This is a genomic window from Bacillus sp. B1-b2, assembly GCF_009183415.1.
Taxonomy (GTDB): Bacteria; Bacillota; Bacilli; order Bacillales; family Cytobacillaceae; genus Niallia.
Genome location: NZ_WEHU01000019.1, coordinates 1 through 88,684, shown reverse-complemented (window position 1 = coordinate 88,684; position 88,684 = coordinate 1). Strand labels below are relative to the sequence as shown.

At 34.3% G+C, this 88,684-nt stretch carries 73 protein-coding genes, 21 tRNA genes, 2 rRNA genes, 2 pseudogenes, 1 riboswitch and 2 other annotated features; of the genes and pseudogenes, 74 read left to right on the top strand and 24 right to left on the bottom strand.

Annotation, left to right across the window (positions count from 1 at the left end; all coding sequences use genetic code 11):
* The 28 genes from F9279_RS17415 to F9279_RS17280 all read left to right on the top strand — a co-directional run.
* Positions 1–118, top strand: a 23S ribosomal RNA gene (locus F9279_RS17415); the annotation flags it as partial.
* Between the two features lie 134 nt (positions 119–252).
* Positions 253–369 (top strand): 5S ribosomal RNA (gene rrf / locus F9279_RS17410).
* Between the two features lie 10 nt (positions 370–379).
* Positions 380–455: transfer RNA gene (locus F9279_RS17405), tRNA-Val, on the top strand.
* A gap of 8 nt (positions 456–463) precedes the next feature.
* Positions 464–539, top strand: a tRNA-Thr gene (locus F9279_RS17400).
* Between the two features lie 5 nt (positions 540–544).
* A tRNA-Lys gene (locus F9279_RS17395) sits at positions 545–620 on the top strand.
* A 16-nt stretch (positions 621–636) separates the two neighbouring features.
* Positions 637–718 (top strand) — tRNA-Leu (locus F9279_RS17390).
* 19 nt (positions 719–737) lie between these two features.
* Positions 738–812: transfer RNA gene (locus F9279_RS17385), tRNA-Gly, on the top strand.
* 10 nt (positions 813–822) lie between these two features.
* Positions 823–911: transfer RNA gene (locus tag F9279_RS17380), tRNA-Leu, on the top strand.
* A gap of 16 nt (positions 912–927) precedes the next feature.
* Positions 928–1,004: transfer RNA gene (locus tag F9279_RS17375), tRNA-Arg, on the top strand.
* A gap of 7 nt (positions 1,005–1,011) precedes the next feature.
* Positions 1,012–1,088 (top strand) — tRNA-Pro (locus tag F9279_RS17370).
* A 16-nt stretch (positions 1,089–1,104) separates the two neighbouring features.
* Positions 1,105–1,180: transfer RNA gene (locus F9279_RS17365), tRNA-Ala, on the top strand.
* Positions 1,181–1,212: 32 nt separating this feature from the next.
* Positions 1,213–1,289: transfer RNA gene (locus F9279_RS17360), tRNA-Met, on the top strand.
* 7 nt (positions 1,290–1,296) lie between these two features.
* Positions 1,297–1,373 (top strand) — tRNA-Ile (locus F9279_RS17355).
* A gap of 8 nt (positions 1,374–1,381) precedes the next feature.
* Positions 1,382–1,474 (top strand) — tRNA-Ser (locus F9279_RS17350).
* 22 nt (positions 1,475–1,496) lie between these two features.
* Positions 1,497–1,570, top strand: a tRNA-Met gene (locus F9279_RS17345).
* 7 nt (positions 1,571–1,577) lie between these two features.
* Positions 1,578–1,654: transfer RNA gene (locus F9279_RS17340), tRNA-Asp, on the top strand.
* A 17-nt stretch (positions 1,655–1,671) separates the two neighbouring features.
* Positions 1,672–1,744: transfer RNA gene (locus tag F9279_RS17335), tRNA-Phe, on the top strand.
* Between the two features lie 37 nt (positions 1,745–1,781).
* Positions 1,782–1,857: transfer RNA gene (locus F9279_RS17330), tRNA-His, on the top strand.
* Positions 1,858–1,870: 13 nt separating this feature from the next.
* A tRNA-Gly gene (locus F9279_RS17325) sits at positions 1,871–1,944 on the top strand.
* An 8-nt stretch (positions 1,945–1,952) separates the two neighbouring features.
* Positions 1,953–2,029 (top strand) — tRNA-Ile (locus tag F9279_RS17320).
* An 11-nt stretch (positions 2,030–2,040) separates the two neighbouring features.
* Positions 2,041–2,115 (top strand) — tRNA-Asn (locus tag F9279_RS17315).
* A 7-nt stretch (positions 2,116–2,122) separates the two neighbouring features.
* A tRNA-Ser gene (locus F9279_RS17310) sits at positions 2,123–2,213 on the top strand.
* A gap of 2 nt (positions 2,214–2,215) precedes the next feature.
* Positions 2,216–2,287: transfer RNA gene (locus tag F9279_RS17305), tRNA-Glu, on the top strand.
* A 977-nt stretch (positions 2,288–3,264) separates the two neighbouring features.
* Positions 3,265–5,205 (top strand): 1,4-alpha-glucan branching enzyme, encoded by a 1,941-nt coding sequence (gene glgB, locus F9279_RS17300; protein WP_152115314.1) that lies wholly within the window; start codon positions 3,265–3,267, stop codon positions 5,203–5,205.
* Positions 5,153–6,298 (top strand): glucose-1-phosphate adenylyltransferase, encoded by a 1,146-nt coding sequence (locus tag F9279_RS17295; protein WP_152115311.1) that lies wholly within the window; start codon positions 5,153–5,155, stop codon positions 6,296–6,298. Before glgB ends, F9279_RS17295 begins: the two co-directional genes overlap by 53 nt.
* Before the next feature lie 22 nt (positions 6,299–6,320).
* Complete coding sequence (locus tag F9279_RS17290) at positions 6,321–7,349, top strand: sugar phosphate nucleotidyltransferase (RefSeq protein WP_152115328.1); 1,029 nt, start codon at positions 6,321–6,323, stop codon at positions 7,347–7,349.
* Positions 7,346–8,800: a glycogen synthase GlgA gene (gene glgA, locus F9279_RS17285; protein ID WP_152115309.1), complete on the top strand. Its 1,455-nt coding sequence runs from the start codon at positions 7,346–7,348 to the stop codon at positions 8,798–8,800. The genes F9279_RS17290 and glgA overlap by 4 nt, the downstream gene beginning before the upstream one ends.
* Positions 8,790–11,189, top strand: coding sequence for a glycogen/starch/alpha-glucan phosphorylase (locus F9279_RS17280; RefSeq protein ID WP_152115307.1), 2,400 nt, complete (start codon positions 8,790–8,792; stop codon positions 11,187–11,189). The genes glgA and F9279_RS17280 overlap by 11 nt, the downstream gene beginning before the upstream one ends.
* 36 nt (positions 11,190–11,225) lie before the next feature.
* On the opposite strand, the gene F9279_RS17275 is transcribed toward F9279_RS17280, so the two are convergent.
* Positions 11,226–11,969 (bottom strand): TraR/DksA C4-type zinc finger protein, encoded by a 744-nt coding sequence (locus tag F9279_RS17275; protein WP_152115305.1) that lies wholly within the window; start codon positions 11,967–11,969, stop codon positions 11,226–11,228.
* A gap of 280 nt (positions 11,970–12,249) precedes the next feature.
* Here F9279_RS17275 and F9279_RS17270 point away from each other — a divergent pair, with 280 nt between their 5' ends.
* From F9279_RS17270 to F9279_RS17250, 6 genes and pseudogenes are all read left to right on the top strand, one after another.
* On the top strand, positions 12,250–13,638 hold the full coding sequence (locus F9279_RS17270; RefSeq protein WP_152115302.1) for an isochorismate synthase MenF: 1,389 nt from the start codon (positions 12,250–12,252) through the stop codon (positions 13,636–13,638).
* Positions 13,635–15,398: a 2-succinyl-5-enolpyruvyl-6-hydroxy-3-cyclohexene-1-carboxylic-acid synthase gene (gene menD, locus F9279_RS17265; protein ID WP_152115300.1), complete on the top strand. Its 1,764-nt coding sequence runs from the start codon at positions 13,635–13,637 to the stop codon at positions 15,396–15,398. The genes F9279_RS17270 and menD overlap by 4 nt, the downstream gene beginning before the upstream one ends.
* A pseudogene (gene menH / locus F9279_RS25750) lies at positions 15,379–16,173 on the top strand (2-succinyl-6-hydroxy-2,4-cyclohexadiene-1-carboxylate synthase); the annotation flags it as partial. The gene menD and the pseudogene menH, both read left to right, overlap by 20 nt.
* Positions 16,174–16,218: 45 nt before the next feature.
* Positions 16,219–17,037, top strand: a complete 819-nt coding sequence (menB, locus tag F9279_RS25745; protein ID WP_226793663.1) for a 1,4-dihydroxy-2-naphthoyl-CoA synthase — start codon at positions 16,219–16,221, stop codon at positions 17,035–17,037.
* A 226-nt stretch (positions 17,038–17,263) separates the two neighbouring features.
* The gene (locus tag F9279_RS17255) at positions 17,264–18,736 is read left to right on the top strand and encodes an o-succinylbenzoate--CoA ligase (RefSeq protein ID WP_152115296.1); all 1,473 of its coding nucleotides are present in this window, start codon (positions 17,264–17,266) and stop codon (positions 18,734–18,736) included.
* A gap of 38 nt (positions 18,737–18,774) precedes the next feature.
* Positions 18,775–19,980: an NAD(P)/FAD-dependent oxidoreductase gene (locus tag F9279_RS17250; RefSeq protein WP_152115294.1), complete on the top strand. Its 1,206-nt coding sequence runs from the start codon at positions 18,775–18,777 to the stop codon at positions 19,978–19,980.
* 50 nt (positions 19,981–20,030) lie between these two features.
* Here the strand turns inward: F9279_RS17250 and F9279_RS17245 are convergent, their stop codons facing one another.
* From F9279_RS17245 to F9279_RS17235, 3 genes are all read right to left on the bottom strand, one after another.
* Positions 20,031–20,192 carry a DUF1540 domain-containing protein gene (locus F9279_RS17245; protein WP_152115292.1) on the bottom strand — a complete coding sequence of 54 codons (162 nt, stop codon included), beginning with the start codon at positions 20,190–20,192 and terminating at the stop codon, positions 20,031–20,033.
* 131 nt (positions 20,193–20,323) lie between these two features.
* Positions 20,324–21,367 carry a cytochrome d ubiquinol oxidase subunit II gene (locus tag F9279_RS17240; RefSeq protein ID WP_152115290.1) on the bottom strand — a complete coding sequence of 348 codons (1,044 nt, stop codon included), beginning with the start codon at positions 21,365–21,367 and terminating at the stop codon, positions 20,324–20,326.
* Positions 21,368–21,383: 16 nt separating this feature from the next.
* Positions 21,384–22,748, bottom strand: coding sequence for a cytochrome ubiquinol oxidase subunit I (locus F9279_RS17235; RefSeq protein WP_152115288.1), 1,365 nt, complete (start codon positions 22,746–22,748; stop codon positions 21,384–21,386).
* A gap of 240 nt (positions 22,749–22,988) precedes the next feature.
* Between F9279_RS17235 and F9279_RS17230 the strand changes: the two genes are divergently transcribed.
* Entirely contained in the window at positions 22,989–23,555 is a 567-nt protein-coding gene (locus tag F9279_RS17230; protein WP_152115286.1) for a beta-class carbonic anhydrase, read from the top strand.
* On the opposite strand, the gene yidD is transcribed toward F9279_RS17230, so the two are convergent.
* On the bottom strand, positions 23,552–23,791 hold the full coding sequence (yidD, locus tag F9279_RS17225) for a membrane protein insertion efficiency factor YidD (protein WP_152115326.1): 240 nt from the start codon (positions 23,789–23,791) through the stop codon (positions 23,552–23,554). The two genes, F9279_RS17230 and yidD, sit on opposite strands and share 4 nt — an antisense overlap.
* A gap of 160 nt (positions 23,792–23,951) precedes the next feature.
* Between yidD and F9279_RS17220 the strand changes: the two genes are divergently transcribed.
* Positions 23,952–24,425 carry an S-ribosylhomocysteine lyase gene (locus F9279_RS17220; protein ID WP_152115284.1) on the top strand — a complete coding sequence of 158 codons (474 nt, stop codon included), beginning with the start codon at positions 23,952–23,954 and terminating at the stop codon, positions 24,423–24,425.
* Between the two features lie 88 nt (positions 24,426–24,513).
* Here F9279_RS17220 and cls read toward each other — a convergent pair whose 3' ends face one another.
* Both cls and F9279_RS17210 read right to left on the bottom strand, forming a co-directional pair.
* Positions 24,514–25,968, bottom strand: a complete 1,455-nt coding sequence (gene cls, locus F9279_RS17215; RefSeq protein ID WP_152115282.1) for a cardiolipin synthase — start codon at positions 25,966–25,968, stop codon at positions 24,514–24,516.
* A 288-nt stretch (positions 25,969–26,256) separates the two neighbouring features.
* Entirely contained in the window at positions 26,257–26,514 is a 258-nt protein-coding gene (locus F9279_RS17210; protein WP_152115281.1) for a DUF6154 family protein, read from the bottom strand.
* Between the two features lie 270 nt (positions 26,515–26,784).
* Between F9279_RS17210 and ytkD the strand changes: the two genes are divergently transcribed.
* The 5 genes from ytkD to asnB all read left to right on the top strand — a co-directional run bounded on the left by ytkD (position 26,785) and on the right by asnB (position 32,541).
* Positions 26,785–27,264, top strand: a complete 480-nt coding sequence (gene ytkD, locus F9279_RS17205; RefSeq protein WP_152115279.1) for an RNA deprotection pyrophosphohydrolase — start codon at positions 26,785–26,787, stop codon at positions 27,262–27,264.
* A 29-nt stretch (positions 27,265–27,293) separates the two neighbouring features.
* Positions 27,294–28,085 (top strand): alpha/beta hydrolase family protein, encoded by a 792-nt coding sequence (locus F9279_RS17200; protein WP_193224614.1) that lies wholly within the window; start codon positions 27,294–27,296, stop codon positions 28,083–28,085.
* 26 nt (positions 28,086–28,111) lie between these two features.
* On the top strand, positions 28,112–28,354 hold the full coding sequence (locus F9279_RS17195; RefSeq protein ID WP_152115275.1) for a DUF2584 domain-containing protein: 243 nt from the start codon (positions 28,112–28,114) through the stop codon (positions 28,352–28,354).
* Between the two features lie 70 nt (positions 28,355–28,424).
* A riboswitch (SAM riboswitch) is annotated at positions 28,425–28,586 on the top strand.
* 249 nt (positions 28,587–28,835) lie between these two features.
* Positions 28,836–30,035, top strand: a complete 1,200-nt coding sequence (gene metK / locus F9279_RS17190; RefSeq protein WP_152115273.1) for a methionine adenosyltransferase — start codon at positions 28,836–28,838, stop codon at positions 30,033–30,035.
* Positions 30,036–30,639: 604 nt separating this feature from the next.
* Positions 30,640–32,541: an asparagine synthase (glutamine-hydrolyzing) gene (gene asnB, locus F9279_RS17185; RefSeq protein WP_152115271.1), complete on the top strand. Its 1,902-nt coding sequence runs from the start codon at positions 30,640–30,642 to the stop codon at positions 32,539–32,541.
* Here the strand turns inward: asnB and F9279_RS17180 are convergent.
* Positions 32,531–33,385 (bottom strand): C39 family peptidase, encoded by an 855-nt coding sequence (locus tag F9279_RS17180; protein WP_152115269.1) that lies wholly within the window; start codon positions 33,383–33,385, stop codon positions 32,531–32,533. The two genes, asnB and F9279_RS17180, sit on opposite strands and share 11 nt — an antisense overlap.
* Positions 33,386–33,743: 358 nt before the next feature.
* Between F9279_RS17180 and F9279_RS17175 the strand changes: the two genes are divergently transcribed.
* Positions 33,744–34,547, top strand: a complete 804-nt coding sequence (locus F9279_RS17175; protein WP_152115267.1) for an alpha/beta hydrolase — start codon at positions 33,744–33,746, stop codon at positions 34,545–34,547.
* 15 nt (positions 34,548–34,562) lie between these two features.
* A complete protein-coding gene (locus tag F9279_RS17170; RefSeq protein WP_152115265.1) occupies positions 34,563–35,657 on the top strand; it encodes a tetraprenyl-beta-curcumene synthase family protein in 1,095 nt (364 codons plus the stop codon).
* 89 nt (positions 35,658–35,746) lie between these two features.
* On the opposite strand, the gene F9279_RS17165 is transcribed toward F9279_RS17170, so the two are convergent.
* Both F9279_RS17165 and F9279_RS17160 read right to left on the bottom strand, forming a co-directional pair.
* Positions 35,747–36,319, bottom strand: a complete 573-nt coding sequence (locus tag F9279_RS17165; RefSeq protein WP_152115263.1) for a class I SAM-dependent methyltransferase — start codon at positions 36,317–36,319, stop codon at positions 35,747–35,749.
* Complete coding sequence (locus tag F9279_RS17160; protein WP_152115261.1) at positions 36,316–37,281, bottom strand: TIGR01212 family radical SAM protein; 966 nt, start codon at positions 37,279–37,281, stop codon at positions 36,316–36,318. The genes F9279_RS17165 and F9279_RS17160 overlap by 4 nt, the downstream gene beginning before the upstream one ends.
* 224 nt (positions 37,282–37,505) lie before the next feature.
* Between F9279_RS17160 and F9279_RS17155 the strand changes: the two genes are divergently transcribed.
* Positions 37,506–37,769 carry a YtzC family protein gene (locus F9279_RS17155; protein WP_152115259.1) on the top strand — a complete coding sequence of 88 codons (264 nt, stop codon included), beginning with the start codon at positions 37,506–37,508 and terminating at the stop codon, positions 37,767–37,769.
* A 13-nt stretch (positions 37,770–37,782) separates the two neighbouring features.
* On the top strand, positions 37,783–37,947 hold the full coding sequence (locus F9279_RS17150) for a glycogen biosynthesis protein GlgD (RefSeq protein ID WP_152115257.1): 165 nt from the start codon (positions 37,783–37,785) through the stop codon (positions 37,945–37,947).
* Positions 37,948–37,993: 46 nt separating this feature from the next.
* Here F9279_RS17150 and F9279_RS17145 read toward each other — a convergent pair whose 3' ends face one another.
* Complete coding sequence (locus F9279_RS17145) at positions 37,994–39,196, bottom strand: MDR family MFS transporter (RefSeq protein WP_152115255.1); 1,203 nt, start codon at positions 39,194–39,196, stop codon at positions 37,994–37,996.
* A gap of 210 nt (positions 39,197–39,406) precedes the next feature.
* On the opposite strand from F9279_RS17145, the gene F9279_RS17140 reads away from it, so the two are divergent.
* The 5 genes from F9279_RS17140 (at position 39,407) to F9279_RS17120 (ending at position 44,752) form a co-directional block, all read left to right on the top strand.
* On the top strand, positions 39,407–39,976 hold the full coding sequence (locus F9279_RS17140) for a histidine phosphatase family protein (protein WP_152115253.1): 570 nt from the start codon (positions 39,407–39,409) through the stop codon (positions 39,974–39,976).
* 54 nt (positions 39,977–40,030) lie between these two features.
* Complete coding sequence (locus tag F9279_RS17135; protein ID WP_152115324.1) at positions 40,031–41,197, top strand: amidase; 1,167 nt, start codon at positions 40,031–40,033, stop codon at positions 41,195–41,197.
* Between the two features lie 124 nt (positions 41,198–41,321).
* Positions 41,322–41,550 (top strand) — a binding site (T-box leader).
* 68 nt (positions 41,551–41,618) lie between these two features.
* Positions 41,619–44,039, top strand: a complete 2,421-nt coding sequence (leuS, locus tag F9279_RS17130; RefSeq protein WP_152115251.1) for a leucine--tRNA ligase — start codon at positions 41,619–41,621, stop codon at positions 44,037–44,039.
* Positions 44,040–44,189: 150 nt separating this feature from the next.
* Positions 44,190–44,495 carry a rhodanese-like domain-containing protein gene (locus F9279_RS17125; RefSeq protein ID WP_152115249.1) on the top strand — a complete coding sequence of 102 codons (306 nt, stop codon included), beginning with the start codon at positions 44,190–44,192 and terminating at the stop codon, positions 44,493–44,495.
* A gap of 74 nt (positions 44,496–44,569) precedes the next feature.
* Positions 44,570–44,752, top strand: coding sequence for a sporulation protein Cse60 (locus F9279_RS17120; RefSeq protein ID WP_152115247.1), 183 nt, complete (start codon positions 44,570–44,572; stop codon positions 44,750–44,752).
* A 112-nt stretch (positions 44,753–44,864) separates the two neighbouring features.
* Here the strand turns inward: F9279_RS17120 and F9279_RS17115 are convergent, their stop codons facing one another.
* Complete coding sequence (locus F9279_RS17115) at positions 44,865–46,133, bottom strand: NAD(P)/FAD-dependent oxidoreductase (RefSeq protein ID WP_152115245.1); 1,269 nt, start codon at positions 46,131–46,133, stop codon at positions 44,865–44,867.
* A 220-nt stretch (positions 46,134–46,353) separates the two neighbouring features.
* Between F9279_RS17115 and F9279_RS17110 the strand changes: the two genes are divergently transcribed.
* Both F9279_RS17110 and F9279_RS17105 read left to right on the top strand, forming a co-directional pair.
* Complete coding sequence (locus F9279_RS17110; RefSeq protein ID WP_152115243.1) at positions 46,354–47,979, top strand: oligosaccharide flippase family protein; 1,626 nt, start codon at positions 46,354–46,356, stop codon at positions 47,977–47,979.
* An 18-nt stretch (positions 47,980–47,997) separates the two neighbouring features.
* Positions 47,998–48,723 carry a pseudouridine synthase gene (locus F9279_RS17105; RefSeq protein WP_152115241.1) on the top strand — a complete coding sequence of 242 codons (726 nt, stop codon included), beginning with the start codon at positions 47,998–48,000 and terminating at the stop codon, positions 48,721–48,723.
* A 153-nt stretch (positions 48,724–48,876) separates the two neighbouring features.
* On the opposite strand, the gene F9279_RS17100 is transcribed toward F9279_RS17105, so the two are convergent.
* Positions 48,877–49,098, bottom strand: a complete 222-nt coding sequence (locus F9279_RS17100) for a DeoR family transcriptional regulator (protein ID WP_152115239.1) — start codon at positions 49,096–49,098, stop codon at positions 48,877–48,879.
* A 382-nt stretch (positions 49,099–49,480) separates the two neighbouring features.
* Complete coding sequence (locus F9279_RS17095; RefSeq protein ID WP_152115237.1) at positions 49,481–49,933, bottom strand: NUDIX hydrolase; 453 nt, start codon at positions 49,931–49,933, stop codon at positions 49,481–49,483.
* A gap of 184 nt (positions 49,934–50,117) precedes the next feature.
* On the opposite strand from F9279_RS17095, the gene pepV reads away from it, so the two are divergent.
* The 6 genes from pepV (at position 50,118) to F9279_RS17065 (ending at position 57,675) form a co-directional block, all read left to right on the top strand.
* Positions 50,118–51,536: a dipeptidase PepV gene (pepV, locus tag F9279_RS17090; protein ID WP_152115235.1), complete on the top strand. Its 1,419-nt coding sequence runs from the start codon at positions 50,118–50,120 to the stop codon at positions 51,534–51,536.
* A gap of 22 nt (positions 51,537–51,558) precedes the next feature.
* Positions 51,559–52,422, top strand: a complete 864-nt coding sequence (gene dat / locus F9279_RS17085; RefSeq protein WP_152115233.1) for a D-amino-acid transaminase — start codon at positions 51,559–51,561, stop codon at positions 52,420–52,422.
* A gap of 197 nt (positions 52,423–52,619) precedes the next feature.
* Positions 52,620–53,198, top strand: a complete 579-nt coding sequence (gene thpR, locus F9279_RS17080; protein WP_152115231.1) for an RNA 2',3'-cyclic phosphodiesterase — start codon at positions 52,620–52,622, stop codon at positions 53,196–53,198.
* A gap of 25 nt (positions 53,199–53,223) precedes the next feature.
* Positions 53,224–54,198 (top strand): nuclease-related domain-containing protein, encoded by a 975-nt coding sequence (locus F9279_RS17075; protein ID WP_152115229.1) that lies wholly within the window; start codon positions 53,224–53,226, stop codon positions 54,196–54,198.
* Positions 54,199–54,280: 82 nt separating this feature from the next.
* Positions 54,281–56,431 (top strand): type I pullulanase, encoded by a 2,151-nt coding sequence (gene pulA / locus F9279_RS17070; RefSeq protein ID WP_152115227.1) that lies wholly within the window; start codon positions 54,281–54,283, stop codon positions 56,429–56,431.
* A gap of 470 nt (positions 56,432–56,901) precedes the next feature.
* Complete coding sequence (locus F9279_RS17065; RefSeq protein ID WP_152115225.1) at positions 56,902–57,675, top strand: phosphotransferase family protein; 774 nt, start codon at positions 56,902–56,904, stop codon at positions 57,673–57,675.
* Between the two features lie 8 nt (positions 57,676–57,683).
* On the opposite strand, the gene F9279_RS17060 is transcribed toward F9279_RS17065, so the two are convergent.
* Complete coding sequence (locus F9279_RS17060) at positions 57,684–57,962, bottom strand: YtzH-like family protein (RefSeq protein WP_152115223.1); 279 nt, start codon at positions 57,960–57,962, stop codon at positions 57,684–57,686.
* Between the two features lie 317 nt (positions 57,963–58,279).
* On the opposite strand from F9279_RS17060, the gene trmB reads away from it, so the two are divergent.
* A complete protein-coding gene (trmB, locus tag F9279_RS17055; protein ID WP_152115221.1) occupies positions 58,280–58,918 on the top strand; it encodes a tRNA (guanosine(46)-N7)-methyltransferase TrmB in 639 nt (212 codons plus the stop codon).
* 53 nt (positions 58,919–58,971) lie between these two features.
* Here the strand turns inward: trmB and F9279_RS17050 are convergent, their stop codons facing one another.
* The gene (locus F9279_RS17050; protein ID WP_152115219.1) at positions 58,972–59,286 is read right to left on the bottom strand and encodes a hypothetical protein; all 315 of its coding nucleotides are present in this window, start codon (positions 59,284–59,286) and stop codon (positions 58,972–58,974) included.
* A gap of 271 nt (positions 59,287–59,557) precedes the next feature.
* Between F9279_RS17050 and F9279_RS17045 the strand changes: the two genes are divergently transcribed.
* The 6 genes from F9279_RS17045 to murC all read left to right on the top strand — a co-directional run bounded on the left by F9279_RS17045 (position 59,558) and on the right by murC (position 66,913).
* Entirely contained in the window at positions 59,558–60,631 is a 1,074-nt protein-coding gene (locus F9279_RS17045; RefSeq protein WP_152115217.1) for a M42 family metallopeptidase, read from the top strand.
* A 72-nt stretch (positions 60,632–60,703) separates the two neighbouring features.
* Positions 60,704–61,222, top strand: coding sequence for a DUF84 family protein (locus F9279_RS17040; RefSeq protein WP_152115214.1), 519 nt, complete (start codon positions 60,704–60,706; stop codon positions 61,220–61,222).
* Between the two features lie 104 nt (positions 61,223–61,326).
* Complete coding sequence (locus F9279_RS17035) at positions 61,327–61,641, top strand: thioredoxin family protein (protein WP_152115212.1); 315 nt, start codon at positions 61,327–61,329, stop codon at positions 61,639–61,641.
* 177 nt (positions 61,642–61,818) lie between these two features.
* On the top strand, positions 61,819–62,619 hold the full coding sequence (locus tag F9279_RS17030) for a DUF1444 domain-containing protein (RefSeq protein WP_152115322.1): 801 nt from the start codon (positions 61,819–61,821) through the stop codon (positions 62,617–62,619).
* 262 nt (positions 62,620–62,881) lie between these two features.
* Entirely contained in the window at positions 62,882–65,383 is a 2,502-nt protein-coding gene (locus F9279_RS17025) for a DNA translocase FtsK (protein ID WP_226793660.1), read from the top strand.
* Between the two features lie 228 nt (positions 65,384–65,611).
* The gene (gene murC, locus F9279_RS17020) at positions 65,612–66,913 is read left to right on the top strand and encodes a UDP-N-acetylmuramate--L-alanine ligase (protein ID WP_152115211.1); all 1,302 of its coding nucleotides are present in this window, start codon (positions 65,612–65,614) and stop codon (positions 66,911–66,913) included.
* 105 nt (positions 66,914–67,018) lie between these two features.
* Here the strand turns inward: murC and F9279_RS17015 are convergent, their stop codons facing one another.
* On the bottom strand, positions 67,019–68,134 hold the full coding sequence (locus F9279_RS17015) for an aminopeptidase (protein WP_152115209.1): 1,116 nt from the start codon (positions 68,132–68,134) through the stop codon (positions 67,019–67,021).
* Positions 68,135–68,388: 254 nt separating this feature from the next.
* On the opposite strand from F9279_RS17015, the gene F9279_RS17010 reads away from it, so the two are divergent.
* The 3 genes from F9279_RS17010 to ytxJ are packed head-to-tail and all read left to right on the top strand — an operon-like array spanning position 68,389 to position 69,672.
* Entirely contained in the window at positions 68,389–68,823 is a 435-nt protein-coding gene (locus F9279_RS17010) for a DUF948 domain-containing protein (protein ID WP_152115207.1), read from the top strand.
* A 25-nt stretch (positions 68,824–68,848) separates the two neighbouring features.
* A complete protein-coding gene (locus tag F9279_RS17005; protein WP_152115205.1) occupies positions 68,849–69,316 on the top strand; it encodes a YtxH domain-containing protein in 468 nt (155 codons plus the stop codon).
* A gap of 26 nt (positions 69,317–69,342) precedes the next feature.
* The gene (ytxJ, locus tag F9279_RS17000) at positions 69,343–69,672 is read left to right on the top strand and encodes a bacillithiol system redox-active protein YtxJ (protein ID WP_152115203.1); all 330 of its coding nucleotides are present in this window, start codon (positions 69,343–69,345) and stop codon (positions 69,670–69,672) included.
* A 34-nt stretch (positions 69,673–69,706) separates the two neighbouring features.
* On the opposite strand, the gene pilM is transcribed toward ytxJ, so the two are convergent.
* Positions 69,707–71,872, bottom strand: a complete 2,166-nt coding sequence (pilM, locus tag F9279_RS16995; protein WP_152115201.1) for a cell division protein FtsA — start codon at positions 71,870–71,872, stop codon at positions 69,707–69,709.
* A 238-nt stretch (positions 71,873–72,110) separates the two neighbouring features.
* Here pilM and F9279_RS16990 point away from each other — a divergent pair, with 238 nt between their 5' ends.
* Positions 72,111–73,187, top strand: a complete 1,077-nt coding sequence (locus tag F9279_RS16990) for a bifunctional 3-deoxy-7-phosphoheptulonate synthase/chorismate mutase (protein WP_152115200.1) — start codon at positions 72,111–72,113, stop codon at positions 73,185–73,187.
* 402 nt (positions 73,188–73,589) lie between these two features.
* The gene (gene ccpA / locus F9279_RS16985; protein ID WP_152115198.1) at positions 73,590–74,588 is read left to right on the top strand and encodes a catabolite control protein A; all 999 of its coding nucleotides are present in this window, start codon (positions 73,590–73,592) and stop codon (positions 74,586–74,588) included.
* A gap of 112 nt (positions 74,589–74,700) precedes the next feature.
* Here ccpA and F9279_RS16980 read toward each other — a convergent pair whose 3' ends face one another.
* Positions 74,701–77,490 (bottom strand): transglycosylase domain-containing protein, encoded by a 2,790-nt coding sequence (locus tag F9279_RS16980; RefSeq protein ID WP_152115197.1) that lies wholly within the window; start codon positions 77,488–77,490, stop codon positions 74,701–74,703.
* A gap of 147 nt (positions 77,491–77,637) precedes the next feature.
* Positions 77,638–77,870 (top strand) — a binding site (T-box leader).
* Positions 77,871–77,962: 92 nt separating this feature from the next.
* On the opposite strand from F9279_RS16980, the gene tyrS reads away from it, so the two are divergent.
* Positions 77,963–79,219 carry a tyrosine--tRNA ligase gene (gene tyrS, locus F9279_RS16975; RefSeq protein ID WP_152115195.1) on the top strand — a complete coding sequence of 419 codons (1,257 nt, stop codon included), beginning with the start codon at positions 77,963–77,965 and terminating at the stop codon, positions 79,217–79,219.
* 77 nt (positions 79,220–79,296) lie between these two features.
* Here the strand turns inward: tyrS and F9279_RS26295 are convergent.
* The 3 genes and pseudogenes from F9279_RS26295 to rpsD form a co-directional block, all read right to left on the bottom strand.
* Positions 79,297–79,614, bottom strand: a pseudogene (locus F9279_RS26295) (methyl-accepting chemotaxis protein); the annotation flags it as partial.
* Between the two features lie 852 nt (positions 79,615–80,466).
* Positions 80,467–80,649: a YjfB family protein gene (locus F9279_RS16965; protein WP_413463223.1), complete on the bottom strand. Its 183-nt coding sequence runs from the start codon at positions 80,647–80,649 to the stop codon at positions 80,467–80,469.
* A 290-nt stretch (positions 80,650–80,939) separates the two neighbouring features.
* On the bottom strand, positions 80,940–81,542 hold the full coding sequence (rpsD, locus tag F9279_RS16960; RefSeq protein WP_152115191.1) for a 30S ribosomal protein S4: 603 nt from the start codon (positions 81,540–81,542) through the stop codon (positions 80,940–80,942).
* A 753-nt stretch (positions 81,543–82,295) separates the two neighbouring features.
* On the opposite strand from rpsD, the gene F9279_RS16950 reads away from it, so the two are divergent.
* Positions 82,296–84,152, top strand: a complete 1,857-nt coding sequence (locus F9279_RS16950; RefSeq protein WP_152115187.1) for a diguanylate cyclase — start codon at positions 82,296–82,298, stop codon at positions 84,150–84,152.
* 37 nt (positions 84,153–84,189) lie between these two features.
* On the opposite strand, the gene F9279_RS16945 is transcribed toward F9279_RS16950, so the two are convergent.
* On the bottom strand, positions 84,190–84,672 hold the full coding sequence (locus tag F9279_RS16945; protein WP_152115316.1) for a GAF domain-containing protein: 483 nt from the start codon (positions 84,670–84,672) through the stop codon (positions 84,190–84,192).
* A 312-nt stretch (positions 84,673–84,984) separates the two neighbouring features.
* Between F9279_RS16945 and refZ the strand changes: the two genes are divergently transcribed.
* Positions 84,985–85,614, top strand: coding sequence for a forespore capture DNA-binding protein RefZ (gene refZ / locus F9279_RS16940; protein WP_152115185.1), 630 nt, complete (start codon positions 84,985–84,987; stop codon positions 85,612–85,614).
* Here refZ and hisJ read toward each other — a convergent pair.
* The gene (gene hisJ / locus F9279_RS16935) at positions 85,597–86,403 is read right to left on the bottom strand and encodes a histidinol-phosphatase HisJ (protein WP_152115183.1); all 807 of its coding nucleotides are present in this window, start codon (positions 86,401–86,403) and stop codon (positions 85,597–85,599) included. The genes refZ and hisJ overlap by 18 nt on opposite strands.
* A gap of 283 nt (positions 86,404–86,686) precedes the next feature.
* On the opposite strand from hisJ, the gene ezrA reads away from it, so the two are divergent.
* Positions 86,687–88,375 (top strand): septation ring formation regulator EzrA, encoded by a 1,689-nt coding sequence (ezrA, locus tag F9279_RS16930; protein WP_152115181.1) that lies wholly within the window; start codon positions 86,687–86,689, stop codon positions 88,373–88,375.
* Positions 88,376–88,684: the final 309 nt, after the last annotated feature.

The following is an 88,684-nucleotide window of genomic DNA, read 5'->3' as shown; positions in this document are numbered from 1 at the left end:
GATTTCCCATAGCGTAAGCTAGTAAGATCCCTGAAAGATGATCAGGTTGATAGGTCAGAGGTGGAAGCGCGGTGACGTGTGGAGCTGACTGATACTAATAGATCGAGGACTTAACTAAAATGATTACTCGGTTCTTTCTTCTTCTAACATAATCTAGTTTTGAAGGAATAATTAATAGAAAGCACTAATAAAGTGTTGACTTTCTTTCAAAAAGTGATATAATAATCTATGTCTTAAACAAAAGTTTAATAGTCTGGTGGCGATAGCGAGAAGGTCACACCCGTTCCCATACCGAACACGGAAGTTAAGTTTCTCAGCGCCGATGGTAGTTGGAGGTTCTCCTCCTGTGAGAGTAGGACGTCGCCAGGCATAATATTACGGAGGATTAGCTCAGCTGGGAGAGCATCTGCCTTACAAGCAGAGGGTCGGCGGTTCGATCCCGTCATCCTCCACCATAACACCTGCCGGTGTAGCTCAATTGGTAGAGCAACTGACTTGTAATCAGTAGGTTGAGGGTTCAAGTCCTTTCGCCGGCACCATCTATGAGCCATTAGCTCAGTCGGTAGAGCATCTGACTTTTAATCAGAGGGTCGAAGGTTCGAATCCTTCATGGCTCACCATTTTTATGGAAAATATGCGGGTGTGGCGGAATTGGCAGACGCACTAGACTTAGGATCTAGCGCTGCAAGGCGTGGGGGTTCGACTCCCTTCACCCGCACTATTAATATTTGATATATGCGGAAGTAGTTCAGTGGTAGAACACCACCTTGCCAAGGTGGGGGTCGCGGGTTCGAATCCCGTCTTCCGCTCCAATAAAACAATGCCGGGGTGGCGGAACTGGCAGACGCACAGGACTTAAAATCCTGCGGTAGGTGACTACCGTACCGGTTCGATTCCGGTCCTCGGCACCATTGTTTTTTAAAATATGCGCCCGTAGCTCAATTGGATAGAGCGTCTGACTACGGATCAGAAGGTTATGGGTTCGACTCCTTTCGGGCGCGCCATATTTTACGGGAAGTAGCTCAGCTTGGTAGAGCACTTGGTTTGGGACCAAGGGGTCGCAGGTTCGAATCCTGTCTTCCCGACCAGTCGAAAAAATAAATTGGGGCCTTAGCTCAGCTGGGAGAGCGCCTGCCTTGCACGCAGGAGGTCAGCGGTTCGATCCCGCTAGGCTCCACCAATTTTATTAAAAGATTATTATATAAATACCATGGCGGCGTAGCTCAGCTGGCTAGAGCGTACGGTTCATACCCGTGAGGTCGGGGGTTCGATCCCCTCTGCCGCTACCATTTCAACGGACCTTTAGCTCAGTTGGTTAGAGCAGACGGCTCATAACCGTCCGGTCGTAGGTTCGAGTCCTACAAGGTCCACCATATATCGAGGAGGAATACCCAAGTCCGGCTGAAGGGATCGGTCTTGAAAACCGACAGGCGGGTCAAACCGCGCAGGGGTTCGAATCCCCTTTCCTCCTCCATAATTCATAATAGTTTTATCGTCGCGGGGTGGAGCAGTCTGGTAGCTCGTCGGGCTCATAACCCGAAGGTCGCAGGTTCAAATCCTGTCCCCGCAATCATAATGGTCCGGTAGTTCAGTTGGTTAGAATGCCTGCCTGTCACGCAGGAGGTCGCGGGTTCGAGTCCCGTCCGGACCGCCATTATAATATATCATTAAGGCTCAGTAGCTCAGTCGGTAGAGCAAAGGACTGAAAATCCTTGTGTCGGCGGTTCGATTCCGTCCTGAGCCACCTTATGCCATAACTCTTATTAATTATTAACATCATGGCGGCTATGGCGAAGTGGTTAACGCATCGGATTGTGGCTCCGACACTCGTGGGTTCGATTCCCATTAGTCGCCCCATTTTAAAATATACGCGGGTGTAGTTTAATGGTAAAACCTCAGCCTTCCAAGCTGATGTCGTGGGTTCGATTCCCATCACCCGCTCCAAAGAATTTGGGCCTATAGCTCAGCTGGTTAGAGCGCACGCCTGATAAGCGTGAGGTCGATGGTTCGAGTCCATTTAGGCCCACCATACTTTATTGTTCCGCAGTAGCTCAGTGGTAGAGCATTCGGCTGTTAACCGAACGGTCGTAGGTTCGAGTCCTACCTGCGGAGCCATTTTAATGGGGAAGTACTCAAGAGGCTGAAGAGGCGCCCCTGCTAAGGGTGTAGGTCGCGTGAGCGGCGCGAGGGTTCAAATCCCTCCTTCTCCGCCATTGGCCCATTGGTCAAGCGGTTAAGACACCGCCCTTTCACGGCGGTAACACGGGTTCGAATCCCGTATGGGTCATCTAAGAAACATGGTAGCATTTATGCTATCATGTTTTTTTTGTTTAATATAATATTTTACTAGCGTTTTCCATAACTTTTAAAGATATCTATTGAGTTCGATTAAGTTAATAAGTTGATAATTGAGACCAATAATTAGACGGCAGGGAAAGACTCTAGCATATAGAATAATTGACAAAAAAATTGATAGAATGATTGAAAGAAAATTATACGCAGGTTGATTAGAGAAATGAAAGAGTGAGATTTAAAAAAAGAGCATGACTGCTATAAGACTTTTCGATGTATCTACTAACTATAGAACTGTGCTCATGCTGTAGAAGGGGAAGTGCAGAAATAAGAAATTATGGTCTCAATTTTTTAACAAGCAGAGCTACTTCCTATAGTGTAATTCGCGTTGATACTAATTATTTTATTATGGGTATGATAGACAAATCCTAAGAGACACTGATCTTTTTATAGTATGTAAGACAATATCAAAGTTGCAATAAATGATAGTTACTACATAATAGTTACACAAATACTTATTACCTAGCTGCATGACTATTTAAAGTTATGCAGTTTTATTTATCTGTATATATAGATAAGTTCCTAATTTATGAAAATAGTATTAAACAAACTACCATAGTCATTGTTTTATTTTACGTTCTTTTTATACAGAACTGCAGATTTTAGATAATTTATCTAAAATCTATTTTCACAATTTAACATAAAAGGCTTCAGAATATCATAAAATTTTAAAAACAAAAAAGGAATTGCCTATTATTAATAGAATATTTAATCTAGTCTAGCTTGCTCCATTTTATAGAGCTCTTTTTAAACAATAAAGAATACTGCTTCATGATTTAGATTTCATCCTCTCTTTGAAAATAACCTCTCTTGTATGAATTAATTCTTGTTTTAGTTAGAGAAAATTGGGGAAATGTGTTTATACATAGTTTATTAGTAAAAATAACAAATTAATTTGTAAAAGAAAGTAGGATGACAGTGGAGACAGTATATCCAACGGATTTTCAGCTACACTTATTTCATGAGGGGAACTTATTCGAAAGCTTTAAGCTCTTTGGATCGCATGTTCATACGGTTGATAAAGTAGTTTATACCACTTTTTGTGTATGGGCACCAAATGCTACCAACGTACAGTTAGTTGGCGATTTCAATAACTGGGATGGAACTCATTATTCACTTGAAAGGATTAATAATGAAGGTGTATGGATTATTAAAGTGAATAAGGATTTATCAGGAGCCGTTTATAAATATAAAATAATAACTCCTGATGGTAGGGAATTACTTAAGGCAGATCCTTATGCTTTCTTTTCAGAGGTACGACCAAATACCGCTTCTATTGTGTATTCACTGGACGGTTATAAGTGGAATGATTCTAAATGGATACAAAAGAAAAATAAAAAAAATTTATTGAATGAGCCTATTGCAATTTTTGAAGTTCATCTAGGTTCATGGAAGATTCATGAGAATGGGGATCTTTATTCCTATAAGGAGTTAGCAGCAGAATTAATACCATATTGTGTAGAACAAGGGTTTACACATATTGAGCTTCTTCCAATTGTAGAGCATCCCCTTGATATATCATGGGGATATCAAGGGACAGGTTATTATTCTGCAACTAGTAGATTTGGAGAACCAAAAGATCTTATGTATTTTATTGATATGTGTCACCAAAATAATCTGGGAGTGATTATGGATTGGGTTCCAGGACATTTTTGTAAGGATGCACATGGACTTTACCAATTTGATGGTACTAGTCAATTTGATTATGCGAATCCTAAAGATAGGGAAAATATAGTATGGGGAACTGCCAATTTTGATCTAGGTAAAATGGAAGTACATAGTTTTTTGATATCCAATGCCCTTTTTTGGATAGATTATTTTCATATAGATGGTTTTAGAGTTGATGCAGTTTCCAACATTATTTATTGGCCAAATTCTGGAGAAAACAGTGTGAATAATTATGGTATAGAATTTCTTCAGAAGTTAAATCAAACAATTAGTCAATATGATGCTAGTATTTTAATGTTTGCTGAAGATTCAACAGACTGGCCACAGGTAACTGCACCTGTTCATTATGGTGGAATTGGATTTGATTATAAATGGAATATGGGTTGGATGAACGATATTTTAAAATATATGGAAACTCATTCAGATAATAGAAAATATGTTCATGATAAAGTTAGCTTTTCTTTATTGTATGCTTTTTCAGAAAATTTTGTATTGCCATTCTCACATGACGAAGTCGTTCATGGCAAAAAATCAATATTAGATAAAATGCCTGGGGATTATTGGCAAAAGTTTGCTCAATTTCGTCTTTTAATAGGGTACATGTTTGCACACCCAGGTAAAAAACTTTTATTTATGGGAACAGAATTTGCGCAATTTGCTGAATGGAAAGATAAAGAACAATTAGATTGGCTATTATTTGACTATGAGATGCATCAAAAAGCAAATGATTACGTGAAAGAATGGTTAAAAATATATAAAAGGTCTAAGCCACTGTATCAGCTAGATCATAGACATGACGGTTTTGAGTGGATTGATGTTAATAATAAAGACCAGTCCATTTTTTCCTTTGTCCGCAGAACAGAAAAAGATGGAGAATATTTAATCATTATTTGTAATTTTACTTACCATACATACGAGAATTACAGAATTGGAGTTCCTAAAAAAGATGAATATCGAGAAATATTAAATAGTGATATGGATTGTTTTGGTGGAGCAAATTATATCAATAAAAAGACAATGAAAGCAGAAGATATACCGTTTCATGGGCTTTCACATTCTGTTCAATTAACAATTCCAGCTTTTAGTATTATTTTATTACGACCAGTTCAACATCGAAAGGGGAGGAAAGGTAATGGGAAAGAAACGGTGCGTCGCAATGCTATTAGCAGGGGGGAAGGGGAGTAGACTATATTCATTAACTAAGAATCTAGCTAAGCCTGCTATTCCCTTTGGGGGGAAATATCGAATTATTGATTTTACTTTAAGTAATTGCTCCAACTCTGGTATTGAAACAGTAGGGGTACTAACACAATATCAACCGCTAGTATTAAACTCGTATATCGGGATAGGAAGCGCATGGGATTTAGACCGTGTTAATGGTGGAGTAACAGTTTTACCGCCTTACAGTGAATCATCAGAGGTGAAATGGTATACAGGAACGGCGAGTGCTATTTACCAGAATCAAAATTATTTATCACAATATGATCCAGAATATGTACTTATCTTGTCAGGTGATCATATTTATAAAATGAATTATGAGCTTATGCTAGATTTTCATATTAGTAAGAAAGCAGATGCATCCATCTCTGTCATTGAAGTACCTTGGGAGGAAGCTAGTAGATTTGGAATCATGAACACAAATGAAAACCTAGATATTATTGAATTTGAAGAAAAACCAGATTCTCCTAAAAATAACCTAGCATCCATGGGCATCTATATTTTTAAGTGGAGCGTACTACAAAAACTATTAGAAGAGGATAATCTTAATAATACATCTTCTCATGACTTTGGTAAGGATATTATTCCTTTGTTAATAGAGCAAAAGAAAAAAGTAGTTGCATATCCTTTTAAAGGGTATTGGAAGGATGTAGGTACTGTACAGAGCTTATGGGAAGCTAATATGGATTTACTTGATGATAATAGTGATCTTAATATATCTGATTATAAATGGAGGATTTATACTGTAAACCCTAATCATCCACCACAATATATTTCAAGTGATGCTAGAGTGAAAGAATCTATGGTGAATGAAGGATGTATGATTAGCGGTGATTTAGAAAAATCTATCGTTTTTCAAGGGGTAACAGTCGGGCAGGGGACAATTATACGCAGCTCTGTTATTATGCCAGATGCAAAGATTGGAAACAATGTATATATAGAAAAAGCCATTGTCCCTTCTAACGTTCAAATTCCAGATGGCATGGTCATTAAACCTAAGGAAGATAGCGATGAGGTAGTATTAGTGACGGAAGAAATGGTTAATGAACTAATTTCCTAACATAATAGACAGGAGGGATATGATGTTAAAATCTATGCTAGGTATTATTGATGCAACATCTTATATGGATGATTTAGAAGATCTAACTGCTCATCGAACACTAGCTGCACTCCCTATTGGAGGACGATACCGCTTAATTGATTTTATTTTATCTAACATGGTCAATACAGGAATTGGTAGTGTAGCCATTTTCCCTAAGTATCAATATCGTTCTCTTATGGATCATTTAGGATCAGGTAAGAACTGGGATCTTGATAGAAAAAGAGATGGTTTATTCTTCTTTCCAGCACCAATAACAGAGGGAGCGAATAACGGTATAGGTTCCTTTAATCATTTTGCTGTAAATATGGACTATTTTTGCCGTAGTAATCAAGAATATGCCCTTGTAGCGAATTGTTTTACAGTATTTAATATGAATTTCATGCCTGTATTGGAAAGACATCTGGAGTCCTCTTGTGATATTACCGAGATTACGAACAACGGTAAGTCACTAGAAATATATTTAATGAAAAAAGCAAAATTGATTGAGCTAATTAATAATAGAGAGACTACTGGATACACATGTATCAAAGATGCAGTAGTTGATATTAATAATGATTTGAAAATTTGTGAATATGAATATACCGGTTATGCCGAAAAGATACATTCTATTGCCTCTTATTATCAAGTGAGTAAAGATATATTAAATCCAGTTGTGTGGAATCAACTATTTATAAAAGATAGACCAATTTTTACCAAAGTGAAGGATGAGCCACCTACTAGATATACAGATTCTGGAGATGTAAAAAACTCCATGATAGCTAATGGTTGCGTAATAGAAGGAGAAATAGAAAATAGTGTGATATCAAGGGCTGTCAAAATAGGAAAAGGCTCTGTTTTGAAAAATTGCATCATTATGCAAAAATGTACAATTGGGGAAAATTGTCATTTGGAATCTGTTATTTTAGATAAAGACGTTATGGTAGAAAATGATACAACTATGATAGGAACAGTTAAGAATCCATTTGTAGTTAGAAAAGGAACTGTGCAGGGAGCGTTGATGAATTCGTGAAAGTATTATTTGCTGTTTCAGAATGTGTACCATTTATAAAATCTGGAGGACTAGCAGATGTTGCTGGTTCTCTTCCAAAAGAATTAAAAAAGCAAGGAACAGATGTGGCTGTTATTATGCCAAAATACGAAGACATACCTGATCATCTCTTATCCAAACTTAAAAAAAAGATACATTTCTATATTCAAATAGGCTGGCGTAATCAATATGTTGGCATAGAAGAGTTACAGTATGAAGGCATCACTTTTTATTTTGTTGATAATGAGTGGTACTTTAAAAGACCAGGGTTATATGGTTACGGAGATGATGGAGAACGATTTGCTTTCTTTAACCGAGCCGTTTTAGAAAGCTTATTTTATTTAGATGAATACCCTAGTATTATACACTGTCATGATTGGCATACAGCTATGATTCCATTCTTACTTAACGTAGACTATAAGTGGAGAAAAGAATATAGCCAAATAAAAACCGTTTTCACTATACATAATTTGCAATTTCAAGGAATAATGCCAAAGTATGTTTTAGGTGATTTATTGAATATAAGTGATTATTATTATACCTTCGATCAACTAGAATTTTTTGAAAATGTGAACTTTATGAAAGGTGGATTAGTAGGAGCAGACAAGATAACTACAGTTAGTCCAACTTATAAAAATGAAATTCAAACAGAATATTATGGAGAAAGTTTGAATAATGTATTAGTGCAAAGGTCTTCAGATTTATCAGGAATTATTAATGGTATCGATGAAGAAACGTATAATCCTGAAACGGATACTGCAATTATCAAAAATTATTCAATTGAAACACTAGAAGGGAAAAAAGAAAATAAAAAGCATATCCAACAGAAGTTTGGCTTGAAGGTAGATAATGATATCCCAATTATTTCTATGATAACTAGGTTAACTAGTCAAAAGGGATTAGAACTAGTCAGACATATATTCAGTGAAATAATGGAAGAGAATGTGCAGTTTCTCCTTTTGGGCTCCGGAGATGCTGAATTTGAGGATTTCTTCCGCAAAATGGAGTATAAATATCCAGAGAAGTGTAAAGCATTTATCGGGTTTGATGAAGATTTAGCTCATCAAATCTATGCAGGAGCAGATCTATTTTTAATGCCGTCTAAATTTGAACCATGTGGTCTTGGCCAATTAATTGCATTACGATATGGGAATATACCAATTGTAAGAGAAACTGGTGGTCTAAATGATACAGTATTCTCTTATAATGAAACAACAGGAGAAGGAAATGGGTTTAGTTTCTCTAACTTTAATGCACATGATATGCTTTTTACCATTAGAAGAGGGTTAGACTTTTATAATAACGATAAAGAAACTTGGAATGTATTAATAAAAAATGCTATGTCAATGGACAATAGCTGGGCTCAATCAGCATTTAAATATAATCAACTGTATGCAGAGCTAATCTCAAGGAGTGAATCACATGTTTTTTGATAAAGAGTCTTTTAAGACCCATTTTTTGCAAAAGCTTGAGATGACATATGGGAAACCATTTGAAGAAACAACGAGTAGTGATCACTTTCAAACATTAGGACATATGATTCGAGAATATGTGAGTACAGACTGGATTAATACGAATGAGCAAAGTCGAAAATATGATGGGAAGCAAGTATACTATCTTTCTATTGAATTTTTATTAGGGAGACTACTTCATAATAACTTAATTAATCTTGGAATCGATCAAGTAGTGATGGAAGGCTTAAAGGATTTGGGAATTGACTTTCATCAGGTCGAAGAAATAGAACACGATGCAGGGCTTGGTAATGGAGGATTAGGAAGACTTGCGGCTTGTTTTTTAGACTCTTTAGCTACATTAAACCTTCCTGGGCATGGAAGTGGTATTAGATATAAACATGGTTTGTTTGAACAGAAGATGGTAGATGGATACCAAATTGAACTTCCTGAACAATGGTTAAAGCAAGGTCAAGTATGGGAAGTGAGAAAAGAAGATTTAGCTGTCGATATATATTTCTGGGGAAATATTGACATATTTGAAAGAGATGGTAGGTTACAGGTTCGGCATTTAAATGCTGAAACTGTAACTGCTGTCCCGTATGATGTTCCAGTAATAGGATATGAAACTTCTACTGTAAATACGTTACGCTTATGGAATGCAGAACCTGCTTCTTTAATTGCAAAAGATGTAAAGGATATAATGAGATATAAAAGAGAGACGGAATCTATTTCTGGTTTTCTGTATCCAGATGATTCTAATGATGAAGGAAAAATTTTACGTTTGAAGCAACAATACTTTTTGGTTTCTTCTAGTATACAATCTATAATGAAAAATTATAAGCAACAACATAACGAGATAAGGGATTTTCATAAGCATGTGAGTATTCATGTTAATGATACTCATCCTGTATTAGCCATACCTGAGTTAATGAGAATACTAATGGATATAGAGGGAATAGGTTGGGAAGAGGCTTGGGAAATAACGACTAAAACAATCTCTTATACCAACCATACCACACTATCAGAAGCGTTAGAGCAATGGCCTATCTATTTGTTCCAGCCATTATTACCAAGGATATATATGATTATTGATGAAATTAACGAGAGATTCTGCCAATCTCTATGGAAGAAGTATCCTGGAGATTTCAATGGAATTGAAAGTATGGCAATCATAGCTCATGGGATGGTTAAAATGGCACACTTAGCATTGGTGGGAAGTTATAGTGTTAATGGAGTTGCCGAAATTCATACAGAAATATTAAAGAAAAGAGAGATGTCCAATTTTTATCGCTTTTTTCCAGAGAAGTTCAATAATAAAACGAATGGAATTACCCATAGAAGATGGTTAATTAAAGCTAATCCTGAACTTGCTCAACTTATAACAAATTCTATTGGTGAAAAATGGATTCATAATTCCGGTGAATGGATAAAGCTGTTGGATTGGAAGGAAGATTCTGCTTTTCTTGAACAACTAGGTACTATTAAACAAAAAAATAAGAATAAACTAGCATCTATTATTAAAGAACAAAATGGAATTATTGTTGATCCTCATTCTATATTTGATGTACAAGTGAAAAGATTACACGCATATAAAAGACAATTATTAAATATTTTACACATAATGTCTTTATATAATAAGTTAAGAGAGAACCCAAGCTTAGAGATGGAGCCAAGGACTTTTATTTTTGGAGCTAAAGCTTCTCCAGGATACTATTATGCTAAAAAAATCATAAAACTAATAAATACAGTCGCGGACAAAGTGAATAATGATAAACATATTGCCGGAAAAATAAAAATTGTTTTTTTAGAGAATTATCGTGTTTCCTTAGCAGAACATATCTTTCCTGCTGCTGATATTAGTGAACAAATCTCTACTGCTAGTAAAGAGGCTTCAGGAACAGGAAATATGAAATTTATGATGAACGGTGCATTAACAGTGGGTACATTAGATGGAGCTAATATTGAAATGAGTGACTTGGTTGGAGAAGAGAATATTTTCATTTTTGGTATGAAGGCAAGCGAGGTATTAGAACTGTATCAAAATGGAAGATATAGCTCTCGTGAGTATTATTATCATGATGATAGAATTCATGAGGTAGTAAACCAGCTGAAGAATGGTTTCTATGATTATGGTTCTAACGAATTTGACCCCATATTTGATTCTTTAATACTGGAAAATGATCAATACTTCGTGTTAAAGGATTTTCATTCGTATGCAAATATCCATGAAAAAGTAAATTCCAGCTATAAAAATAAGGAACTATGGTTACAAAAAAGTTTAACGAATATTGCCTTATCTGGTCATTTTTCTAGCGATCGAACAATTAAGGAATATGCAAATGAAATATGGAATATTAAACCGTATTAAGTAGGTTTACTCCAGGTGAAAACCTGGAGTTTTTTTTTAATCTTTATCTTCATCCACATAACTATCGTTTTGATGATAAGGTACATCTCCAAATGGGGCTTCTATTCCTTCATCATCTAATGCTTGTTCATATTGTTCATGTTTTTTTGAAGGATAAATGGTTCTTTCTGTACCATCAATATTTGTTGCAACAAAGGACTCGTAGTCTTCTGTAAATCCTTCGTCATCTGCATCTCTATCGTATAAGCTATCATAATCTTCGAAATCTCCTCTTAAATCAGAAGGAGTTTCAGATGTACCATATCTGGCAACTTCTTGAAAGCTATCATCATAATCTCTTACATCTCCTGTATCATAATGACGATATTCATTACCATGAGCAGGCTCTAATATTTCTTCTTCTACTGGTCGATCAGTTGGAATGGATTGATCACTACTATATTCTTTTAACGTTAATGCAGTTGGAATTGCTTCAAGTCTTTCAAAAGGAATTTCTTTTCCTGATACTTGGCATATGCCATAGGTTCCTTCTTCTATTGCTGTTAATGCAGCATTAATACTATCTAATTCCGTTTGTTCATGTTTTTCTAAAGCAAAGTCTTTTTCTCGTTCATATAATTCAGTTGCTAAATCTGCTGGATGATTATCATAGGCAGATAGTTCTCCGACAGATTCTCGTTCATTTTCTCTACTTACATAACTATCTATTTGCTCGGTGATTTCCGTTTTTCTTGTTTCTAATTCTTGTTTTAGTGTGTCTATTTGCTTTTTTGATAACATAAGATCACTTCCCTTATTTATCTTAGTAATTTTAGTATGAACGAAACGGATAATAATAATCGGTAGAACTTTTCTTTCCTTTTTAAGTTTCCCTTTTTTATAGAACTAAAACATTTTATATCTTGAAAAATTTACAGGATAACATAGATGAATTCGAGATAATTGACATAATATAAAGTCAGGTGTATCTTAAAATATGCTAAAATAATGAATGAAGATAAAACTGGAGTTAAATAAATTTGTGTATAATTGATTCGTTTTAGGGGGATTTGAAAAAGTAATGAAAGATAGAAGAGGAATGGTACAAACATTGAATAGAAAGGACATTTCATCTTCCGTTTTAGTTAGTAAGGTGAAGAAATTGGAAGATAGAATTGACTGTCTTGATTTTTTTTCTCAATTTCAAAATTATGAAGGACAACGTTACTTTTGGAAGGATCCAAATGGACAGAATACGATTGTCGGAATCGGGATTTGTGAGAAAATAATATGTCCTAGAAATGAAGATCGTTATGAATATGCGCAAGTAAAATGGAATGATATGCTGAAAAATGCTGTAATCAACAATGAGTATGTACAGAGTGGTATTGGACCAGTTTTACTAGGTGGTTTCTCCTTTGATCCATATAAAGAAAAAATGAATGGATGGAAAGACTATTCGGAAGGGTACTTTTTTATACCTAGTATTATGTTAAGCGAAGTGAATGGAGAACAATTTGTCACAACAAATATACTTCTGCCCAAAAACAAGCTAAAAGAAGCTCAAATAGAGCTAGAGAAAAAAAACGCAGAATACAGGGAATCAAGTAGGAAAAATAGAAAGATTATCACCAATAAATTAGAAGAGTTAAAAGAATTAAATGTTGAGCAATGGAAAGAAGCGGTTTATAGCGTTATTAAACAGTTACAAGAACAAACAGACCTTAAGAAAATTGTACTAGCAAGAGAGGCGCAGTTAACATTTAAAAATAATATAAATGTAGAACAGGTATTAAATAACTTGATACAGCAACAAAAAAACGGTTATATCTTTGCTTTAGAATTAGAAGATAGATGTTTTCTAGGTGCTACACCAGAAAGATTAGTAAAAAAAGAGAAGAATACCGTTTTTTCAGTATGTCTTGCTGGTTCTATTCAACGTGGTGAAGATTTGGAAGAAGATAGAAGATTAGAGCAAGACCTTCTTCATGATCCTAAAAATAGATCAGAGCATCATTTTGTAGTAGAAATGATCAAGAAAGCAATGAATGATGTATGTGAAAAGGTAGTAATACCAGATATGCCAGTTGTTCTAAAAATGAGAGATATTCAGCATCTTTTTACACCAGTTACAGGAAAAGTAAAAGAAAAAGCGACTTTATTTTCTCTTATTCGTCTACTGCATCCTACCCCAGCTTTAGGAGGATATCCACGTGAACAAGCCCTCGCAATAATTCGTGACAGTGAGCCACTAGATAGAGGTCTTTATGGCTCGCCAATGGGATGGCTTGATTATAAAGGGGATGGAGAATTTGCAGTAAGCATTCGCTCAGGTTTAATTGAGGGAAGAGTCGCAAATATTTTTGCTGGCTGTGGTATTGTAGCAGATTCCGATGTGGATATGGAGTATAATGAAACAAATATTAAGTTTAAGCCAATGATATCAGCATTAGGAGGAAATATGAAATGAAGCATCAACAAAATTTAACCACCTACTTACATGCTTTTATTTCTGAATTGGCTAGTAATGGGGTAGAACATGCTGTTATTAGCCCTGGTTCAAGATCTACACCGATTAGTTTACTCATGGTAGAAGAAGAAAGAATGAATGTTCATGTTCATGTAGATGAAAGATCAGCTGCTTTTTTTGCACTTGGTATAGCAAAAGTTACGAAAAAGCCAACTGTATTAGTGTGTACTTCTGGAACGGCAGCGGCTAATTATTTTCCTGCTATAGTAGAAGCAAAGATTTCTCGTATTCCATTAATTATTATTACGGCAGATCGACCACATGAATTAAGGGATGTAGGTGCACCACAAGCTATTGACCAAATAGACTTATACGGGAAGCATGTAAAATGGTTTATGGAAATGTCACCACCTGATGGGGATAACAGTATGGTTCGCTATGTTAAAACAATAGGAGCTAGAGCTGTTGCAACATCTATACAGAGGCCAAATGGACCTGTACATCTAAATCTTCCTATAAGAGAACCATTAATCCCTGATCTAGAGAATATCCAAGAGTACAAGGAAAAGGATAAAACGGTAAAAAGTATTTCAATAAAAACAGGAGATTCTATAGTATCAGATTCTTATTTTATAGACTTATCGCAAGACATTACTCAATATCGAAATGGTATTATTGTATGTGGAGAAATGGATAATCCTGATTTCTCGAATAAAGTACGAGAATTAGCTAAAGTAACTGGGTATCCTATTTTAGCAGATCCTTTATCAAACTTGAGAAGTGATGCTGGTCAAATGGAATTCATTATAGATACTTATGATACTTTTCTAAGAAATGATGGAATGAAACAAATACTAAGTCCTGAAATCGTATTACGTTTTGGAAGTATGCCTATTTCTAAGCCTTTAACTATATTTTTAAGAGAAAATGCAAAGGCAAAACAAGTAGTGATTGATGGAGGTAGTGGTTTCCGAGATCCTAATCAATTAACTAGTGAGATGGTATATTGTGATGAATCTTACTTTTGTGAGAATGTAATCCATTTTATTAAGGATTGCTCAATGAATCACTATCTGGATAAATGGAAAGAAGTTAACTCCAAAACAAAGGAAGAATTAATGCAAGTGGAAGGAATTCAGGAATTAAGCGAAGCAAAGCTATTTAAAAAATTAGCTGAGCTTATTCCAGATCAAGCAGCCCTTTTTGTAGGAAATAGCATGCCTATTCGTGATCTTGATACCTTCTTCCATCATCAAAAAAAATCAGTAACCATTATAGCAAATAGAGGAGCTAATGGTATTGATGGAACGATTTCTACAGCTTTGGGAGTGGCAATGGTGAAAAAACCACTATTCCTAGTAGTTGGCGATCTAACCTTTTTCCATGATATGAATGCTTTGATGATTGCAAAGCAATATGATATTCCTATAACTATTTTATTAATTAATAATAATGGTGGGGGCATCTTTTCCTTTCTTCCACAGGCCAATCTACCGAGACACTTTGAGCTTTTATTTGGTACTCCTTTACATATTGACTTTAAACATTTAGTCACTATGTATAAAGGGGAATATGAATTAATCAGTGATTGGTCACACTTAATAAATTTATTCCAACATAGTAATTTTACAAGTGGAATAAGAGTTTGGGAGTTGCAGACAAACAGAGATGAGAATCTGCTAGAACATAGAAACATAATGGGAAATATAGCAGAAGTATTAGAGAAGAGCTTTGCTAAAGGTGACTCAATTGATTCTTAAATTAGGAACAGTAGATTATTATGTTGAAACCTTTGGAGAAGGGGAAGTTCTTCTGTTGTTACATGGCTTTACTGGAGACAGTAGTACGTGGACTTCATTTATCCCAGTTTGGTCCAAGCGGTTTAAAGTAATTACTGTAGACATTATCGGTCATGGAAAAACGGCGTCTCCAAATCAAGTCCCATTGTATGGAATGCTAGAAGTTGTGAAACAGTTGAAAGAATTAATAGAACAATTGAAAGTAAACAAGTTGCATTTGTTAGGTTATTCAATGGGAGGAAGGCTTGCTTTAGCTTACTATATGGCATATCCCGAAACAGTAAGCTCCTTAATACTAGAAAGCACTTCTCCAGGATTAGAATCGGAAGAGGAAAGGAGAAACCGACGCATACAAGATGAAGAATTAGGAAATGATATTCTTGAGTATGGATTAAAGAAGTTTGTGGATAAATGGGAGAATATCCCTTTGTTTGCAAGTCAAAAAAACCTAGATGATAAAACGAAGAATCAAATAAGAATGCAGCGATTATCCAATCAAGAAATAGGATTAGCTAATAGTTTAAGAGGGATGGGAACAGGAGCTCAGGCTTCCTATTGGCAAGAACTATCCCAAATTAAGGTCCCAACAATGATAATTACTGGTGAATTAGATCATAAATTTTTCCATATAGCAGAAAAAATGACAAAAATGACCCCTTTAATAACCCATATTTCTGTAAATAATGCTGGACATGCAATTCATGTGGAGAAACCTGAAATTTTTGGTACAATAGTAATGGAGTTTTTAGCAAATGATTTGCACAAGAAGGAGGAAGAAAAGATGACTGTAGAATGGGTTGCTGTTAGACAATACGAAGAAGTAATTTACGAAAAATATAATGGTATTGCTAAAATAACGATTAATAGACCACATGTACATAATGCTTTTACACCAAGAACAGTAAATGAATTAATGGATGCATTTGCTAGAGCAAGAGATGATAGTAGTGTTGGTGTTATCATCCTAACTGGTGCTGGGGATAAAGCATTTTGTTCAGGGGGAGACCAAAAGGTGAGAGGACATGGTGGATATGTTGGAGATGATGAAATTCCTCGCTTGAACGTATTAGATTTACAACGCTTAATAAGAGTAATACCAAAGCCTGTTATTGCAATGGTTAAAGGATATGCTATTGGTGGAGGTCATGTTTTACATATAGTATGTGACCTGACAATCGCTGCTGATAATGCAGTTTTCGGTCAAACAGGACCAAAAGTTGGAAGCTTCGATGCTGGATATGGTTCTGGTTACTTAGCAAGAATTGTTGGCCATAAGAAAGCAAGAGAAATATGGTACCTATGCCGCCAATATAATGCACAGGATGCATTAGATATGGGGCTTGTTAATACGGTAGTTCCACTTGATCAAGTAGAAGAAGAAACAATTAAATGGTGTGAAGAGATATTAGAGAAAAGTCCAACTGCTCTACGCTTCTTAAAAGCAGCATTTAATGCGGATACGGACGGACTAGCAGGTATTCAACAATTTGCTGGAGATGCTACCCTTCTTTACTATACAACAGATGAGGCGAAAGAAGGTCGAGATTCCTTTAAAGAAAAACGTGATCCAGACTTTGGACAATTCCCTCGTTTCCCTTGATATACTGCTATAAGTAAGTGGAAGAAGCTCTTTTCAAAAGGGTTCGTTTTATAACGTTTGATTTAGAACTAATTGTTTAATTAGAAAAAACAGACAGAATATGAATGAGTTTTCTAAGGAGAAGATGAAATAAATAAATTAAAGGTGACTCTTATTTTAGCAAAGATTTCTTTTACAGTGCTAAAAATAAAAGAGTCCCTTTTTTGTATAGAAAAGAGGAATATAAATGACAGATATGCTACCAAATCTATTAAAGAACCGAGCATACCTTACTCCAAACCGAGAAGCAATTGTGTATAGAAATCAAAGATTATCTTTCAGAGAACTGTATGAAAGAGCTTATCAGCATGCAGGGATATTAGCAGGTTATGGGGTAAATGAATTTGAATATGTCGGTTTTTTAGTGAAAAGTGATATCGAGACAGTTATTCATTTGCTTGCTTTACAGGTTATTGGAGCAAAGGCGGTATTATTAAATAATCGATTAACTTCTAGTGAACTTATATATCAAATCAATGATGCAAAGGTGAAGTTTTTAATAACTGAGCAAGAGTTTGAAGAGAAAGGGAAATCAATAGAGGAAGAAATATCTATCACAGTGATAGATAAAGGAAAGCTAGATCATAGTAAATATATACAGCCAATGGAGATAGAGCAAATAGACTTGAATAAGGTTTGTTCAATTATGTATACATCTGGAACAACGGGAGCTCCTAAAGGGGTTATTCAAACATATGGAAACCATTGGTGGAGTGCAGTAGGGAATGCTTTAAATGCTGGTCTTACAGAAGAGGATACTTGGTTATGTACAGTGCCTTTATTTCATATTAGCGGTTATTCAATTTTGATGAGAAGTTTAATTTATGGAATTAAGATTGTGCTTCATGAACATTTCGATGAAAATAGAATATTAGATGATATTCAAATGGAGAAAGTAACCATTATGTCTGTTGTCACTACAATGCTACAGAGAATAGAAGGAATATCAGAAGCGGAATTTCCACATTATTTCCGATATATGCTTTTAGGAGGAGGCCCCGTATCGGTTGAACTACTCACTAGATGCATGAAGAAAGGAATACCTGTCTATTATTCCTATGGAATGACAGAAACTTCCTCACAAATTGTTACTCTATCACCAGATGATAGTCTTAAAAAAATTGGATCAGCAGGGAAACCATTGTTTCCGGCTCAATTAAAAATCATAGGGGAAACAGGAGAAGAAGTATCTGCAGACGAAGTAGGAGAAATCCATGTATATGGTCCGAATGTTTCAAAGGGCTATTTAAATAGAGAGTCTCATCTTCAGAGTGGATGGTTTTGTACAGGAGATATTGGGTATAAAGATTCTGAAGGGTTTCTGTATGTTTTAGATAGAAGAGCAGACTTAATTATTTCTGGAGGAGAAAATGTTTATCCTGCAGAGATAGAAGCCGTACTAAGCGAGATGAATGGTATAAAGGAAGCCGCTGTTATTGGCATATCTAATAAGGAGTGGGGGCAGGTTCCAGTAGCATTTATTGTGAAAGAGACATCTAGCTCTATAACCAAAGAGGATATATCGAAAAGCTGTGAATACTATCTCGCCAAGTTTAAAATACCAAAACAAATATATTTTATTCCAGAGATTCCGAGAAATGCAGCAGGAAAGATAGTGAGAAGGACATTAAGAGAGTGGGTAAAAGATAATTTAGATTAGACTTTATATAGACTTATTAGAAAGAGAAGTGGATTTTTATGAACTTATATCATGGATCTTTATATTGGCCAACTACTTTAAAAGAGATAGAAACGTTTCCTACTATTACAGAGAATGAAACTTGTGATGTTCTTATAATAGGAGCTGGCATGTCTGGTGCATTATTAACATATAAACTAGCTAAAGAGCCTCTCAAAGTCATCACCGTTGATAAAGGAAAGGTTGGCCATGGAAGTTCTTCTGCTAATACTGGCTTGCTTCAATATTCTAATGACAAAATGCTAACAGATTTTGCGGAAGAAATTGGAGAAGAAGACGCAGTAAGGTTTTATCGACTATGTTTAGAAGGCATGAATGAGTTAAAAGAAGTCGCTTATTCTCTTTCTGATTATATTCAATTTAAAAGTAGAAAAAGTCTTTATTATGCTAGTGTAAAAAAAGATGTTTCCTCTCTAAAAAAAGAATTTGACATGCTTAAGAAACATCATTTCCCAGCAGAATATTTAATAGAAGAAGAGATATATAGTGAATATAAATTTAAGAAGCCTGCAGCAATAAGAACAATCGGAGATGCAGAAGTGAATCCACAAAGATTTGTCATGACTTTATTCAAGGATGCACACAAACATAATAATGTTCATGTTTATGAGCAAACAGAAGTGTTTGAGAGTGATTATAAGGATGGTTATTGGTATTTCACTACTGCAAATGGTCATACTATTACAGCTAGAAAAGTTGTATATGCAACTGGATATGAGATTAAACACTTCACTAAAAAGAATCATGCAGAGCTAAATAGAACGTATGCTATAGCTACAAGTCCCCTTGATAACTTTCCAAATTGGCAAGAACAATGTCTTATTTGGGAAACAAAAAGGCCATACTTCTATATGAGAACAACCTTTGATGGCAGAATTGTAGCAGGTGGGTTAGATGAAGAAAAAATGGAAGCACCTACTGACATGAATATGATTAAAACTTATGGAGAGCGTATACTTACACGTGTAAAAGAACATTTTCATTATGAGGATCTAAAGGTGGATTATGTGTATGGAGCAACCTTTGGAGAATCCTCAGATGGATTGCCTTTTATTGGTGAGCATCCTGAAAAGGAAGGTATATACTATTGCCTTGGATTTGGAGGAAATGGAACGGTTTATAGTTCATTTGGCTCTACCATTATTAAGGATTTAATCATGAAAGGTAGTCATCCAGATGCTTATTTGACTAGGATAGATAGATAAAAGAATAAATGGAAAGGTCTAATGTGTACAGACCATCCCATTTATTCTTTTTAACTTAATTCAATAGGTTCAAATGTTTTACAATCTGTTTCGTGACTAGTATCAGCATGACTACCAACGTGGCTAACTACATATATTTGGTCTGCTCCACACTGATTGCCTTCTTCCCAAAAAGAACAGTTACTCACTTCGCAAAGAACATCTTTTGCCATGAATGACACTCCTTTTGTAAATAATCCTAAAATCAAATATGAGGAATGATTACGAAGAACTCCCCATGCTAATAGTATGAGAAAGCACACTGAAATTCATTCTTTTTTTTGAATGGAAATCTCCATAGCTTTTATTTCTTTGCTCCTTTTCCCTGTAGATATTTCTTATCATGCATAAACAAGTTCCAAAATAAGAAGAAACCAGGAAATAGAATAATAAAACCAACGATATAAGAAGTAAAGATAGCATGAAAGGAACTAGGACTAGTAAAAGAAGTATAGATGGTCACTTCAGGATAAACAATATAAGGCAAATGAGCCTTGCCGTATACGTAACTTGCCACTAAGTATTGGATAGTTATGCAAATAACAGCCAATCTTGGCATCCCTTTTACACCCTTATGCTTTATAGAAGGGAGATATAACGCGATACCTCCAAGTAGAAACAAAATTAATGAGGTAAATAAGAAGAATTTATCCTCAAGCATCTTTACGTAAATCCAATTTGCATCATGCTTTAAAGTAATCATAACAAGAAATGCCATTAATAAAGACACTGGACCAAGAATTAGTGCATCTCTACGATAGATTCGGTATGCTTCACTTTCTTTCGAAACGTTAGAGAAATCAGCTAATAACAAAGAAGATAAAAACAGCGTACTGAAGAGAGCAAAGCCAAAAAAAGCATATTCATTCCCACTAGAAAATAAACCAACTAAGTCAAGGGTTTGTTTATCACCTGTAAAATCGACAAACCCTCCATGTGTAATCGGTAGGACACTTAGTAAGATACCAGGAATAAGCAAACCACAAATTCCTGAGATATAGGTAAGGGGCTTTCGATATTCTACTGCTATATTAGAAAAAACTAGAAATGCACTTCGAATGGCTAATAATAAAAGTATAGCACTCCCTGGAATCAATAAAACAGTTCCTAGGGTATATGCAGCTTTTGGAAACATACTATACACAGCTACAACAATGGCTACAATAAATGTATTGGTCACTTCCCAAGTCGGGGAAAGATAACGGTTAGCAATATTTGTTGCCCGTGTTTTTTCTCTGTTAATATAAATCATAGACCAAAATCCAGCTCCAAAGTCCATTGTTCCCATAATGGCATAAATAAAAATAAACCCCCAGAGAACAGTAACAGCTAGCAATGAATCATTCATTAGTTTAATCCCTCCATTAACTGTTTGATCCAAATAATGGAATTTCTTTTTCGGTTGCTGCCTCTAAATCCTGCAAGACTGTGTTTTTCTTAAAATAATAAATGAGAACAAGAGAGACAGTTATGCCAAGTATCAAGTAGACAAGTAGGAACAAATAAAACAAAAGGGTTAAATTTCCAGAAGTTGTGACAGAATCTTCTGTTGAGAGAATACGATAAATAGTCCAAGGTTGTCTGCCTGTACAAGCAAACATCCAGCCCATTTCAATGCTTGCTATTGCAAGAGGGCCTGAGGCAACAAAAATCCATTTAAGGAATTTTGGATAATTCTCTACTTTTCGAAGCTTTTTCCAAATTAATGTACCAAATGATAAAACAATTAATAAGGATCCTATTCCTACCATTCCATTAAAGAGAGTATGAATATAAAGTGGCGGCCAATATTCTTCTGGGAAATCGTTTAGACCTGTTACTACTGTATCAAAGCTGTTATCTGCTAAAAAGCTCAGTGCCCAAGGAATTTCTATAGCACCGACAATTTCTTCATTTTCTTTATCTGTAAATCCTCCAATAGCTAGAGGAGCATGTGATTGCGTTTCGAATAAACCTTCTGCAGCTGCTAGTTTTTCTGGTTGATATTCATGCAGCTTTTGAGCAGACTCATGCCCATTAATTGCAGTAAGTAGAGAGAACACTGCTCCTACTATTAGACTAAGAGTTAAAGCCTTTTGATGAAATTGATAAACTCTAGTTCCGCCAGGAGTTTTTAGCATCTTAAAAGCTGAAACAGAGGCAACAACAAAAGCACCTGTTGTATAAGCGCTCATAGCAACATGACCTGCTGAAACAAAGAAAGTTGGGTTAAAAAATGCCTTCCATGGATCAACATCTACAATTTTTCCACCTTCTATCCGAAACCCTTGTGGTGTTCCTTCGAAAGCATGGACATTCGTGATTAAAATAGCGGAAGCGAGAGCACCGATAGCTACTAGTATTAAACTAGTTATTCTAGCCCAAGGTGGTATTCTTTCAGCAGCGTATACATAGATAGACATAAATAGTGCTTCTATAAAAAATGCATAAATTTCAATCTGAAAGGGAAGAGCCATAACCTCTCCGATAACCTGCATAAAACCAGGCCATAATAAAGACAATTGAAGACCAGCGATTGTCCCTGTTGGAATTCCTACACCTAGTAGAATTCCGAACGTTTTAGTCCATCTTTTTGCCATGATGACATAGTCTAAATCTTTCGTTTTTTGATAAAGGAGCTCTGATATTAACATCATTAAAGGCAATCCAACCCCGATAGTTGCAAAAATAATATGAAAACCCATGGTCATGCCAAACATACTTCTAGCTGTTACGAGATGATCCCACATTTTAACTCTTCCTTTCTCCTATTCCTTAAGCTGTACATAGTATGAACGTAAATGGAAAGTTCTATGTAATAGTTGTCGGATAAGAAAAATAGATCTTTATTATTTAGTTAAACGAAATAAAAGTATGTCAAACTTGTAGATTATCTTTGATTTATTTACTATTATTAAGAGTGAAGTTTTCTTAAAAGTAATTCACTTAGGGGATAAACAATTGCTAAAGTAGAATAAGGGGTGCTTATATTGAATTTATTACAAAATATTATGAATCATAATGAGGAATTTGTTAGAGAGAAAAAGTACGAGCAGTTTAGAACAACAAAGTTTCCTAACAAAAAAATGGTTATATTAACATGTATGGATACTAGATTATTAGAGCTGTTACCGAATGCGTTAAATCTTTCTAATGGAGATGTAAAAATAATTAAAAATGCAGGAGCAGTAGTGGTTCATCCGTTTGGAAGTATCATGAGAAGTATTTTAGTAGCTCTATATGAATTAAAAGCTGACGAAGTCTTAGTAATAGGACACCATGATTGTGGAATGAGTGCATTAAACTCAGAAAGCATGTTAAGTAAAATGAAGGAAAGAGGAATATCAGAGGAAATTATCGATACATTAGAGCATTCTGGAATTGAGTTAGACAAATGGTTAACCGGTTTTAGTTCCGTTTCTGAAAGTGTTTCTCATAGTGTGGATATGATTAAAAAACACCCACTAATTCCGAATACAGTTCCGGTGCATGGACTTGTAATTGACCCAGAAACAGGAAAGCTAGACTTAGTGGTAGATGGTTATAAGCTGGATTAATGAGAGTGTTTTTTACAGGAACAATCTTCTGGAACTGGATCTATGCCGCCAGGATGAAAAGGGTGACATTTAAGGATACGTTTAATGGTTAAATAGCCACCCTTTATTGCTCCAAATCTTTGAATGGCTTCCATACCGTAGGAAGAGCAGGTCGGATAAAACCGGCAGGATGGTGGAGTAATTGGTGAAATGACTTTTTTATAAAATTTTATTAAGAGAATGAGAAAATTTTTCAACATACTTACTGCTCCTTTCGTTACTCAGTATAACATGGACTTTTAACCATTCAAAAGGATGTAGCTTTTTTGTTTAAACAGAATAATATTTATTAAGTTGATGAAATTACTTGGATATTTAATGTATAATATAAGAACAAAGAAAAAAGGAGTTGGAATAATGCCTTCTGTTGAAAGTTTTGAATTAGATCATAATGCAGTTAAAGCACCTTATGTAAGACATTGTGGAGTTCATAAGGTAGGTAGTGATGGAGTAGTAAATAAATATGACATTCGTTTCTGCCAGCCTAATAAACAGGCAATGAAGCCTGATGTTATTCATACATTAGAGCATTTGCTAGCTTTTAATTTACGTGCACATGTTGAGAAGTATAATCATTTTGATATTATTGATATTTCCCCAATGGGCTGTCAAACAGGCTATTACTTAGTAGTGAGTGGAGAACCTACTGTTGAAGAAATCATTGATTTATTAGAAGCAACGATGAAGACGGCAGTGGAGATTACGGAAATTCCAGCAGCAAATGAAACACAATGTGGGCAAGCAAAGCTCCATGATTTAGCTGGAGCTAAGAAGCTCATGAATTTTTGGTTAGCGCAAAGTAAAGAAGACTTAAAACAAGTGTTTGCATAAGAAGAAAAGGACTGCCAGCTTTGCAGTCCTTTTTTAGAATGATAATCATCCTTATCCCTTGAATCTACAAGGTATCTCTTAATCCTCTTTACAGTAATGGGCTTAATAGTCTTGATATGGATTCTTTAATTTGAATCCATATTGATCGTTTAGAGTATTTTTCTGCTGTTAAATTTGTTGATAATTTCATATCATCTTTGAAATCTTCAGCAAGTCTTCCAGCGATTTGATCACTATATATAAAGGCATTTACTTCAAAGTTTAAACGGAAACTTCTCATATCAATATTTGCTGTACCAACTGAACATACCTTTTCATCCACAATAATCGTTTTAGCATGAATAAAGCCATTTTCATAAATATAAATTTTAGCTCCTGCTTTAATCATTTCTCCAATATAAGAGTAGGTTGCCCAATAAACAAACATATGATCAGGTTTGTTCGGAATCATGATTCTCACATCAATGCCAGATAAAGCAGCAATCCGAAGCGCATCTAAAAGACTTGCATCCGGAATAAAGTAAGGAGTCTGAATATAAACACTCTCTTTTGCAGAATTAATCATTTTAATGGATGCATTTTTTATTTGTTCCCACTCAGAATCTGGACCACTTGAAACTATTTGCATCCCAATATTTCCAATTATTTCTTCAACATGACCTGGAAAGTAATCAGGAGAGTAATGAATTTCATGTTGATGAGAGGCTTGATTCCAATCAAGGATAAATCTAGTCTGAATGGCATAAACAGCGGTTCCAACGATTCGTAGGTGCGTGTCTCTCCAATATCCGAATTTAGAGTTAAGACCAAGGTATTCATCTCCTACATTAAACCCACCAATATAACCAATCTTTCCATCAATAATCCCAAGTTTACGGTGATTTCTATAATTTAAACGTAAATTAATAAGGTGAAATTTACTTGGGAAAAAAACTTCCACATATCCTCCAGCTGCCCTTAATTCTTTAAATATCTTCTTTCGCAAGGTCCTAGATCCTAAGTCATCATAAAGTAAACGAACTTCTACTCCCTCTTTCGCTTTTTCTACTAGCAATTTAATTAATTCAGAACCAACTCCATCATTCTTCAGGATATAATATTGTAAATGAATGGATTTTTTTGCTTGTTTAATGTCAGTAAATAATTGATGAAACTTCTCTTTACCATCTGTAAAAATAGACACAGCATTATTCTCTGTTAAAACAGCATCATTATTGAATAAATTCATATAAATAAGGTCTTGATATTGACGTATAACAGGATTAGTAGTGCGTAATTGATTGGAGCTGATTTGTAATAATTGAGAAGCTAAAACAGGTTCAATTCCTAACTTTTTCCTTTCATCCCACTGAAATAATTTTCGCCTCCGTAAATTTTGACCAAATAAAAGATACAAAATAAATCCGAGAATCGGAATAAAAGTTAATACCATCAACCATGCCCAAGAAGCCACTGGATCTTTTCTTTCAAAGAAAATAACTAAAAATGCAAGGATGATATTCAGTATAATGATAATTGTTAAAATAATAGAGTATATATGCACAATCCTCTTTCCTTTCTTGCATAAGTTTCAATAATACATATCATGTTGGATTGGTATATAAGAAATAATAGTCTACAGATAGCCTTCCAACAACTGTAATACGAATAATAGAAATATCCTTATTATAGGGGAAAAAGGTGTATGTTGGTATTATTTTGTCCTTTAGTCTGTTTTTATAATGGGGAATACGAAAAAAATGTTGAGGCATAATGGATAGGATTAGGCTGGCAGAAATAGAAAGATGTTCTAATCATTTACTACCGTACCAGCCTAATTCCGATGTGGGGGTTAATGGACGTTTCTATTTGTAAAAATAGGAATATTTGATTGTCCATAATCTTCTTTAGCAAACTTCCCCTTTAAGCTTTCGATTAAATATAATCCCATTAAGTCATACAATTCTTGTTCATTTAATTCTTGTATGATATGTAGTAAATCCTCACGTGACATTTCCTCTAAAAAAGCAAAAGCAAGCATATCTATATCTTCTGCATCACCTGTAAGTTTATTCTTATATAAGTTAAACAATTCATCCACAATTTTCATACGTTATTCCTCCAATATGGTACATTGAAAAATGTAACCGTTTTACTATATATTTATTATATATGAATGTTAATCAAACTAGCCAGAAAAAATAAGGTACTTGGATAAAATGGTTTTTCTTACTAGTTGGTCTTTACCCGTTTGGTGGAGAAATTACCCATATTTCTCTTTTCTTTATCGTAAAAAGCTGCTAAATCCTTTAAGATGTAAGTAATGTTAATGAATATAGTATGCAAGTAATGATAAATAATACATAATGACGGAGATAGTATGAAAACATTTTATGATCATAATAAGGTTATCGTGAATTTATCTTTTCATAGAAATTATTTTAAGCAAAAAGCTCGACATGTTCTAGTAATTTGTAAGTATCAACAGTATTGGTTATTAACTCATCATAAAAAGAGAGGGTTAGAGTTTCCAGGGGGAAAGGCAGAACGAGGAGAATCAACAAAGGAAGCAGCATATCGAGAAGTATATGAGGAAACTGGAGCAAAAATCAGTGTGTTAGAATGGATTGCTTCCTATCAAGTTATGGGATTAGAGTCTTTTGTAAAAGATGTTTACTTTGCGAATATTAGTGAACTAGAGATAAAAGATGATTATCTTGAGACTTTAGGTCCAGTACTAATAGAAGAGAATATCCTAGAAAAACGCTGGGAAGATTTCTTTAGCTATGTAATGAAAGATGATGTATTGGAATTATGTATTCCGTATATTGAGAAACAATTTTTTAGTGAGCAGAACTAATAAGGAAAAATAGAAGGGAAGAGTTGAGGATGAAAAATGGTGATGTTTTAGAAAAAGTAAAATTTCCTTCTCCTAATCCATCTATTGATCTATTTGTTGTTACGTATAATGTAGATGGGCTTCGAGTTAAAGGATTACTTGCTGTACCAAACGATGGGAAACAATATGATGGATTTCTTTATTTAAGAGGCGGAATCAAGAATGTTGGAAAGGTACGCCCTGGGCGTATTGTTCAATTTGCATCAGAGGGTTTCGTAGTATTTGCACCATTTTATCGGGGAAATCAAGGAGGAGATGGTAATGAAGATTTCGCAGGAAAGGATCGGATGGATGCTATAGCCGCCTATTATTTATTGGATAATCTACCAAATGTTCTTGATGTACATGTATTTGGTTTTTCCCGCGGAGGAGTAATGGCACTTTTTGTTGGCATTTATTGCACTGTTGCATCAGTGGTTACATGGGGTGGAGTTAGCGATATGACGCTTACATATGAAGAAAGAGAAGACTTGAGAAGAATGATGAAAAGAGTAATAGGTGGAACTCCTTCTAAATATCCTGACGAATATAAAGAACGAACACCCCTTTATTATTTAGCTAATATGCAAGCGCCTGTTTTAATTATACACGGTGTTCAAGATAAGAATGTCTCCGTTGAACATAGTTATAAATTGGAGAAAGAATTAAAGAAATTAAATAAAGAAGTAGAAACATGGTTTTATGAGCAATATACACATTATTTCCCTCCCGCAATTAATAGAGAGGTTGTCACAAAGTTATCAAAATGGATGAAAAATCATACAAGAATAATGCTACAATAGAAAAAAAGGTGAAGGAGAAATTTAAGATGGGAATGCCCTTAGAACTTAATACAATGATCGTAACAAAAGGACAAGAGTTAAGATTAGAAGAGAATATATTTCAATTAGAGAAAAATGATTATAGAATTTATCCTATGCATATTCCAGTGGAGGTTAAGAAAACGAAGAACGGAGAAAGCTCTGGGATTGCAACCATTGAAAAGTTACAGTGGGAAAATGCAAAAACAATTATTACATATAAACTTATTTCTTTAAATTCTACAAATTAAGCTTAATATGAGGAAAAATGATTGACATTAATGATTAGTGTAAGCTATCATTTACCCTTGAACGGATACTCTCTTATCCTGAGCTGGTGGAGGGACTGGCCCAATGAAACCCAGCAACCTACTATGTGAAGAAAATTACTGAATCATTTCATTTTTTTGAGATGTGACAGAACATTCTCTTAGGAAAGGTGCTAACCTGTAGCAAGGAAGTCGATTCCTTGAACGATAAGAGTGAAAGGTGCGGATTGATTTTACCAATGACCTTTTCACTTATGAAAAGGTTTTTTGTGTGGAATGAATAATTATCTTTTATAAAAAATGTAATTTTATAGATGAGTGTTATTATGCTAGCAAGAGCTCCTGTTAGGATAAAAACGCCATTTTTACTTCATACTATCTAGGGAATGAGTACCGTATCATAATGAGAAATAAGAGTGTCGATTATACACTCTGCTTTTTTCTAATATAAGGAGGAAATCAGATGTCAACAAAACGTCGTTTGTTTACTTCTGAATCGGTAACAGAAGGTCACCCAGATAAAATTTGTGATCAAATTTCAGATGCTATTTTAGATGCTATTTTAGCAAAAGATGCTAATGCACGTGTTGCTGCAGAAACATCTGTTACTACAGGATTAGTACTAGTTGCAGGAGAAATAACTACATCTACATATGTAGATATACCTAAAATTGTTCGAGAAACAATAAAAGAAATTGGTTATACTCGCGCTAAGTATGGTTTTGATGCGGAAACTAGCGCTGTATTAACGTCTATTGATGAACAATCAGCTGATATTGCACTTGGAGTAGACCAAGCTTTAGAAGCTCGTGAAGGTAAAATGACAGATGAAGAGATTGAAGCAATTGGTGCAGGTGACCAAGGTTTAATGTTTGGTTTTGCATGTAATGAAACGAAAGAGTTAATGCCACTTCCGATTTCATTAGCGCATAAATTATCTCGCAGATTAGCAGAAGTTAGAAAAGAAGAAATCTTACCATATCTGCGCCCAGATGGTAAAACACAAGTAACTGTTGAATATGATGAGAATAATCAACCAGTACGCGTGGATACCATTGTTATCAGCACACAACATCATCCTGAGGTTACATTGGAGCAAATTCAACGAAATATTAAAGAATATGTTATTAACCATGTTGTACCTGCAGAATTAATTGATGAAAATACTAAATATTTTATCAATCCAACAGGTCGATTCGTTATTGGTGGTCCACAAGGAGATGCTGGTCTTACTGGTCGCAAAATTATTGTTGATACTTACGGTGGTTATGCTCGTCATGGTGGGGGAGCTTTCTCAGGGAAAGATCCAACTAAAGTAGACCGTTCAGCAGCATATGCAGCACGATATGTAGCGAAAAATATTGTGGCAGCAGGACTTGCAGACAAGGTAGAAGTACAATTAGCGTATGCAATTGGAGTAGCTCAACCTGTATCTATTTCTGTTGATACGTTTGGAACAGGTGTTGTCTCAGAAGATCAATTAGTAGAAGCAGTACGTGAAAACTTTGATCTTCGTCCAGCAGGAATTATTAATATGCTAGATTTACGTAAACCTATCTATAGACAAACAGCTGCTTATGGCCATTTTGGACGTACAGATGTTGATTTACCATGGGAACGTACGGATAAAGCAGAAATCATTAAGAATTCTATTAAAGGATAAAACAGTAAGAAAAAGTAATTTAGAAAGATAAAATAGAATTTTTATCCAGATGATTGTAGTGGAAGGGGTGAGACTCCTGTGGGATCTGCGAGACAGCTGAGACCCTGCAGGCTTTTAAGCCGAAGCGGCTCAGCGCGAGCCCCACGGAAAGCGAACTCCTGTAACGGAAATCATCCCCCTATTCAGCAAGGTGTTTAAATATACAACTATATATTCTCCCTATACTCCATAGAGGGTTTTTCGACAGCCTAAGAAAGAGAGTTGCAAATCTTGCAACTCTCTTTCTTTTTTTTACGTCTATTAATAAGTGGTCTCATTTGTAACACTAATTGTTTAAATGATTGATTTAATAAAACAAATAATAATGATGAAATTACATTTTTTATGATACAATAGTACCTTAAAGTGAGATGAAATATATCCTTTTGACTATTAACATATTGACTAGACAGTTGTATAGTTGTAATTTGATTAGGTTATAGTCTTTTTACCAATAACAAATAACAAATGATAAATGTATGAAACTGCTATTAAAATGGTTAGTAGAAACTAATTTATATGTACCCATCTATGTAGGAAAAGAAATGGAGAAGGTGAGAGTAATATGTGTGGTTTTGTTGGCTGTATACATGAAAAAGCACAAAACTTTCAGGAGAAAGATAAAGAATTATTCGCTGGAATGAACCGTGTTATAACGCATAGAGGTCCTGACGATGAAGGTTATTATTATGATAATCATATACAATTTGGTTTTCGCCGACTCAGTATTATTGATATTGAAAGTGGGCATCAGCCTTTAACATATGAAAATGAAAGGTATTGGATTATCTTCAATGGAGAGGTTTATAACTACCTAGAGATTAGACAAGAATTAATCGAATTAGGTTTAACTTTCCAGACGCATTCTGACACAGAAGTAATTATTGCACTTTTTAGTCATGAAAAAGAAAAAGCAGTAGAAAAATTACGTGGGATGTTCTCATTTTTAATTTGGGATAAACAAGAAGAAACTTTGTACGGAGCACGTGATCCTTTCGGAATTAAGCCTTTCTTCTATTTTGATGATGGAGAGAAGACGTTCTTTGCTTCAGAGAAGAAAAGTATAGTAATGGCTTTAGAAAGTGATGTACTTAATTACGAGGCACTTCAGCATTATTTAACGTATCAATTTGTTCCAGAACCGAGTACGATGTCGGAAGGAATTAAAAAATTAGAGCCAGGTCACTATTTTACTAAAAAATTAGGGCAACCAATGGAAATCAAGCGCTATTTTAAAGCAAACTTCCAACCAATTATTAAATCAGAAGATGATTTTGCTAAAGAAATAAAAGACGTCCTTTTTGATAGTGTAAAAATGCATATGAGAAGTGATGTACCAGTAGGTTCTTTCTTATCTGGAGGAATTGACTCATCTATTATTGCTAGTATTGCGAAAGAGTTTCATCCTAATATTAAGACGTTTTCAGTCGGATTTGAACATAACGGCTTTAGCGAAATTGATGTAGCAAAAGAAACAGCGGATAAATTAGGTTTAGAAAACATTAGCCATATTATTACTCCTGAAGAATACATGAATGAAATCCCTAGAATCATGTGGCATATGGACGACCCTCTAGCTGATCCTGCATGTGTTCCATTATATTTTGTTGCACGCGAAGCTAGAAAGCATGTAACAGTTGTATTATCAGGAGAAGGAGCAGATGAACTATTTGGTGGTTACAATATTTATAGAGAACCACAATCATTGGAAGTCTTTAATAAAATTCCAAAGGTAGGGAAATCTTTACTTCGTGCAATTGCAACAATACTTCCTGAAGGAGTTAAAGGAAAGAGCTTCATAGAACGTGGAGTAACTCCAATGGAAGAAAGATATATAGGAAATGCTAAGATGTTTACAGAATTGGAAAAAGAAAAGCTACTTTCTATGTATAATGGTGCATATCACTATACAGATATTACGAAGCCTCTTTATGCAGAAAGCAAAGGATACGATCCTGTAGATCAAATGCAATTTATTGACATCCATACTTGGATGAGAGGGGATATTTTATTAAAAGCTGATAAAATGACAATGGCTCATTCTTTAGAGTTACGTGTTCCTTTCTTAGATAAAGAAGTGTTTAAAGTAGCATCTAAGATACCTACTTCTTTAAAAACAGCTAATGGTACAACGAAGTATATACTTAGAAAAGCAGCAGAATCTTTTGTACCTGACCATGTATTAAATCGTAAAAAATTAGGCTTCCCTGTTCCTATTCGCCATTGGCTTAAAGCTGAAATGAATGAATGGGCTAAAAATATCATTAAAGAGAGCGACACAGAGCATCTCTTAAATAAATCAGTGGTACTTCAATTATTAGAAGACCATGTACAAGGTAAAGCAGATAATAGTCGTAAGATTTGGACTGTCTTAATGTTTATGGTTTGGCATAGTGTATATATAGAAAAAAAATATTCCTTCGAAAAGGAATATTTACAAGAGGGAATATTGGCTGTTAAGAATTAATTGTAATTGCTTGGCTTCCCATCTGCACCCAGGATTCTTCGAAATCCGCTATGGGTGCTTTTTTATTTTTTTCCCCAGTTAGTGGATCGTTGAAATATACATAATCTTGATCATATCCAGTAATTAAAACAGAATGCTCAGAATAAGTGATTTGAATTTCTCCGCTTGGCGTATTCCAAGTTCTAAATTGGTCATCTGACAACTTCTTAAACTTAGAATTTGTTATTACCCATACTGGATTATTGTTGGAAAGCTGTTTTTTAATTTCCTCGAAGTCTGATCCAGTAAAATCAACAATGGAACCAGGTAAGTACACTTCAGCAAGTTCAGCAATTGGTGTATGATAAACTCCTAAACCAGGGCCATTTAATGAATACATATCTCCTATAAACCCATCATTTGGGTTACCATAGTAAATTTGATTGCCATTCTTTGAGTAAGGAGTAGTATCCTTTTCTACTTCTTCAGCTAATGTCATTTTATCTACATCAATACCAGCATATTGTAGTAGCATCGCTAAACTAGTTACCTCACAGCCTCTAGGTAATTCTGGTAATTGATTAATGATTGGAGCATCTAATAAAACAGATTCTTTTATTTCCACTACTTCTTCTTTTTCTGTTATAGAAGCTTTTCTAGTCGTTTGGTTTGTTGTGAATTGTTTGGCATAAACCAATTCCTCTGTTTCATTAACGTATAGTAGCAATCCAGTTACTGTTAATAAGCATAAAAATATCGAAAGAAAGACACCTTTCATTAACTTTGATAATTTATTTTTTATACTTAAGAATAATAAGAACAGTACTCCTATTAAGGATAATAAGATAATAGTATCTGTGGTCATATTCTCACCCTTTAGTTATATTTATTTATATCGGTTAATTCGTATGAGTATTTAATACTATTCATAGTATTGTCATAAATAACAAGAACTTGTTTGGTTAATGCTACCTATTAACATCTTTGCTATAATTATGTTACCACTTGGGAATAATATAAAAACTCTTTAAACAAAACTATAATCCTTTAACCTTTAATTTTCCTTAAATCTTTTATTGATAGAAATTCATGTGAAAAATAAGGGGTGTGAAAAATGGTAAAGAAGAGTCATTTATTGAAGAACTGAAAGCATGATATCAACTAACATAGAAATCTTAATAGAATTATGAAGAAATTAAGTATAAAAACGGGGGAACATTTGTATGTGGAAATGGGAAGCAGAGGGCGATGCAAAAGCAGTAATTGTCATTGTACATGGTGCAATGGAACATCACGGGCGATATGGATGGTTAGTGGAAATGTTTCGTCTAGCTGGTTTTCATGTGGTGATGGGGGATCTTCCAGGGCAAGGCATGACCACTAGAGCAGATAGAGGACATATTGATTCATTTGATGATTATACAACTGAAATTAAAGACTGGATTCAAGCAGCCTATCAATTTGAGCTACCAGTATTTTTATTAGGTCATAGCATGGGGGGGCTAGCCTCCATCAGGCTTCTTCAAAAAGAAAAGCTGAAATTAGCGGGCCTAATCCTATCTTCACCATGTTTAGGGCTAGTAAATTACCCTTCTAAACTAATGAGTACTCTCTCTCTTTTGTTAAACAAAGTTTCACCAAAGCTAAGAATTAATTCGGGATTAACCATTGATATGGCAACAAGGAATGTAGAAGTGCGAGAAATTGACTGTAATGACACACTATATATTACAAAAGTATCTGTTCGGTGGTACCGAGAGCTACTTGAAGCAATGAAAGTAGCATTTATAGATGTAGCAAAATCACAGGATCTACCTTTATTGCTGATGCAGGGTGGTGGCGATTTAGTTGTAGATAAAAAAATGGTAAAGAGCTGGTTCAATATGGTACCATTGTCTGAAAAGAGGTATAAGGAATGGCCAGATTGTTACCATGAAATTTACAACGAGCCAGAGAGAGAGGAAGTCTTTGAATATACCAAAGATTTTATTATAAGCCAATTAAAAGCAATTGGATATCTTGTATAAGCGAGGTTTTTTAACATGTCTGTACCCAAAATGCCATTAACATTAATGTCAAAAGTATATTTAAAGGTTTTCCCTGCTGTACACAAGGAATTAAATTATTGGAAACAAAGAGCAAATAGCATTCCTAATCCTGAATTAAGGAAACAAGCCTTAGCAAGTATAGAGCATAAAACCTTCCATTGTGAGGGTGGATCTATTATGGCATTGATAGCGATGAAAAAATATAAAGAGGTAATCACATTTATAGTTGCTTATCAAACAATAAGTGATTATTTAGATAATCTTTGTGACAGAAGTACATCATTAGATCCAAAGGACTTCTCTGCTCTACATGAGGCAATGGAGCATGCATTAACAGTAGATGCTAAACCAACTAATTATTACCGTTATAGAGAGGATCAGGATGATGGCGGCTATTTATATGATTTAGCCAAAACTTGTCGAGATACTTTAAGTAAGTTGGATCATTATGAAAATATTAAGGCACAGCTTTTAGAACTTTGTCGTTATTATTGTGACTTACAAATACATAAGCATGTAATGTTTGAAGAGCGAATACCTCGTCTCAAGCTATGGTTTGAAGAGAATAAACATCAAGTTCCTCAAATGGAGTGGTATGAGTTTTCTGCATGTTCAGGCTCGACTTTAGGTATATTCTGCCTAGTTTCCTATGCATTTCGAGATGATTTTGATGAGTCTTATACTTACTTAATTCGTGATGGATATTTTCCTTATATTCAAGGTCTACATATATTATTAGATTACTTTATTGATCAAGAGGAAGATAAAGTAGGTGGAGATTTAAACTTTTGCTTTTATTATAAGGATGAGTCAGAATTATTTAATCGCTTAAAGCATTTTGTAGAAGAAGCGGACAAGCATACAAATAAACTACCACATCAAAAGTTTCATAAGTTAATCAATAGAGGCTTACTTGGAGTATATTTGTCAGATGAAAAAGTGAACGAACAGCATAACATCCGAAAATTAGCTAAAGATATGATTAAGACCTCAGGACCAATAGGATATTTCTTTTATCTAAATGGCAGAGCTTATAGAAAATGGCAAAAAAGAATTCCTGCGAATGTGGGAAGATCTGTTAGTAAATAGAGAGTTAGGAAACTAACGTTATTTAAGGTGATTTATAATTTATTGTGAAAAAGTAAAGACCCAAACTATAAAAAATTTGGGTCTTTGAATTATTTTATTTTCTCAATAGCAACTATAAACGGTGGGTTATTTGCACCATTAATAAATTGATATTGAAGGACATGTGCTTCTTTTTGATTAATGCTCTTAACATAAGATAGTAGCTTGTCTCTCTCCACTGCACCTTCTTCATGTCCATGATAGATAACCAATACAATAATTCCCTCTGGTGCAAGAACGTGCAAAAGCTGTTCAATTGCAGAGATGGTGGTATTAGCTTGTGTAACAATTGACTTATCTCCGCCAGGCAAATAGCCTAAGTTAAAAATAGCACCAGAAACTTTGCTGTGTAACTCTTTAGGAATGGTTTCACTGATATGTTGATGTCCACAAAGATGAAGAGAAGCATTTTGTATGTTTTGATTCGTTAATTTTTCTTGTGTAGAGCGCAATGCTTCCTCTTGAATGTCAAAGCTATAGACCTTTCCTTTTTCCCCTACAAGATGTGCTAAGAATAAGGTGTCATGTCCATTCCCCATCGTTGCATCTACAGCAATATCTCCATCTCCAATGCATTTTTGAAGTAATTGATGAGAAAATGGTAATACTCGATCTAGCTTCATAGGATTACCTTAGAACTTTCTTGATAGAATTTTCCTTGCCAACTATTTCTTCGCTTCAATTCCGCATCAATACTATTCAATACTTCCCATTTATTAACACTCCACATTGGTCCTACCATTAAGTCAATTGGGCCATCACCAGTAATTCGATGTATGATCATTTCAGGTGGAAGAATTTCCAGTTGATCACATACTAAGGAAACATATTCATCTAAACTTAAAAATTGAAGCAATCCTTTTTCATACTGTTTAACCATTGGAGTGCCTTTTAATAAATGAAGAAGATGAATTTTTATTCCTTGTACATCTAACTTGCTAACACTTCTTGCACTTTCCATCATCATTTCATTTGTTTCCATCGGTAGACCATTAATGATATGAGAACAAATGCGTATATTATGCTTTCTTAACTTTTCAACCCCTTCTACATAGGTTTGGAAGTCATGTGCTCGATTTATCATTTTTGCAGTAGATTCATGCACTGTTTGTAAGCCTAATTCAACCCATAAATACGTCCGTTCGTTTAATTCGGCTAAATATTCCACTACATCATCAGGCAAGCAATCTGGACGAGTTGCAATGGAGAGAGCTACAACATTCTCTTGTTTTAAAACCGTCTCATACTTTTCACGAAGTACATCTACAGGAGCATGCGTATTCGTATATGCTTGGAAATAAGCCATATATTTGCCATCTTTCCACTTATGATGCATTTTATTTTTAATATCATGGAATTGCTTTTCTAAGCTGTCTACTCTATTTCCTGCAAAGTCTCCCGATCCTGCTGCACTACAAAATGTACACCCGCCATGTGCAACGGTTCCATCTCTATTTGGGCAATCAAAGCCACCATCTAAAGCTACTTTAAAAACTTTATGGCCAAATTCATTTCTTAAGTGATAATTCCATGTGTGATAACGTTTATTATCAGATGCATATGGAAAAGGGTTGGTCTGATTCATATCAGAAGCCTCCTTCTAGAATAACAACATGTTGTTGGATAAATTTTTACATTACTAATTATGTTCACTTCTTCACTTTGAAATTTTACCATGTCTTTTGGCTTTCTCCAATAGTAAGAATAGATAGTAAAGAAAAGGAAGTTATAAGAATTCACAATCTAACAGATACTACTGTGGAAGAAGCAGTAAAGCTTCTACGTATTAGATTGTTGGGAGGGTAACGAATGGCTACTCGTCAATCCATGGAAGAATTATTAGTTAGATGCAATGAGGCTATTAGTTATGCAGAGAATCAATATGAAATTGCTAATAGACAAGAACATTATAATGCCAATGAATATACAGATGCACAGCTGCAGTTAGAGCATGTTTATAATGATCTGCACACAATGGATCATAGTGCTAATCAACAACAGAGAGAGCAAATTCATCGTATGAGGCTATTGGTTACACAATTGCAAAATCAAATGACGGTAAAATTGCACTAGGAGGATTATCTTTATGACTAAAAAATCAAAACAAAATAATCCAGAACAGAAAACAAGAAATGGAATTAATAATCAAGATGTTGAATTTGGTAACGATACAGATGTAGTAAAGAAAGCGAAGCTAAAATATGAACAATCTGGTGGTCAGCCAGCTAAATCAAAAACGAGACAAGAATAAAAAAGGTCTGACCAGAAGACAAATCTTCTGGTCAAACCGTTTCCTTCTATGCCTTAACTTTTGGTGGAACCTTTGAAAGAGCCTTAGCTGGATAATCATAAAAATATGCAGCAAGTAAACTAATAATAAGCAACACGATTAAGATAGGGATAAGAAAATCTATTCCTTTGTAGTCTACAAGCATCCCACCAAGTAAAGGTCCAATCATTCTTCCTCCAGTAGCTGTACTGTTTACAATGCCTTGAAAGAAGCCTTCTCGACCTTTTGGGGCTAATTTATCTGCAATAGTTGGAACTGCTGGCCATACGAGCATTTCACCAATCGTTAGAATAATCATAGCTACAAGAAAGCCAGTAAATATTTCAGCTTTTCCAAGTAATAGAAAAGAAAGAATGAAAATAAAAATGCCAATAACCATTTGTTTTTTTATAGAAGTACATATTTTCTTTGTAAATAAAGAGACAAGTGGTTGACCAAATACTATTAGACCACCATTGACTGCCCAAAGAATACTATATTGAGTTAGCGGAATTCCTAACTCCTGTGTATGAGTAGAGATGGTTGCCTGCCACTGAACGTAACAAATCCAACATAATAAGTATCCAATACCTAATATGCTTAAGGAATACATGGCTGGATTACGCTTTGAGCTAAGTTTATTTTTAGTCGCTAGAACATTCTCCTTTATAGCAGGCGCAGCTTTTACCTGAATTCCTTTATAAAATAAGAAGGCAATAATAAAGAACATAATGTACATAATGGTGTTTGATAGGAATATCAATTGGAAGGAATAAGAGGCGATTACTCCACCAATGGCAGAACCAAGTGCGACTCCTACATTTTGAGCAACATAAATGCTATTAAATGCTTTTCTACCACCTTCTGGCCATACATTTCCAGCCATTGCATACATACTAGGATAAATAATTCCAGAGCCAAATCCAGATAAAACAAAGAAAAGACAGTATGCAGTCCAAGTATGAAATAAAGTTAAACCTAATAGAGAGAAAACCGTGAAGGATATTCCGATTAAAATCGAATAATAACCTCCAATTTTATCATAGAGTGTTCCTCCAAATAAATTACCGATAACACTCGCTAATGAATTTAGCATTAGGATAAATCCGGCAACCGTAAGAGATTTACCTAAATGTTCGTGAATGTATATACTGTTTAATGGCCATAGAAGGGACGATCCTGTTACATTAACAGCCATACCAATAACTAAAAGCCAAAGAGAACGAGGCATTAAATATGCTCCTTTACTACATAGTTTCTATTTAACAAAAATAAGTGTAGATGCTTTTTGATAAAGCTGCAATAGTTATACAACTAATTACGTTAAAGCCGAAATATTCAGTTAAAGTATAGGCTTGCTGAATAATTTATTTGAAAAATTAGATTTTTTTCATTAAAGTAAAAGTACAGATAAAATTCTTACCGAAGAAAGGAATATAGCATGACAAAAATATGTTTAATTAGGCATGGAGAAACCGATTGGAATTCACAAGGAAGAATTCAAGGGAAAACAGATATCCCCTTAAATGAAACGGGGAAGGAGCAGGCGGAAAGATGTAGAGATTTTTTGCTAAAGGATACTCAATGGGATGTTATCATTACAAGTCCTCTTAAAAGAGCAAAACAGACAGCTGCTATTATTAATGAAGCTTTGCAACTACCTGTTATAGAGATGGAGGAGTTCATGGAACGTAGTTTTGGAGATGCAGAAGGAAAGACTAGAGAAGAAAGAGAAAGGTTATATCCTGATTTTAACTATCCTAATCAGGAAAGTAGAGAAGCACTAATAGAGAGAATTAACTATGGTTTAAAGCAAATACTCCAACAGTACCCCTCCAAGAAGGTATTGCTAGTTGCCCATGGAGCAGTTATACATACTTTATTATCTTTTATTTCCGAAGAAACTTTCACAATGGATCAGTACTTAATGAATGCATGTATAAGCAATATCCAATATATAGAACCAGCTTGGTCTATTCAGAACTATAACTTTATTGAGCATTTGCAATAAAAGATACCATTAAGTAGGGGAGAGTGTATCAACGTGCATGATTATCGAGCATATATGGACAAAAATATAGAATTAAATCCCATAAAAAAAGGGAAGTTAGATGGCTTAACTTTTGCAGTAAAAGATGTATTTTCGATTAAAGGATATACTTCCTCAGCAGGTAATCCTGATTGGCTTGCTACACATGAACCAGCAAAACAAACAGCCGTTTCTATACAGACATTATTGGAAAATGGTGCAAGTTTAATGGGAACAACTATCACAGATGAATTAATGTACAGTCTAAATGGAGAGAATTATCATTATGGTACGCCTATTAATCCAAAGGATAAAAATAGAATTCCTGGTGGATCCTCTTGTGGATCAGCTGTTACAGTAGCAGCAGGACAAAGTGATTTTTCCTTAGGAACCGATACAGGAGGATCTGTTAGAATTCCATCTAGCTACTGTGGAATTTATGGAATAAGACCAACACACGGCGTTGTGAATATAGATGGTGTGATTCCACTAGCCAAAAGTTTTGATACAGTAGGATGGATGGCAACTAATCCTGAAACACTTCTAAAAGTAGGGGAAACATTATTACCACTAAATAAAACGGGAGAGTTTACTAGATTTATAGTGGCAGAGGATGCATGGGAGTTATTAGATACGGAGGTAGTTTCTGCTTATGACCCTATCTTAACAAGTATTAAAAATTCTATTAATCAATGTGAGACTACTGTCCTAGCAAAAGAAGGTTTAAAAGAGTGGGCAGAAACTTTTCGTATTTTACAAGGATTAGAAATATGGGAAGAACATAAGGAGTGGATCACACGGGAAAAGCCAATGTTCGGTCCAGGAATTGCTGAAAGATTTCATATGGCAAGTTTATTGAATCCTAATGATAAAGAGAAACATAGCAAGAAAAGAAGTATAATACGAGACAAAATGGAAAAACTTTTAGAGGATGATGGGGTTCTTATCATTCCAACAGCTCCAGGAATTGCTCCATTACTACACTTACCAGTGGCAGAGTTAGAAGAGAAAAGAAGCAAGACCTTACAATTATGCTGTATTGCAGGGTTATCAGGATTACCACAGGTTAATATACCAATAAGTGAATGGAATGGTGTACCAATCGGTCTTTCTTTTATTGCTGGTAAGAATCAAGATCTAAAGTTATTACACTATATACTTGAATGGTCGAAAACTATTTCTTTAAATGGAACAACTGAATAACAATAGCATATGATGAAAAAAAGTGCTTGCAAGGTAGTGGGAATGATAGATGAAGTGTGTGGCACTAGTCTGAAAACTACTTGCAACATGAAACAAAATACAATACAATAAACAACATATAGATTCAATAACATGGATAAGGAATAGTAAAGATGTCCTTTTGAAACAATAGAGAACTGACGGGTGGTGCAAGTCAGTCAAAAACATCTCGAACTCGCCTTTGAGTTGCAAGTGTGAATGATTAGTAATGCTTGCCGTAGTTCTTGCGTTAAAAGAGTTTGAGCGAGTGATTATTTCACTAATTGTGGGTGGTACCGCGGGAGAATATATACATAATGCCTCTCGTCCCTTTTTATAGGGATGGGAGGCTTTTTTATGCTATAAAGAAAAAATAAGGAAGAGTTTTAGGAGGATTAGAAAGATGAGTTTTAATCATCAGGAAATAGAAAAGAAATGGCAAACATATTGGGAAGATAAAAAAACATTTAAAACGAGTGAAGATAAGGGCAAGAAAAAATTCTACGCATTAGATATGTTTCCGTATCCATCTGGAGCAGGACTTCATGTAGGTCATCCAGAGGGTTATACAGCTACTGATATTCTTTCAAGAATGAAAAGAATGCAAGATTTTAATGTTCTTCATCCAATGGGTTGGGATGCATTCGGTCTACCAGCAGAACAATATGCATTAGACACAGGTAACCATCCAGCAGCATTTACACAAAAAAATATTGATACTTTTCGTCGTCAAATCAAATCATTAGGATTTTCGTATGATTGGGATCGTGAAATCAATACAACTGATCCAGAATACTATAAATGGACACAATGGATTTTCCTAAAATTATATGAAAAAGGATTAGCATATGTGGACGAAGTAGCAGTTAACTGGTGTCCTGCTCTAGGAACAGTTCTTGCGAATGAAGAAGTAATTGATGGGAAAAGTGAACGTGGTGGACACCCTGTAGAAAGACGTCCAATGCGTCAATGGGTGTTAAGAATTACGGCATATGCAGATCGCTTAATTGAAGATTTAAATGAAGTGGATTGGCCAGATAGCATTAAAGAAATGCAACGTAACTGGATTGGGCGTTCAGAAGGTGCTGAAGTAACATTCCAAATTGAAAATCATGAAGATACTTTTACTGTATTTACTACAAGACCTGATACCTTATTTGGTGCAACGTATGCAGTTTTAGCTCCAGAACATACACTTGTTGATAAAATTACTACAGCTGATCAAAAATCTGCAGTAGAAGCATATTTAGAAAAAATCAAAAGCAAAAGTGATTTAGAAAGAACAGATTTAGCAAAAGAGAAAACAGGCGTATTTACTGGAGCTTATGCAATTAATCCTAGTAACGGCGAAAAAATGCCAATATGGATTGCTGATTATGTTCTAGTGAGTTATGGAACTGGAAGCATTATGGCTGTTCCAGCACATGATGAAAGAGATTATGAATTTGCTAAAACATTCGATTTGCCAATTAAAGAGGTTGTAGCAGGTGGGAATGTTGAAAACGAAGCATATACTGGTGATGGAAAACATGTGAACTCTGAATTTTTAGATGGCTTAAATAAAGAAGAAGCTATTACAAAAATGATCGCATGGTTAGAAGAAAAAGAAATTGGTACGAAAAAAATAACGTATCGCTTAAGAGATTGGTTATTTAGTCGTCAAAGATATTGGGGAGAACCAATTCCAATCATTCATTGGGAAGATGGCACGATGACAGGTGTTCCGGAAGAAGAACTGCCATTAACTCTTCCAGAAACATCTGAAATTAAACCATCTGGTACAGGTGAGTCTCCACTAGCAAATATATCAGAATGGGTTAATGTAGTAGACCCAGTAACAGGTAAAAAAGGCAGACGTGAAACAAATACAATGCCACAATGGGCTGGAAGCAGCTGGTATTATTTACGTTATATTGATCCAAAAAATAGTGAAGTAATTGCAGATCCAGAGAAAATTAAAGAATGGCTACCTGTAGACATTTATATTGGTGGAGTAGAGCATGCGGTGCTACATTTACTTTACGCACGTTTCTGGCATAAAGTTTTATACGATTTAGGCGTTGTTCCAACGAAAGAGCCATTCCAAAAGTTATTTAACCAAGGAATGATCTTAGGTGAGAATAATGAAAAAATGAGTAAATCAAAAGGGAATGTAGTGAACCCTGACGAGATCGTTGAAAGCCATGGTGCTGATACTCTGCGCTTGTATGAAATGTTCATGGGCCCATTAGATGCAGCAATTGCGTGGTCTACAAACGGATTAGATGGTGCTAGAAGATTCTTAGACCGTACATGGAGACTATTAGTTGATGAGAATGGAGAGCTATCTCCTAAGGTTAAGGATGTAGAAGAAGCAAAAGGGCTTGATAAAATTTATCATCAAACTGTTAAGAAAGTAACAGAAGATTTTGAAGGGTTACGATTTAACACGGCAATCTCACAAATGATGGTCTTTATCAATGAATGTTACAAAGCAGATGTATTACCAAAGAAATATGTAGAAGGCTTTATTAAAATCCTATCTCCAATCTGTCCACATATGACAGAAGAACTTTGGCAAATTGTTACAAAATCTAATGAGACTATAAGCTACCAAGCTTGGCCAGCTTATGATGAAGCTAAGCTAGTGGATGATGAAGTTGAAATCGTTGTTCAAATCAACGGAAAAGTGAAAGCTAAACTAATGGTACCTGCAGGCGCTAATAAAGATGCATTAGAACAAATAGCAATGGAAGCAAGTGAAGTAAAAGAGCAAATCGATGGAAAAACAGTAAGAAAAGTAATTGCAGTTCCAGGGAAATTAGTGAATATTGTAGCTAATTAAATAAGAAAAACCTCGAAGGAAATTTCGAGGTTTTTTCTTTATATGGTGATTGTAAAGCATAGCAATTGCAACTAAAGTGAATTTGCTCTATATTACTAGGAGAAACTACAATTTACATAGAAACAATCATACTTTAGGAGGTATATATATATGAGTGAATTGAAAGTCATATCAGCAGATGAATTAGAACAAAAAATGAAAAATAAAGAGGAGCTAGAGCTTATAGATGTACGAGAAAATGACGAAGTAGCAGAAGGAATGATTCCTGGTGCTAAGCATATTCCAATGGGAAACATCCCTATGCATTTGGATCAACTTTCGACAGATAAAGAGTATATCATTGTTTGCCGAGCAGGTAGGAGAAGTGAGAATGTATGTTACTTCTTGCAAGACCATGGATATAAAGTAGTAAATATGGAAGGCGGCATGCTTGATTGGAAGGGAGAAACAATCTAAGTCTAAAAGGAATGTGATTGAAAAAATAAAAAACTGTCTATCCTGTTACTAATATCTTTAGGGAGAGGATAGACATGATTCAAGTAAAATTATTTGATCAAGAGCATGAAAAAGACTTAGAATTGCAAATGAATAAGTTTCTGTCTAAGATAGATGAGAAGAAGGTAGTCGATATTAAATATAATATCGCAGCTATCCAAGAAGACCAAAACGAACAAATTTATTGTTTTACTTCTATGATTATTTATAAAAGTTAATATTTGGTGTGATATAAAAGTGGATTTCTCTATTAGTAATCCACTTTTCAGTATGCTCTAAAATACTATAATGCGGGAGGATTTAATGAATTCAATGCATGTATCTTGTCTTCTAAATGTTCTTAGCATGAATACTAGCATTTACCCCAGCCAGTCTACCTGTTACAAATGCAGAGGTAATATTATAGCCACCCGTATAGCCATGAATATCAAGAATTTCTCCACAGAAAAATAATCCATTCATAAGCTTAGATTCCATTGTCTTAGGGACAATCTCTTTAATAGATACGCCACCGCCAGTAACAAAAGCTTTCTCTAAAGAAAGTGTGCCATTTACTTTAAAAGTGAATGCCTTACATAGATGGGTAAACTCTCTTAGTTTTTCTTGAGAGATAGTGTTACAAGTTGCTTGTGGGTCTATTTGAACCTTTTCTAATAAAAAGAGCAGATATCTCTCAACCAATTTTCCCTTTAGCGTGTTTTTGATTGCTTTTTTTGGTTCTGATTGAAGTAATTGCGTTAATTCTTGTAGTAATTGCTCTTCTTTTTGTTCAGGAAAAGAGTCAATTGATACATTTACTTCTTTTAAGTCCCATTTGTTCATTGCCTTTACTACAAATTGGCTACAGCGTAAAACAGCAGGTCCACTTATTCCAAAGTGAGTAAAAATCATGTCCATTTTATGAGTGATGAGGGCTTTACCTTTAGGGTTTAGTACACTTAAAGAAACATCTCGTAAAGATAATCCTTGTAAACTTTTATCTTGAATAAATGGTTCACTTGAGGTTACAGGAACTTCTGTAGGGAATAACTCTGTAATACTATGTCCAGCTTTTTCAGCCCAAGCATATCCATCTCCTGTAGAACCAGTATGAGGAACGGATTTACCTCCTACTGCGATAATAAGAGATTTACAAACTTCCTTTTTCCCATTTTGTAGAATGACATGTTTCATACCATCTTCCGCAAATTCTACTGTTTCAACAGGAGAATTTGTTTGAATAGTGACATCTAATCGATCCAGTTCATTTAATAATGCATCTACAACATGTTGTGCTTTATTAGAAACGGGAAACATTCTCCCATGGTCTTCTTCTTTTAACTCGATTCCTAAGTTTTCGAAAAAAGTAATGATATCTTCATTATTAAACTCAGAAAATCCACTATATAAAAAACGTCCGTTCCCAGGGATGTGTTTAATAATTTCCTCGACAGGGAGTCTGTTTGTTACATTGCATCTGCCTCCACCAGAAATTGCCAGCTTTCGCCCTAGCTTGTTTCCTTTGTCTATAAGTAAAACGCGAGCGTTATTTTCAGCAGCACCAATAGCTGCCATTAAACCAGATGGACCTCCACCAATTACGATTACATCATATTGCATTTTTAAATCCTACTTTCTTTTACTTAAATATATTCGAGTATGAAAATTTTTTCTTCACAACAAAGTAGCGTTTCTTATTAAGAAAGGGTAAACTACAATTATGTGTTAAAAAATGGACAAGAATTAATTGTTATTCCGTATACTAACTTCGCTATTTTCATGGTAAAATACTTTGTTTATGTTATGCTTTTATGAGAGCTTCATTTAAGGAAGGGATTATATGTCGCAAAAATTGCTAAAAGGTACATTCATTCTAACGCTTGGAACGATTATATCAAAAGCGTTAGGTCTATTTTATGTTATACCATTTAATATGATAGTTGGAAAGCAAGGAACCATTCTATATCAATATTCCTATGTAGCTTATACTATTGTGATTAGCATTGCAACAGCAGGAATTCCACTTGCTGTGAGTAAGTTTATTTCTAAATATAATGCAATGGGAGAGTATAAGGTTGGGAGGAGACTGTTTAAATCAGGACTACTTATTATGCTATGTTCTGGTATTATGTCCTTTCTAGCACTTTATCTTCTTGCACCAGTTCTAGCTCATATGATTATTTCGGATAAAGATTTTACATCTACCGTCTCTCAAGTAACGACTGTTATTCGAGCAGTGAGCTTTGCGTTAATTGTGGTTCCATTTATGAGTCTTATAAGGGGATTCTTTCAGGGACATGATGCCATGACACCATCTGCTGTATCCACAGTAGTGGAGCAAATTGTCCGAGTTGTTTTCTTACTTGGAGGATCAGCTTTTGTACTCTATGTATTAAATGGAAAATTGCTTACGGCTGTAAGTGCTTCTGTTTTTGCAGCGTTCGTAGGAGCGCTTGGAGGATTAGCAGTCCTCTTTTGGTACTGGCAAAAAAGTAAAAATACGTATGATAGTCTGCTGTTAGATGATAAAGGCTCACTTACAGATATTCCTCTTTCCTCTATGTATAAAGAGATACTGATTTCAGCAGCACCATTTGTCTTTGTAGGACTTGCAAATCCGTTATTTCAATTAGTTGACACTCTTACATTTAATCGTGCAATGAGTAATATTGGGCTGCAATCTATTTCAGAAACAGCTTTAAACATTTTTAACTATCAGACGCATAAGATTATTATTATTCCAGTTTCACTTGCTACTGGATTTTCTATGGCATTAATTCCTATGATAACTCGAGCATTTGTAAAAGAAGATCGAACTGAGTTGTCTGCTAACTTAAATCAAACATTTCAAGTACTATTATTTATCACATTACCTGCATGTATAGGTATATCGGTATTAGCCGAACCAGTTTATCGTTTATTTTATCAAACAGAAGATTTATTAATGGGTGCTGAAGTACTTAGGGTATATGCTCCTGTTGCGATTCTTTTTTCTTTATATCCCGTAACTGCGGCGATTTTACAAGGGATAAATGAGCAACGTTTTACCGTATTAAGTTTATTAGTAGGAATATTACTAAAGTTGAGCTTAAATACTCCATTTATAGAGAAGTGGGAAACATATGGAGCTATTCTTGCTACAACAATAGGATACACTGTTTCTATTGTAATCAATTTAATTATCATTAGAATATATGCAAAATACTCCTTTAAAATGGTCTTTAGAAGAAGTGTCTTAATTGTTGGTTTCACAGGAATAATGTATATAGCTACAACATTAATGTATAAACTCTTAACTTTATTTTTATCAACAGAGTCTGCATTTTCTTCTTTAGTAATGGTGATAATTGTAGCTGGTGTTGGTATGTTAATCTATGTGTACCTAGCATATCGTTCCAAATTAGCGTATTTACTTTTTGGAGATCAAGCAGTAAAAATAAAGCGTAAGTTAAGAATTCCATTTTAATTTTTAGGTTGTGATGAGATGAGAATTGATAAGATGCTTGCCAATTTAGGATATGGCAGCAGAAAAGAAGTAAAAACGATATTGAAAAATAAAGCAGTAAAAGTAAATGGCGAAATAATAAAAGATGCCAAACATCATGTTGATCCTAAAGTAGATGAAATATATCTATACAATGAGTTAGTTGATTATAAGGAATATATTTATCTTATGATGAATAAGCCACCTGGTGTAATTTCAGCTACTGAAGATACTAGAGAAGAGACTGTAGTAGATATTCTGCAATTAGAGGATGCGGTGTATAACCCTTTTCCTGTTGGTAGATTGGATAAGGATACAGAAGGATTATTAATTCTAACAAACGATGGGAAATTATCGCATCGGTTACTTTCTCCAAAGAAACATGTTCCCAAAACATATTTTGCAGTTGTTAAAGGAATGGTTGGAGAAGAGGACGTTCTTGCTTTTAAAGAGGGAGTTACCTTGGATGATGGTTATGTTACAAAACCAGGACAGCTAACTGTCTTAAAATCAGGAGAAACTTCTGATATCGAATTAACAATCTCTGAAGGTAAATTTCATCAAGTGAAAAGAATGTTTGAAAGTGTTGGAAAAAAAGTGATTTATTTAAAACGTTTGTCCATGGGGCCACTTGAGCTTGATGAAACGTTAGAGTTAGGGGAATATCGTGAACTAACAGATGAGGAAGTAGAATTACTTCAAAATTATCAAGTGCAAGATGCATAAAATCATGTAATATGGATAAAATAAAACCTTACCATAGTAATCCAATGAATAGTAAATGATAGTCATTGGATGCAATAGTAAGGTTTTACTTTTTACATCATGTGATTTTATCTAATTTTCGAAGTTCATATTGTTTCTAAGAGCAAGTACTATTTAGGATGTCAATTTTACTTTCTTTCTAGTTGTTGTCCATTTTCCACGACTAGGGCTTTGCACTAAGTCATTATAAGCTAACACATTCAAATCTCTTTGAATCGTTCGCGGAGTAATACCAAATTCCTCCACTAGCTCTTGTGTTGTTACAGTTCCACGCTTACTAATAAACATGTAGACGGATTTGATACGGTTTAACATCCGGTTAGTTGAAGGTTTCAATAAACCACTCCCTATCCTTTTTTCAAACCTTTGGCAAATTCCAGCGACCGACAGCTTATTTGAAGATTAGTTCTCCAAGCGTATGTAATTTTCTTTTTTACAGACAACCCCTTTTCAAATGGCTAAATAGTGAACAATATTATAGACTTCTAATCTATACAATTATTGTACCCCTATTCAATAATATATTCTACATTATTTGCATCAATTTACAAAATATTTGCTTATTTATGTCTGTATTGCCACCTCCTGTAGTCTTTGCTTACCATTATCATATGGTTCGAATGAAATGGATATGAATGAAAATTCAATAAACAATAAAGTTATAATAAATACCCGTATATCTAAATGACTAAACATAAAAAATCTTCTTTTTCGTTCATTAACGGGTTCTAATAAAATCATGGATCATTCTACGATGACTACCAACCATTTGCTTAGGCAAGTCATTCATCGAAAAAAAAGCTAAGCTGTAACCTTCTTCTTCATTTACTTCCATCACTCCATCATACTCATTGGAGTAATAAGCTGTAGTTACTGTATAGAAGGGATCTCCATTTGCAGCAACTGTGTAATAATCTTTCCCTGAATATACAGATAATAATTGAAGGTTTTTAGCTTGAAGACCAGTCTCTTCTGTTAATTCTCTTTTAGCAGCTTCTTCTGTACTTTCTCCTATTTCCATTAAACCACCAGGAAGTCCCCAAACCTTGTTCGGATGCTTTCTTTCTTGTAATAGAATGTGATGCTCATTGTTTAGAAGAATAATAACCGATCCAACTAAAATAACTGGCATTTTGCCTACTAGCTTTCTTAAATCTTCTACATAACCCATCTATATCACAATCCCTTTTCCAAAAATTTGTTTTTTGATTTGCTGATAAACGATATGATAAGTGTACTATACTTGGAATTAACTTTATTATGAAAAAAGCTATTTAATTTATTTTTCTTCTATCCTTATTTATGGTATGTTTTTTTTATACTAAATATGGAATAGAAGGTTCAAGGAGGATATTATGAGTTCAATTGATTGGTTAAATGAAATACATATACGAAAAGACAGTTTTATAAAGGACCTACAAGGATTATTACAAATAAAAAGTGTGCTTGATGAAGAGAATGCTACAGAAGAAGCTCCGTTAGGTCAAGGAGTGAAAGAGGCATTAACTTTTATGCTTCAATTAGGAGAACGAGATGGCTTTATAAGTAAAAACGTTAAAAATATTGCGGGACACCTTCAATATGGTCAAGGAGAAGAGATCCTTGGCATATTATGTCATGTAGATGTAGTTCCAGAAGGAGATGGTTGGTCTAGTGATCCTTATGGTGCTGAGATTAGAGATGGAAAAATCTATGCTCGCGGTGCATTAGATGATAAGGGACCAACCATGGCTGCTTACTACGCGTTGAAGATTGTGAAAGATTTAAATGTACCTTTAAGTAAAGAAATTAGAATAATAATTGGTACTGATGAGGAAAGTGATTGGAGATGTGTAGATACATACTTTAAAGAAGAAAAAATGCCTGATATTGGCTTTGCTCCAGATGCAGATTTTCCAATCATTTACGCAGAAAAAGGAATTTCAGACTTTGATATTGTACAATTACCTAAGGATGATAACGTTTCAGATGGAGCTGTGAGAGTACTTCAATTTGCTTCTGGAAGAAGATATAATATGGTTCCCGATTTTGCTAGTGTAAGCCTAGAAGCGAAAGAAGGAGCGCAAACAGAAGTGATTCAGCGTTATCAAAACTTCTTAAAGGAAAAGGATTTACCTGGAAAGTATTATATCGATAATGGTGACTTAGTGTTAGAAATAGAGGGAATATCTGCTCATGGATTGGAACCAAACAACGGTATTAATGCTGGATTGAAGTTGGTGGAATTTCTTTCTTCTTTAGAGCTAGATTCAAAAGCAAGACACTATTTCCACTTTGTACGAGATTATTTTGTAAATGATTCAAGAGGGAAAAAACTAGGAATTAACTATCATGATGACATTACTGGGGATTTAACTCTTAATGTTGGAATCCTAGAGTTTGACTCTAATAAAGGTGGTAAGTTAGGACAAACCGTAAGATATCCTGTAACTAATAATATGGATGATACAAAAGTGAAACTAGATGCGCTTTTAGAGAAGCAAGGTTTTCACATCACAAACTTCTCGGATTCTAAACCACATTATGTGGAAAAAGAATCTGAATTAATTCAAACATTAAGCAAGGTTTATGTGGAACAAACTGGAGAAGAAGCGAAGTTAATTTCCATTGGTGGAGGAACTTATGCAAGATCCTTAGAAAAGGGAGTTGCGTTTGGACCTCTATTTCCAGGGAGAGAAGATATAGCTCATAAAAAAGATGAATATATGTATCTGGAGGATTTATTAAAAGCTACTGCTATCTATGCGCAAGCAATATATGAATTAGCTAAATAAAGAACAAAAGGAGAAGAGGAATATGAGCATTGTGCTTATGAATGGGGAATTTATTCCAAGAACAGAAGCAAAAGTAGATATTGAAGATAGAGGGTATCAGTTCGGTGATGGAATTTATGAGGTTATTCGAGTATATAATAGCAAAATGTTCACGGTAAAAGAGCATCTTCAAAGATTGCTTCAAAGTAGTGAAAAATTAAGTATTTCTATTTCCTATTCAGTGGATGAATTAACTCAATTATTAGAGCAGCTAATACAAAAAAATACCTTAGATATGGGTTTCATTTATATGCAATTTACAAGAGGGGTTAGTGCTAGAAATCATTCCTTTCCTGAAACAGAAGTCGCTCCAACTTTTATTGCTTATACAAAAGAATTTAAGAGACCTTTATCCAATTTAGAGGATGGTGTTTCTGCCATTACAGTTGAAGATATTAGATGGTCTCGATGTGATATTAAAAGCTTAAATTTACTAGGGAATGTAATGGCAAAGCAAAAAGCAGCAGAAGCAGATTGTTATGAAAGCATTCAATATCGTGATGTGACAGTAACGGAAGGAAGCTCTTCTAATATATGGATTGTAAAAGGCGAAAAAATACAAACCCACGAGGCGAGTCCTTCTATTCTAAATGGGATTACTAGACAGAAGTTAATAGAAATAAGCCAAGAGAATGGAATTGATATAGAAGAGAAGGCATTTTCTATTGAAGACTTAATAGATGCAGACGAAGTTTTTCTTACAAGTACAACATCAGAGGTTACTCCTATTACCGAAATAAATAATGTTCCAGTAAAAGAAGGGAAAGTCGGGGAAAAGACAAGAATATTACAAAGTTTATTTGTTGAAGCCATAATATCAGAATGTGGGGAGCTCATTCCTCAATAAATTCACTCTCTCATTCGTAAAATGCTTAGAGAAGTAGCATACAGGTGATATAATAAATTCATTTGTATGCTTTTTCATGTTTATTTTCTTTATTTTTCCTACGTGTAATAGGGTTAAAATAACCTAATTCGGATATATAATAGAATATTAATCATTATTTTCTAAAAAAGTCCAATATGTAAAGGAACTTAATTTTTATGACTGTTAAACAACAAACGCATTATTTTATTGGCATAAAAGTACCTGATGAAATGATAACGGAAATAGAAAAAAGGCAAAAGGGCTTAATAACTCAGTTTCCGTTTCAGAGGTGGGTTCACCCCTTAGATTATCATATAACTCTTGCCTTTTTAGGTGGTATACCTATAGAAAAGTTAAGAGCTTTACAGCAGTTATTAGAAGAGAATATAAAAGGCTCTTCAGACTTTCTGTTACATATAAATCATTTAGGTGTTTTTGGTAACCATGAAAAACCTAGAATTTTTTGGGCGGGATTAGAGGAAGACATGCAATTAAATAAACTAAGAGACAAGGTATATGAAATTTGTCTTTCTTTAGAATTCACTATAGATTCACGCCCATTCCATCCTCATATTACCTTAGCAAGAAAATGGGAAGGAGATAAGTCTTTTTCCCCAAATTTATTAGATAATAATTCTTTTACAATTAATCCATCGAATATGAAAGTAGACTCTATTCAATTATTTCAAACACATTTAAATCAAGAACCAAAGTATGAAGTGATCACAAGTTATACATTTGCAGATAATCACTAGTATTATTTGCTTAGGGGGAACAAGATTGGCGCAGTTAATTAAGTTAAGGGATTATGTTTCACGGTATGAACAAAATATCGTATTATATCCTTCACGGTTTGTACGCTTAAAAAAACAAAAGTGGGAAGGCATTAAAAAAGCATATACTACAAACGACCGAAGTGTCTTTCATTTAAATAATCCTATGGAAGAAGAATGGATTAAGGAAAAACCCACTTTTCTAGAAAAAATGAAAACAATTATAAATCGTAAAAAAACAGAAGAAGAATTTATAGATACGATAGATATTCAAGAGGAAATTCAAGACAGAGATGAAGATGATTTGCAGTTTCACTATGATTCTAACCAATATAAGCATCCTCATTCCATTGATGAACTGAAGCTACAGTTTCTAAATCAACTCTTTCATTTTCAATTGAAATGGGCTAGTTCTACATTAACGGAAATTTCTACAGTGAAGAGAACTCTCTATTATGACGACCTTTTGAAATATTATTTACAAAGATTTCCTGATACGTTTTTAGTGCTTTATCAACCTATTATTCAACTAAAACAGGCTCCAATAGAATTAGATACAGTGATTATTACGCCAACAGAAATTTGGTGTATTCATTTATTAGAAGCTGAAAATTCCGCCGTATTTGTTGGTTCAAATGAGAAGTTTTGGATAAAGAAAAAGAACGACCAGGAGAAAAAACTGCTTAGTCCAGTAATTTCCATTAATAGAACAGAGAGTATTGTGAGAAGCATTCTAGAAAAATATCAAATACTTTTACCTATCCAAAAAGTAATTCTTACTCGTAATGGATATATCGACTTTCCAACAGCCCCTTATGATTTAACAATCGTTGAAAAAAGGAATTACGAAGAATGGTTTCAAAAAATGCGTAATCATCATTCGCCTATAAAAGCGATACAATTAAAGGCGGCAGAAAGTTTATTACAATATGGACTTACTGTATCTAGCCGACGTTATGAATGGGATAAAACAGATCAATAAAGAGATAATTAGAATAAATAGTAGTAGGAAAGTAATAAAGTAAGAAAGAGCTAAGTTGTTTAGACCAAGGGAGTGAGAGAAAATGCTATCTATTAGAAGAAGTTTTTTTGCCTACCTCGATGAATTAACACTTATAACTATTCTTTTACCGTATTCTTATTGTGAAGGGGAATCATCAAAGTTTGTACTTGTTGATAACCAGAATAGAATGGAACTTCCTATACAAAGTAAAGAAAAAATGCAACACTTCGTTAAATATAGCTGTAGAATAAAAGAACCTATTCAACTGGGAAAAAGGTTTGAGATTGAAGATGAAAACAATGGAAAGACGGATCTTCAAATTGGAGCAGTTATACGAACGAAAGCGTTCGATGATATGTACTATTATGATGGACCTCTTGGTTTAGAATACACAAATACTTCTATTAAAACGTTTCTCTGGGCACCTACTGCTCAGCAAGTAAAGTTAGTTATTAATGCTCCTAAAGCTCCTGAAAAGGAAAGAAGAGTAATAGATATGTGCAGGCAGGATAAAGGAGTATGGAGCGTTGAAGTTAATGAGAATTTAGAGGGACACTATTATAGCTTTCTAGTTCTTGTTAATCTTGAGTGGTCTGAAGTAATGGATCCTTATTGTGTTGCAGTTTCTGTTAATGGCTCTTTTGGTGTTATTGTAGATTTAAATAAAACCAAAGTACAAAAACCTGTTTTACCTCCTTTAAAAAATACTGTTGATAGTATTTTTTATGAAACGCATATCCGAGATTTTACCATCCACCCCGAAAGTGGTGTACAGGATAAAGGAAAATATAAAGGAGTTACAGAACTGAATACAAGAACAAAAAAAGAGCAGTTATCAGGTCTTTCCTATATGAAAGACTTAGGTATTACTCATGTTGAGTTCTTACCTGTGCATGATTTTGAAGAGGTAGATGAGCTAGAGGTCTTAAAGCAATATAATTGGGGATATAATCCGTCTCATTTTAACGTGCCAGAAGGAAGTTACTCTTGTGATCCTACTGAACCGTATAGAAGAATTAATGAACTAAAAGAGATGATACAAACTGTTCAAGAACAAGGTATTCGAGTAATATTGGATGTTGTTTATAATCATGTGTATAAAAAAGAGGCATCATCGTTTGAAAAAATTGTACCAGGGTACTATTTCCGCTATAACCAATATGGTATGCCGTCTAATGGTACTGGTGTGGGGAATGATATTGCTTCTGAGCGTGCAATGGTAAGAAGATTTATTCTTGATTCCATCCGTTTTTGGTTAGAAGAATATCAAGTAGATGGATTTCGTTTCGATTTAATGGGTATTCTTGATGTGACCACGATGCAGCAAATTCGAAAATTGTGTGATGATAGGAATGAGAATATAATCTTGATTGGAGAAGGGTGGGATTTAGCAACTCCTCTTCAGCTGCAAGAAAAAGCAACCATTATGAATCAGAAAGAGTTAGACGGAATCGGACAATTCAATGATCAATTTAGAGATAAAGTAAAAGGAAGTACATTTCAGCTACATGACATAGGAGTTGCATTTGGAAATTTGCAGTATCTGCATGATTTAAGAGAGCTATTATCTGGTAGTATTGGGCTTTATCATGAGAAAGGAATGTTCAATAATCCTAATAAATCGGTAAATTACGTAGAATCTCATGATAACCATACACTATGGGATAAGATAGAAATATGCTTCCCTGAAGAAACCAATGAGAAGAAACAAAAAATGCATCGTTTGGCAAGTGCAATCGTTCTTATAAGCCAGGGAGTTCCTTTTTTACATAGTGGTCAAGAATTCTTCCGAACGAAATATGGAATCGAAAATAGCTATCAATCTCCTGACCCGATTAATCAAATGGATTGGAACCGAAAAGATCAATTCATAGAAAATGTACAATTTATAAAGAATTTAATTACATTACGGAAAAGAACAAAAGCATTTCGATTAAGTACAGTCGATGAGATTGTAAAGCATGTAACGATAGATGTCCTACCTAATTCCATTCTCGAATATCAATTGCAAGATATCGGAGAGTTAGGGAAATGGGAAACCATCATTGTCTATATTAATGTTCAACATCATGAAGAGGAAATAGAGATACCAGAGAGTGGTTGGAAATTATTGGTGAGTGATGATGAGATTTATGACGACCATTACCCATTTATTGAAGGAAAACAGAAGTGGAAAATACCACCTATAAGCTTTATGATGATAGGGAAATAGGATAAATTCCTTATTCCTGGATTTTTCTGTCATTTGCAGCTTGATTAACAACCATGAAATACGCGGAAATAGTCTGAAAAAAAGTTATTTTTCTTAAATATTATTTTTAATCAGAGATTTACTTGACTAAAAAATGAAATAAGAGATAATATTTAATGAGTAACTTTCCATTATTATATGGGAGGAAATTAAAAGTTCATATAACGAAGGAAATCATGGATACATAGTATTATTATCTATATACTATGTACTTTTCTTTTTATAACAAAAAAATACTGGTTGCTTGTTGTAATAATGTATTGCACTTACCAGTTACTTATATTTTTTATGAACGTTAAGATCGGGACAAAAAGGATTGAATTACTGATAACCATTTTTGTTTGTTCTTCCTACCAAATTAGGACAAAAAAGACTCAAACAGGAATTTTTCATCTTTTTTTTGGAGCATAATATATAGTAGGTGAACAATTTTGGAACATTTATTAGGGCAAGATTGGGAGATAACCCCTGCAGGTGGAGAAACAGGCGAAGCTTTCTTTGCACAGAATAACGGACAAAAGCTTTTTCTGAAAAGAAATTCCTCTCCGTTTTTAGCTGTTTTATCTGCAGAAGGTATTGTCCCAAAACTTGTTTGGACAAAACGATTTGAAAACGGAGATGTCTTTACTGCCCAACAATGGCTAATTGGTAGGGAGTTTGGCCATTCTGATATGAAAGATAATCGAGTAACCATGTTACTAAAGAAAATCCATACTTCAAAGCCTCTCCTAGAGATGCTAAGAAGGCTAGGGAAAACATCCTTTCATCCAGAAATGATTTTAGCAGTTATTAAAGCAGAATTAGATGATGAATTGAAATCTAATAAAGATATTATGGATTCTATCCGTTTTATGGAGGAAAATCTTTCGTCTGTTAAGACAGATGAACATGTAGTTTGTCATTGTGATGTCAACCATAACAACTGGTTGCTTTCAGAAGACAACCAGTTGTACTTAATTGATTGGGATGGTGCTATGATAGCGGATCCTGCCATCGACATAGGAATGTTGCTGTATTGGTATATCCCTAAAGAAGAATGGCAAAATTGGCTACATACGTACGGCTATGAGTTAACAAACAATTTAGCTCTAAGAATGAAATGGTATGTTATTGCACAAACCATTAATTCCATTCGTTGGTATAAGAAAAAAGGCCGCTACAGTGAAAGAGATAGATGGCTTCAATTCTTGCATGATATGGATTAACAGTCACATTAGGAAAGATGGGTGATTCCATCTACCCATTGTGTTAATTGATCTTGGTGGGAATGAATATGCTGATCCAGATTAGAAGCTTGTATACCTTGTTCACTGTAACGGTTAATTTCCTCTAAGATTGGAAGGATATTTTGATCAAGCTGACCATTAGTCCTTAGTGAGGTAATCAATCTTTGCACTTGTTCACACTCAGAAACAGAGCCACAGCAATCTGTTTGTTGATTAGATAATATATCAGTAAGTAAAGCTAATTGATGCTCTTGATTCAATGGCATTATTGAACACCCTTTCTATAGGTCCTATTAGGAAATGGATGACGCAAGTTGAAATCCTTCCAAATACCAATTAAGGAATTCACTTATAGCTTGTGAATTCTTTTTTTGCTTTATTCAGCTAAGTGGAATGTAAAATTATCCTTACATGTAAAATGGGTGATTATACCGTGTTAACTCACGGAAAACTGGTTTTATACACTGTTATAAAGAGTAAATGGTGAAAACGAGTCTATCTTTTTCCCAGCAAAATAGTATTGCACGGTCAAGCTATGCATGGTATTGTTTGAACGATAGTAAGTTTAAAAAGGAGTGTCCACATGCGATTAAGACATAAACCGTGGGCTAAGGACAAATTAGAGTCTCATCCAGAGTTTGTTGTCCACAACCCAGAAGATTGGAAAGGTAAATGGGACCAAGCCTTTAAAAATAATGGTCCTATTCATATAGAAATTGGTACTGGAAAAGGTCGTTTTATAACAGAAATGGCTAAAGCTAACCCAATGATCAATTATATTGGGGTAGAATTACAAGAAAGTGTCATTGTATCTGCTCTTGATCGATTAATTGAGGCTGATGTACCAAACTTGAAATTAATGAATATGAATGCGGAGAAGCTAACCGATTATTTCGAAAAAGGGGAAATTAATCGAGTATATTTAAACTTCTCTGATCCATGGCCAAAAACAAGACATGAAAAAAGAAGATTAACGTATAAAACCTTCTTAGATTCTTACCAATCTGTTTTAGAGGATAAAGGAGAAATCCATTTTAAAACAGATAACCAAGGTTTATTTGAATATTCTTTACAGAGTTTTTCTGCATATGGCATGCTTTTAAAGTATGTTAGTCTTGATTTGCATAATAGTAATTATGAAGGCAATATTATGACAGAATATGAAGAGAAATTCTCTGAAAGAGGAAATAGAATATACCGTTGTGAAGTACAATTTAAGTAAAAAGGCGACACCTCTGATTAGTAATACTCTATCAATCAGAGGTGTTTTTTGGTTTATGAAATTTTATTTACGTCTAAAATTCTTCCTGTAGTACTATCTGATACAAACTCATATACTTCTTTAACAGACCCATTCATTCTTGTAATTCCACCTCGGTAAACATGATAGGTCTGATCAGGAGTTAAAAGAGTTTCCTTTTTCATGTTTATCCATGATCCATTTATGGGGCCTTGCTCTTTAAAAGCTACTCTAGCAATATGTAATATATCATCACTGGTTAAGGAACGATTTCTTGAAATAGCTTTTAATGCTACATAACTAGCTGCCACCCCTACTGCAACTCCTGTAATAATTGATTTCCAACTCATGATCATTAGCTCCTTTTGAATAATCGTCATTCTATAGTCAAAGAATAAATAACTCAAATGAACGATTGTAAAAATGTGAGTAAACTTCCTCTGTATACGTCATCTTTCCAAATAATACATTCTCTTTATTATAACCAATTCTCTAATTTAGAAAAAGTCGGAATAGAATACTATTATATCTGCAAGAGGGAAAGTAGTGGTATGCAACCACATATTTCGGTACAATAAATATTATGCAAGAATACATATTCTTTAAAGGAGTTTTAAATATATGGAACAACAAACGTTGGATTTATTTCGTACATTAACAGAATTACCAGGTGTAGCAGGAAACGAGCATGATGTAAGAAAATTTATGAGAGAGCAATTAAGCTTATATACGGATGAAATTGTTCAAGATAATTTAGGCAGTATTTTTGGCGTAAAGCGAGGTTTAGAGGCTGGCCCAACAGTAATGGTAGCTGGTCATATGGATGAGGTTGGTTTTATGGTTACATCTATTACTGCGAATGGTATGATTCGCTTTCAGCCACTAGGCGGTTGGTGGAGCCAGGTTCTGCTTGCTCAAAGAGTACAGATTATGACAAAAAATGGTCCAATCACAGGAGTAATTGGATCTATTCCACCACATCTATTAGATGAAGCGGTTCGTAATAAGCCTATGGATATTAAGAACATGCTTATTGATATTGGAGCAGATGATAAGGAGGATGCTATTTCTATCGGAATTAAGCCTGGTCAACCAATTGTTCCTATATGCCCATTTACTCCTTTAGCTAACCCGAAGAAAATTATGGCAAAGGCTTGGGATAATCGTTATGGATGTGGCCTTGCTATCGAGCTATTAAAGGAATTGCATAGTGAAGAATTACCAAACACATTATATTCTGGTGCAACCGTACAAGAAGAAGTAGGTTTAAGAGGGGCAAGAACAGCAGCTAATCTGATTAAACCAGATGTGTTTTATGCGTTAGATGCGAGTCCTGCAAATGATGCTTCTGGAGATAAAAATCAATTTGGTCAGCTTGGAAATGGAGCATTGCTCCGTATTTTTGATCGAACAATGGTCACACACCGAGGAATGAGAGAGTTTATTTTAGATACGGCAGAATCAAACAAAATACCTTATCAATATTTTATCTCTCCAGGTGGTACAGATGCTGGGCAGGTTCACATTTCTAACGAAGGTGTGCCAAGTGCTGTAATCGGTATTTGTTCTCGCTATATTCATACAAGTGCCTCTATTATTCATATTGATGATTATGCAGCAGCTAAGGAATTAGTTACACAATTGGTAAGAACAACGGATAAAACAACGATCGAAACCCTAAGAGAAAATCAATAATATAGGAAGGTATCTCAAAACTACATGTAGCTTTTGAGATATCTTTTTTAGTAAAAGTAGAAGGGGATAACAATGAGAGTCTGTATAGGAACACATAATAAAGCTAAAATCCAAGCAGTACTTAATGGATTTAAAGAGGAATCAGAAATAGAGTTTACCGAATGGGATGTTTCTTCAGGTGTAAGTAATCAACCGTTTTCTGATGAGGAGACGTTAGCTGGTGCTATTAATAGGGCAAGAGCTGCTTTAATTACTGGAAATGGTGACATAGGAATAGGGTTAGAAGGGGGAGTGCAGCTAATCAATAAAGAGATGTTTTTATGTAATTGGGGAGCATTGGCTTTGAAAAGTGGTGAGGTGCTTGTGGCGGGTGGAGCGAGAATTCCTTTACCAAAAGAGGTGCAACGTGAATTAGCAGCTGGAAGAGAGCTCGGGCCAATTATGGATGAATATGCTAATAAAAAAAATGTTCGTCATAAGGAAGGAGCAATAGGAATCTTTACTAATCAACGAGTGAATCGAGCTTCTATGTTTCAGCATGTTATGGAATTATTAATTGGTCAATATGAATGTAAGAAGAAGGAAGTTTAATGGAAAGCTACATGAATGAGAAACAAAAAGCAAATAACTAGTGTATAGCTGGTAATTTTGATACTATCATAAGAAAGTATCTGATTCCTTAAGGAGGGTTTATAGTGAGAGATTTACAAACAACAGAGGAGTTCTCTGAATTAAAAAACAGTCCTAAAAAACATATCTTTTTATTCTCGGCCAATTGGTGTGGAGATTGTCGCTTTATAGAGCCCTTTATGCCTGAGATAGAAGAAAAGTACCATAATTATACTTTTATACATGTGGATAGAGATAAATTTATTGATACTTGTATTGAATTAGATGTTTTCGGTATTCCAAGCTTTATAGGATTTGAGAATGGAGTAGAACTAGGCAGGTTTGTTAGCAAGGATCGTAAAACACAAGAGGAAATCGAACAATTTATCGATGGACTATGAAAGTAAAAAGGTTATCTCCAAAATAAAGGTTGTGGAGTTTTGCTCCCCCTTTTTAGGCGATAGCCTTTTTTACTTATGTCATTCTGTTTTGTATTAAAGCAAGATATCGGTATAATAAGAAAGTAGTCTTGGACTTGAACGAAACCAACCAAGAGTAAGGGAAGTGAAATCATGAAAATGGATAGTAAGCAAATGAAAGATATTCTGGTAAAACGCCTTAGTAATGAAGATCGTTCGTTTACATTTGACAAGAAAAAAGATCAATTAAGAATTGAGAGTAAACAAACAAAAAAGGGAGTCACCATTACGTTACCAGGTATAATTGCGAGATGGGAGAATGAAAAGGAAAAAGCAATAGATGAAATGGTTTACTATATAGAGGAAGGCCTAAAAGCGATCGATAAAGATTGTTCCATTGAGGCAGAGTCGAACAAAATATATCCAGTTATCCGTTCAACTTCTTTTCCTATAGCGTCTAATGAAGAGATTCCTTTTATTACAGAAGATCATACTGCGGAAACGAGAATATATTTTGCATTAGACTTAGGAAATACCTATCGTCTTATTGACGAAAAAATAATGCAGCAAGAGAATTGGACTCCTCAAATAATAAAAGAAATGGCTTTGTTTAATGTTAGATCACTTTCAACCAGTATGAAGAAGGATAGTGTCGCAGGAAATACCTTCTACTTTCTAAATAGTAATGATGGGTATGATGCAAGTAGAGTGCTAAATGATAACTTCTTAAAAAATATGAATGAGAGTTTGGAAGGAACAATGGCAGTAGCAGTGCCGCATCAAGATGTATTAATTATTGCAGATGTGGTAAACGAGACAGGCTATGATATTCTAGCACAAATGACAATGAGCTTCTTTGCTAGCGGAAGAGTACCAATAACCGCGTTATCTTTTCTATATGAAGAAGGTCAGCTAGAGCCAATATTTATTTTAGGTAAAAACAAAAAGCGCGAGAAATAATGTGTTATCTATTATTCTAGAAATACAAACGTCATGATAATATCTTATAGCTGACATTTAATTGAGATATATTTATATTACAATGTACCAAATATAAAGAGTTGCTTAGTAGGAGGAAAGAGTTTCTCTCATTAGAGTTTCTCTTTTTTTGTTTCATTTCCTTTAAAAACGGGTATGCAGGAATAGTTTATAAAATAATTCTCGAAATTCTTTTATTTACTGTTAAAATAAGATAGAGATTGGAAAGAAAGAGTGATAGATTGTGAATTGGTTCAAAAAAGTATTTAAGCAAATGGGTAAAGAAGAAGTGGAGATGAACCAAACTGAACATCTAGGGCAAGAAAGTGATTTCATACAAGAATCTGACCCACATAAAGAATGGAGAAAAGAGGTAGAATCGAAAGTAATCTACCAATATCCTAAGGGTAAATTCCGTTTTCCTTTAATACCTGATGAATATGATAAGAAAGAAACACCAATAGAAAATCAAAACAATGGGCAGGGAAGTCAAGCTAGAGAAGGAAGGACAAGAAAGAAAAATAGGAACACTAATATTCCACCTCAACCTTCTGTAGAAAATCAGACTAAACCGACAAAAATAGATCCACCTGATCATACATACAAATCTAAACGGCCATTTAAGCCTTCTGAAACAATATCACCAATATACGGCTATAATCGTCCGAAATTAGCAAACGAATCGAAAGAATTAGATCCGAAAGAATTACAAGAAGAATCTTCTTATGAAATGAAAGATCCTACTGTTACTTCTACCATAATACCTAAACCTGAAAAACGGGATTTATTAATTCCTGAGGTATCAGAAGAGTTTGTTGTTCATGAAAGCTTGCAAAAGAGTATGCATTCTATTGAGTTGGAAAAGGGAATGGAAGAGCCAACAGAAATAAGCGATTTTATAAAGAACGAAGAAACCAGTTCTCTGGAGGAGGAAATGGTAGCTTTTCATTCAGAAAGTCTTTTAATAGAAGCGATAATACAGCCTTTTAATAATACAGATGAAGATGTACAGGAGGCTTCTGTTAAGATTTATCCGACCGAAACAATAGCAGAAACAGAAGAAATAGACATAGAAACGATGGAAGAAACAGAGCAAGAAACAGAGGAGGAAATCCCGTTATTTGGTGATAGCAACAAAGAGGCGGATAATCAAGCTTCAAGAAAAAGAGGACCTTTACCATTTAATGTACTCATGCTACATAAAGATCGCCAGTCACTTGCAAACAAGGGGCATCAAAAGTCAGACCGAATCCCTACCGTAAATTTGGAAGAAGAGATAGTGGACTATCGTAATAATGATGAGCAGCAGGATGAACTAGCTGATGTTCCATATTATGCATTTCCAGATATTCGTTTGTTACACCCGCCAATCATGGTAAGTGAAAACGATCATTGGATTGATGAACAAACAGCTCTATTAAATGATACATTCATTAACTTCAATGTGCATGCAAAAGTAGTAAATGTGACACAGGGGCCTTCTGTGACTAGATATGAAGTGCAGCCTGAACCAGGAGTAAAGGTAAGTAAGATAACAAATTTAACAGACGATCTTAAATTAAGCTTAGCTGCTAAGGACATTCGAATTGAGGCACCTATACCTGGTAAACATACAGTAGGAATAGAAGTACCAAATCAAGCAAGTAGACCAGTGTTATTGCGAGAGATTCTAGAAAGTCCAGAATTTATGGAGTCTACTTCTCCATTAACTGTAGCAATGGGTTTGGATATATCTGGTAAACCAATCGTAACAGATTTAAGGAAGATGCCGCATGGTTTAATTGCGGGTGCAACGGGTTCTGGTAAAAGTGTGTGTATTAATACAATGCTAGTTAGTCTTTTATACAAGGCAAATCCAGAGGAGTTAAAGCTTCTACTAATTGATCCTAAAATGGTAGAACTTGCACCTTATAATTATATTCCTCATTTAGCTAGTCCTGTTATTACAGACGTAAAGACAGCTACAGCAGCATTAAAATGGGCTGTAGAAGAAATGGAAAGAAGATATGAATTATTAGCACATGCTGGTGCTAGAGACATAACTAAATATAACCAGTTGGCAGAAGACCATAAAAGGTATAGTCATAAACTACCGTACCTTGTCATTATTATAGATGAGTTAGCAGATTTAATGATGATGGCTCCTGCGGATGTGGAAGAGGCTATCAGTCGAATTGCACAAAAAGCAAGGGCATGTGGTATTCATCTATTAATTGCTACACAGCGCCCTTCTGTTGATGTTATTACTGGTTTAATAAAAGCAAATGTACCAACAAGAATTGCTTTCTCTGTCTCCTCTCAAATTGATTCTAGAACGGTCATTGATATGAGTGGAGCAGAAAAGCTACTAGGCAAAGGTGACATGCTATTTTTAGAAAATGGAACATCAAAGCCAGTTCGATTGCAAGGAACCTTTGTTGCAGACGAAGAGATAGACTTAGTGGTAGCACATGTAAGGAAAGAGCGAACACCTGAATACCTATTTGAACAAGAAGAGATTCTAAAAAAAGTACAAACTTCTGAAGAAGAAGATGAATTGTTTTTTGAAGCCTGTGAATTTGTTATTGAGCAAGGCGGTGCTTCTACTTCCAGTCTTCAAAGAAACTTTAAAATAGGGTATAACCGTGCAGCAAGACTCATGGATATGATGGAGAAACAAGGATATATTTCAGAAGCAAGAGGAACAAAACCGAGAGAAGTTTTTATTAGCGAAAATGACTTATTACAATTACAAGAAAATGAATGATATATTTATTGTTTCTGTCATACATTGGAAAGTAATTGGAGCATAGTCTTTCCTAATAAAAGATGATATAATGATTTAATGTGAGTTTAAAAGGTAAAAATAGTAACCATGGAAATTCGTTATTAAACGTAAAAAGTGATGTTTATTGCATACATAAAATGCAATGAGCAAAATTAAGGAAGATATCATATACTGTTAAAAGATATACGATAGTTGGAGGTTCTTTATATGACTATTTACCACTTCGTAGGTATAAAAGGGTCGGGCATGAGTGCATTAGCACAAATTTTACATGATATGGGTTTACAAGTTCAAGGATCAGATGTGGATAAAAGATTTTTTACGCAAGTTGCTTTAGAGCAATCCGGTATTGAAATCCTCCCATTTCAAAAAGAAAACATTAAACCAGGGATGAATATTATACTAGGAAATGCATTTCCAGATACGCATGAGGAAGTTCAGGAAGCGATGAAATTAGGTTTACCTGTAGTACGTTATCATCGTTTTCTGGGAGACTTTATGAAACAATTTACAAGTATCGCAGTTACTGGGGCACATGGTAAAACTTCCACAACTGGTTTGCTTTCTCATGTTATAAAAGCGGCAAAACCAACAGCCTATCTAATAGGAGATGGAACAGGAAGAGGCGTTGCAGAAGCAGAATATTTTGCATTCGAGGCTTGTGAATATAGAAGACATTTTCTTTCCTATTTCCCGGATTATGCTATTATGACAAATATTGATTTTGATCACCCAGATTATTTCGCAAATGTGGAGGATGTTTTTCAAGCATTCCAAGAAATGGCATGGCAAGTGAACAAAGGGATATTTGCTTGTGGGGATGATGAACATTTACAAAAAATTCAAGCAAAAGTTCCAGTTGTTTTCTACGGATTTGATGATGAGAATGATTTCCAAGCTAGAAATGTAGAAAAAACAACAGAAGGAACAACCTTTGAAGTATATGTTCGTAATACCTACTATGATACATTTTCTATTCCATCATATGGAAATCATAACATATTAAATGCATTATCTGTCATTGCATTGAGTCATTATGAAGAATTAGATGCAGAGATTGTTAAGGAAAATCTGTTGACGTTTGAAGGTGTAAAAAGACGGTTTTCCGAGAAATCCATAGGATCACAAGTTATTATAGATGACTATGCGCATCATCCTACCGAAATAAAGGCAACTGTTGAAGCGGCACGTCAAAAATACCCTGAAAGAGAAATTGTTGCTGTATTTCAGCCACATACTTTTTCACGTACGCAAACATTTCTTCAAGAATTCGCAGATAGTTTAAATCTTGCTGATTCAGCCTATTTATGCGAAATCTTTGGATCAGCCAGGGAGAATCATGGAAAGTTAAGCATTGAAGACCTTGCGGAGAAAATTCCAGGTAGTAAAATTGTTACGGAAGAAAGTATTGCTTCTCTTAAAGAACACAAAGATAGTGTTATTCTTTTTATGGGTGCTGGAGATATTCAAAAATTTCAAAGTGCTTATGAGGCATCTTTAAAACAATAAAAAAGGACTTCTATATAGAAATCCTAATAAAAGCTGTAAGCTGCTCCTTTCTTTATGAGTGTAGCTTACAGCTTTTTATATGAAGCTAATTGTAATGGGAATTTATTATTTTAGGTTGTCTGGATTTAAAGAATATAGTTCTTCTAATACAAACAGTCCGTCTTTTCGAATTAACACATCATCAAAGTATATTTCTCCACCGCCGTAATCTGGTCTTTGAATATTTACCATATCCCAATGAATATTAGAATGGTTTCCATTAAATGCTTCATCATAGCATTGACCTGGTGTGAAATGGAAGCTTCCATCTATTTTCTCATCAAAAAGAATATCTTGCATAGGGTGTAGAATATATGGATTTACACCTATTGCAAATTCGCCAATAAAACGAGCACCTTCATCTGTGTCCAATACTTTATTTAAACGTTCTGTATCATTTGCTGTTGCTTTGACAATCTTTCCATTTTCGAATGTTAAGCTAACATTTTCAAAAGTAAATCCTTGGTAGGGAGATGGTGTATTATAGGTTAAAGTACCATTAACAGAATCGCGTACTGGTGCTGTGTATACTTCTCCATCAGGTATATTCATCTGTCCTGAACATTTGATAGCAGGAATATCTTTAATAGAGAAGCTTAAATCTGTACCAGGTCCTATAATGTGAACTTTATCTGTGCGATTCATGAGCTCTACTAGATTATCCATTGCTTTGTCCATTTTTCCATAATCTAAATTACATACATTGAAGTAAAAGTCTTCAAATGCATCTGTACTCATTTTTGCTAACTGTGCCATAGAAGCACTTGGATAGCGAAGAACAACCCATCTAGTTTTTGGCACACGAATGTCTCTGTGTACTTTCTTGCCTACTGTTGATCCTTCAATTTTCATTTTCTCAGCAGGAACATCCGCAAGTTCATTAATATTATCCCCTGCACGTAATCCGATATAAGCATCCATTTTACTCATGACATTTGCTTCAAATTCAGCCATCATAGAGTATTGTTCTTCATTAGCACCTAATAAAAGAGAACGGTTAACATCATTATCCTTTAGTGAAACAAAAGGGTAGCCTCCAACAGCATATGCTTCTCTTACTAGTGCTTTAACTAGTTCTTTTTGAAGACCGAAGTTTTCAATCAGAACTTTTTCGCCTTTTTGGAGACGAATAGAATAATTAATTAAATTTTTGGCTAGCTGATCAATACGTGGATCTTTCATATGTACCTCCAATAGTTGTATTCATTCAAAAGAATATCCTTATCTATTGTACCCGAAAAATGAATTTTCTTAAATATTAGGATAAGATATGCTGAATTTTGTTCTTTTTTAAGTGAAATGTGCAAAAGTGATAATAGATAAGGGGGAAGTTATTCAATCATTTGTTTCTAAATGTTTTTCCAATTATAATGGATATTAGGTTTCATCAGCTACTGAGTTGGGAAAAAGGAATAAAAAGCGGAGGTGCGTGTACGATGATTAGTGTTTTATATTGGAGTGTAGCTTTAATTGCAATCGCATTTACTATTCTGGTTTTATATTTAGCGAAAACATTAAAATCACTACATATTACGTTAGATAGTGTCTCTAAGACGCTAGTTGGCTTAGAAAAGCAGTTGGATGGAGTAACTCGTGAGACAACTATTCTTTTACAAAAAACAAATGATTTGGCAACAGATATTCAAACTAAATCGGAAAGCCTTAATACAGTTGTAGATGCAGTTAAAGGTGTTGGTACAAGTATTCAAGGTTTTAACGATTCTATCCAGTCCGTTTCTCAAAATGTAGAGAGTTCTCTTGTAAAGAATCAGGATAAAATTGCTCAAGTTGTTCAATATAGCAAAATCTTTATGAGTATTAGAGATCAGTGGGCAAATAGAAAGAAGGAACAAGCAAAAGTAAGAGGCTAAACTAAAATATCTGGAGGGATTTTTTATGAAAAGAGAACAAGAGGTTATTCATTCTCAAAATAATTCAAGTTCTAAGGATTTTGTTTTAGGAGCAATTATAGGTGGAGTTGTGGGAGCAGCGACTGCCCTTTTTCTAGCGCCGAAGCCTGGTAAAGAGCTTCTACATGACTTAAATGATCATGCAAGTGTTTTAAAGCAAAAGGGAGTAGAATTAACAGGATCTGTGAAAGATAGAGGAAATGAATTTATCTCTATTGCGAAAGATAAAACAGAACAACTTAGTCATGCTGTGACACAATCATCGGTTGATTTAAAAGATAAAGTAAAAAGTACTGTTACAAATATTCCTTCAGCTAATCATTCGTCAGAAGAAGTAAGTGAGAAACAAAATACTGGTATTAGTTTAACGAATAAGGAAATGGATGAAATTCAACAAAAGCTAGAAGAAACAAAGCGTGCTTTTGATGAGACTGAAAGTAAATATAATGCATAAGAAGATGAAGTGAGGGGAAAGTGTATATGATAAAAATTGATTCGGTAGAACAATTTGAAAAGATTGTTGGCGAAAATAAGCCGTTTTTACTGGTTAAACATAGTTTAACTTGTCCTATTAGTGGTTCTGCTTTTAATGAGTATAAGCAGTATGTGGACAATGAGGCAAATGTGGATACATATTATCTAGCAGTACAAGATGCTAGACCACTATCTAATTATATAGCTGAGACTTACCATATTCGACATGAATCTCCACAAGCTTTATTTTTCTCTAATAATGAAGTACTTTGGAATGCTTCACATGGCAAGATAACAGTGAAAGCTTTGAAAGAAGCAGTTCAAAGTAATGTATAAAAAAACTAGCCAGAATAAATTCTGGTTAGTTTTTTTAATGATTTTTTTCAGAATGAACTGGCCAAATAATGGACAATTGATCTCCCTTGCTTAAAGGAGTTAGGAAAGAAGCCTTTTCTCCATTACGCATAAGCTCAAAGGAACCGCCATTATGTTTAGGTAAATCAATTTTTACATAGGCAAATAGGTCTTGGAATAGAAAGCCTTCAAATGGCTTCTGTGTAATGTTTATATCATCCTGATAATAAATAAGTTCATTCGGATCAAGGGTAATCCCTTTTCTTTGTATTTGAGCAAGCTGTTTAGACAGTGTTATTTTCTTACCATTAAACGTAACAGGCAATACCTGGTACAATAACAGTTGTTTTCTTTCAGCAAGTTCTTGTACAGTTGGGAGTTTTCTTTTTTCTAAAATAATTTGATCGTTATGCTCAATGAGATGATTTAACCTAGCAGGAATTCCGTTTTTTGTAATTTTTCCAGAAAAAGCTGGAATAATGGTTTCCTTTCCATTTATGGTAACTTGAAAAGGATGTAATTCACTCATGTAATTCTGTAAGTTTAGATGGATTAATACTTCCTCTATCGTATTGTCTTGCTTATAAATGATCGAATCTCTATCCTCTATCCAATGATTTGGTGAAACTGCTACACCATTACTTAGAATTTTTGCCTGAATGGTATATTCTTTATTGTTTATTGTAATAACTTTAGTTGGAGTTACATCTATAAGATCTTTAATTTGTACTTTTGCTTGTTTTCCATTTTGCCCGCACGTAACAGTCAGAATTTCGCCATTGTCTATAGGATCATCTAATGAAATAGGTTGATTGTTTTTAAGTATAGTAGGTCCTTCACCATGACTTCCCGGTATGGTTATTTTTTGGTTATTTAGTGTAATAATCATGGCATTTCCAGGTTTCCCATATAATTGGTTGACTTTGATACTAGATGCTAGAATACAATCACCGACCGTTAATGTGTTTACTTCAAAAAGTCTGATAGGCTGATCATTCACATAGACTGTTTTATATTGTACTGGTGAATCGCCTGCTGTTATGGCAATACCAATTGGTGTAACTAATTCAGGTTGATTTTCTAGTGAATCAGGTAGCTCTAGATTACTAATCGCATTTATTCCTCGAATGGCTACACGGTTAGATGGTAAATTGAGCATTTCGGCAATTTTTAACTGTAAGTCGGGAGTTTGGCTTCCCCCACCAACCAGCATGACAGCCTTTGGTGGCTTGTGATTATTTAGAGTGAGAATTTCTCGACAAATGGTATCAGCTAATTTATCGAGAGATGGTTCAATTTCCTTGATAACATCCGCTCTATTTAACTCTGTTGTAAAACCTAGTATATCTGATACGGATATTTTTTCTTCTTGAGACAATTGAATTTTTGCCTTTTCTGCTAAAGGAAAATCAAGAAGATAGGAATCGCTTATGGCCTCTGTAATTTCATCTCCTGCTACAGGAACCATCCCATATGCGATAACCGTTCCTAAATCTGTAATCGCTATGTCAGAAGTACCTGCACCAATATCTACTAATGCGACATTTAATCGTCTCATAGAAGGTGGAATTAGAACATTAATTGCTGCTATTGGTTCTAACGTTAGTGCTTGCATCTCTAAATCAGCTCGATCTAATGCCGCAATCAAGGATTCCACTACTACTTTAGGAAGGAACGTGGCGATAATCTCCACCCTTGCAATAGATCCTTGTTGATCGATTAAGCTACCCATTTCTTGTTCATCTAACATATAACGTAATACAGAGTATCCTACACAATAATAATATTGACTCTTCTCTTGATTATACTTATTAGCAACAGAGCTTTGGGCGTTTTGGACAGCGGCAAGCTCCATATGTAGAATATCTTCCTTCGTAATTAATGGTTTGGTTTCAATCTCTATGGAATAGGCAGCACTTTCTGTTTTTAGCGCTCGTCCTGCAGCTGCTACACTTACTTTTTTTAAAGGTCCATGCTTTTGCTCTAATTCATTTTTAACTGTTTTTATAATCTTAGATACAGCTAATACATCATGAATTTGTCCATCTAACATGGCACGCTCTGTATGTTCTCTGGAAATTAAATCTAAAACTTGATATATTGCCCCTTTTTTTTCAAGGATAATTCCTACAACAGAACGAGTTCCAATATCTAAGGCAAATAATTTTTCATTATCTGGCATGAAATATAACACCTTCTCTTTTACTATTTAATAGTATGAACATTTTAATAAAATCAAATACTTTAGCGCTTAAAAGCGTTTAATTATTAAAGAAAAATAGTGACAAGCGAAAAAATATGATTTATAATAAACCCAATCAAGAGAAATGTAACATATTTTTTGGTCTGTATAAAGAATCTTGAAAAATTGTTTAAACAGATTATCTGTTTCGTTTTAAAATGAAGGGATGAGGATGACAATGAGTAATAAAGAATTAGAAGCATTACGTAATCGTATTGATGAGCTAAATCTTGAAATATTGGATAAAATCAATGAACGCGCTAGTCTAGTTCAAGAAATTGCCCAAACAAAGGTGACACACGGAGCTCACCGTTATGATCCTGTACGTGAAAGAAAAATGCTAGATCAAATACTACAGAAAAATGACGGCCCATTTGATAATGCAGCTATTTCCCATTTGTTTAAACAAATTTTCAAAATGGGATTACAATTACAGCAAGATGATGACAGCAAAGCGTTATTGGTTTCTCGTAAAAAGAAAGCGGAAGATACTATTGTTGATATTAATGGTACTAAAATAGGAGACGGTACCCCTAAATTTGTGTTTGGTCCTTGTTCTGTAGAATCATACGAGCAAGTAGCACAGGTTGCAGCTTCCGTAAAAGCGAAAGGGTTAACATTACTTCGTGGTGGCGCATTTAAACCTAGAACTTCTCCATATGACTTCCAAGGTTTAGGGGTAGAAGGACTAAAAATTCTTAAAAAAGTAGCGCAAGAATATGACTTAAACGTAATTAGTGAGATTGTAAGCACAGAACACATTGAAACAGCGCTTGATTATATAGATGTTATTCAAATTGGGGCAAGAAATATGCAAAACTTTGAATTACTAAAAGCAGCTGGTAGTGTGAAAAAACCAATTCTGTTAAAACGTGGTTTAGCAGCAACTATTGAAGAATTCATTAATGCAGCTGAATACATTATGTCTCAAGGTAATGATCAAATCATTCTATGTGAACGTGGTATCCGTACGTATGAACGTGCTACAAGAAATACTTTAGATATTTCTGCTGTGCCAATTTTAAAACAAGAAACTCACCTTCCTGTATTTGTAGATGTGACACATTCAACAGGAAGAAAAGATCTTCTATTACCATGTGCTAAAGCAGCATTAGCAATTGGAGCAGATGGTGTAATGGCAGAGGTACATCCAGACCCTGCTGTTGCTTTATCAGATTCAGCTCAACAAATGGACATTAAACAATTTGACGAGTTCTACCAAGCTCTTCAAGCAACTCCATTTGTAAAATTATAAGAAGTTAAGTAGTAAGACACAGGAGTTCCTAACAAAGGGGACTCTTGTTTTTTTATTTTCATTTTGAAAAGGAAGAAACCTTGTTTCACTGTGTTATACGCTAGCTTTATTAATTGGAATATTAGTATATAACAGAAAATGAAAAAAATAGCTTTGTGTTATTCTAATTAGTAACTTTCGTGTTAAAATAAAAGGATATATGGTTAATTAAGTAGAAAAGATACCTTTTTTGAAAAAAATGAAAGCTTGTCATTGCGGCATTGATTCTATTATCGTATCATTATTACATAATTAGACAAGAGTTGCTAAAAAGATCTTATAAAGGTTTAGGAAATAACTTCTTGCCATAAAATAAAAATAACAGCAAAAGATTTAGTTCGATAAAAAGGAGTGTAATTAGCAATGAATATTACTATATATGATGTTGCAAGAGAAGCAAGTGTTTCAATGGCTACCGTTTCAAGAGTTGTGAATGGTAACCCAAATGTTAAACCAACAACTAGAAAAAAAGTATTGGAAGTAATTGATCGATTAGGATACCGCCCAAATGCTGTAGCACGTGGACTAGCTAGTAAAAAAACTACTACAGTTGGTGTAGTTATTCCTGATATTTCAAGCACTTTTTATGCAGAACTAGCAAGGGGTATTGAAGACATTGCTACTATGTATAAATATAATATTATTTTGAGTAACTCAGATCAAAATAAGGATAAAGAGCTTCACCTATTAAATACTATGTTAGGGAAACAAGTGGACGGTATTGTTTTCATGGGTGGAAATATTACAGAAGAGCATGTAACTGAATTTGAAAAATCACCAGTTCCGATTGTTCTTGCAGCTAGCATTGAAGAAAGTGGCAAAATTTCTTCTGTAAATATTGACTATGCACAAGCTACTTATGATGCTGTGACAAGCTTCATTGAGAAGGGGCATAAAACCATTGCATTAGTACTTGGATCAATGGAAGAGCCTATTAATGGTGTTCAAAAGCTAAATGGTTATAAAAAGGCGTTAGAAGCTGCTGGCATTACTTATAATGAAGAGTTAGTGATTGATGGAGATTATACGTATGAATCTGGTATGGATTCGTTAGATAAATTAATGGATTTAAGTACAAGACCAACGGCAGTGTATGTGGGATCAGATGAAATGGCATTAGGTGTTATTCATGCTGCTGAGGATAAAGGCTATACAGTTCCGAATGATTTAGAAGTAATCACTTCAGATAATACGAAACTAACACTAATGGTAAGACCACAATTATCGACTGTTGTTCAACCTTTATATGATATTGGAGCAGTGGCGATGAGACTACTAACTAAATTCATGAATAAAGAAACAGTAGAAGATCATATTGTTGTATTACCACACAGAATTGAATATCGTAATTCAACAAAGTAAGAAAGAGCACCTAAAAGATATTAGAATCTTATAGGTGCTTTTTTTATATAACTAAAAAGGAGAATCAGTTACGATTCTCCTTTTGTTTATCCGATAGATACTGCAAAATATATTACTCTTGCTCTGTATTACCTTGTTCTGTCGTTTCCGTAGTATTTTCGTTAGCTTGGTTATCTATTTGTTGATTCTCACCTACTACTAATACATTAGATGGTGCAGATTCTTTTCCTGCAATGTCGATAGTAGTAATATAATAGGCTCCATTACTTGCGCTATAACTAAGATTACTGTCTGCTTTCAAACTACTTACTAGCTGCCCATTTCGATAGATGTGATATCCAATAACATCACTTTCTCCACTGTTTCCCCAACTAATCACACTGCCATTTAAAGAAGTAGTGATAGGATCTGGATTTTTCCCGTTATCTTCCATTTTATTGGATGGGAGAATTAAATTTGCTAGTTTTGCATTATTTTTACTCAAAGCACTTGCATCTTTAATTTTTATTCCAAAAAGCTTGGATAAATAGTCAGGATTTAACATTAATCCTTCATTAGCAAATTCATTAGGAGTGGATTCCAATGCCATATATTTTTGGTTTCCAATTTGTACATATTTTCCTACTACAAGACTATCGTCTACTTGAGAAGGAACAGAATCAGACTTAAATAAATCAGTTGTCACAAGTCCTGCTTTTGAACATCCTTCAGACGGTAGCATTCCAGAGACGGAACATACGGACCTACTTACTATTCCTCCAGGCATTTTAAAGCTCTCAGCAGGGTCTATTAGTTCTGGAGCCACTTTATATGCTGCATTCATTAAATCAGCCCATAAAAAGTTATTACGTGTACTGTAGTTGGAAGTCAAAGATTTTGGCGTATCATAACCAGTCCAAACTCCAAAAGTTATGTTTGGATTTGTTGCAACTAGCCATGAATCTTCAAAATCTTGAGTTGTTCCTGTTTTACCAGCCCAGTCAGACTGGAATTGCAATCGTGCTTTTATATTAGCTGCTGTACCAGAGTTAACAACATCTCTCATCATATCTAAAGTTAAGTAAGCAGTTTGGGGACTGAATACACTTACTTTATTTATTTCATGTTGATAGACAATATTTCCATCCTTATCTTCAATCTTTTCGATTAGATAGGCATCAATAAAATCTCCGCCATTAGCAAAAGTAGTATAAGCATTAGTGTTTTCTTCAACAGAAACACCATTTTTTATTCCTCCAATAGCTGCTGCTCGAATCGAGCCATCCGTTTCATCAAGAGATGTAATTCCCATCTTTTCTAAATATTGAATGGGATTGTTTGGCATAATATCAATATAAGCCTTAACAGCTGGAACGTTATAGGATTTTTCGAGTGCATATCTTGCAGTTACTAAGCCATGAAATTTAAAATCATAGTTATTAGGCCATACCTTACCTGGAGTGCTTGGATTTAGGTTTAAAGGTATATCTGGTAGAACAGATCCAGGTGATAAGGTTCCTAACTCAATAGCAGGTGCATAAACCAATATTGGTTTCATGGTAGATCCATTTGGACGTACACTACTTAAAGCGTGGTTAGTAGCTTCCCGATTATAATCTCGCCCACCAACAAAGCTTAGAATGGCTCCCGTTTTATTTTCAATTAATACAGCACCAGTTTCTACAGGCTCCATAACGGTAATTTGTTCACCAGTTTCTGGATCTGTTGTTTTTTGAGCTTTATCAGGACCGAAATTACCATAATTAGCTACGGTTTCCTGTTGTATATCATAAATTTCTTTATTTATCGTACTATGAATCTTGTATCCATTTTGGTGGATTAGTCGATCTGCAAGAGTAGTATATTGATCATATAAAATTTCATCATTATCCAGATCTTCTTTTGTATATCCATCCTCCTTAGCCAATATTTCGGCAATAATATCTGTAGCTCTTTGAGCAATTTCAATTGTTACCCATGGATAATTCTCAATAGGGCTTGACTTTGGACCGATAAAGTCTTGCGTTATATCATAGTTAAGGGCTTGTTCATATTCTTTCTTTGAAATCTTTTCCTGATCATACATTCTATTAAGAACGGTCCTCATTCTGTTGAGCCCAGGATCTAGATTTTGTTTTAACTTACCTTCTTGTGTAAAAGGAGTATATCCAAATGGACTTTGAGGTAAACCAGCAATAAATGCTGCTTGAGGTAAAGATAAATCCTTTACATTAACTCCAAAAATTCCGTTAGCAGCAGACTGAACTCCTGCAATATTTCTGCCAGACGAATTTCTTCCAAATGTAGAAACATTTAGATAGGCTTCTAGTATTTCCTCTTTTTCGAAGAATTTTTCTAGTCGGAGTGCTAGAAGTATTTCTTTCGCTTTTCTTTCAAAAGATACTTCATTTGTTAGTATTTGATTCTTAATCAATTGCTGTGTGAGTGTACTACCACCAGATTGAGTGGAACTATTAGTAACTTCCTGAACTAATGCTCGAAAGATTGCTTTTGGTACAACACCATCATGCTTATAAAAGTTCTCATCTTCTGTTGCTATGACTGCATTTTTTAAATATGGGGAAACATCTTGAATCTTTACTTCTTCTCTTTCAAGGTCAGTAGGTAATTTTCCTAAATATTCATTGCTAGCGAAGTAAAGCTCAGAGGTTTCTTCATAATTATAAATAGCTTTTTTCATAGAATCATAGGAACGGATGGGTTCATCTTTCACTAGTGATGCAAAATATCCAGCACCAATACCAATTGCAAATGCTGAGCCAATACAGATAAGGATGATGAATAATAAGACAACATTCCATGTTACCTCATAGGTTAGACGTGCTCCTTTAATAGTCTTTTTATTGGTAAAGAAGCTTAGAACGTTGTGTAAAACAATTTTCCACTTCGGATTCTCATTCATGGTATCATTCCCCCTAAAATCACATACATTATAGCATAAAGAAGGAGGGAATATAGGCAGAGTTCGATAAATTTCTCCTTTTGTAGGAAAATTATTTGACATTCAATGTAGAATTATGATAAAAATAATCTAACTATATATTGATTCGTAAAAGCGTCGAAAGGATTTAGTAGTTCTTTTATCACTATAAGAAGAGAGCCGTTGGGTGGTGTAAAACGGTATACATAAAAGAATGAATTACCTCCTGGAGCTTTCACTAGGAACCTCATGAATAGAGAAGTAGTGGTGGACGGAGTAGACCGTTATCTATTGAAAGTGGAGAAAGACTGGTAACTCTTTCTCAATATTGGGTGGTACCGCGCTTATTTTGCGTCCCTGCATGTTTATGCAGGGATTTTTTTGCGTGAAAGTAAGAACACTTCTAACGAAGAAATTATAGGTGTATATGGTTAATTATGAAGGAGGAATATAAATGAATTTATTAGAAGATTTACAATGGCGAGGTATTGTTTATCAACAAACAGATGAAGTTGGCCTAAAAGAACAGCTAGCTACTGGAATGACTAGTCTATACTGTGGAGTAGATCCTACTGCAGATAGCATGCATATTGGGCATTTGCTTCCTTTCTTAACTCTACGACGCTTTCAAAATGCAGGTCACCGTCCAATTGTCTTAGTAGGAGGAGCAACAGGGTTAATTGGTGATCCGAGTGGAAAAAGTGAAGAGAGAAACCTTCAAACATTAGATGTTATTGGACATAATGTGAAATGTCTACAAGGTCAGTTAGAAAGAATCTTTGATTTCAGTGGAGACAATGGAGCAGTTATGGTGAATAACTATGACTGGGCTGGAAAGATGGATATTGTTACTTTCTTAAGAGATTATGGGAAGCATATTGGTGTTAACTATATGTTAGCAAAAGATACAATCGCTAATCGTTTAGAAACAGGAATTTCTTTTACAGAGTTTACTTATACAATTTTACAAGCATTAGACTTCCAACATCTATATGAACATCATAATTGTAAGCTACAAATTGGTGGAAGTGACCAATGGGGTAATATTACCACTGGATTAGAGTTAATAAGAAAGAACATGCCAGAAGGAGCAAAAGCTTACGGATTAACTATTCCACTTGTAACGAAAGCAGATGGAACAAAATTTGGTAAAACCGAAAGTGGTGCAATTTGGTTGGATCCAGAGAAGACAACTCCTTATGAATTCTATCAATTTTGGATAAATACAGCTGATGCAGATGTTATTAAGTACTTAAAATTCTTCACCTTCCTTTCTAAAGAAGAAGTAGATGCTCTAGAAGTATCTGTCCAAGAAGAGCCACATCTACGTAAAGCACAAAAAACATTAGCTGAAGAAATGACTAAATTAATTCATGGAGAATCAGCTTTAGAGCAAGCACAAAAGATTACAGCTGCATTATTTAGTGGAGATATAAAAGAATTAACAGCAGACGAAATCAAACAAGGATTTAAGGATGTACCTTCTTATGAGCATAAAGAAGGAGAAGTGGTTCTTGTAGACCTTCTTGTAAATGCAGGTATTGTTTCTTCCAAAAGACAGGCTCGCGAAGATATTTCCAATGGAGCTATCTACTTAAATGGGGAGCGTAAACAAGAATTAGATTATGTTCTCTCAGAAGAGGATAAAATAGAAGGGCAGTTTACCGTTATTCGGCGTGGCAAGAAAAAGTACTCGTTAATTAACTATTAATTCTTTTAAATAAGAAGGAAAAATATTAAAGAGTAAGCTAAAAAATCCACCTGTTTGTAACGGGTGGATTATATTTGTTATTTCATAATTTCTTTCATATAAGAAAAGACATCGTTACTTTTCTTGTCTAGTTTTTGAATTTCTTCTAAGAATTCTACCATTACAATAGATTGTTCTTCAGTGGAAGCATTAACTTCTTCCATGCTTAGCTTAAGGTTTTGCATACTGGTCCGAATCTCAGCTAACGATGAGCCAATTGTTCCAACCGCTTGTTTTGTATGATCTGAAAGTTTTCTTATTTCAGACGCAACTACTCCAAAGCCTTTACCAGCCTCTCCTGATCTTGCGGCTTCGATCGCTGCATTTAAACCTAGTAAATTGGTTTGAGTTGAAATACCCTCTATCATATGTACAACTTTCCCAATTTCTTGAGAGTTTTCATTTGCATTTATTGTTTGAGAAGTAATCTCATTGCTTGTTGCAGATAACTCTTCAGATTGAGCAGCAACCATTTGAACCTTTTCATGAAGGTTGCCAATTATTGTTTTTAATTCACTTAATTCGTGATCAAGCTTTTCTTCAAACTCTAATGTTCTTGATACGGAGAATAATCCTATCAATTTGCCTGTCTCTGTATCATGTATTGGTGTTACAGTGGAAACAAAAGGTATGCCAAATGTTTCTTTCGGTACTCTTTCCACTACTTTCCCAACTTTTAATGCTCTAATTAATGTTTCATTACCAGGAACGAATGCAGGATCTCCCACTTTAATCTCTAATGGTAGACTTGATGATGGTGCAAAATAAATAATATTTTGTAAGTCTGTAATGATAATGGCAGTAGTAGAGCCAATTGTTTCTTTAATAGTCGGTGCTAAATATACTAATGATTGTAAAGTACTATGCAATTTTCTACCCCTTTCTACTATTTCACTATTTTATCGGTTGAAATAGTAGAATATTTATGAATAAAGAATGTTGTTTTTTATAAAAGTAGAGGTTCTTGGATGTTTGTAACGTTTTTTGATTAAGTTAGGGAGTGTTTGAAGCGCGATGGAATAATCTTTGTTATACAGCAATACATAACATGAAGAGAAAAAGCACTAATCGAATTAACTGGCAAAAACTAATTAAATGTTTTACTTTGTTGTACTAGGATTTAGTCATTTAATGGTGGTGATATAAGAATTTGTCAATGTTTGTAGGGTAAGAAAAATGTATCCTATATAGAATACATTTCTTGTAGCTTATGCTTTTAGATCAATTGAATTACCTAAAGTGGGATGTGGTGCTTGAAGCATGTCAATCATCTGCACTGCATTTTGCTGAGCACTATCCATTGACATTTTGGTTAATGCTAAACTTACACTTTGGCCAAGTGAGGCTTGGCTCATGTTAACTGATAAAGCGGCAATATCCAAGAAATTCACCTCCATGACTATTATCGGTATAATTTTAGAAATATAAATGGGATCTCAGAGAAAGGAGAGCTATATGTTAAATTAATCTCATGGATAAAACTTAGAAAAACTCCAAAGGTAGTAGGTGAAAGTTCAGTTATAATCCTGGTAGCATGTTGAAGAAATTATTGTGTAAGATTAAATAGTGTGTGTATGTCCACAGATAATATTTTTAATCGTTTCTCCATAAACCAACAAATTAAAATTAAAAAAACCCTAGAATCGTCGATATAACGATTCTAGGGTTAGTTAACGTACTATTAACGAGAGTAGAACTCAACGATAAGAGCTTCGTTAATTTCAGCAGGTAATTCAGAACGTTCAGGTAAACGAGTGAAAGTACCTTCTAATTTATCAGCATCGAATGTTAAGAAATCAGGTACGAAGTTGTTTACTTCAACTGCTTCTTTAACAACGTCTAAGTTACGAGATTTTTCACGTAATGTAATAGTTTGGTTAGCTTTTAAACGGTATGATGGGATATCAACGCGTTTTCCATCTACTAAGATGTGACCATGGTTTACTAATTGACGCGCTTGACGACGTGTACGTGCTAAACCTAAACGGTAAACAACGTTATCTAAACGAGTTTCTAATAATACCATGAAGTTTTCACCATGTTTACCAACCATTTTGCCAGCGATATCGAATAGGTTACGGAATTGACGTTCGTTCACACCGTACATGTGACGAAGTTTTTGTTTTTCTTGTAATTGTAAACCATATTCAGATAATTTTTTACGTTGGTTTGGACCATGTTGTCCTGGAGCGTAAGGACGTTTTTCTAACTCCTTACCTGTACCACTTAATGAAATACCAAGACGACGAGAAAGTTTCCAGCTTGGACCTGTATAACGAGCCATAATTGACTCCTCCTTCATGTTTTTATTTTGGTAAAATAAAAACAGATGTAACATGTTTTCCTGTATATTTTGTCTTCCTGTACCTTCGCCCTAGCAGCCAAGGGTTACACAATACACCATCAATAATATTGAGGAACAAAATAAAACAAGAAGTGTTAACATATGCTGCGCTATTTTACACAAATCATATTATATGTTTTTATCATCTAATATGTCAAGTTATAGTTTGTTAAATTTTTATTCATAAATAACATATCTAAATTTACTGTAGATTCATTCATTGATACAAAAAAATATATAAATTTATTCCTTACTCTTTTTTATATATGATATAATTAGTATAAAATAACTATATTATACCAATGATAAAAAGTGAAGTTTTCTTTGATTCGCATAAGTATCATAAATGTACACATGATATTCGTGAAATTAGAGAGCTTGAAAGAACATAATGATTCATTTTATCTACTGGTTTTATATAGGGAAATCTAGAGAAATAGGCTATTGCGCTTTTAGATAAGTAGGACTATTTTTCTAAGACAACCAGAAAATCGGTAATAAAATAAATACATACATACATTTACTTTATTAAAACTTTGTCTACAGTCTGAAGCAAATACTTTATTAAATCTCATATAAGTACATTGGACTAATTTTGTGGATCTTTTCCATTACTTACCCTCAAAATATTATTTCCCAAAATGAAATAAATGAAAATGAATAGAATAGTTAGGTGAATTAGGTGATGATTATATGGACTTCCTTGGCCACCAAAAGATATTAGAACTAAAAAGTCGCTGCTTGGAATTGTTTGATTTAGACCTAATGGATAAGGAACATTATTTCATTATTCAGAAAATGTTATCTGCCATACAAGATCTTTTTCAAGATGTAGAAATGACTTTATATACTTTCAAAGAATGGAATAATAGATGGTCACTTGTAGCTTCTACTACAGATGACGAGTTGATTGATAGGAATAGTTTTAATAAACAGATGGACGAGATTTCTATCATGCAAAGATATACTATTAAAGACAAAGCTATTTTACAACTTCCAATCAAGAATGTTGGCCATGATTATTTCATATTACTGTTATCTACTAAGCAGGAAAATCCTTTAGATCTTTTTTATAGTGATGAATTTATGGAGAAAATAGCGATAGATGTTGCGTCTTTTCTAAAAAAAATGTTTACTATTCAAGGTGTTATAAAAGAAAAAAAGAAATATAAACAGCTGTATAGAGTGACGGAAAAATTCCACTCCTCCATGAAAATGGAAAGCGTGCTAGATGAAGTAATTTATACTTTGCAGGAAATCTACCCTAACTTTACTTACTATTTATTACTATCACATGATAATAATAGTCATGGTGACTTACCAGTGAAGGATTTAGAGTATGATAGTGAAAATATGGCTGCAATGGAGGCATATGTTACAGCAGAAATTCAATTTGAAGAACTAGCAGAAGAAAATATGGCGGTTATTTATGCTCCATTAAAAGGGAAACAAGGGGTGTATGGTGTATTACAAATCATTGCATCTGATACAAAAATATTCCCAAGAAATGAAGTGGAATTTATTACTATACTTGCAAACACAGCAGGTGGAGCATTAGAAAATGCTCAATTATATCAACAATCCAAGAAATTGGTAGCAGATTTACAATTGATAAATGAGGCATCCCATCAACTTAATTCTAATTTGCGCTTAAATGAGATTATGACTTATATGTGTGAAAGAATTTCTTCTAGCTTTGAGGCGGAAGAAGTAGGATTTATTCTTTTTTCTGTTGAGTCTAATTCTATTAAAGTTTTACAAGGTAGCTCTGATTTCTTCTTGGAACCAGAATCATTGAATTATATAAATTATTTCCAGGATAAGATTCAAGCAGAGAAGGATTCATTGTTTTTGGGAGATTTCAGTATGCAACTTAATGGAGCAAAGTATAAGTCCATTATGGCTGTACCAATGATTCAGACAGGAATACTAAAAGGGTTTGCTATTGTGATGCATCCTAAAGCATATCATTTTTCTTTTGATACATTTAAATTATTACAGTCATTAATTCATCATTCTACATTAGCTCTAACAAACTCTATGCTAAGAGAAGAGTTAGAAAAAATGGTAGTAACGGATCATCTCACAAAGTTATATTCCAGAAATTACTTAGATGATAAGATTCAACGTTCTCTAATAGAAGATGAAGAAGGCACATTTATTTTAATGGATATTGATAACTTTAAATCTGTTAACGACACGTATGGTCATCAAGTTGGAGATGAAATTATTGTACAAGTAGCCAATATTATTATGGAGAATATTAGAAGTTCGGATATCGGTTCCCGTTGGGGAGGAGAAGAATTGGCAATCTATCTTCCAAAGGTGCCACTTTCAATAGGAGTATCTGTTGCTGAAAGATTAGTCAAAAAAGTAAGAGAAACTTCTACTCCAAGTGTAACCATCTCTTGTGGAGTTTCTTATTGGAATAGAGAGAATGGAGAGACATACAATACTCTCTTTAAGAGAGCGGATAAAGCATTGTATGTGGCAAAAGAAACAGGCAAGAATAAAGTGGTTGTTCAAGATTCTTATTTAGTTAGTGAGTAAAAATGTCCCAAGGAATTCGAATCCTTGGGACATTTTTTTATAAATATTCAACTAATGCTGTTACAAAGCTTTCTAATTGCTCTTGATCTAATTCGTCAAAACGGTTTTTTTCAGGAGAATCAATATCAAGCACACCCAGTAGAGTTCCATCTTGGTTTATCAAAGGAATAACAATTTCTGATTGTGAGGCTGCATCACAAGCTATATGTCCAGGGAATTGATGGACATCCTCTATTCTAAGAGTAGTCTTATTACTAGCGGATGTACCGCAAACACCTCTGCCAAATGGAATACGAACACAAGCAGGTAATCCTTGGAATGGTCCAAGAACTAGCTCGTTATTTTCCACTAAGTAAAAGCCTACCCAATTAATACGATCTAAAAATTGATTTAAAAGTGCAGCTGCGTTTGAAAGATTGGCAATTTTATTGCTTTCTCCTTCTAGTAATGCTCTCAACTGTTTCTCCACTAGTTGATATTGACCTTTACGATCCCCTTTATATGATTCGACGTTAAACATGAATTTCAACCAACTTTCTCCGTATAATGATGTATTAGTGACTAAATACAAGGAAAATCCTAGTAATTTGTCGAGTTTCTTTTAAAGGATTAAAGCACTTTTTAAAGAAGATTTAGAATAGAGCTCTAATTATCTTATTTAATCATAAGTAGCACTTAATGAACAGATTATAGACTCCACATCGAATGATGTATTTAAAAAATATTTGTTTTTGCTTATTAAATGTTTTGAAAGACACAATCGGAGCAACTCTATGAAAGGTTCCCTTTATTCACTTTATAGGGATTATAACAGAAATGAGGTTATAGCAAAATGAAAAAGAATCCTACAAAGGACTCCATCGTTGAAGCAGCCATTGCACTATTTAATACTAAGGGCTATAACGGCACTTCCATTCGCGATATAGCTGGTCTTGCGAACGTTAATATTGCGAATATATCTTATTATTTTAATGGAAAACAAGGGTTATTAGAATATTGTTATATTCATTTTTTCGAAGCTTATATTGCTTTGTTAGAGAAAGTGTTTAGACAAAATGATACTAGTCCCACAGTTAAATTAAAGAATTGTATAGAAGGAATTATTTCCTTTCAATGTCAGAATCCTCAGTTGACTAGGTTTGTCTTACGCGAAGTCTCAATAGACTCCCAAGTAGTAAGAGAGATTATGTCTACCTATTCTGTAAAAGAAAAATATATTTTTACTAAAATAATAGAAGAAGGAATAGCGAGAAAAGAATTTAATCGTATTTCCATTCCTTATAGTATTATTCAAATCAAAGGATTTTTATCTATGCCTTTTATTCATTCTTACTATTTAAAAGAAGTATTACATGTCTTTCTACACGAAGATTATTTTCAAAAAAAATATGTTCAGGAAATTAATAAATGGATTGATGAGATTATTTGTACTTACAAAAAAGAACTATATACGATCAACTAATAGGTTGTATCCTTGTCCCAAATCTTTGGCCTGATGTGCATCTGAGCCATATACAAGTGGAATATGAAGCTTTTTGGCCTCCTCAATCACCCAATCAGGCGGATAGGGCTCTAAGCAATAAGGTTTTTTTAGACCTGCTGCATTATAATCCAAGGTGTATCCTGAGTGCTTAATCTGCTTTAGGATAGCTACTATCTTTTCACGGAAGTCATTCGTTGGTGGATATAGAATCTGGAACTTATTCGCTAAGGTGATATGTCCGATTCGCTTAGGTTTATTTTGGCCTAAATCTGCCAAGATTGATTTTAAGATGGTGTTATAATAACACTCGTATATAGCATCAATTCCCCCATAAGCTCCAATCATTTCTTGAAAATGTTCGGGACTATAATCTACACAATCATAGTGATGATTCTTTCCATTCAGTAGAAAATGAACGCTTAAAATACTATCATCTAAAAGATGTCCCCATTTTGACAGAAAGTCTCGTATCTCGGTTTCATATCCTTCGATATAATCTACTTCTAGTCCTACATTGATTTTCAATTGATTGTAATAAATTTCTTTGATTTCCTGCACTTCTTTTAAGTATTCTTCCATTTGCTCTATTGTCATGCTACTATCTTTTGTCGGAGTTGTATCTATAAATGGAGCAGGGAGTGGTGCATGTTCCGTAAATGTAATTTCTTTAAATCCTAACTGTATAGCTCGCTCAATATACTGTACAAAGGTATCAGTGGAGCCATGAGGACAATAAGGGCTATGAATATGTCCATCTCTTTTAAACACTTTGACTCATCCTTTCATCCCGTTTTTAAACTTGATTATAACTAGTAAAACATGAAAATAACTAGAAAACAGATATAATTACAATAAATTCTTGTATTGTATTAGAATAATGATAGAAGTGCTTTTCTTCCTTTAAAAAAAGTGTAGGAAAATATTAAATAATTACTCAAAAATTGTCGTTTACATGTTATCATAAATACAAAGAATTGTACCTACATAAATGTTTAAAATAGATATAAAATAGATACGGAATAACGGCCGGTGTTAGAACAGGGGGCTTCAAATGGATTTTTTAATTGGAGGAATAGGCATTCTTATTTGCTTATTTGTAACGGGTTATTTTATTAAGAGAAAATATTATCAAGTGGTCGATGAACTTGAAAATTGGAAAATAACAATTATGAATCGTCCCGTTTTAGAGGAATTAGGAAAAGTAAAGCAACTAAATATGATTGGTCAAACAGAAGAATTGTTTGAAAGATGGAGAAAAGAGTGGGATGAGGTAGTTACAAAAGAACTTCCTGATATAGAAGAATTACTTTATGATACAGAAAACTATATTGATAAGTATAATTTTATCAAGGCTAAAAAAACACAAGACACGATACGGATGAAAATGGAAAGTGTAGAAACAAGATTGGATTCTATACTTGAAGAATTAAATAATCTTGTCGGTAGTGAAGAGAAAAACAGAACTGAAATTGAAGCCTTAAAAGAATCTTATCGTATAAATAAAAAAACACTTCTAGCACATAGACATACTTTTGGTGAAACAGAAAAGAAAATAGAAGAAATGCTGCAAGAAATAGCAGAATTGCTAGAGAATTATGAAGAAAAAACTAATAATGGCGACTATTTAGAAGCTAGGGAGATTGTTTATTCCATTGAAGAGAAGTTATCTACCATTACATATCTGATTGAGAAGATACCACCTTTACTGATGGAATGCCGCACTAAATTGCCAGAGCAAATAGAAGAGCTAAAAGAAGGATTTCAGAGTATGCTAGCTCAAGGCTATATTTTAAACCATCTCCAAATGGAAATAGAGATAAATCAATTAGTTCAAGAACTTTCTGAAACAGAGCTTCTACTTGCTGTAGGTGAAGTGGAACAAATCGAGAAAATCATCTTAGAGTCACAAGATAAATTAGATACATTATATGATTTATTAGAAAAGGAAGTTCTTGCAAGAAACTTTGTTAGTAAGAATATTACCTTGACGAAAGAGATACTTGAAAACATTCAGAATGACAACAGTCGTTTACATGTAGAAGTAGAAATTTTACAAAAAAATTATAATCTCACAGATGAAGACATTGATTTTCAATTTAAATTAGAGAAGAAATTAAATGTTCTTTACAAACAATTTGAAGTACTAGAGCATAAATTATTGACTGATTCAACGGCACATACATTACTAAGTGAAGAATTAAAAGATCTAAAAAAACAATTAGAAGATGCTTCTGTTGAACAAAAGGCTTTATTTAATAAGCTACATGCCCTTAGAAAAGACGAAGTAAGTGCGCATGAGAAAATACAACAGCTTAGTGCTGAAGTTGCAGATGCACTAAGAAAGGTTGCAAATAGTAATCTACCTGGTATAACGGAAGAGTTTAATGAATTAGTTAAAGAGGCTAAAAATGCTCTCGCAAAGGTATATGCTACATTAGATTCTACTCCACTTGATATGATAGAAGTGAAGAAACAGGTGGAAGATACAGAGCAACTAGTGAGATTGCTTATTGACACAACCATAGAATTATTAGAAACCGTTTATTTAGCAGAAAGAGTTATTCAATATGGAAATAGATATCGAAAAAGATATCCTAAATTGCATAATGGTCTTCTAGAGGCTGAAGCAGCCTTTAGGAAGTATCAATATAAAGAAGCCCTAGAGACAGCTGCTTCTGCTATTGAAGAGGTTGAACCAGAAAGTGCGAAAAAATTTCAGTCATGGACGAAAGAATGGTAAAAAGTTACAAAATAAGGAAGGTGAACATCCAAACTTATTAACGTTTTGATCATTACCTTTAGGGATACTATCACATTAGATAGTGTCCCTTTAATTTTTTTAATCACACAATATTTTCAAAAGAAATTTCCTATGTTAGCATTAAGTGAATGCGAACCTAAAAGTAGGATCTTATGAATCTTACTAACTCAACTTTCGCACACTAAAATAGGCAGGTAGATCTTGATGTAATTAGGTAAGCCTGCAATCCAGTGTTGTAGTTGACATTGAATTAACCTTTGAATCTTTTTGTTGCTTTCTTTTAGGACA

Bases quoted from the DNA above. Each gene is read 5' to 3' on its own strand.
- glgB (WP_152115314.1), top strand. From the start codon at position 3,265: ATGACAGTGGAGACAGTATATCCAACGGATTTTCAGCTACACTTATTT.
- F9279_RS17295 (WP_152115311.1), top strand. From the start codon at position 5,153: ATGGGAAAGAAACGGTGCGTCGCAATGCTATTAGCAGGGGGGAAGGGG.
- F9279_RS17290 (WP_152115328.1), top strand. From the start codon at position 6,321: ATGTTAAAATCTATGCTAGGTATTATTGATGCAACATCTTATATGGAT.
- F9279_RS17280 (WP_152115307.1), top strand. From the start codon at position 8,790: ATGTTTTTTGATAAAGAGTCTTTTAAGACCCATTTTTTGCAAAAGCTT.
- F9279_RS17275 (WP_152115305.1), bottom strand. From the start codon at position 11,969: ATGTTATCAAAAAAGCAAATAGACACACTAAAACAAGAATTAGAAACA.
- F9279_RS17270 (WP_152115302.1), top strand. From the start codon at position 12,250: ATGAAAGATAGAAGAGGAATGGTACAAACATTGAATAGAAAGGACATT.
- menD (WP_152115300.1), top strand. From the start codon at position 13,635: ATGAAGCATCAACAAAATTTAACCACCTACTTACATGCTTTTATTTCT.
- menB (WP_226793663.1), top strand. From the start codon at position 16,219: ATGACTGTAGAATGGGTTGCTGTTAGACAATACGAAGAAGTAATTTAC.
- F9279_RS17255 (WP_152115296.1), top strand. From the start codon at position 17,264: ATGACAGATATGCTACCAAATCTATTAAAGAACCGAGCATACCTTACT.
- F9279_RS17250 (WP_152115294.1), top strand. From the start codon at position 18,775: ATGAACTTATATCATGGATCTTTATATTGGCCAACTACTTTAAAAGAG.
- F9279_RS17245 (WP_152115292.1), bottom strand. From the start codon at position 20,192: ATGGCAAAAGATGTTCTTTGCGAAGTGAGTAACTGTTCTTTTTGGGAA.
- F9279_RS17240 (WP_152115290.1), bottom strand. From the start codon at position 21,367: ATGAATGATTCATTGCTAGCTGTTACTGTTCTCTGGGGGTTTATTTTT.
- F9279_RS17235 (WP_152115288.1), bottom strand. From the start codon at position 22,748: ATGTGGGATCATCTCGTAACAGCTAGAAGTATGTTTGGCATGACCATG.
- F9279_RS17220 (WP_152115284.1), top strand. From the start codon at position 23,952: ATGCCTTCTGTTGAAAGTTTTGAATTAGATCATAATGCAGTTAAAGCA.
- F9279_RS17210 (WP_152115281.1), bottom strand. From the start codon at position 26,514: ATGAAAATTGTGGATGAATTGTTTAACTTATATAAGAATAAACTTACA.
- ytkD (WP_152115279.1), top strand. From the start codon at position 26,785: ATGAAAACATTTTATGATCATAATAAGGTTATCGTGAATTTATCTTTT.
- F9279_RS17200 (WP_193224614.1), top strand. From the start codon at position 27,294: ATGAAAAATGGTGATGTTTTAGAAAAAGTAAAATTTCCTTCTCCTAAT.
- F9279_RS17195 (WP_152115275.1), top strand. From the start codon at position 28,112: ATGGGAATGCCCTTAGAACTTAATACAATGATCGTAACAAAAGGACAA.
- metK (WP_152115273.1), top strand. From the start codon at position 28,836: ATGTCAACAAAACGTCGTTTGTTTACTTCTGAATCGGTAACAGAAGGT.
- asnB (WP_152115271.1), top strand. From the start codon at position 30,640: ATGTGTGGTTTTGTTGGCTGTATACATGAAAAAGCACAAAACTTTCAG.
- F9279_RS17180 (WP_152115269.1), bottom strand. From the start codon at position 33,385: ATGACCACAGATACTATTATCTTATTATCCTTAATAGGAGTACTGTTC.
- F9279_RS17175 (WP_152115267.1), top strand. From the start codon at position 33,744: ATGTGGAAATGGGAAGCAGAGGGCGATGCAAAAGCAGTAATTGTCATT.
- F9279_RS17170 (WP_152115265.1), top strand. From the start codon at position 34,563: ATGTCTGTACCCAAAATGCCATTAACATTAATGTCAAAAGTATATTTA.
- F9279_RS17165 (WP_152115263.1), bottom strand. From the start codon at position 36,319: ATGAAGCTAGATCGAGTATTACCATTTTCTCATCAATTACTTCAAAAA.
- F9279_RS17160 (WP_152115261.1), bottom strand. From the start codon at position 37,281: ATGAATCAGACCAACCCTTTTCCATATGCATCTGATAATAAACGTTAT.
- F9279_RS17155 (WP_152115259.1), top strand. From the start codon at position 37,506: ATGGCTACTCGTCAATCCATGGAAGAATTATTAGTTAGATGCAATGAG.
- F9279_RS17150 (WP_152115257.1), top strand. From the start codon at position 37,783: ATGACTAAAAAATCAAAACAAAATAATCCAGAACAGAAAACAAGAAAT.
- F9279_RS17145 (WP_152115255.1), bottom strand. From the start codon at position 39,196: ATGCCTCGTTCTCTTTGGCTTTTAGTTATTGGTATGGCTGTTAATGTA.
- F9279_RS17140 (WP_152115253.1), top strand. From the start codon at position 39,407: ATGACAAAAATATGTTTAATTAGGCATGGAGAAACCGATTGGAATTCA.
- F9279_RS17135 (WP_152115324.1), top strand. From the start codon at position 40,031: ATGGACAAAAATATAGAATTAAATCCCATAAAAAAAGGGAAGTTAGAT.
- leuS (WP_152115251.1), top strand. From the start codon at position 41,619: ATGAGTTTTAATCATCAGGAAATAGAAAAGAAATGGCAAACATATTGG.
- F9279_RS17125 (WP_152115249.1), top strand. From the start codon at position 44,190: ATGAGTGAATTGAAAGTCATATCAGCAGATGAATTAGAACAAAAAATG.
- F9279_RS17120 (WP_152115247.1), top strand. From the start codon at position 44,570: ATGATTCAAGTAAAATTATTTGATCAAGAGCATGAAAAAGACTTAGAA.
- F9279_RS17115 (WP_152115245.1), bottom strand. From the start codon at position 46,133: ATGCAATATGATGTAATCGTAATTGGTGGAGGTCCATCTGGTTTAATG.
- F9279_RS17110 (WP_152115243.1), top strand. From the start codon at position 46,354: ATGTCGCAAAAATTGCTAAAAGGTACATTCATTCTAACGCTTGGAACG.
- F9279_RS17105 (WP_152115241.1), top strand. From the start codon at position 47,998: ATGAGAATTGATAAGATGCTTGCCAATTTAGGATATGGCAGCAGAAAA.
- F9279_RS17095 (WP_152115237.1), bottom strand. From the start codon at position 49,933: ATGGGTTATGTAGAAGATTTAAGAAAGCTAGTAGGCAAAATGCCAGTT.
- pepV (WP_152115235.1), top strand. From the start codon at position 50,118: ATGAGTTCAATTGATTGGTTAAATGAAATACATATACGAAAAGACAGT.
- dat (WP_152115233.1), top strand. From the start codon at position 51,559: ATGAGCATTGTGCTTATGAATGGGGAATTTATTCCAAGAACAGAAGCA.
- thpR (WP_152115231.1), top strand. From the start codon at position 52,620: ATGACTGTTAAACAACAAACGCATTATTTTATTGGCATAAAAGTACCT.
- pulA (WP_152115227.1), top strand. From the start codon at position 54,281: ATGCTATCTATTAGAAGAAGTTTTTTTGCCTACCTCGATGAATTAACA.
- F9279_RS17060 (WP_152115223.1), bottom strand. From the start codon at position 57,962: ATGCCATTGAATCAAGAGCATCAATTAGCTTTACTTACTGATATATTA.
- trmB (WP_152115221.1), top strand. From the start codon at position 58,280: ATGCGATTAAGACATAAACCGTGGGCTAAGGACAAATTAGAGTCTCAT.
- F9279_RS17050 (WP_152115219.1), bottom strand. From the start codon at position 59,286: ATGAGTTGGAAATCAATTATTACAGGAGTTGCAGTAGGGGTGGCAGCT.
- F9279_RS17045 (WP_152115217.1), top strand. From the start codon at position 59,558: ATGGAACAACAAACGTTGGATTTATTTCGTACATTAACAGAATTACCA.
- F9279_RS17040 (WP_152115214.1), top strand. From the start codon at position 60,704: ATGAGAGTCTGTATAGGAACACATAATAAAGCTAAAATCCAAGCAGTA.
- F9279_RS17030 (WP_152115322.1), top strand. From the start codon at position 61,819: ATGGATAGTAAGCAAATGAAAGATATTCTGGTAAAACGCCTTAGTAAT.
- murC (WP_152115211.1), top strand. From the start codon at position 65,612: ATGACTATTTACCACTTCGTAGGTATAAAAGGGTCGGGCATGAGTGCA.
- F9279_RS17015 (WP_152115209.1), bottom strand. From the start codon at position 68,134: ATGAAAGATCCACGTATTGATCAGCTAGCCAAAAATTTAATTAATTAT.
- F9279_RS17010 (WP_152115207.1), top strand. From the start codon at position 68,389: ATGATTAGTGTTTTATATTGGAGTGTAGCTTTAATTGCAATCGCATTT.
- F9279_RS17005 (WP_152115205.1), top strand. From the start codon at position 68,849: ATGAAAAGAGAACAAGAGGTTATTCATTCTCAAAATAATTCAAGTTCT.
- ytxJ (WP_152115203.1), top strand. From the start codon at position 69,343: ATGATAAAAATTGATTCGGTAGAACAATTTGAAAAGATTGTTGGCGAA.
- pilM (WP_152115201.1), bottom strand. From the start codon at position 71,872: ATGCCAGATAATGAAAAATTATTTGCCTTAGATATTGGAACTCGTTCT.
- F9279_RS16990 (WP_152115200.1), top strand. From the start codon at position 72,111: ATGAGTAATAAAGAATTAGAAGCATTACGTAATCGTATTGATGAGCTA.
- ccpA (WP_152115198.1), top strand. From the start codon at position 73,590: ATGAATATTACTATATATGATGTTGCAAGAGAAGCAAGTGTTTCAATG.
- F9279_RS16980 (WP_152115197.1), bottom strand. From the start codon at position 77,490: ATGAATGAGAATCCGAAGTGGAAAATTGTTTTACACAACGTTCTAAGC.
- tyrS (WP_152115195.1), top strand. From the start codon at position 77,963: ATGAATTTATTAGAAGATTTACAATGGCGAGGTATTGTTTATCAACAA.
- rpsD (WP_152115191.1), bottom strand. From the start codon at position 81,542: ATGGCTCGTTATACAGGTCCAAGCTGGAAACTTTCTCGTCGTCTTGGT.
- F9279_RS16950 (WP_152115187.1), top strand. From the start codon at position 82,296: ATGGACTTCCTTGGCCACCAAAAGATATTAGAACTAAAAAGTCGCTGC.
- F9279_RS16945 (WP_152115316.1), bottom strand. From the start codon at position 84,672: ATGTTTAACGTCGAATCATATAAAGGGGATCGTAAAGGTCAATATCAA.
- refZ (WP_152115185.1), top strand. From the start codon at position 84,985: ATGAAAAAGAATCCTACAAAGGACTCCATCGTTGAAGCAGCCATTGCA.
- ezrA (WP_152115181.1), top strand. From the start codon at position 86,687: ATGGATTTTTTAATTGGAGGAATAGGCATTCTTATTTGCTTATTTGTA.